106 protein-coding genes, 1 tRNA gene, 1 pseudogene and 1 riboswitch (2 of these 109 cut by a window edge) are annotated in these 113682 nt (G+C 65.2%); of the genes and pseudogenes, 66 read left to right on the top strand and 42 right to left on the bottom strand.

The window, feature by feature from the left end; translation table 11 throughout:
- A protein-coding gene (locus FJV43_RS14855) for a MarR family winged helix-turn-helix transcriptional regulator (protein ID WP_239628025.1) crosses the window boundary here: on the bottom strand, positions 1 to 268 show its 5' portion. Its footprint begins 239 nt before the window's first position; the window shows 268 of its 507 coding nt (coding positions 1–268); it begins with the start codon at positions 266 to 268; the stop codon falls past the left edge of the window.
- Positions 269 to 351: 83 nt separating this feature from the next.
- Between FJV43_RS14855 and FJV43_RS14850 the strand changes: the two genes are divergently transcribed.
- Genes FJV43_RS14850 through FJV43_RS14840 form a run of 3 tightly spaced genes read left to right on the top strand, consistent with a single transcriptional unit; the run spans position 352 to position 3165 of the window.
- Complete coding sequence (locus tag FJV43_RS14850; protein WP_239628018.1) at positions 352 to 1560, top strand: cytochrome P450; 1209 nt, start codon at positions 352 to 354, stop codon at positions 1558 to 1560.
- A 10-nt stretch (positions 1561 to 1570) separates the two neighbouring features.
- The gene (locus FJV43_RS14845; RefSeq protein ID WP_061879696.1) at positions 1571 to 1894 is read left to right on the top strand and encodes a 2Fe-2S iron-sulfur cluster-binding protein; all 324 of its coding nucleotides are present in this window, start codon (positions 1571 to 1573) and stop codon (positions 1892 to 1894) included.
- A gap of 59 nt (positions 1895 to 1953) precedes the next feature.
- Positions 1954 to 3165, top strand: a complete 1212-nt coding sequence (locus FJV43_RS14840) for an ABC transporter substrate-binding protein (RefSeq protein WP_239629429.1) — start codon at positions 1954 to 1956, stop codon at positions 3163 to 3165.
- Between the two features lie 161 nt (positions 3166 to 3326).
- Here FJV43_RS14840 and FJV43_RS14835 read toward each other — a convergent pair whose 3' ends face one another.
- Entirely contained in the window at positions 3327 to 4589 is a 1263-nt protein-coding gene (locus FJV43_RS14835) for an NAD(P)/FAD-dependent oxidoreductase (RefSeq protein WP_239628016.1), read from the bottom strand.
- A 324-nt stretch (positions 4590 to 4913) separates the two neighbouring features.
- Here FJV43_RS14835 and FJV43_RS14830 point away from each other — a divergent pair, with 324 nt between their 5' ends.
- Positions 4914 to 6086 carry an ABC transporter substrate-binding protein gene (locus FJV43_RS14830; RefSeq protein WP_239628014.1) on the top strand — a complete coding sequence of 391 codons (1173 nt, stop codon included), beginning with the start codon at positions 4914 to 4916 and terminating at the stop codon, positions 6084 to 6086.
- A 189-nt stretch (positions 6087 to 6275) separates the two neighbouring features.
- On the opposite strand, the gene FJV43_RS14825 is transcribed toward FJV43_RS14830, so the two are convergent.
- The 9 genes from FJV43_RS14825 to FJV43_RS14785 all read right to left on the bottom strand — a co-directional run bounded on the left by FJV43_RS14825 (position 6276) and on the right by FJV43_RS14785 (position 15327).
- Complete coding sequence (locus FJV43_RS14825) at positions 6276 to 8147, bottom strand: sugar phosphate isomerase/epimerase and 4-hydroxyphenylpyruvate domain-containing protein (protein WP_239628012.1); 1872 nt, start codon at positions 8145 to 8147, stop codon at positions 6276 to 6278.
- On the bottom strand, positions 8144 to 8881 hold the full coding sequence (locus tag FJV43_RS14820) for an ABC transporter ATP-binding protein (RefSeq protein WP_239628011.1): 738 nt from the start codon (positions 8879 to 8881) through the stop codon (positions 8144 to 8146). Before FJV43_RS14820 ends, FJV43_RS14825 begins: the two co-directional genes overlap by 4 nt.
- An 11-nt stretch (positions 8882 to 8892) precedes the next feature.
- On the bottom strand, positions 8893 to 9636 hold the full coding sequence (locus tag FJV43_RS14815; protein WP_239628009.1) for an ABC transporter ATP-binding protein: 744 nt from the start codon (positions 9634 to 9636) through the stop codon (positions 8893 to 8895).
- On the bottom strand, positions 9633 to 10631 hold the full coding sequence (locus FJV43_RS14810; protein ID WP_239628002.1) for a branched-chain amino acid ABC transporter permease: 999 nt from the start codon (positions 10629 to 10631) through the stop codon (positions 9633 to 9635). Before FJV43_RS14810 ends, FJV43_RS14815 begins: the two co-directional genes overlap by 4 nt.
- Entirely contained in the window at positions 10628 to 11503 is an 876-nt protein-coding gene (locus FJV43_RS14805) for a branched-chain amino acid ABC transporter permease (RefSeq protein ID WP_239628000.1), read from the bottom strand. Before FJV43_RS14805 ends, FJV43_RS14810 begins: the two co-directional genes overlap by 4 nt.
- Before the next feature lie 139 nt (positions 11504 to 11642).
- The gene (locus FJV43_RS14800) at positions 11643 to 12773 is read right to left on the bottom strand and encodes an ABC transporter substrate-binding protein (protein ID WP_239627999.1); all 1131 of its coding nucleotides are present in this window, start codon (positions 12771 to 12773) and stop codon (positions 11643 to 11645) included.
- Positions 12774 to 12829: 56 nt separating this feature from the next.
- A complete protein-coding gene (locus FJV43_RS14795) occupies positions 12830 to 13708 on the bottom strand; it encodes a shikimate dehydrogenase (RefSeq protein WP_239627997.1) in 879 nt (292 codons plus the stop codon).
- A 131-nt stretch (positions 13709 to 13839) separates the two neighbouring features.
- The gene (locus FJV43_RS14790; protein ID WP_239627995.1) at positions 13840 to 14778 is read right to left on the bottom strand and encodes a LysR family transcriptional regulator; all 939 of its coding nucleotides are present in this window, start codon (positions 14776 to 14778) and stop codon (positions 13840 to 13842) included.
- Between the two features lie 369 nt (positions 14779 to 15147).
- Positions 15148 to 15327, bottom strand: a complete 180-nt coding sequence (locus tag FJV43_RS14785; protein ID WP_194394427.1) for a hypothetical protein — start codon at positions 15325 to 15327, stop codon at positions 15148 to 15150.
- 164 nt (positions 15328 to 15491) lie between these two features.
- Between FJV43_RS14785 and FJV43_RS14780 the strand changes: the two genes are divergently transcribed.
- The 7 genes from FJV43_RS14780 (at position 15492) to FJV43_RS14750 (ending at position 20800) form a co-directional block, all read left to right on the top strand.
- Positions 15492 to 16220: a LuxR family transcriptional regulator gene (locus tag FJV43_RS14780; RefSeq protein ID WP_239627994.1), complete on the top strand. Its 729-nt coding sequence runs from the start codon at positions 15492 to 15494 to the stop codon at positions 16218 to 16220.
- An 82-nt stretch (positions 16221 to 16302) separates the two neighbouring features.
- A complete protein-coding gene (locus FJV43_RS14775; protein ID WP_239627992.1) occupies positions 16303 to 16962 on the top strand; it encodes an acyl-homoserine-lactone synthase in 660 nt (219 codons plus the stop codon).
- A 1-nt stretch (position 16963) separates the two neighbouring features.
- Positions 16964 to 17182 (top strand): hypothetical protein, encoded by a 219-nt coding sequence (locus tag FJV43_RS14770; protein WP_239627990.1) that lies wholly within the window; start codon positions 16964 to 16966, stop codon positions 17180 to 17182.
- Positions 17183 to 17475: 293 nt separating this feature from the next.
- Positions 17476 to 18393 carry a branched-chain amino acid ABC transporter permease gene (locus FJV43_RS14765; RefSeq protein WP_036042790.1) on the top strand — a complete coding sequence of 306 codons (918 nt, stop codon included), beginning with the start codon at positions 17476 to 17478 and terminating at the stop codon, positions 18391 to 18393.
- Complete coding sequence (locus tag FJV43_RS14760; RefSeq protein WP_239627988.1) at positions 18390 to 19334, top strand: branched-chain amino acid ABC transporter permease; 945 nt, start codon at positions 18390 to 18392, stop codon at positions 19332 to 19334. Before FJV43_RS14765 ends, FJV43_RS14760 begins: the two co-directional genes overlap by 4 nt.
- A complete protein-coding gene (locus FJV43_RS14755; RefSeq protein ID WP_239627987.1) occupies positions 19327 to 20094 on the top strand; it encodes an ABC transporter ATP-binding protein in 768 nt (255 codons plus the stop codon). Before FJV43_RS14760 ends, FJV43_RS14755 begins: the two co-directional genes overlap by 8 nt.
- Positions 20087 to 20800: an ABC transporter ATP-binding protein gene (locus FJV43_RS14750; protein ID WP_239627985.1), complete on the top strand. Its 714-nt coding sequence runs from the start codon at positions 20087 to 20089 to the stop codon at positions 20798 to 20800. Before FJV43_RS14755 ends, FJV43_RS14750 begins: the two co-directional genes overlap by 8 nt.
- 629 nt (positions 20801 to 21429) lie before the next feature.
- On the opposite strand, the pseudogene FJV43_RS14745 reads toward FJV43_RS14750, so the two are convergent.
- Positions 21430 to 21690 (bottom strand): annotated as a pseudogene (locus FJV43_RS14745) (glutamine synthetase); the annotation flags it as partial.
- Positions 21691 to 21760: 70 nt separating this feature from the next.
- Here FJV43_RS14745 and FJV43_RS14740 point away from each other — a divergent pair.
- Entirely contained in the window at positions 21761 to 22093 is a 333-nt protein-coding gene (locus FJV43_RS14740; RefSeq protein ID WP_239627983.1) for a PRC-barrel domain-containing protein, read from the top strand.
- Between the two features lie 91 nt (positions 22094 to 22184).
- On the opposite strand, the gene FJV43_RS14735 is transcribed toward FJV43_RS14740, so the two are convergent.
- The 4 genes from FJV43_RS14735 to FJV43_RS14720 all read right to left on the bottom strand — a co-directional run bounded on the left by FJV43_RS14735 (position 22185) and on the right by FJV43_RS14720 (position 25560).
- A complete protein-coding gene (locus tag FJV43_RS14735) occupies positions 22185 to 22619 on the bottom strand; it encodes a VOC family protein (protein WP_239627981.1) in 435 nt (144 codons plus the stop codon).
- Positions 22620 to 22749: 130 nt separating this feature from the next.
- Entirely contained in the window at positions 22750 to 23577 is an 828-nt protein-coding gene (locus FJV43_RS14730; RefSeq protein WP_239627980.1) for a helix-turn-helix domain-containing protein, read from the bottom strand.
- 55 nt (positions 23578 to 23632) lie between these two features.
- The gene (locus FJV43_RS14725) at positions 23633 to 24334 is read right to left on the bottom strand and encodes a transglutaminase family protein (protein WP_239627979.1); all 702 of its coding nucleotides are present in this window, start codon (positions 24332 to 24334) and stop codon (positions 23633 to 23635) included.
- Positions 24335 to 24651: 317 nt separating this feature from the next.
- Positions 24652 to 25560 (bottom strand): helix-turn-helix transcriptional regulator, encoded by a 909-nt coding sequence (locus tag FJV43_RS14720; RefSeq protein ID WP_239627978.1) that lies wholly within the window; start codon positions 25558 to 25560, stop codon positions 24652 to 24654.
- 121 nt (positions 25561 to 25681) lie between these two features.
- On the opposite strand from FJV43_RS14720, the gene FJV43_RS14715 reads away from it, so the two are divergent.
- From FJV43_RS14715 to boxB, 4 genes are all read left to right on the top strand, one after another.
- The gene (locus FJV43_RS14715; RefSeq protein WP_239627977.1) at positions 25682 to 27223 is read left to right on the top strand and encodes a benzoate-CoA ligase family protein; all 1542 of its coding nucleotides are present in this window, start codon (positions 25682 to 25684) and stop codon (positions 27221 to 27223) included.
- A gap of 334 nt (positions 27224 to 27557) precedes the next feature.
- Entirely contained in the window at positions 27558 to 28376 is an 819-nt protein-coding gene (locus tag FJV43_RS14710) for an alpha/beta hydrolase (RefSeq protein ID WP_239627976.1), read from the top strand.
- A 132-nt stretch (positions 28377 to 28508) separates the two neighbouring features.
- Positions 28509 to 30197: a 2,3-epoxybenzoyl-CoA dihydrolase gene (boxC, locus tag FJV43_RS14705; protein ID WP_239627975.1), complete on the top strand. Its 1689-nt coding sequence runs from the start codon at positions 28509 to 28511 to the stop codon at positions 30195 to 30197.
- A 98-nt stretch (positions 30198 to 30295) separates the two neighbouring features.
- Positions 30296 to 31747: a benzoyl-CoA 2,3-epoxidase subunit BoxB gene (gene boxB, locus FJV43_RS14700; RefSeq protein ID WP_239627974.1), complete on the top strand. Its 1452-nt coding sequence runs from the start codon at positions 30296 to 30298 to the stop codon at positions 31745 to 31747.
- A gap of 294 nt (positions 31748 to 32041) precedes the next feature.
- Here boxB and FJV43_RS14695 read toward each other — a convergent pair whose 3' ends face one another.
- Together FJV43_RS14695 and FJV43_RS14690 are read right to left on the bottom strand one after the other, a co-directional pair.
- On the bottom strand, positions 32042 to 32854 hold the full coding sequence (locus FJV43_RS14695; RefSeq protein ID WP_239627973.1) for an SDR family oxidoreductase: 813 nt from the start codon (positions 32852 to 32854) through the stop codon (positions 32042 to 32044).
- Between the two features lie 101 nt (positions 32855 to 32955).
- On the bottom strand, positions 32956 to 34014 hold the full coding sequence (locus tag FJV43_RS14690) for a polysaccharide deacetylase family protein (protein ID WP_239627971.1): 1059 nt from the start codon (positions 34012 to 34014) through the stop codon (positions 32956 to 32958).
- Between the two features lie 164 nt (positions 34015 to 34178).
- Here FJV43_RS14690 and FJV43_RS14685 point away from each other — a divergent pair, with 164 nt between their 5' ends.
- The 10 genes from FJV43_RS14685 to phoB all read left to right on the top strand — a co-directional run bounded on the left by FJV43_RS14685 (position 34179) and on the right by phoB (position 44177).
- A complete protein-coding gene (locus FJV43_RS14685) occupies positions 34179 to 35573 on the top strand; it encodes an OmpA family protein (protein ID WP_239627969.1) in 1395 nt (464 codons plus the stop codon).
- Positions 35574 to 35575: 2 nt separating this feature from the next.
- Complete coding sequence (locus FJV43_RS14680; RefSeq protein ID WP_239627967.1) at positions 35576 to 35878, top strand: hypothetical protein; 303 nt, start codon at positions 35576 to 35578, stop codon at positions 35876 to 35878.
- A 451-nt stretch (positions 35879 to 36329) separates the two neighbouring features.
- Positions 36330 to 37385: a lysylphosphatidylglycerol synthase domain-containing protein gene (locus FJV43_RS14675; protein WP_028179025.1), complete on the top strand. Its 1056-nt coding sequence runs from the start codon at positions 36330 to 36332 to the stop codon at positions 37383 to 37385.
- A 47-nt stretch (positions 37386 to 37432) separates the two neighbouring features.
- Complete coding sequence (locus FJV43_RS14670; protein ID WP_239627965.1) at positions 37433 to 38731, top strand: ATP-binding protein; 1299 nt, start codon at positions 37433 to 37435, stop codon at positions 38729 to 38731.
- Between the two features lie 144 nt (positions 38732 to 38875).
- Entirely contained in the window at positions 38876 to 39889 is a 1014-nt protein-coding gene (gene pstS / locus FJV43_RS14665) for a phosphate ABC transporter substrate-binding protein PstS (protein WP_239627964.1), read from the top strand.
- Positions 39890 to 40069: 180 nt separating this feature from the next.
- Positions 40070 to 41059 carry a phosphate ABC transporter permease subunit PstC gene (gene pstC / locus FJV43_RS14660; RefSeq protein ID WP_239629428.1) on the top strand — a complete coding sequence of 330 codons (990 nt, stop codon included), beginning with the start codon at positions 40070 to 40072 and terminating at the stop codon, positions 41057 to 41059.
- Between the two features lie 4 nt (positions 41060 to 41063).
- Entirely contained in the window at positions 41064 to 41909 is an 846-nt protein-coding gene (gene pstA / locus FJV43_RS14655) for a phosphate ABC transporter permease PstA (protein WP_239627962.1), read from the top strand.
- On the top strand, positions 41906 to 42727 hold the full coding sequence (pstB, locus tag FJV43_RS14650) for a phosphate ABC transporter ATP-binding protein PstB (protein ID WP_239627961.1): 822 nt from the start codon (positions 41906 to 41908) through the stop codon (positions 42725 to 42727). The genes pstA and pstB overlap by 4 nt, the downstream gene beginning before the upstream one ends.
- Before the next feature lie 11 nt (positions 42728 to 42738).
- Positions 42739 to 43455, top strand: a complete 717-nt coding sequence (gene phoU, locus FJV43_RS14645) for a phosphate signaling complex protein PhoU (RefSeq protein ID WP_239627959.1) — start codon at positions 42739 to 42741, stop codon at positions 43453 to 43455.
- 14 nt (positions 43456 to 43469) lie between these two features.
- The gene (gene phoB / locus FJV43_RS14640; RefSeq protein WP_014491300.1) at positions 43470 to 44177 is read left to right on the top strand and encodes a phosphate regulon transcriptional regulator PhoB; all 708 of its coding nucleotides are present in this window, start codon (positions 43470 to 43472) and stop codon (positions 44175 to 44177) included.
- Between the two features lie 240 nt (positions 44178 to 44417).
- Here phoB and FJV43_RS14635 read toward each other — a convergent pair whose 3' ends face one another.
- Positions 44418 to 44930: a GcrA family cell cycle regulator gene (locus tag FJV43_RS14635; RefSeq protein ID WP_024337097.1), complete on the bottom strand. Its 513-nt coding sequence runs from the start codon at positions 44928 to 44930 to the stop codon at positions 44418 to 44420.
- Between the two features lie 458 nt (positions 44931 to 45388).
- On the opposite strand from FJV43_RS14635, the gene FJV43_RS14630 reads away from it, so the two are divergent.
- From FJV43_RS14630 to FJV43_RS14620, 3 genes are all read left to right on the top strand, one after another.
- Positions 45389 to 46597, top strand: a complete 1209-nt coding sequence (locus FJV43_RS14630) for an aspartate aminotransferase family protein (RefSeq protein ID WP_239627957.1) — start codon at positions 45389 to 45391, stop codon at positions 46595 to 46597.
- The gene (argF, locus tag FJV43_RS14625) at positions 46597 to 47532 is read left to right on the top strand and encodes an ornithine carbamoyltransferase (RefSeq protein ID WP_061879661.1); all 936 of its coding nucleotides are present in this window, start codon (positions 46597 to 46599) and stop codon (positions 47530 to 47532) included. The genes FJV43_RS14630 and argF overlap by 1 nt, the downstream gene beginning before the upstream one ends.
- A gap of 142 nt (positions 47533 to 47674) precedes the next feature.
- On the top strand, positions 47675 to 48694 hold the full coding sequence (locus FJV43_RS14620; protein ID WP_239627956.1) for an Hsp33 family molecular chaperone: 1020 nt from the start codon (positions 47675 to 47677) through the stop codon (positions 48692 to 48694).
- A 152-nt stretch (positions 48695 to 48846) separates the two neighbouring features.
- On the opposite strand, the gene apaG is transcribed toward FJV43_RS14620, so the two are convergent.
- Positions 48847 to 49239 carry a Co2+/Mg2+ efflux protein ApaG gene (gene apaG / locus FJV43_RS14615; protein WP_024337101.1) on the bottom strand — a complete coding sequence of 131 codons (393 nt, stop codon included), beginning with the start codon at positions 49237 to 49239 and terminating at the stop codon, positions 48847 to 48849.
- Positions 49240 to 49436: 197 nt separating this feature from the next.
- Here apaG and FJV43_RS14610 point away from each other — a divergent pair, with 197 nt between their 5' ends.
- The 3 genes from FJV43_RS14610 to FJV43_RS14600 are packed head-to-tail and all read left to right on the top strand — an operon-like array spanning position 49437 to position 52480.
- Complete coding sequence (locus FJV43_RS14610) at positions 49437 to 50693, top strand: OpgC domain-containing protein (protein ID WP_239627954.1); 1257 nt, start codon at positions 49437 to 49439, stop codon at positions 50691 to 50693.
- A complete protein-coding gene (locus FJV43_RS14605) occupies positions 50693 to 51475 on the top strand; it encodes an SGNH/GDSL hydrolase family protein (protein ID WP_239627952.1) in 783 nt (260 codons plus the stop codon). Before FJV43_RS14610 ends, FJV43_RS14605 begins: the two co-directional genes overlap by 1 nt.
- Positions 51476 to 51487: 12 nt before the next feature.
- Positions 51488 to 52480 (top strand): SGNH/GDSL hydrolase family protein, encoded by a 993-nt coding sequence (locus FJV43_RS14600; RefSeq protein ID WP_239627951.1) that lies wholly within the window; start codon positions 51488 to 51490, stop codon positions 52478 to 52480.
- A 64-nt stretch (positions 52481 to 52544) separates the two neighbouring features.
- Here FJV43_RS14600 and FJV43_RS14595 read toward each other — a convergent pair whose 3' ends face one another.
- On the bottom strand, positions 52545 to 53732 hold the full coding sequence (locus FJV43_RS14595) for an O-succinylhomoserine sulfhydrylase (protein ID WP_239627949.1): 1188 nt from the start codon (positions 53730 to 53732) through the stop codon (positions 52545 to 52547).
- Between the two features lie 75 nt (positions 53733 to 53807).
- Positions 53808 to 53887, bottom strand: a riboswitch (SAM riboswitch).
- Positions 53888 to 53996: 109 nt separating this feature from the next.
- Between FJV43_RS14595 and FJV43_RS14590 the strand changes: the two genes are divergently transcribed.
- Positions 53997 to 55103, top strand: a complete 1107-nt coding sequence (locus FJV43_RS14590) for a 2'-deoxycytidine 5'-triphosphate deaminase (protein WP_239627947.1) — start codon at positions 53997 to 53999, stop codon at positions 55101 to 55103.
- A 31-nt stretch (positions 55104 to 55134) separates the two neighbouring features.
- Here the strand turns inward: FJV43_RS14590 and FJV43_RS14585 are convergent, their stop codons facing one another.
- The gene (locus tag FJV43_RS14585; RefSeq protein WP_239627946.1) at positions 55135 to 56499 is read right to left on the bottom strand and encodes a cytochrome c peroxidase; all 1365 of its coding nucleotides are present in this window, start codon (positions 56497 to 56499) and stop codon (positions 55135 to 55137) included.
- Positions 56500 to 56720: 221 nt separating this feature from the next.
- Here FJV43_RS14585 and FJV43_RS14580 point away from each other — a divergent pair, with 221 nt between their 5' ends.
- Complete coding sequence (locus FJV43_RS14580; protein WP_239627944.1) at positions 56721 to 57773, top strand: hypothetical protein; 1053 nt, start codon at positions 56721 to 56723, stop codon at positions 57771 to 57773.
- A gap of 165 nt (positions 57774 to 57938) precedes the next feature.
- The gene (locus FJV43_RS14575) at positions 57939 to 59381 is read left to right on the top strand and encodes an MATE family efflux transporter (protein WP_239627942.1); all 1443 of its coding nucleotides are present in this window, start codon (positions 57939 to 57941) and stop codon (positions 59379 to 59381) included.
- Between the two features lie 15 nt (positions 59382 to 59396).
- On the opposite strand, the gene FJV43_RS14570 is transcribed toward FJV43_RS14575, so the two are convergent.
- The 4 genes from FJV43_RS14570 to FJV43_RS14555 form a co-directional block, all read right to left on the bottom strand.
- The gene (locus tag FJV43_RS14570; protein WP_239627941.1) at positions 59397 to 59798 is read right to left on the bottom strand and encodes an SRPBCC family protein; all 402 of its coding nucleotides are present in this window, start codon (positions 59796 to 59798) and stop codon (positions 59397 to 59399) included.
- A gap of 138 nt (positions 59799 to 59936) precedes the next feature.
- Positions 59937 to 60296, bottom strand: coding sequence for a VOC family protein (locus tag FJV43_RS14565; RefSeq protein WP_239627939.1), 360 nt, complete (start codon positions 60294 to 60296; stop codon positions 59937 to 59939).
- Between the two features lie 56 nt (positions 60297 to 60352).
- A complete protein-coding gene (locus FJV43_RS14560; RefSeq protein ID WP_239627937.1) occupies positions 60353 to 61192 on the bottom strand; it encodes an AraC family transcriptional regulator in 840 nt (279 codons plus the stop codon).
- 9 nt (positions 61193 to 61201) lie between these two features.
- On the bottom strand, positions 61202 to 61780 hold the full coding sequence (locus tag FJV43_RS14555; RefSeq protein ID WP_239627935.1) for a methylated-DNA--[protein]-cysteine S-methyltransferase: 579 nt from the start codon (positions 61778 to 61780) through the stop codon (positions 61202 to 61204).
- Between the two features lie 173 nt (positions 61781 to 61953).
- Between FJV43_RS14555 and FJV43_RS14550 the strand changes: the two genes are divergently transcribed.
- Positions 61954 to 62027, top strand: a tRNA-Gly gene (locus tag FJV43_RS14550).
- Positions 62028 to 62032: 5 nt separating this feature from the next.
- Here the strand turns inward: FJV43_RS14550 and FJV43_RS14545 are convergent.
- Positions 62033 to 63025, bottom strand: coding sequence for an alpha/beta hydrolase (locus tag FJV43_RS14545; RefSeq protein WP_239627933.1), 993 nt, complete (start codon positions 63023 to 63025; stop codon positions 62033 to 62035).
- Positions 63026 to 63200: 175 nt separating this feature from the next.
- On the opposite strand from FJV43_RS14545, the gene FJV43_RS14540 reads away from it, so the two are divergent.
- From FJV43_RS14540 to FJV43_RS14495, 10 genes are all read left to right on the top strand, one after another.
- The gene (locus FJV43_RS14540) at positions 63201 to 63782 is read left to right on the top strand and encodes an XRE family transcriptional regulator (RefSeq protein WP_239627932.1); all 582 of its coding nucleotides are present in this window, start codon (positions 63201 to 63203) and stop codon (positions 63780 to 63782) included.
- 24 nt (positions 63783 to 63806) lie between these two features.
- Positions 63807 to 64280 (top strand): GNAT family N-acetyltransferase, encoded by a 474-nt coding sequence (locus FJV43_RS14535; protein WP_239629427.1) that lies wholly within the window; start codon positions 63807 to 63809, stop codon positions 64278 to 64280.
- A gap of 94 nt (positions 64281 to 64374) precedes the next feature.
- Positions 64375 to 65433, top strand: coding sequence for a LacI family DNA-binding transcriptional regulator (locus FJV43_RS14530; RefSeq protein WP_239627930.1), 1059 nt, complete (start codon positions 64375 to 64377; stop codon positions 65431 to 65433).
- An 81-nt stretch (positions 65434 to 65514) separates the two neighbouring features.
- Entirely contained in the window at positions 65515 to 66972 is a 1458-nt protein-coding gene (gene xylB, locus FJV43_RS14525) for a xylulokinase (RefSeq protein ID WP_239627928.1), read from the top strand.
- Positions 66969 to 68291 (top strand): xylose isomerase, encoded by a 1323-nt coding sequence (gene xylA / locus FJV43_RS14520; protein ID WP_239627926.1) that lies wholly within the window; start codon positions 66969 to 66971, stop codon positions 68289 to 68291. Before xylB ends, xylA begins: the two co-directional genes overlap by 4 nt.
- A gap of 12 nt (positions 68292 to 68303) precedes the next feature.
- Positions 68304 to 69062, top strand: a complete 759-nt coding sequence (locus tag FJV43_RS14515) for an ATP-binding cassette domain-containing protein (RefSeq protein ID WP_239627924.1) — start codon at positions 68304 to 68306, stop codon at positions 69060 to 69062.
- Positions 69062 to 70144 carry an ABC transporter permease gene (locus FJV43_RS14510; protein WP_239627922.1) on the top strand — a complete coding sequence of 361 codons (1083 nt, stop codon included), beginning with the start codon at positions 69062 to 69064 and terminating at the stop codon, positions 70142 to 70144. Before FJV43_RS14515 ends, FJV43_RS14510 begins: the two co-directional genes overlap by 1 nt.
- Positions 70145 to 70238: 94 nt before the next feature.
- The gene (locus FJV43_RS14505; protein ID WP_239627921.1) at positions 70239 to 71171 is read left to right on the top strand and encodes a sugar-binding protein; all 933 of its coding nucleotides are present in this window, start codon (positions 70239 to 70241) and stop codon (positions 71169 to 71171) included.
- Positions 71172 to 71274: 103 nt separating this feature from the next.
- Positions 71275 to 72252, top strand: coding sequence for an aldo/keto reductase (locus tag FJV43_RS14500; RefSeq protein WP_239627919.1), 978 nt, complete (start codon positions 71275 to 71277; stop codon positions 72250 to 72252).
- A 3-nt stretch (positions 72253 to 72255) separates the two neighbouring features.
- A complete protein-coding gene (locus FJV43_RS14495) occupies positions 72256 to 73107 on the top strand; it encodes an amidohydrolase family protein (protein ID WP_239627918.1) in 852 nt (283 codons plus the stop codon).
- Between the two features lie 76 nt (positions 73108 to 73183).
- Here the strand turns inward: FJV43_RS14495 and FJV43_RS14490 are convergent, their stop codons facing one another.
- Entirely contained in the window at positions 73184 to 74413 is a 1230-nt protein-coding gene (locus FJV43_RS14490) for an ABC transporter substrate-binding protein (protein ID WP_239627916.1), read from the bottom strand.
- Between the two features lie 115 nt (positions 74414 to 74528).
- Positions 74529 to 75455, bottom strand: coding sequence for a methyltransferase domain-containing protein (locus tag FJV43_RS14485; protein WP_239627914.1), 927 nt, complete (start codon positions 75453 to 75455; stop codon positions 74529 to 74531).
- Between the two features lie 199 nt (positions 75456 to 75654).
- Here FJV43_RS14485 and FJV43_RS14480 point away from each other — a divergent pair, with 199 nt between their 5' ends.
- From FJV43_RS14480 to FJV43_RS14460, 5 genes are all read left to right on the top strand, one after another.
- Complete coding sequence (locus FJV43_RS14480; protein ID WP_239627912.1) at positions 75655 to 76692, top strand: ligase-associated DNA damage response exonuclease; 1038 nt, start codon at positions 75655 to 75657, stop codon at positions 76690 to 76692.
- Positions 76689 to 78563 carry an ATP-dependent DNA ligase gene (locus FJV43_RS14475; protein ID WP_239627911.1) on the top strand — a complete coding sequence of 625 codons (1875 nt, stop codon included), beginning with the start codon at positions 76689 to 76691 and terminating at the stop codon, positions 78561 to 78563. The genes FJV43_RS14480 and FJV43_RS14475 overlap by 4 nt, the downstream gene beginning before the upstream one ends.
- Positions 78564 to 78955: 392 nt before the next feature.
- On the top strand, positions 78956 to 79261 hold the full coding sequence (locus FJV43_RS14470) for a DUF6460 domain-containing protein (RefSeq protein WP_197949184.1): 306 nt from the start codon (positions 78956 to 78958) through the stop codon (positions 79259 to 79261).
- 21 nt (positions 79262 to 79282) lie between these two features.
- Complete coding sequence (locus FJV43_RS14465; RefSeq protein WP_239627909.1) at positions 79283 to 80017, top strand: MBL fold metallo-hydrolase; 735 nt, start codon at positions 79283 to 79285, stop codon at positions 80015 to 80017.
- Between the two features lies 1 nt (position 80018).
- Complete coding sequence (locus FJV43_RS14460; protein ID WP_239627907.1) at positions 80019 to 81398, top strand: MATE family efflux transporter; 1380 nt, start codon at positions 80019 to 80021, stop codon at positions 81396 to 81398.
- A gap of 85 nt (positions 81399 to 81483) precedes the next feature.
- Here FJV43_RS14460 and FJV43_RS14455 read toward each other — a convergent pair whose 3' ends face one another.
- Together FJV43_RS14455 and FJV43_RS14450 are read right to left on the bottom strand one after the other, a co-directional pair.
- Positions 81484 to 82581, bottom strand: a complete 1098-nt coding sequence (locus tag FJV43_RS14455; protein WP_028181548.1) for a quinone-dependent dihydroorotate dehydrogenase — start codon at positions 82579 to 82581, stop codon at positions 81484 to 81486.
- Positions 82578 to 82922, bottom strand: a complete 345-nt coding sequence (locus FJV43_RS14450; protein ID WP_239627905.1) for a DUF952 domain-containing protein — start codon at positions 82920 to 82922, stop codon at positions 82578 to 82580. Before FJV43_RS14450 ends, FJV43_RS14455 begins: the two co-directional genes overlap by 4 nt.
- 274 nt (positions 82923 to 83196) lie before the next feature.
- Here FJV43_RS14450 and FJV43_RS14445 point away from each other — a divergent pair, with 274 nt between their 5' ends.
- Positions 83197 to 83853: a helix-turn-helix transcriptional regulator gene (locus tag FJV43_RS14445; RefSeq protein ID WP_239627903.1), complete on the top strand. Its 657-nt coding sequence runs from the start codon at positions 83197 to 83199 to the stop codon at positions 83851 to 83853.
- Between the two features lie 139 nt (positions 83854 to 83992).
- The gene (locus FJV43_RS14440) at positions 83993 to 84745 is read left to right on the top strand and encodes a carbonic anhydrase family protein (protein ID WP_239627901.1); all 753 of its coding nucleotides are present in this window, start codon (positions 83993 to 83995) and stop codon (positions 84743 to 84745) included.
- A 115-nt stretch (positions 84746 to 84860) separates the two neighbouring features.
- On the opposite strand, the gene FJV43_RS14435 is transcribed toward FJV43_RS14440, so the two are convergent.
- Positions 84861 to 86501: a lysine--tRNA ligase gene (locus FJV43_RS14435; protein WP_239629426.1), complete on the bottom strand. Its 1641-nt coding sequence runs from the start codon at positions 86499 to 86501 to the stop codon at positions 84861 to 84863.
- Positions 86502 to 86972: 471 nt separating this feature from the next.
- Between FJV43_RS14435 and FJV43_RS14430 the strand changes: the two genes are divergently transcribed.
- A complete protein-coding gene (locus FJV43_RS14430; RefSeq protein ID WP_239620704.1) occupies positions 86973 to 87941 on the top strand; it encodes an IS110 family transposase in 969 nt (322 codons plus the stop codon).
- A 233-nt stretch (positions 87942 to 88174) separates the two neighbouring features.
- On the opposite strand, the gene FJV43_RS14425 is transcribed toward FJV43_RS14430, so the two are convergent.
- From FJV43_RS14425 to FJV43_RS14410, 4 genes are all read right to left on the bottom strand, one after another.
- A complete protein-coding gene (locus tag FJV43_RS14425) occupies positions 88175 to 89110 on the bottom strand; it encodes a transporter substrate-binding domain-containing protein (RefSeq protein WP_239627899.1) in 936 nt (311 codons plus the stop codon).
- A 217-nt stretch (positions 89111 to 89327) separates the two neighbouring features.
- Positions 89328 to 89918, bottom strand: a complete 591-nt coding sequence (locus FJV43_RS14420) for an SCO family protein (protein ID WP_239627897.1) — start codon at positions 89916 to 89918, stop codon at positions 89328 to 89330.
- Positions 89919 to 89942: 24 nt separating this feature from the next.
- Positions 89943 to 90137, bottom strand: coding sequence for a hypothetical protein (locus tag FJV43_RS14415; protein ID WP_239627895.1), 195 nt, complete (start codon positions 90135 to 90137; stop codon positions 89943 to 89945).
- Positions 90138 to 90247: 110 nt separating this feature from the next.
- Positions 90248 to 90769 carry a hypothetical protein gene (locus FJV43_RS14410; RefSeq protein WP_239627894.1) on the bottom strand — a complete coding sequence of 174 codons (522 nt, stop codon included), beginning with the start codon at positions 90767 to 90769 and terminating at the stop codon, positions 90248 to 90250.
- Positions 90770 to 91032: 263 nt separating this feature from the next.
- Between FJV43_RS14410 and FJV43_RS14405 the strand changes: the two genes are divergently transcribed.
- The 7 genes from FJV43_RS14405 (at position 91033) to FJV43_RS14375 (ending at position 98813) form a co-directional block, all read left to right on the top strand.
- Complete coding sequence (locus FJV43_RS14405) at positions 91033 to 92691, top strand: FAD-binding dehydrogenase (protein ID WP_239627892.1); 1659 nt, start codon at positions 91033 to 91035, stop codon at positions 92689 to 92691.
- A gap of 3 nt (positions 92692 to 92694) precedes the next feature.
- Positions 92695 to 93612, top strand: coding sequence for a PHB depolymerase family esterase (locus FJV43_RS14400; protein WP_239627890.1), 918 nt, complete (start codon positions 92695 to 92697; stop codon positions 93610 to 93612).
- A 132-nt stretch (positions 93613 to 93744) separates the two neighbouring features.
- On the top strand, positions 93745 to 94095 hold the full coding sequence (locus tag FJV43_RS14395) for a RidA family protein (protein ID WP_027575148.1): 351 nt from the start codon (positions 93745 to 93747) through the stop codon (positions 94093 to 94095).
- A 153-nt stretch (positions 94096 to 94248) separates the two neighbouring features.
- Positions 94249 to 94614 (top strand): nuclear transport factor 2 family protein, encoded by a 366-nt coding sequence (locus tag FJV43_RS14390; protein ID WP_239627887.1) that lies wholly within the window; start codon positions 94249 to 94251, stop codon positions 94612 to 94614.
- A 244-nt stretch (positions 94615 to 94858) separates the two neighbouring features.
- Positions 94859 to 97447, top strand: a complete 2589-nt coding sequence (locus FJV43_RS14385) for a ligase-associated DNA damage response DEXH box helicase (RefSeq protein ID WP_239627885.1) — start codon at positions 94859 to 94861, stop codon at positions 97445 to 97447.
- 119 nt (positions 97448 to 97566) lie between these two features.
- Positions 97567 to 98265 carry a ligase-associated DNA damage response endonuclease PdeM gene (gene pdeM, locus FJV43_RS14380; RefSeq protein WP_239627883.1) on the top strand — a complete coding sequence of 233 codons (699 nt, stop codon included), beginning with the start codon at positions 97567 to 97569 and terminating at the stop codon, positions 98263 to 98265.
- A gap of 116 nt (positions 98266 to 98381) precedes the next feature.
- Positions 98382 to 98813, top strand: coding sequence for a hypothetical protein (locus FJV43_RS14375; protein ID WP_239627881.1), 432 nt, complete (start codon positions 98382 to 98384; stop codon positions 98811 to 98813).
- 67 nt (positions 98814 to 98880) lie between these two features.
- Here FJV43_RS14375 and FJV43_RS14370 read toward each other — a convergent pair whose 3' ends face one another.
- A complete protein-coding gene (locus tag FJV43_RS14370; RefSeq protein ID WP_239629425.1) occupies positions 98881 to 99636 on the bottom strand; it encodes a DUF2865 domain-containing protein in 756 nt (251 codons plus the stop codon).
- A gap of 247 nt (positions 99637 to 99883) precedes the next feature.
- The gene (gene pyrE, locus FJV43_RS14365) at positions 99884 to 100447 is read right to left on the bottom strand and encodes an orotate phosphoribosyltransferase (protein WP_028176382.1); all 564 of its coding nucleotides are present in this window, start codon (positions 100445 to 100447) and stop codon (positions 99884 to 99886) included.
- Positions 100448 to 100619: 172 nt separating this feature from the next.
- Here pyrE and FJV43_RS14360 point away from each other — a divergent pair, with 172 nt between their 5' ends.
- Positions 100620 to 101246, top strand: a complete 627-nt coding sequence (locus tag FJV43_RS14360) for a glutathione binding-like protein (protein ID WP_239627879.1) — start codon at positions 100620 to 100622, stop codon at positions 101244 to 101246.
- 168 nt (positions 101247 to 101414) lie between these two features.
- Here FJV43_RS14360 and FJV43_RS14355 read toward each other — a convergent pair whose 3' ends face one another.
- The 3 genes from FJV43_RS14355 to FJV43_RS14345 all read right to left on the bottom strand — a co-directional run bounded on the left by FJV43_RS14355 (position 101415) and on the right by FJV43_RS14345 (position 106515).
- A complete protein-coding gene (locus FJV43_RS14355; protein ID WP_239627878.1) occupies positions 101415 to 102050 on the bottom strand; it encodes a LysE family translocator in 636 nt (211 codons plus the stop codon).
- A 104-nt stretch (positions 102051 to 102154) separates the two neighbouring features.
- Positions 102155 to 105232, bottom strand: a complete 3078-nt coding sequence (gene polA, locus FJV43_RS14350; RefSeq protein WP_239627876.1) for a DNA polymerase I — start codon at positions 105230 to 105232, stop codon at positions 102155 to 102157.
- A gap of 215 nt (positions 105233 to 105447) precedes the next feature.
- On the bottom strand, positions 105448 to 106515 hold the full coding sequence (locus FJV43_RS14345; RefSeq protein ID WP_239627874.1) for an acyltransferase family protein: 1068 nt from the start codon (positions 106513 to 106515) through the stop codon (positions 105448 to 105450).
- Positions 106516 to 106708: 193 nt separating this feature from the next.
- On the opposite strand from FJV43_RS14345, the gene FJV43_RS14340 reads away from it, so the two are divergent.
- The 4 genes from FJV43_RS14340 (at position 106709) to FJV43_RS14325 (ending at position 112963) form a co-directional block, all read left to right on the top strand.
- Positions 106709 to 108025, top strand: coding sequence for a UDP-glucose/GDP-mannose dehydrogenase family protein (locus FJV43_RS14340; protein WP_239627872.1), 1317 nt, complete (start codon positions 106709 to 106711; stop codon positions 108023 to 108025).
- A gap of 128 nt (positions 108026 to 108153) precedes the next feature.
- Complete coding sequence (hrpB, locus tag FJV43_RS14335) at positions 108154 to 110628, top strand: ATP-dependent helicase HrpB (protein ID WP_239627871.1); 2475 nt, start codon at positions 108154 to 108156, stop codon at positions 110626 to 110628.
- Positions 110629 to 110755: 127 nt separating this feature from the next.
- Entirely contained in the window at positions 110756 to 111271 is a 516-nt protein-coding gene (locus FJV43_RS14330; RefSeq protein ID WP_239627869.1) for a TIGR02281 family clan AA aspartic protease, read from the top strand.
- A 192-nt stretch (positions 111272 to 111463) separates the two neighbouring features.
- Complete coding sequence (locus FJV43_RS14325; RefSeq protein WP_061879611.1) at positions 111464 to 112963, top strand: phosphomannomutase/phosphoglucomutase; 1500 nt, start codon at positions 111464 to 111466, stop codon at positions 112961 to 112963.
- Between the two features lie 12 nt (positions 112964 to 112975).
- Here FJV43_RS14325 and FJV43_RS14320 read toward each other — a convergent pair whose 3' ends face one another.
- Positions 112976 to 113682, bottom strand: partial view of a sterol desaturase family protein gene (locus FJV43_RS14320; RefSeq protein ID WP_239627867.1) — the 3' portion only. Its footprint extends 133 nt past the window's final position; the window shows 707 of its 840 coding nt (coding positions 134–840); its start codon lies off the right edge, out of view; it ends in the stop codon at positions 112976 to 112978.

The following is a 113682-nucleotide window of genomic DNA, read 5'->3' as shown; positions in this document are numbered from 1 at the left end:
CCAATGTCCGGCTCACCGGCCCCTTGTCGAAGCCGATGACGTGGCAGATTCGCGACGCCGGAATGCCGGGTTCGATCGCAAGCAGCGACATGATTCGCCATTCCGTGACGTTGACGCCGAACTGCTTCTGATAGAACGCGGTCGCGCTGTTCGAGAGCTTGTTGGCGATGAAGGTGATGAACGCCGGGACGTAACGGTCGAGGTCGAGCGTCGGTCCCACATCCGTGGGCGCGGGCTTCTGGCGGACTCTGGTCGAAGACGGCGGCATATCGGGTTTCTGACTCGCGGCGGGCCCGCTGACCTAAGGGCATGCGCTCCCCTTTCACAAGATCAAAATGAGGGAGGTCTTCCATGACCGCATCCGGCCCCGCTGAATCAGGCATTCCGCATCTCGACGTCGATCCCTTCGACATGAAGTTTTTTGCCGATCCCTACCCCACGCATGAGGTGCTGCGGGAAGCGGGCCCCGTGGTCTATCTCGACAGATGGAACGTGTATGCCGTCGCGCGCTACGCCGAGGTCCATGCCGTTCTCAACGATCCCGCGACCTTCTGCTCGAGCCGCGGCGTCGGGTTGTCCGACTTCAAGAAGGAGACGCCGTGGCGGCCGCCGAGCCTGATCCTCGAGGCCGATCCGCCGGCGCATACCCGCACCCGCGCGGTGCTGTCAAAGGTGCTGTCGCCCACCGTGATGAAGCAGGTCCGCGATCGCTTTGCCGCAGCGGCCGAGGCGCGGGTCGATGCGCTGCTGGAGAAGCGCAGCTTCGATGCGATCACGGATCTTGCGGAAGCCTATCCGCTCTCGATCTTTCCGGATGCGCTCGGCCTGAAGCCGGAGGGGCGGGAGCATCTGATTCCCTATGCCAGCGTGGTGTTCAACGCCTTCGGTCCACCCAACCAGTTGCGCCAGGAGGCGATCGAACGCTCGGCACCGCACCAGGCCTATGTCGCCGAGCAGTGCCAGCGCGAGAACCTGGCGCCGGGCGGCTTTGGGGCCTGCATTCATGCGCAGGTCGACGAAGGCGCCATCACGGCGACCGAAGCGCCGCTCTTGGTGCGCTCACTGCTGTCGGCCGGTCTCGACACCACCGTCAACGGCATCGGGGCCGCGGTCTATTGCCTCGCCCGTTTCCCGGATCAATGGCAGCGCCTGCGCCAGGATCTCACGCTCGCCCGCGGCGCCTTCGAGGAGGCCGTGCGCTTCGAGAGCCCGGTGCAGACCTTCTTCCGCACCACCACGCGCGATGTCGAGCTCTCCGGCGCGCGGATCGGCGAGGGCGAGAAGGTGCTGATGTTCCTCGCCGCAGCCAATCGCGATCCCCGCCGCTGGGACGAGCCCGAGAGCTACGACATCACCCGCCGCACCTCCGGCCATGTCGGATTTGGCTCCGGCATCCACATGTGTGTCGGCCAGCTCGTCGCCCGCCTCGAAGGCGAGGTGATGTTGACGGCGCTGGCCCGGCGGATCGCCAAGATCGAGATCACGGGCGAGCCGAAGCGCCGCTTCAACAACACGCTGCGCGGGCTCGACAGCCTGCCTGTCACCATCACCCCGGCCTGACGAGGAGCTCATGCCCGCCATCACCTTCATTCATCCCGACGGCAAGTCCGACCGCGTCGAGACCGGCGACGGCGAGAGTGCCATGCAGGCCGCGACCCGCCACGGTCTCGACGGCATCCTGGCCGAATGCGGCGGCAACGCCATGTGCGCCACTTGCCATGTGTATGTCGACGACGGCTCGCTCGCACTCCTGCCCGCGATGGCGGATGACGAAGACGCGCTGCTCGACGGCACCGCGAGCGAGCGGCGGCCGAACAGCCGGCTGTCCTGCCAGATCAAGATCACGCCCGCACTCGATGGGCTGGTGCTGAGGCTGCCCGAACGGCAGGTCTGACTTTTCAAACGCGCCGGCAGAGACCGGCGCGGCAATCGACCAAACAGGGGAGGGAAATGATGAAACGTCTGAAATGGACGCTCGCGCTGGCCGCGAGCCTGGTAACCGGCGCGGCGAATGCCGAGATATCGGACAATGTCGTGCGCATCGGCGTGCTCAACGACATCTCCGGCATCTTCCAGGACACCAACGGCATGGGATCGGTCGAGGCCGCGCGCATGGCAGCGGAGGATTTCAACGGCGGCGGCAAGGGCATCAAGGTCGAGATCGTCTATGCCGATCACCAGAACAAGGCCGATGTCGGCAATGCCATCGCCCGCAAATGGCTCGACGTCGAAGGCGTCGATGCCATCGTCGACGTGCCGAACTCGGCCGTCGGCCTCTCCATTAATGCCCTGCTGCGCGACAGCCGCATGACGTTCCTGGCGTCCTCGACCGCAAGCTCGGATCTCACCGGCAAGGCCTGCTCGCCCAACACCATCCAATGGGTCAATGACGCCTGGGCGACCGGCAACACCACGGCGGCCGCGATGATGTCGCGCGGCGGCAAGGACTGGTATTTCCTCACGGTGGACTATGCGCTCGGCAAGGGCATCGAGGCGGAGGCGCAGAAGTACATCGAAGGACACGGCGGCAAGGTGCTCGGCTCCTCGAAGCATCCGCTCGGCACTTCCGACTTCGCGTCCTTCCTGTTGCAGGCACAGAGCTCCAAGGCGCAGGTGATCGGGCTCGCCAATGCCGGCGGCGACACCATCAACGCGGTGAAGCAGGCCGCCGAGTTCGGCATCCAGCAGAGCGGCCAGAAGCTCGTCGCCTTCCTGCTCTTCATCAACGACATCCACGGCATGGGCATCAAGGTCGCGCAAGGGCTCCAGCTCATGGAAGCCTTCTATTGGGACATGAACGAGGACACCCGCGCCTTCGCCAAGCGCTTCGCCGCCCGGCCCGGAATGAATGGCAAGATGCCGAGCGGCAATCAGGCCGGTGTTTACGCCTCCACGCTCGCCTATCTCAATGCGGTCGCAGCCACCGGCAGCGACAATGCCAGGAACGTCGTGCCCGAGATGAAGAAGTTCAGGGGCAAGGACAAGCTGTTCGGCGACACCACGATCCGCCAGGACGGCCGCGTCGTGCATCCGATGTACCTGTTCGAGGTGAAGAAGCCGGAGGAGTCGAAATATCCATATGATTACTACAGGCTGGTCTCGACGATTCCGGCGGAGCAGGCGTTCCGTCCGCTGACGGAAGGCGGGTGTGAGCTGGTGAAGTAGCTATAGCCAGGCGCGCAACTGCACGCTCTCTCCTTGTGGGTGGCTTCGCAAAGCGAAGCCGGGTGAGGGGTTCTCTCCTCATGGGCAATCGTGCGAGTGGAGAGAGAGCCCCTCATCCGGCGCTTCGCGCCACCTTCTCCCACAAGGGGAGAAGGAAAAAACTACACCACCTTGCTTGATCCCTGCGTGATCAACCGCGCGGCGCGCTGGTCGCGGGCGTAGATCCAGAGCCAGCTGAGCGCAACGCTGAGGCGGTGGCGCAGGCCGATCAGGAAGTAGATGTGGGCGATGCCCCAGATCCACCATGCGATGGCGCCGCGCAGCTTGATGCGGCCGAAATCGATCACCGCCAGCCGCTTGCCGATCTGGGCGAGGCTGCCGGCATGCTTGTAGCGGAACGGGCCGGTCGCAGCGCCGCGCAGGCGTGCCTTGATGGTCTCGGCGACGTGGCGGCCCTGCTGCTTTGCGGCCGGTGCGATGCCGGGCACCGGCGTGCCGTTCCACGCGTTGATGCTGACGGTGTCGCCGATCGCAAAGATCTCGGGATGGCCGGGAATGGTGAGGTCGGCTTCGACCTGCACGCGCCCGGCACGGTCGCTGGGGGCGCCCAGCCATTCGGCCGCGGGCGAAGCGCGCACGCCGGCGGCCCAGATTCGGGTCTTCGCCTCGAGCAGCTTGCCGCCGAACACGACGCCCTCGCGATTGATCTCGGTGACGGCCTGGCCGAGCACGACCTCGACGCCGATCTTTTCCAGCGAGGCCTGGGCATAGGCCGAAAGGTCGTCCGGAAATCCTGCGAGCACGCGCGGGCCCGCCTCGATCAGCACGACGCGCGCCTTGTGCGTGTCGATGTTGCGGAAATCCCCCGGCAGGGTGTGATGCGCCATCTCGGCGATGGTGCCGGCGAGTTCGACGCCGGTCGGACCGGCTCCGACGATGACGAAGGTCATCCGTGCCGCGCGCCTCTCCGGATCGGTCTCGCGCTCGGCGCGCTCGAACGCCACCAGGATATGCCGGCGCAGCGTGGTCGCATCCTCCAGCGTTTTCAGGCCGGGCGCGAACTGCTCCCATTCGTCATGGCCGAAATAAGCGTGCCGCGCGCCGGTGGCGAGCACCAGCGTGTCGTAGGGCACCTCACTGCCGTCGTCGATCAGCACGCAGCGACGCGCCGTGTCGACGCCGCTCACGGTGGCAAACAGCGTCGTCACATCGCGGCGATCGCGCATGAGATGGCGGATCGGCCAGGCGATCTCGCTGGTCGCAAGCGAGGCGGTCGCGACCTGGTAGAGCAGCGGCTGGAACAGATGATGATTGCGGCGGTCGATCAGCGTGATCTCGACGCCCGCGCCCGCAAGCCGGTAGGTCGCTTCCAGCCCGCCGAAGCCGGCGCCGACGATGACGACGCGATGGGAATTTGCGGCCATGATGCACCCTCGAATCTCGCTGCTGCTCACCTTCATTTAAGTGCGGTTTGGGCGCCGCGGTCCAATAGCCGTCATCAATCGCCGCATAGGCCTGATGTATCGATCTGGCGCGAAAAAGCGCCGCAGCCCCGGACCGGCCCTGGGCTGGCCTCGGCCGAAGTGAGTAGAATTATATTTCTTGCCATCGCTGATTGAGGCGAAATATGGTGCAGGGCGGGCGCTGAGCCATTGGCGGCTCGACAGATTTTGCGTTCAATAGAAACAGGCCCGGAGCGGCGATCATCCGTTTCCGGGACCGATAATATAATAAGGAGGGGAGTGGTTATGAGGACGGCATTTTGGCTGGCAGGCGCAGCGGCGCTGGTGCTGGCAAATCAGGCATTCGCCGGCGACACCATCAAGATCGGTTTCGTCTCGACCTTCAGCGGCCCGACCGCCGTGATCGGCAACGACATGCGCAATTCCTTCGAGCTCGCGCTCGATCATCTCGGACGCAAGATGGACGGCAAGCCGGTCGAGGTGATCTACGAGGACGACGGGCAGAAGCCCGACGTCGGCAAGCAGAAGACCGAGAAACTGGTGCAGTCCGACAAGGTCGACTTCATCGTCGGCTATATCTGGTCGAACGTGCTGCTCGCTTCGCTCAAGACCGCGGTCGATTCGAAGACCTTCCTGATCTCGGCCAATGCCGGACCGTCGCAGCTCGCGGGCGAGCTGTGCTCGCCTTACGTGTTTTCGACCTCCTGGCAGAACGACCAGACCCCGCAGGCGGTCGGCACCTACATGAACCAGAAGGGTGTCAAGTCGGTGTTCCTGATCGGCCCGAACTACGCCGCCGGCAAGGACATGCTGGCCGGCGTCAAGAGCACCTTCAAGGGCCAGGTCGTGGGTGAGGAATACACGGTGTGGCCGAGCCAGCTCGACTTCTCCGCCGAGCTCTCCAAGGCGCGCGCCTCCGGCGCCGAGTCGATCTTCGTGTTCTACCCCGGCGCCGCCGGCGTGCAGTTCCTCAATCAATATGCGCAGGCCGGACTGAAGAGCACGATGCCGCTCTACACCGCCTTCACCATCGACGAGCTGTCGCTGCCGCTCCAGAAGGAGAACGCGCTCGGGGTGCCCGGCGCGCAGCAATGGGTCAACGACCTCCCCAACGAGCAGAACAAGCGCTTCGTCGCCGACTATCGCAAGAAGTATCCCGGCCTGCGCCCGACCTTCTACGGTGCGCAGTCCTATGACGCCGCCCAGCTCATCAACAGCGCGGTGGTCGCGGTGAAGGGCGACACCAGCAAGAAGGACGCGATGAAGGCGGAGATGGAGAAGGCCAACTTCAAGTCGGTGCGCGGCGCGTTCAAGTTCGGCAACAACCACATCCCGGTGCAGAACTTCTATCTCCAGGACGTGGTCAAGGACGCCGACGGCCAGCTCGCGCTGAAGACCGTCGCCACCATTGTCGAGAACGACCAGGATCGCTTCCACGACAAGTGCAAGATGAAGTAACAATTGCAGCCACGCGCGACGTAGCCCCTTCTCCCCTTGTGGGAGAAGGTGGCGCGAAGCGCCGGATGAGGGGCTCTCTCCACTCGCGGGATCGTTCGTGAGGAGAGATACCCCTCACCCGTCTCGCCGCTGCGCGGCGAGCCACCCTCTCCCCGGTCTGAACACCCACAAGGGGAGAGGGAAAGACCGTCACACCCGCGGCATGCTCATCGGCCTCACCTCGCGGGCTTGCGCTGCGAGCCTGATGGCGGCGTTGGCCGCGCCAAAGCCCTGATAGCTCCTTCGCTCGACGATCTCGAAGAAGAACCGCTCGTCGAAGATGTGGGTGTAGACCTGGAAGAATTCGCCGTCGCCCTCGCGGTCGTAGAGGATGTGGTTGGCGCGCAGCTGCGCCATCAGTTCGGGTGCGAGGTCGTATTTGGCTTCGATATCGTCGTAGTAGTTCTCGGGGATATCCAGGAAGTCCGCACCGCGCTTGCGCATCGCGGCAACGGTCGCAAAGATATCCCGGCACGCGAACGCGACGTGCTGCACGCCCGAGCCGAAGAACTCCGAGATGAAGCGCGCCGGCAGCGTGCGGTTGGCGGAGGAGCCGTTGAGCACGAAGCGCAGGCTCTGGTCGGCGTTGACGATGGCCTGGCTCTGCACGAGGCCCCTGGGATCGGCGATCTCCATCTGCGGCAATCGCTTCAGGTCGAGGATGCCGGTGTAGAACAACAGCCAGGACAGCATCTCGTCATAGGGCATCGTCTGCGCGATGTGATCGACGGCGAGCAGCGCGTCCTTGTCTGCGTTGCCCGCGATCGCCTCGAAATCGGTGTCCCAGTTCTTGCCGGCCTGATCCAGGAAATAGAGCAGGCTGCCGCCGACGCCGTGGATCGCCGGGATTTCGAGCTCGCCCGGTCCGACCGGCTGGTAGAAGGTGCGCGCCTTCAGCATCTCGGCACGCTGCATGGCGAGACCGGCATTATCGACGTCGAGCGCGATGGCGCAGACGCCGGGGCCATGGGTGACGTAGTGGGAATGGGCAAAACCGTCGGTCTCGCTGTTGATGACGAGCTCGACCTTGCCCTGCGACCAGCGCTCGACCGCCTTGCTGCGGTGCTGGCCGGTCTTGCGGAAACCGAGCTGCGAAAACAGGCGGCCGAGTTCGCTCGCCTTGGTCTCGTTGACGGCGAATTCGACGAAGCCGGTGCCGCGGCTCCCGGCCTTCGGCGCCAGCGGCTCGCCGGCAAATTTCGGCCAGTCCGGTGCGAGCTGGTCCTCCAGCAGGATCAGCGAGCGCAGCCCGTCGATCGCGGTCTGCGCCGCCGAGCCGGCGCGGAACTGGTCGTTGAAGATCTCCAGCGACAGCGGCCCGGCATAGCCGGTCGCCGCAATCGCGGCCATGAACTCGGCGACCGGCAGGTCGCCCTGGCCGGGGAAGGAGCGGAAGTGCCGGCTCCAGGAGAGGATGTCGAGCTCGAGCTTTGGCGCGTCCGCAAGCTGCACCAGAAAGATCCTGTCGCCGGGGATCGAAGCGATCGCGCGGGTCGGAAAGCCCGGCGCCAGGGCGTGAAAACTGTCGAGGATGACGCCGATGGCGGGATGATCGGCGCGGCGCACGATCTCCCAGGCGTCGCGATAGTCGTTGACATGGCGGCCCCAGGCCAGCGCTTCGTAGCCGACGCGCAAGCCGCGCCTGGCGGCGCGCTCGCCAAGCTCGCGAAAATCGTCCGCGGCGCGGTCGATGCCGCCAAGCGAGGCGGGCGACACGTTGGAGCAGATCAGCAGCAGGTCGGTGCCGAGCTCCTGCATCAGATCGAACTTGCGCATCGCGCGTGCGAAATTGCGCGTACGCTGGGGCTCCGGCATGCCTTCGAAATCGCGGAACGGCTGGAATGCGCAGATCTCGACATTGAGATCGCGGCAGAGCTTTGCGATGTCGCGCGGGCCTGCGCCGAACGACAGCAGATCGTTCTCGAAAATCTCGACCGCGTCGAAGCCGGCAGCTGCGATGGCGCGGAGCTTTTCGTCGAGGGCCCCGGAGAGGGAGACCGTCGCGATCGAGCGCTTGTTCATGCCGCGCTCTCCTCCATCGCCCCGCCGAGGAAGAGCTGGCCGATGCGCGGGTCATTCAGGATGCGCTTTGCGTCATCGACCATGCGGGTCTGGCCGAGCTCGAGCACGATGCCGATGTCCGAGATCTCGAGCGCCGAGCGGGCGTTCTGCTCGATCATCAGGATCGTGACGCCGCGGTCGCGCAGGCTCCTGAGGATATCGAAGGTCTGCTGCACCATCAGCGGCGACAGGCCGATCGAGGGCTCGTCGATCAGCACGAGTTTCGGCTCGAGCAGCAGCGAGCGGGCAATCTCGAGCTGCTTCTGCTCGCCGCCCGACAGCGTCGAGGCCTGCTGCGTAGACTTGCGACGTAGCGCGGGGAAGAGGTCGAGCGCCGCCTCGATCCGCCTTTGCAGGTCGAGGCTCTTGTCGGCGGCGACGCCGCCGAGCTCGATATTGTGGCGCACCGACAGCTCGGGAAAGATGTTGCGTCCCTGCGGCACGTAGCAGATGCCGGCATTGAGCAGCGCGCGCTGGCTCCAATTCATGACATCGCGACCCGCGAAGCTGATCTTGCCCTCGCGCAGCCTGAGCAGGCCGAAGATCGCCTTGAACACGGTGGACTTGCCGGCGCCGTTCGGGCCGATGATGGTGGTGATGGTCGCCTGCGGCACGGCGAAGGTGGTGCCGTTCAGGATCGTCATCTTGCCGTAGCCGCCGACGAGATTGTGAACCGAGAGGATCGGATCGCCCATGGCCCGCTCTCCTAATGTCCGAGATAGGCGTCGATCACGGCGGGGTTCTTGCGCACCTCGTCCGGCCGGCCCATCGCCAGCACCTTGCCCTCCGCCATGACCATCACGCGCGAGCACAGCGACATCACGAACTCCATGTTGTGCTCGATCACGACGAAGGTGGCGTTCTTCTCGCGATTGATCGCGACCAGCCGGTCCTTGAGGTCCGCCAGCATCGACGGGTTGACGCCGCCGGCGGGCTCGTCGAGCAGCACCAGGCGTGGTCCGCCCATGAAGGCCATGGCGGCATCGAGCAGCTTCTGCTGGCCATAGGAGAGTCCACCGGCCGGCTCGTCGGCGAGATGATCGAGCTTGAAGAAGCCGATCATCTGGTTGGCGGCGTCGGTCAACCCGGCATCGGAGCGGCCGACCAGGCGCAAGGCCATGTTGCCCTGGTGCTCCTGCCCGGCGAGGATCAGGTTCTCGCGCACCGAGAGCTTTGGGAACACCTGCAGCAGCTGGAAGGTGCGGCTTACCCCGAGCCTGTTGAGCTCGGATGGACGCAGGCCGGTGACGACCCGCCCGTCAAGCTTCACTTCGCCGCCGCTCGGGGTGAGCTGGCCGAGGATGCAGTTGAACAGGGTCGACTTGCCGCAGCCGTTCGGGCCGATCAGGCCGAGGATCTCGCCCTCGCGCACGTCGAACGAGACGCCGCCGACGGCGCTGATGCCGCCGAAGTTCTTCTTGATGTCGGTGACTTCGAGGACCGCACTCATTGCGCCGTCTCCAGGCGGGATTTCGCGACGGCGCGCAGTGCGGAAGCCGCCTTGGTACGGCGTTCGGCGAGATAACGGTCGAGGATTCCCAGAATGCCCGTCGGCGACCAGATCAGCAGCAGCATCACGGCGACGGCGTAGAGCATCAGATAATAGCCTTCGGTGAAGCGCAGCCATTCCGGCAGCAGCACTGCGATCATGGCGCCCAGGAAGGGACCGAAATAGAACCCGGCGCCGCCGACGATCACCATCATCAGCAGGTCGAGCGAGAGCGACAGGTTGAACGGAACAGGGTCGATATACTGCGTCAGCGGCGCATAGAGCGCGCCGGCGACGCCGCCGAGTGCCGAGCCGATCGCGAACGCCATCAGCGTGTAGCGCCGCGTGTCGATGCCGAGCGATTGCGCGCGCAGCGGATTCTCGCGCAGTGCCATGAAGGCGCGGCCCCACGGCGAGCGGATCAGCCACCACATCGCGAGCGACACGATCGCAAGCGAGGCGAGACACACATAATAGAACGGCAGCGGCTTGTTGGTCGCCAGCCCGAAGACGTGCGGACGCGGGATGTTGGAGATGCCGTAGATGCCGCCGGTGAGCCAGCTCTCGTTGCGGAATACCAGGAAGGCCAAGGTCGAGAAGGCGAGCGTGACGAAGGCGAGGTAGTGGTGCTGCACGCGCAGCGCGGGATAGCCGAGCACCCAGCCGACCGCGAAGCTCAGGACGATCGCGACCATGATCGCCGCCGGCAAGGGCCAACCATGCGTCGTCATGATCGCCGCCGCATAGGCGCCGATGCCGACGAAGGCGCCCTGCGCCAGCGAGACCTGGCCGGCATAGCCGAGCGTGAGGTTGAGTCCCATCGCGGCGATGCTCATCACCGCCCATTGGCTGAGGATGAACAGGCCGTAGCGGTTGAAGTTGATGGGGACGATGATCAGGCCGGCGATGACGGCAAGGCCGAGCGCGATCTTCAGGGGTTTGGCGAATCCGCTCATACGGTGCGCTCCTCGGCACGGCCAAGCAAGCCCTGCGGCCGCAACAGGATGACGACAATCAGGAAGAGCATCGGCACGGCGGCGCGATACTGGGTCGAGACGTAGGCGGCCGCGAGATTGTCGAGCACGCCGATCAGGAGGCCGCCGGCGATCGCGCCGCGCACCTGGTTGAAGCCGCCGACGATCGCGGCGATGAAGGCGGCCTGGCCCAGGACCTCGCCGGAGGAGAATTTTGCGAGGTAAATCGGCGTGATCAAGAGCGAAGCCAGCGCGACCAGGAAGGCGTTGATCAGGAAGGTCAGCAGGATCATGCGCTCGACCGGGACGCCGATGATGCGCGCCACCGTCGGGTTCTGCGCCGCAGCCTGCATCTGGTGGCCGAGCGAGGTGCGGTTGAGCAGCGTCGTCAGTCCAAGAACGGCGAGGATGGCGACGACGAGCACGCCGATGCTCTGCAGCGAGACGGCGTGGCCGAGGATGGAGATGTCGCCGGTCGGCACGATCGAGGGGAAGGGCGAGGCTTCCGCGCTGTAGAACTGCTTGACGGCCTCCTTGATGCCGATCGCGAGCGCCATCGTCGCAATCGCCAGCGGCAGCACGCCATGGCGCATCATCGGGTCGACCAGAAGCAGCTTGAAGGCGAGGCCGAGCAGGATCATCGAGAGCAGGATCCCGAGGATGATGGCGAGCCAGAACGGCGCGCCCACATGCATCGCCGCCAGCATCAGGAACGCCGGCAGCATCACGAACTCGCCTTGGGCGAAATTGATGGTCTGCGAGGTCTGCCACAGCAGCGTGAAGCCGACCGCGACCAGCGCGTAGATCGCGCCGGTGGCAAGTCCCGCGACCAGTAAATCGAACAGGTTGGACATTTTCCCCTCTTTTCTCTCCCTCGCCCCGCTCTCTCCTCTCCCTCGCCCCGCACTTGCGGGGAGAGGGAGAGGAGAGATCTCTCCCGCATCCGCCTTCGCTAAAGCTTCGGCGCGACAAGCACGGGGAGAGGCGAAGATCTCACTTCACCTTCGGCAGCACCTGCTTCACCACCTGCTTGCCCTCGACCACCTCGACCAGAAAGCTCTGACGGTCGATGTCGCCGGTATCGCTGAAGGTGACGTCCATCAGGATGCCAGGCTCGTCGGCGGCCTTGATGGTCAGGCCGTGCAGCGTGTCGGCGAACTTCTTGGGGTCGACCTTGCCCATCTTCTCGGTGGTGGCCTTCACCATATAGACGGCGAGATAGCCCTTCAGGCCGTTGTGGTCCGGCACGTAATTGTACTTCTTGGAGAACTTCTCGCGGAACGCCTTGATCAAATCGACCGGGGCATCCGTGGTGAGGCCGACATGGCCACGGGCGCCGTTGGCGGCATCGCCGGCGAGCTCGATCACCTTCTGGCCGATCAGCGTGGTCTCGCCCATCAGCGGCACAGTGACGCCCTGGCGCTTCAGCTCCTTGAGGATGCGCGCGCTCTCTTCTTCGTTGAGATACACGAACACGGCGTCCGGGTTGGCGGCCTTGATCTTGCCGACGTCCGCCGCGAAATCAGCCTGGCCCGCTTCGGTCGAGAGATCGGCGACCACTTTGGAGCCGAGCCTATCGAGCTCCTTGATGACGACGTCGCGGCCGCCGCGGCCGAAATCGTTGTTGACCCAGACCACGGCCACCGACTTCGCCTTCATCTCGTCGTGGATGTATTTCGCGACCTTCGGCATCGAGGATTGCTGGCCGAACGAGGTGCGGAACAGGTACTTGTTGCCTTGTTGCGTCAGCTCGGCGGCCTCGCCACCCATGATCTGCGCGATGCCGGCCTCGGCGGCGAGCGGCGCGGTGACCTTCACCGAGCCGGAATAGCCGGGCCCGAGCAGCACATAGGGCTCGGCGTCGAGCGCCTTCTGCACCTGCGCGCGGGCGACGCCGGGGTTGGACTGCGAGTCGGCGTGGGTGACCTCGAGCTTGCGGCCGAGCACGCCGCCCTTGGCGTTGATCTCCTCGATCGCGAGGTCGATGCCGTTCTTCCAGTTGGTCCCGACGGTGGCGCCGCCGCCGGACAGCTCGGCGACGTTGGCGAGCTTGATCGCCTGGGCGTGGGCGCTCGTTGCGGTTATGATGGTGAACAGCGCGCCCACCAATAGCGTTGATTTCATCGTCCTCTCCTCCCGTTTCGAATTTTGCAAGCGGCCTTGTGTCCGGCCGCTTTGCCTCAAGCTGCCTGATAGGCGGCGCTGCGCGCAGCCATCACGGCATCAAAAGCCTCTCCCATGATCTCGGTCGATGGGGCAAGGCCGGTGAACAGTTCGAAGGCGTCCGCGGCCTGGTAGATCGCGAGCTCGCGCCCGGTCATGATCCGAGCGCCTTTCTCTCGCGCTGCGGCAAGCAGCGGCGTGATCAGCGGCGAATAGACGGCGTCGGCGACCCACAGGTCCGCCCTGAGCAGCGCCGCCGGTACCGGCGTGTCACGGCTCGGCAGCATGCCGACTGGCGTGCCGTTGACGAGACCGGTCGCGCCAACGAGCGCATCCTCGACGCTTCCAGCCACCCTCGCGCCGCCTTGCCCGGCGAGCAGCCCGGCGAGTTTCTCAGCGCGCGCCGGCTCGCTGTCGAAAATGCGGATGTCGGCGACTTTCAGGCTCGCCAGCGCAAACGCGATGGCCTTGCCAACGCCGCCGGCGCCAATCACCGCGACGGCGTTGCCGGACGGCGCAAGCAGTGGCGCCACCGCCCGGGCGAAACCCGTGGTGTCGGTGTTGTGGCCGGTCAACCGGCCATCTCCGACGACGACGGTGTTGACCGCGCCCATGCTGGCTGCGCCCGGCGCCAGCGCGTCGAGCAGCGGGACCACGGCCTCCTTGTAGGGGTAGGTGACATTGACGCCGGCGAAGCCGAGCCGCCGTACGCCTTCGAGCATCATGCGGAGCCCGGCCGCGTCGGCGCCGGCGACCTCGATGAGCTGGTAATGACCGCGCAGGCCAAGCGCCTCGGCGGCGCGCTCATGCATGGCGGGGGACGCGGAATGCGCGATCGGCGCGCCGATCAGGCCGGTGAGAAGCTTCTTGCTGGCGGCGTATCCGCGCTTCGACATGGTTCGCCATCGTCTCGTTGGGAGCGTCCGGTCCCGGCCATTAGCGGGGAAACCGCGCAATTCCAGCTGCGACGATAGCCTTTCCCCCGCCTAACACAATTACCCTTTTATCCGGCAAACCTAACATCATGTTATTTCTTCCGGCCCCGCGCCGAAACGGTCTTGCCGTTGCCGCGGGACGGCTCGACCGCGCGCATCTCGGTGCGGAGGGACTCGATGAAATACTCGGCATGCAGCGACAGCGGCGCGCCGCGCTTCACTGCGACATAGGTGTCGAACCGTGTCGGCTCCGTGATCTTCAACAGCTCGATCCCGGGATAGCCGCCATGGGCCACCGTGAACTGGTCGATGATGGCGATGCCGAGCCCCGCCTTCACCAGCGCGCAGACCGTGGTGCCGAAGCGCGCGCGGATGGAGATGTTGTAGTCGAGCCGGTTGCGCGCAAAGATCTCGGCCATGATCCGCCCATAGGGATCGTTCGGGTCGATGCCGATCAGCGGATAGCGGGTGATCTCGGCGGCCGAGACCTGCTTGCGGCCGGCGAGTTCGTGACCCGGCGGCACGATGCAATAGAGTTCGCCCGAGGCGAGTGGCATGAAGTCGAGCCCGGAATGCTCCAGCCGGTAGCTCATCGCGACGCACTCGCCGCGGCCAAGCAGGAGATAGTCGATGGCCTCCTCGAGCTTGAGGATGTTGATGTCGATGCCGAGATCGGGATAGCGGCGGCGGACGCGCTCGATCGCGCGCGGCACCATCACCTGCGAGATGCTGGGCACGGAGCCGATGCGCAGCTCCGACAGGCCGCCGCGGCCGATCTTGGAGATGATCTCGGAGAGATCGTCGACCTTCTTGTAGACCCCGTTGATCTGCTCGAAGATGTTCTCGGCTTCCGGCGTTGGGAAGTAGCGTCCGTTCTGGCGCTGGAAGAAGCGGATGCCGAGCGAACGCTCGGTATATTTGACCAGACGGCTGATCCCCGGCGCCGACACGTTGAGCAGCTTCGCCGCACCGCCGATGGTGCCCGTCACCATCACGGCACGGATGACCTCAACCTGGCGTAGCGTCATCATGGCCTTGAAATGTCCCTGGCATCGACAAGAGATCGCGGCGGCGATCATCTCACGAGAGATGCGAGGTCATCCAGCGGCAAGTGCGTCGATGTGGACGGAGGCGGCAGACTCTGCCCTCTCCCTTGTGGGAGAGGGTGGCTCGCCGCGTAGCGGCGAGACGGGTGAGGGGTCTCTCTCCGCGACTTCAAATGGGAGTTGGATTCGCGGAGAGAGACCCCTCATCCGGCGCTTCGCGCCACCTTCTCCCACAAGGGGAGAGGGAAACCAAATTTTCAGCCAGAGAGTTTCGACTAAAATCCGCGCGGTCAGATGGAGAGGCGGCATCGTCGCGCGATCCGCTGCATCGGCGTCGTCTGCTGCAATTGCGTTCTAGCTCGCCGGGCCCTCGGGCGATGCGTTCTCGGCCGCCTCCGCGTGCTCGCTTTGCAGCACCTTGCGCGCGAACTCGATGATCTTCTGCTTGTTCGCCGTTTCACGGACGGCAAAAAACACGCGGTTCAATTCCAGGCCGAGCACGCTGTTGAGGGCGATGTCCTCGTCTTCCATCATTGGTTTCCCGCTTCAGACGTTTCAGGTGTATCGCGGCGCAAATTCTGCCACAAGTAGTTTAAATCTTCGGAGCAGATGGGCACCGGGAAACTACGGCCACAGCCATTTGAGGCAGTTCGCAGATACGTGCTATACGGAAGCGGCGAGGGTCAGGAAACGCACCGATGTCCGCCGTAGAATATGGCCGGGAGGCGCTCGACTTCATTGAAGGCCTGCAGACCTACCGCGAGGTACCAGACGCCATGAATGCGCTCGAAGCGGCCTTTGGTCGCTTCGGCTTCGAAACCATCATCGTGACGGGATTGCCGAATCCCGACCAGCGGTTTGCACAGATGGTGCTTGCCAAGCGCTGGCCGGCGGGATGGTTCAGCCTCTACACCGAGAACAATTACGACCGCTACGATCCCGTGGTGCGGCTCTGCCGGCAGTCGGTCAATCCGTTCGAGTGGTCGGAAGCCCCCTATGACGCCGAGCTCGAGCCGAACGCAGCCGAGGTGATGAATCGCGCCAGCGAGTTTCGCATGTCGCGCGGTTTCATCGTGCCGATCCACGGGCTCACGGGCTACGAGGCCGCGGTCTCGCTTGGCGGGGTCCATCTCGACCTCAATGCCCGCAGCAAGCCGGCGCTGCACCTGATGGCCATGTATGGCTACGACCACATTCGCCGTCTGCTTGAGCCGGTGCCGCATCCGTCAACGCGCCTCACTCGGCGCGAGCGCGAGGCGATCGCCTGGGCTTCGCAGGGGAAATCGGCCTGGGAGATCGGCGAGATCCTGCACATCACGCAGCGTACCGCCGAAGAGCATCTTGCAACCGCCGCGCGCAAGCTCGGAGCCGTCAACCGTACGCATGCGGTGGCGCTGGCGATTCGCAACAAGATCATCGCTCCCTAGGCGCCTCACTGGGAAATTTCCCAATATCGAATCTGCGTCTTTTCGCGGAGTCTGCCTCCATTGAGAATGAATGGGGGTTTTCATGATTCACGCAATTTCCTCCGCAAATCACCACCTCTATGAGGACGTAATCGAGCAGCATTTCCGGCTGCGTCACGACATTTTCGTCGAAGAGCGGCGCTGGGAGACGCTGCGCAGGCCGGATGGCCGCGAGATCGATTCCTACGATGACGAGGACACCGTCTATCTGCTGGCGCTGGAAGAGCGCCGCGTCGTCGGCGGTCATCGGCTCTACCCGACCACCAAGCCTTCGATGATGAGCGAGGTGTTCCCGCATCTGGCGGCGGTCCGCGGCTGCCCGGCCGATCCGCTGATCTGGGAATGGTCGCGCTACTTCGTCGTGCGCGATCGCCGCGACGGTGCGCTCAACCTGCAACTGATGGCGGCGGTGCAGGAGTTCTGCCTCGATCAGGGAATCGCGCAGGTCAGCGCGATCATGGAGACGTGGTGGCTGCCGCGCTTCCACGAGGCCGGGTTCGTCGTCACGCCGCTCGGCCTGCCGGCCCTGGTGGAGAACGCATGGACCATGGCGGCGACCATCGACATTCGCCGCGAGACTCTCGATGCCCTGCATGATCGGATCGGCATGGCTTCCGTCGTGCAGCAAGACGGCCCGCGACTGGATGCCGTCGCCCGGGCCAACCTCTGCGGCTTCGCTGCCGCGCAACGAAAGAGCGCCTGAGATGTCGAACATGATGCGGGACAGCCAGATCATGGCGCAAACGAAGGACGAAAATCTCGGCTACATGTCCGATATGGCGCTCGAGCTGGCGCAGATGGCGGAAGACGCCGGGTTGGCGACGCTCGCCTATCTGTTCCGGATGGCAGCGCTCGAAGCCACGACGGCCAACGGCGGGCTCGCCGAACCCGATGATCTGCCCCGGCAGATGACATCGCACTAGACGTCCCCTGCACTCCGACAAATCTGCACCCTCTCGTCCGTCCGCCGGCGAGAGGGTGATCGCTTGGGTGCGGCAGGTTGCCCCAGCCTGCGCGGCAGCCTTCTTGCAGTGTCGATCTCGATCGCATGCATCGGCATGCAACAAAGTGCATGTTTGATGTCGAATCGCTCTTGCCTCGGAACGATACTGCCATTACCCATTTTTCGGCCTTGAAGAGGCAGGGGGAGCTCTTTCACTGATGGCGACATTGTTCGAACATCGGCGCGACGCTGCGTGCGCCTGAAAGAGTCTTGATGCTGCTTGTCGTCGAACAGTTCCTGAACGGGTTGCAGTTTGGCCTGCTGCTGTTCCTGCTCGCCGCCGGCCTGACGCTGGTGTTCGGGATCATGGATCTCGTCAACCTCGCGCACGGCTCGCTCTATATGATGGGGGCTTATTTCGCCGCGACCTTTGCGGCCTGGACCGGCAGCTTCCTGCTCGGCGCGCTGATGGCGCTAGGGGCCACGCTGGTGCTCGGTATCGTGCTGGAGGTGACGGCGCTGCGGCATCTCTACGGCCGCGACCATCTCGACCACGTGCTCGCAACCTTCGGCCTGATCCTGTTCTTCAACGAAGCCGTGCGGCTGATCTGGGGGCCGGCCGGCCTTGCGCTGCCGCTGCCGGCCTGGCTCACCGTGCCTGTGCCGATCCTGCCCGGCATTCACTATCCCGCCTATCGCCTCGCCATCATCGTGGTGGCTTTGCTGGTCGCGCTGCTGCTCTATCTCGGCGTGATGCGTACCCGCATCGGCATGCTGATCCGGGCCGGCGCCTCCAATCGCGAGATGATCGGTGCGCTCGGCATCAACATCAAGCTGCTCTATACGCTGGTGTTCGGTTTGGGAGCCGCGCTCGCGGGCCTTGCCGGCCTGATGCAGGCGCCGATCCTGACCGTGCAGATCGGCATGGGCGAGAACATCCTGATCCTCGCCTTCGTCATCATCGTGATCGGCGGCATCGGCTCGATCCGCGGCGCGTTCCTCGCCGCGATCTTCGTCGGCATGATCGACACGCTCGGCCGCGCCTTCCTGCCGAACCTGTTGCGGCAGGTGCTGAGCGGCGCCGCTGCCTCCACCGCCGCGCCGGCGCTGTCGTCCATGCTGATCTACCTCCTGATGGCGATCGTGCTGGTGGTGCGGCCGGAGGGGCTGTTTCCGGCCAATCGTCGATGAAGGCTTTCACGGTGAGCAAGGCCGTCACGGCCCTTTTGCTGGCGGGCCTCGTGCTGCTGCCGCTCTATTCGCAGCTCTCCGGCAACATCTTCATCCTGACGCTGTTCACCCGCATCATCATCCTGGCGCTGGCGGCTGCGAGCCTCAACCTCATCATGGGCTTTGGCGGCATGATGAGCTTTGGTCACGCCGCCTATCTCGGCATCGGCGGCTACGCGGTCGGCATGCTCGCTCAGGAGGGCGTGGGAAGCGGCTTCATCCAGTTTCCGGTCGCGCTCGCCGCCTCCGCCATCTACGCGCTCGTGATCGGCGCGCTCTCGCTTCGCACCCGCGGCGTCTACTTCATCATGATCACGCTTGCCTTCGCCCAGATGGCCTATTACGTCGCCTCGGGGCTGGCGCGTTACGGCGGCGATGACGGCCTCACCATCTACAAGCGCAGCGACTTCTCCGGCCTGATCGATCTCGGCAATCGCGTGCAGTTCTACTATCTCTGCCTTGCCTGCCTGTTCGGCGTCATCTTCCTGATCTGGCGCATCGTCAATTCGCGCTTCGGCCTCGTCGTGCAGGGCCTGCGTTCCAACGAGCAGCGCATGCAGGCGATCGGCTTCCCGGCCAAGCGCTACCAGCTGGTCTGCTTCGTCATCTCCGGCACCATGTGCGGCCTTGCCGGCGCGCTGCTCGCCAACAACACCGATTTCATCAGCCCGGCCGTGATGTACTGGACGCGTTCCGGCGACCTCATGGTGATGGTGATCCTCGGCGGCATGGGCACGCTGTTCGGCCCGGTCATGGGCGCCGTGGTGTTCCTGCTGCTGGAAGAGTTCCTGTCCCAGATCACCGAATATTGGGCGCTGATCATGGGTCCGCTGCTGCTGCTGATCGTCCTGTTCGGGCGCGGCGGCATCATGGGCGCGCTGGGGAGGGCTGGCCGTGGCTGAACCCCTGCTCCGCGTCGAAAAGCTGGTGCGTCGCTTCGGCGGCATCATCGCGACGGATCACGTCTCGCTCGACGTCGCGGAAGGCGAGCTGCACGCCATCATCGGCCCGAACGGCGCCGGCAAGACCACGCTGATCAGTCAGCTCACCGGACATCTCTCCCCGCATTCCGGTCGCGTTTTGCTCGGTGGCCGCGACATCACCGATCTGCCGGCCTATCGCCGCTGTGCGCTCGGCCTCGCGCGCTCGTTCCAGATCACCTCGCTGCTGCTCGACTTCACCGTCGCCGACAACGTCGCGCTGGCGGCGCAGGCGCATGCCGGAACCTCGTTCCGCTTCTTCGCCAACGCGCGCAAGGAAAAAGGCCTGCGCGATGCCGCCCATGCGGCGCTCGATCGCGTCGGGCTCGCGCATCGCGCCGACGTCGTGGTGAACAGGCTCAGCCATGGCGAGCGGCGCGAGCTGGAGCTTGCCGTCGCGCTCGCCAGCAAGCCGAAATTGCTGCTGCTGGATGAGCCGATGGCCGGCCTCGGCGTCACCGAATCCCAGCGCATGGTGAAGCTGCTCCAGGAGCTGCGGAAGGAAGTGTCGATCGTGCTGGTCGAGCACGACATGCCGGCGGTGTTCGCGCTGGCCGATCGCATCTCGGTGCTGGTCTATGGCCGCGTCATCGCCTCCGGCGATCCGGCCTCGATCCGGGCCAACGAAGACGTCAGGCGCGCCTATCTCGGCGATCAGCATGTGGTGACGCATCATGGCTGACACATTGCTCGACGTCGAAGGCATCGAGACCTGCTACGGCCTGTCCCAGGTGCTGTTCGGCCTGTCGCTGTCGATCAAGCCGGGCGAGATGGTGTCGCTGATGGGCCGCAACGGCATGGGCAAGACCACCACCATCCGCTCCATCATGGGCCTGACGCCGGCGCGCGCAGGCGCGATCCGTTTCGCTGGCGCCGAGGTGCGTCAGCTTCCGTCCTACAGGATTGCAAAGCTCGGCGTAGGCCTCGTTCCGGAGGGGCGCCAGATCTTCCCGAACCTCACCGTGCGCGAAAACCTGGTGGCGGCCGCCGCCGACCGCTTCGGCAGCCGCAATCCCTGGACGCTCGCCGCAATCTATGTGCTGTTTCCGCGCCTCGCCGAACGCGCGTCGAATATGGGCAACCAGCTCTCCGGCGGCGAGCAGCAGATGCTCGCGATCGGCCGCGCATTGATGACCAACCCGAAGCTTCTCATTCTGGACGAGGCAACCGAGGGCCTTGCGCCGCTGATCCGCGAGGAGATCTGGAGCTGTCTGTCGCTGCTCAAGAGCCGGGGACAGTCGATCCTGGTCGTCGATAAGAACGTCGACCATCTCGCCCGCATCTGCGACCGCCACTACATCATCGAGCGCGGCAGGACGGTATGGAGCGGCACGTCCGACGAACTCGTGGCCGAGCCGGATCTGCAGCACAAATATCTGGGAATTTAGCGCTTCCCCGCGCGAGGTGAGCAGCGGAATGCCAGCGCCTCGCATTCCCCGTCATCTGGTCAATCGATCTTACCCAATTCGCATGCAGCGCCCGACTAACGTGCGAGGCGGTGCCCGCCGATCTCGATCAGGGTGGTCCGACAGGACAAGCGATAGATCAGGCTGAAAAATTGATCCCACATGACCGAACTCCGTTGTTGATCATGGAAGGAAGTTATAGGCCGCGTGTCTTTCCGGCGTTTTTCGCGGAATGAGGAAATGGCTTCGTCCGGAGTGGCGCAATGTCGTCGGAACATTACGGAAGAAGTCGCCTCACGGGAGCGTGAAATAATGCCCCGGCTTGAGGCCGGCCGGATTCCGATAGAAGCCGGTAGTTCCCCCGAGGTGAAGCGCGCGCGGCGAGGCAGTATCGTGCGGGCTTCAGACTTGGTTGTCGAATGAGTTCCGATCGCGAAGATGATCCGCCGATCCTCATCTGCTCGAGATGCAGGCGGCCAATGAAGTTCCTGGCGACGCTGCCGGGAATCGTCATGCTCCGTTCGGAGCACGCCTACCATTGTGTTCCGTGCCGGCGCGTCGACACGATTCGGCTGAAGTAAGCCATCGGTGCCGGATTGGGCCGGACTTGCTCAAAACATCTCGAAGAACTCGCGATGCTCCCAGTCGGTGACCTCGGACAGGAAGCGATCGATCTCGGCGTTCTTGATGTGGGTGTAGTAGTCGACGAATTCGGCCCCGAGCTTCTCGCGGAAGAAGGGATCGTCCTTCAGCGCGGCGACCGCATCGCGCAGCGATTTCGGCAATGGCGGCGCTTTGGTCTCGTAGGGCGTGTCCGCCGAGGGGCCGGGGTCGAGCTTGCGGTCGACGCCGTCGAGACCCGAGAGGATCTGTAGCTGCATTCCCGTTGTCTCGAAGCCGGTGCTATAATGGCTCCAAGCATGAGAGAACAGGGAGGACGCCATGCACCATACCATGGTTCCCAGCGATCGCGTGGAGCGTGTCGCCGTCTATGGACGCGACGGGACGAAGCTCGGCACGATCGAACGGCTGATGCTCGACAAGCTGAGTGGAATGGTTGCCTATGCCGTGATCAAAACCGGTGGACCGCTTGGCACCCATCATCACTACCCTCTCCAGTGGAACGCGCTGAAATACGACCCAAGCCGCGAGGCGTTCCGGATCGAGTTGACGCTGGACGAACTCAGTAGCGGCCCGTGCGAGTTCGATGGCGATGCGTTCGACTGGGGCGACCGTTCGCGGTCCTACCCGCATCCGCATTACTGGTCGATCTAGCGGGTAAGCCGGCCTGGCAGCCCGCATTCTCGGCACGGGCTGGCGGGGCTCGAACTGCGGCCGTCGAGCCGTGTCTGACGTGATCGTCCGGTTATCCGGCGAGTGGCTCTTCGCCGACTTTGGGCCAATAGGTGCCAAAGCTCCAGAGGTTGCCCTCCGGATCGCGCGCGGCGAAATCGCGGCTGCCATAATCGGTTGTGTAGGGCTCCATTTCGATCGTCGCACCAGCGGCTTTCACCTTCTCGTAGAGCGCGTCGGGATCATCAACAGCCAGATACACGGCATCTGTCCGCCGGCCGCTGATGTCACCAACCCGCTTGGCGTAGGCGTCGTCGCGATGCGCCCCCAGCATGAGAATCGACGATCCGAACGCCAGCTCGGCGTGAATGACCGTGCCTTCCCTGCGGTACACCACGCGTTCGGCGAAGCCGAGAACGTTCTTCAGCCAGGCGATCATCGCCTCCGCGTCCTTGCAGCGCAAGGTGTGGTAGAGGCGCGGTGCTTCGTAGCCGTTCGGCTGGTTCATGAAATTCTCCAAATTCGGTGCAAGTTCGGCGCAAGTCCTTGCAAGCTTGCTGCGACGCCGACCCTAGTTCGGATCATGGCGGCCGGCTTGAACAAATGGGACTTGACCGTTGCCTCGCGCCGTCCTGGCGCTAGCCCCCGCCGTCCCGCATCAGGCGTGGATCGACGACATCGAGCCGCGCGGCCCATCCGGTCGGCGTCTCGCCGCTGAATATCCGGAAATCGCGAGCAAGATGCGCCTGGTCCGCATAGCCGGCGTCTGCTGCAATTGTGGCCCAGCCGCCTGCGCCGTTCGTCCGGGCCAGCGCACAGGCCCGATGAAAGCGCAGCATCTGGGCCAGCGTCTTTGGCGGAACGCCGATCTCGTTGTGGAAGCGACGCGTGAGATGCTTGCGGCTCCAGCCGATGTCGGAGGCGATGGCGGCAATCCTGATCGCGCCTGCGCGTCTCCAGAGCGTCTCCAGGGCGAAAGCTACCGCTGGCGAAGGCTCGTGCACGGCGCGGCGAAGCACGAAGTCTTCCACGATCTCGAATCGCCGCCGCCAGCCGACCGCCTCGGCCACCCTGGCGCGGAGGTTCTCACCATCCCGTCCCAGAATGTCGTCAAGGCCGACCATGCGGGCGGTCAAATCGGGCACGGCTCCTCCGAAGAAGCGATACGCCCCGAGCGGCGTGAAATCGACCTGAACGCATTCGGCGCGGCCGTCGGATTCGATCAGGACCGGCCCGGGAAAGAGACCCGCGGCGAAACTCGGCCGAGCGTCGGCAGCATCCGGTTGCTGCCCGAGCGCAATGCGGAAGGGCGTTCCCAAGTTCACCAGCAGAGGAAGCGCAAGCGGTGCGGCGTGGCGGAAGGCGGCCAGGCCGAGGCCGCGCTCGCGGTAGAACGAGATGCTGGAGACCAGCCGCGCAAGGCGCGGGGAGGCAGATCGACGGATGACATCGGCAGGTGCGTCCATCGCGCATCTCGCTCGTTCGCGCCCAGCATAGCGTCGCGATGGCGCCCGTCCAAGTCTATCGCTGCAGCACCGTGCTCTGCCGCGCCTCCGCCTCGCGCTCCATGTCGCGGCCGGACAGATCCTCGCCCTGCATGTTGGCGTAGTCGCGCGCCATCTCGCGCATCAGGAATTTCGCAGGCACGTCGTGATAGCTGCCGCGGTCGTTGACGTATTGCATGTAGGCGCGGCCTTCGCCGTCGAAGGGGTGCAGCAGCGCATCGGTGTGGCCGTCGAAATCGAGCGGGACCACGCCGACCTTGGCGCAGAGCGTATCGTTGAATGTGGGCGTCGCCTTGCGCCAGGCGCCGTCGACATGCACCTCGGTAAAACCGTGCCAGGTGAAGATGTCGGTGCCCATGCTCGCGCGCAGCTTCTCGGTGGTGAGATGGTTCTTCACATCGGCAAAGCCGACACGGGCGGGAATGCCATGGACGCGGCACGCGGCCGCATAGAGTGACGCCTTGCCGACGCAATAGCCTTGTCCGGCGGCGAGGACGCTCGATGCGCGAAAAGTCTCGGCGACGCGCATGCTGACATAGGGGTTGTAGCGGATCCCGTCGCGCACCGCCTTGTAGAGCACGCGAGCCTTCTCCCGCGCGCTCGCATCCGCGCGCACCGCGTCGTTCGCGAATTGCTGCACGGTGGGATGATCGCTGTCGATATACTCACCGGGATCGGTGTAGAGACGGCGGATCGTATCGGGAAGGATGTCGGTCATGTCTGGAGTTTAGCAGGCAGTCGCCGCGGAACTCAAATCACACGATACGGGTGCATGGTGCGCGTTCGAATTGCGCTGGGGCGCCTCGATCGCAGCGCTGCCGCCGATCCGGATGCGAAGTGCTTCAGCGCGCTCAGCTGCGCTCCCTCCCCCCTTGCGGGGAGGGCGGGGGAGACGGGTAGCCCGGCAAGAGGTGTTTGTTGTCGCGAAGAAGGAACGTGTTGCGTGAAGGATGGAGTCCCCGTGTGGACCCCTCTCCCTAACCCTCCCCCGCAAGGGGGAGGGAACGTAGCGGAGATCGGAGCTGGCAGCTCGCCCTACAGCGCGACGCTGCGCAGGCCGAAGCTGCGGGCTTCGTTCTGCAGCACCGGCCGCACCGCGTCGATCAGGCGCGCGGCAGCGGCATCGACGCTCATTCCTGCCGTGTCCACGACCGCTGTGGCGCGCGAATACAGCGGCTCGCGGCTGAGCAGGATGTTGCGCAGCTCCGCCATTGCGGAGCGATCATCCGCCATCGGGCGCAGATCGCCCTGGCGGCGGACGCGCGCCATGTGCTCCTCGGGCTCGGCCTTCAGCCAGATCGTGTAGAACGAGGTCAGGACCTGGTCGAAGGTCAGGGGCTCGGACACGATGCCGCCGCCGGTTGCCAGCACCATCAGCTCGTTGCGTGCGAGCAGCTGTTGCAGCGCCGCCTGCTCCATGCGGCGAAAGCCTTCCTGGCCGTAGAGCGCGATGATCTCGGCGACCGAGAGGCCGTTCTGCTGCTCGACCTCCTTGTTGAGCTCGACGAAGCTCCAGCCGATCTTCTTCGCCAGGATCTTGCCGAGCGTGGACTTGCCGGCGCCGCGCAGGCCGATCAGGGCGATGCCGCAGAATGGCGCGCGCCGCGGCGCGGAGGTGCTGCCGCCGGCGAGCAAATCCTTGGCCTGTGCGATCTGCGCCGGGGTCGCCTTGCGCAAGAGGTCGCGAAACATCTGCCAGTCCGGCGTCGGATCGGCCGAGGGGAGCAAATCTTCGAGGTGCGCGCCCATCGCGTCCGAGACGCGGCGCAGCAGCACGATGGAGACATTGCCTTTGCCGCTTTCGAGCTGCGCGATGTAGCGCTCCGAAATCCCCGATACCTTGGCGAGCACCTTGCGCGACATGCCGCGCAATGCGCGCATGGTGCGCACGCGCTGGCCGAGTTGTTCAAGAAATCGGGATTCGGCGTCGGGACTTTCGGTCATGATCCTTCTTTACGGGTGTCCTGCGGCGCGGTTTAATGAAACATAATGCCTGCTGGCATTGACAGCAAGTCGCCGCAGTGTCTTTCTATGAATTATAATTCTAAATTCGGGGGAGATGTCCGTGAGCGAGGGATCCTACAACGCGGTGACCTGGCTGCTCGACCGTAATGTCGAGGAAGGCCGCGCCGGCAAGCTCGCCTTCGACGACACGGTCTCGCGGCTCAGCTATGGCGAGCTCTCGCGCGAGACCCGGCGCGCCGCCAACATGCTGCGCCGGCTTGGCGTCCGCCGCGAGGAGCGCGTGGCGATGATCATGCTGGATACGATCGATTTCCCGGTCGTGTTCCTGGGCGCGATCCGCGCCGGCATCGTGCCGGTGCCGCTCAACACGCTGCTGACGGCGGACCAGTACGCCTACATCCTCGCCGACTGCCGCGCGCGCGTGCTGTTCGTGTCCGAAGCGCTCTATCCGGTCATCAAGGACGTCGTCGGCCGCATGCCCGATCTCGAGCATGTCGTGGTCTCCGGCGCCAAGCAGAACGGCCACAAGCAGCTCGCCGAGGAGCTCTCAGGTGAGAGCGACCAGTTCACCACTGCCGCGACGCACCCGGACGAGCCGGCATTCTGGCTGTACTCGTCCGGCTCGACCGGCATGCCCAAGGGCGTGCGCCATCTGCACTCGAATTTGCAGGCGACCGCCGACACCTACGCGAAGCAGGTGCTCGGCATTCGCGAGAGCGATGTCTGCCTGTCAGCGGCAAAATTGTTCTTCGCCTACGGTCTCGGCAATGCGCTGACCTTCCCGATGTCGGTCGGCGCCAGCGTCATCCTCAACAGCGAGCGTCCGACGCCGGCCCGCATGTTCGATCTAATGAACCGCTACAATCCCTCGATCTTCTACGGCGTGCCGACGCTGTTCGCGGCGATGCTCAACGACGAGACGATGAAAAGCGAGCGCTGTGGCAAGGCGTTGCGCATCTGCACCTCGGCCGGCGAGGCGCTGCCGGAATCGGTCGGCAACAGCTGGAAGGCGCGCTTCGGCGTCGACATTCTCGACGGCGTGGGCTCGACCGAGCTCTTGCACATTTTTCTCTCGAACGCGCCCGGCGACATCAAATACGGCTCCTCCGGCAAACCGGTGCCGGGCTACGCAGTGCGTCTCGTCAACGAGGCCGGGCAGGACGTTGCCGACGGCGAGGTCGGCGAACTCCTGGTCGACGCGCCCTCCGCAGGCGAAGGCTACTGGAATCAGCGGCACAAGAGCCGCCGCACGTTCGAGGGACCGTGGACGCGAACCGGCGACAAATATGTCAGGGACGCCGAGGGCCGCTACACCTTCTGCGGCCGCGCCGACGACATGTTCAAGGTCTCCGGCATCTGGGTCTCACCGTTCGAGGTCGAGAGCGCGCTGATCACGCATCCGGCCGTGCTGGAAGCCGCCGTCGTGCCCGAGGCCGATCCGGAAGGGCTGCTGAAGCCGAAGGCCTTCGTCGTGCTGCGGCCGGGCGTGACGACGAGCAATCTCCAGGAAATGCTGAAGGAGCACGTCAAGCAGAAGATCGGCCCATGGAAATATCCGCGCTGGATCGACGTGGTGGACTCGCTGCCGAAGACGGCGACGGGCAAGATCCAGCGGTTCAAGCTGCGGGAAGGGGCGCATTGATGGTGCAGGCGGTGGACTCGCTTGCTTACCCTCCCCTTGCAGGCAGGGCAATCGCATATGGATTTCACGGGGATTGTCCGCTGGCTTGCTCCGCCTCTCCCGCTTGCGGGAGAGGCCGACGCGCTCGCAGAGCGCGGCGGGTGAGGGCTCTCGCCACGCAGGGACGTCCTCAGTTAATCTCAATAATCCCAGCGCGGAGACACCCTCTCCCCAACCCTCCCCCGCAAGCGGGGGAGGGAGCCTAGTGCCGATGCCGCCGCACCGTGCGTACCATATGCGATTGCCCTGCCCGCAAGCGGGGGAGGGTGCAGACGGAGCGAACAGGAAGAAGACCATGACCAACCTCACCCCCACCGGTTTCCTCAGCATCGATGGCGCCAGCCTCGAATACAAATGGCTCGCGCCGCAGGCCGCCGACGCGCCGACTATCGTCATGCTCCATGAAGGCCTCGGCTCTGTTGGCCTCTGGGGCGACTTTCCGGAAAAGCTGCAGCAGGCCACCGGCGCCGGCATCTTCGCCTATTCGCGCGCGGGTTACGGCCAGTCCAGTCCAGTCGCGCTGCCGCGGCCGCTCGACTACATGCAGCGCGAGGCGCTGGACGTGCTGCCGAAGCTGCTCGATGCGATCGGCTTCAAGCGTGGCCTCCTGCTCGGCCATTCCGACGGTGCCTCGATCGCGACGATCTATGCCGGGACGCATCAGGATCATCGCCTGAACGGTCTTGTGCTGATCGCGCCGCATTTCATCGTCGAGGACATCTCGATCAAATCCATCGCCGCGATCAAGACGATGTTTGAGACCACGGACCTGAAGGCAAAGCTGGCGCGCTGGCACAAGGACGTCGACAACGCCTTCTACGGCTGGAACGCCGCCTGGCTCGATCCGAAGTTCCGCGACTGGGACATCTCGGAATACCTGGCCTATATCCGCGTCCCCATCATGGTCCTGCAAGGCGCCGACGACCAATATGGCACCCTGCGTCAGGTCGAGATCGCGCAGGAAGAATGCTACTGCCCGGTCGATCCGAAGATCATTCCAGGCGCGGGACATTCTCCGCATCGTGAAGCGCCCGGGCCGACGCTCGAAGCGATCGAGCAGTTCGCAAGGGCGGCCCTGCGCGACGATGAGGGCCTGCAAGGACCTGCCGCGTGATGGCGGCCGAGAATGAGTGACATGAAACAAAGTGCATGCTATGGGTATTGAGGGCTAGACGCATCCGAAAATATGCACTATTGTGCATCTAACGCTCAAGCCAAAACGCATAATCAAGCTCAGGGATGACCCATGGCCGGGGAAGATCGGCGCCTCGCAGGCGGCGCGACATTCATCGATTTCCAGACCGAACCGTCCCGCTACAAGCATTGGAAGCTGGCGGTCGAGGGCGACGTTGCGACCCTGACCATGGACGTCGACGAGAACGGCGGCCTGTTCGAGGGCTACCTGCTCAAGCTCAACTCTTACGATCTCGGCGTCGACATCGAGCTTGCCGATGCGGTTCAGCGGCTTCGCTTCGAGCATCCCGAGGTCAAGGTCGTGGTGATGCGCTCGGCCAAGAACCGCGTGTTCTGCGCCGGCGCCAATATCCGCATGCTGGCGGGCTCGACCCATGCTCACAAGGTCAATTTCTGCAAGTTCACCAACGAGACCCGCAACGGCATGGAAGATTCCTCGGAGAATTCCGGCCAGCGCTTCATCACCGTGGTGAACGGCTCGGCCGCCGGCGGCGGCTATGAGCTGGCGCTTGCGACCGATCACATCATCCTCGCCGATGACGGCTCGTCCGCCGTTGCGCTGCCCGAGGTGCCGCTGCTCGCGGTGCTGCCCGGCACCGGTGGTCTCACGCGCGTGGTCGACAAGCGCAAGGTGCGCCGCGACCACGCCGATTTCTTCTGCACCATCGAGGAGGGTGTGAAGGGCAAGCGCGCGGTGCAATGGCGCCTCGTCGACGAGATCGCGCCGAATTCCAAGCTGGAAGCCAAGATCGCCGAGCGTGCCAGGGAATTCGCGGCAGCCTCAAAACGCTCCGGCAGCGGCAAGGGCATCGCACTGACGCCGCTCGATCGCGTGATCGATGAGACCGGCATCCGTTACGGCTTCGTCACCGTCGACATCGATCGCACGGCCCGCATCGCCACCATCTCGATCAAGGCACCGGAGGCCGCGCGGCCTGCCGACATCGACGGCATGATGGCGCAGGGCGCGTCGTTCTGGCCGCTCCAGGTTGCGCGCGAGCTCGACGACGCCATCCTGCATCTGCGCATCAACGAGCTCGAGATCGCGATGCTGGTGTTCAAGAGCCACGGCGATCGGGCCCATGTGCTCGCTTGCGATGCCTTCCTCGAAGCCAACAAGGCGCACTGGCTGGTCAACGAAATCCGCCACTACTGGAAGCGCGTGCTCAAGCGCATCGACGTCACGTCGCGCACACTGGTGACGCTGGTCGAGCCCGGCTCCTGCTTTGCCGGCACGCTGGCCGAGCTCGTGTTTGCCGCCGACCGCTCCTACATGCTGATCGGCACGCGGCAGGGTGACAACCGCCCGCCGCCGTCGATCGAGCTTTCCGCGATGAATTTCGGACCCTACCCGATGAGCCATGGGCTGACCCGGCTACAGTCGCGCTTCCAGGCCGACCCCTCCGATGTCGAGCGCGCGGAAGCAACGCTCGGCACCAGCCTCGACGCCGAGCAGGCCGAGGAGCTCGGCCTCGTCACCTTCGCGCTCGACGACATCGACTGGGACGACGAGGTCCGCGTGTTCCTCGAGGAGCGCGCCAGCTTCTCGCCCGACAGCCTCACTGGCATGGAAGCGAGCCTGCGCTTCGTCGGCCCCGAGACGATGGAATCAAAGATCTTCGCGCGCCTCACCGCCTGGCAGAACTGGATCTTCCAGCGCCCCAATGCGGTCGGCGAGGAGGGCGCGCTGCGCCGCTACGGCAGCGGCCAGAAGCCGAAATTCGATATGACGCGGGTGTAGCGAATAGGGAGTGGCGAATAGCGAATAGGGATTTTCATTCGCTACTCGCCATTCGCCATTCGCGCGAAACGATCAGGTTCAACACGGGAGAGCTCCCAATGAATATGAACATCATGAACGTCGACTACTCGACCAAGATTCCGAACAACGTCAATCTCGCTGAAGACCGCCAGGTGCTGAAGGCGCTGGAAGGCTGGCATCCCGGCTACATGGATTGGTGGAGCGACATGGGGCCGGAAGGTTTCCAGGAATCGCTGGTTTACTTGCGCACCGCGTACTCGGTCGATCCGCGCGGCTGGGCCAAGTTCGATTACGTCCGCATGCCCGAATATCGCTGGGGCATTCTCCTTGCGCCGCAGGAAGAGAACCGCGTCGTGCCGTTCGGTGAGCACTACGGCGAGCCGGCCTGGCAGGAAGTCCCGGGCGAGCATCGCGCCATGCTGCGCCGCCTGATCGTGATCCAGGGCGACACCGAACCGGCCTCGGTCGAGCAGCAACGCCATCTCGGCAAGACCGCGCCCTCGCTCTACGACATGCGCAACCTGTTCCAGGTCAATGTCGAGGAAGGCCGTCACCTCTGGGCGATGGTCTACCTGCTGCAGAAATATTTCGGCCGCGATGGCCGCGAGGAGGCCGACGATCTGCTGCGCCGCCGCTCCGGCGATGCCGACGCACCGCGCATGCTGGGGGCCTTCAACGAGGCAACGCCCGACTGGCTGTCCTTCTTCATGTTCACCTATTTCACCGACCGCGACGGCAAGATGCAGCTGCACTCGCTCGCGCAGTCCGGCTTCGATCCGCTGTCGCGCACCTGCCGCTTCATGCTGACCGAGGAAGCGCACCACATGTTCGTCGGCGAGACCGGCATCACCCGCGTCGTGCAGCGCACCTGCGATGCGATGAAGGCCGCCGGCATCGCCGACCCGACCGACATTGCCAAGGTCCGCGCACTCGGGGTGATCGATCTGCCGACCATCCAGAAGAAGCTGAACCTGCACTACACGCTGTCGCTCGACCTGTTCGGCTCGGAGGTCTCGACCAACGCGGCCAACGCCTTCAACGCCGGCATCAAGGGTCGCTATCACGAGACCCAGATCGACGACGATCACCAGCTCAAGAACGCCACCTATCCGGTGCTGAAGTTCATCGACGGCGAGATCAAGCTGGTCGACGAGCCGGCGCTGACCGCGCTCAACATGCGCCTGCGCGACGATTACAGCCAGGATTGCGTCAAGGGCATGCTGCGCTGGAACAAGGTGATCTCGACCGCCGGCTACGACTTCAAGCTGACCCTGCCCAACGTCGCCTTCCACCGCCACATCGGCGAGTTCAAGGATGTTCACGCGACTCCCGACGGCATCCTGATCGACGATGCCACCTGGGCCAGGCGCAAGGACGAGTGGCTGCCCTCGGCCAGCGACGGCGATTTCATCACCTCGCTGATGCAGCCCGTCACCGAGACCGGCCAGTACGCCTCCTGGATCTCGCCGCCCAAGGTCGGCATCGACAACAAGCCGGGCGATTTCGAGTATGTGAAGATCGAGTCGTAAGCATCGGGAGCCGACGCTCCCGCAACACAAACGGTATCACCACCCGCATAAGCGGGTGGTCCTGAGGCGGTCTCGTGGCGTCAGAGAAGCCGCGGCGTACAGCGCATGTGATGTGAGGGGAGAGGTCCCAGGCCGACGGTGTCTTGCCCGACGGGTCAACATCATCGCAGCTGCAAATGTCCTTTCCGCGCGGCCTAAAAAACCCTTATTGATCAAGGGGCATTCTACTGTGCATGGGGTTGTTTTCGACATTTTAGTCTGGAGCCCCACTGCGCGCGGCGAGGGATCATTCGATCAATCACTATCCCACCCGCTGCCCTTGATCCCCGGGTTGGCGTAGACGATCCCGCCATCGACCGCGATGGTCGCGCCCACCACGTAGTCGCCCGCGCGCGAGGCGAGATAGATCGCAGCGCCCGCCATGTCCTCGTCGGTGCCGATGCGGCCTGCAGGCACGCGCGTTGCGACCTCGTCGCCATGGTCGCGCGCGGCACGGTTCATGTCGGACTGGAACGGGCCCGGCGCGATGGCCGTGACCACGACATGGTCGGAGATCAGCTTCACCGCCATGCGGCGGGTCAAATGGATCAGCCCGGCCTTGCTCGCGGCGTAGGAATAGGTCTCCATCGGATTGACGAAGATGCCGTCGATCGAGGCGATGTTGATCACCTTCGCCGGACGCTCGGCGCTTGCTGCCGCGCGCAGGGGGCCGGCCAGCGCCTTGGTCAGGAAGAACGGCGCCTTGACGTTGAGGTTCATCACCTTGTCCCAGCCGCTCTCCGGAAATTCGTCGAACGCCGCGCCCCAGGCCGCGCCCGCATTGTTCACGAGGATGTCGAGCCTGGGCTCGCGCTTCCTGAACTCGCTGGCCAGAAGTTCGGCGCCGGCGAGCGTCGAGATGTCGATCGGCAGCGCGATGCATTCGCCGTCATATTGCGCGGTGAGCGCCTTGGCGGTCTCCTCGCACGGCCCAGCCTTGCGCGCGGTGATATAGACCTTCGCCGCGCCGGCGCTCAGAAACCCCGCGGCGATCATCCTGCCGATGCCGCGCGAGCCGCCGGTCACCAGCGCGATACGGCCTTTGAGCGAGAACAGATCGTTGAACATGGTGCCTCCCTTGGTTGGGAAGCTGTGTGAGCCGGGGGAGGGGTGGGAGTCAAGGAATGTGCCCCGGCTCGCCGCGTGGCGCGACAGCCGAGAGACGGGGCCTACGCCGCCGCGATCCGGCGAAAGCCGTTCCACATCGCGGTCGCGGCGCCCGAGGTCAGCACCGGCAGGATGCGCGCGTCCTGGTAGTTGCCATTGAGCGAGACGCGGGGCAGCGCGGTCATGTGGCCGGCATTCTCCGCGAACAGCATGCCGGGCCGTGTCGTCACCGCGGTCTTGAAGCCGGCGGATGCCGCAAGGGCGAACTCGCGCTCGGCCGCGGCCTCCCGATCGCCATAGGGATAGGCGAGGTGCAGCACGGGGCGCTCCAACACCCGCTCGATTCGCGCGCGGCTCGCGGCCATCTCCTGCGCGGCGATGTCTTCCGCCTGCTTGGCGAGGTTGCAATGGCTGACGCTATGCGCGCCGATCGTGACCAGCGGATCGGCGGCAAATGTCCTCACCTCGGCCCAGGACAGGCACAGGCTGCGGCACAGCGCTTCCATGTCGACGTCGTACGTCGCGCAGAGCGCTTCGACTTCGCGCTTGAGGTCGTGCTCGCCCGGCAGCGCGCGCAGCCAGTCGTGCAGGCGATCGAACGCCGCCTGTTTGGCGGCAGGCGTCGTCGCATCGAGCCGCAGCGCGGAGTTGCCGATCCTGACGTCGATCTGCTCGGTTTTGGCGATCACGGCCTCCAGCGCCGTCCACCACAATCGTCCGGTGCCCTCGGCAAAATCGCTGGCGACATAGACCGCCAGAGGCGCGTCAAATTCGCGCAGCACCGGCAGGGCATAGTCCAGATTGTCGCGATAGCCGTCGTCGAGGGTGAAGGCGGCGAAGCGGCGGCCGAACCGGCCCTGCACCAGCCGCTCATGCAGCTCGTCCATGCTGACGATGTCGATGTCGCGCGAGCGCAAATGGCACAGCGTCGCCCGCAGGAATTCGGGCGTGACTTCGAGATGCCGGTTCGGCTGGAACGCAGCCTCGCGGGCGGGCCGCACATGGTGCAGCATGAAGATGGCGCCGACACCCGACAAAAGCGGGCGCAGCAGGTGGTGCGCTCCGCTGAAATAGAGTGCTCCCAGCCCGGCGCGGATGACGTTGTTACGCAATTGTTTCATGACGGCTGGGGGGACTCTGGCATTCCGCCCTCAACTTACGGAAGAACCCTTGAAGAAAAAGTTATTCTGATTGTCCACGCGGGGTCCTTGGATCGGCAGCATTTCCGGTTTGACAGCCTGCCAAGGGTTTGTTTTGTCTCCGTTTCCAGAGTTCGGGTCGTCGAATGCAGAAGCTTTTCAGGTGGGCCAGCAAATGGTGGCCAGGGCTGATCCCCCTGGCCGTCATGTGGGGATTTGCGGCCTGGAATAATACCTTACCGGTCGAGGCCGATCTGTCGGCGCGCAGCTCGGCGGCGCTGAAGGATACCGTTCTGGACAAGACACGGATCTTGGTCGATGGCCGCGACGTCGGCTTGGCCGCAGACGCCTTCTCCGAGGAGGGGCGCCGCGACGCCGTGATGGCGGTCGAGACGGTCCCCGGCGTCCGCCTGGTCGACGATCGGACCCGTCTTGTTCCCGAAGCCAAGCCCTTCGTCTGGACCGCCGAGCGCGACGTGGTGCGGGTGACTCTGTCGGGCTCCGCGCCCCTGCCGTCGATGAAGGCCCGGCTGACCGAGGCCGCCCGCAAGGAGGTCGGCGGCGTCGAGGTGGCCGACCAGATGGGGCTGGCGCGCGGCGCGCCGCCGCGCTTCGAGGCTGCCGCGATGCTGTTGCTGGATCAGATCGGCAAGCTCAAGGACGGCAAGATCACGATAACCGACACCAAGGTCAATCTGTCGGGCATGGCGCGCGAGCTCGGCGGCCGCGAGGCGATCGCGGCCGCGCTGAAGAACCTGCCCGAGGGCTTCTCGATTGCCGCCAACGAGATCAAGGCGCCGCCCTACATCTTCCAGGCCTACAAGGATCCGGTGGCCGCGACGGTGACGCTGACCGGCTATGTTCCCGACAACAACGTCCATGCGGCGATCGCCACCAGCGCCGCGCGAAAGTTTTTCACCGAGAAGGTCGTCGACAACCTCAAGGCCAGCATCGGGGCACCCGGCTCCTTCAGCACGGCCGTGGTCCCAGCGCTCGGCGCGCTGTCGCGGCTGTCGACCGGCACGCTTGTCGTCTCCGACCGCGAGGTGAAGCTGTCGGGCGATGCGCTCTACGAGGGCGCCGCCAACGATATCCGCGCAGGGCTCGGCAAGGACTTCCCGAAAAACTGGCAATACAAGCCGGAGATCACGGTGAAGCCTGCGGCAGGCCCGGTCGACGGCACTGTGTGCCAGCAATTGTTCTCGGAGCTTCTGACCAAGGGCAAGATCCGTTTCGCGACCAGGCGTGCGGACATCGAACCCGACTCCGCCGGCATCCTCGATCGTCTCATCGAGACGGCGCTGCGCTGCCCCACCACCAATATCGAGATCGCCGGGCATACCGACGCCGACGGCGAGAATTCCTTCAACCAGGCTCTCTCGGAAAAGCGCGCGCAGGCGGTGATCGACTATCTGGTCAAGGCCGGCCTGCCCGCCAGCCGCTTCACAGCGGTTGGCCATGGCAGCACGCAGCCGCTCGCCGGCAACGACACCGATGAAGGCAAGGCCCAGAACCGCCGTATCGAATTTCTCGTGAGGTGACGATGCCCTATCTCGTCTCGTTCCATCTGGGCTGGCTGATCGGCTCGCTGCTGCTGGGCTTCTGCATGGGCTGGATCTCGGTGGTCCAGCGCGGCAACGGCACCTCGAAGGTGACGGCGCGCTGGCTCGCCGCGCTCGCCGCCGCGCTGGTCGCGGCCTCGCTCGCCCATGTGGTCCCCGGCCGCTTCGGCTACTGGCTCGATCTCGGCCTGATCATGTTCGCCTGCTACCTCGTCGGCTGCACCGTCGGTGCGTGGCTGCGCGACCGCGTGGTCTCGCGCACCGCGCCACCGGCCGCTCTGTGATGTTGCTGCGCACCCTCACTGAAGGGACGGGGGGCGCGTCCGCCGCGGCCTTCCGGCGCGTCAGAACGCGTCAACTGGCCGCTTCGATCCTCCTCTTTCAACAGCCAGGCCTGCCCCATAGATTGATGTCGGCTTAAGGCGTGACGGAACATTGTGCGGCCGAAATCATCAAAACTTCATGGCGTCCGCGCAGGATTGCCATGGAGATTCGCGTCAAGCCTTGCCGCCGAAAGCGCCAAATCGTGCATCAGGAGCCGTAACCCTGCCTAAAATATTGAAGGCACGTGTTTTTGTTCGGATTGGCGAATTCCACTCCGCCCGAAAACGCGCTAGTGGAGGGGCAGGGGGTATGCGCGATGCCGGAGCCGACGGCGAGGGTTCGCTAGGTGCCTGTGCGTCGTCCGCCTGTCCGCCGGCCACCCTGGCCGCCGAAGCGTTGTTCGAGGTCTAGATGCTGGAAGCCATACGCAGGGCGATGTCGTTTCTGCGCCAGAAGCAAGTCCTGCATAAGCTTGGAGTTGTGATCAGCATCGCGGTCATCGGCATCGCTTGCTACGTGCTCTACCACATGCTCCGAGGCATCGATTTCAACGAGGTCCTCGAGGCGATCAAGAGCACCGAGCCGAGCCAGATTGCGATGGCGGCGCTGTTCGTCGCTGCGGGCTATTTCACCCTGACGTTCTACGACCTTTTCGCCACGCGCGCGATCGGCCATGCCCATGTGCCCTATCGCATCAATGCGCTCGCGGCCTTCACCAGCTATTCGATCGGCCACAATGTCGGCGCCAGCGTCTTCACCGGCGGCGCGGTGCGCTACCGCATCTATTCGGCCTATGGGCTGAATGCGATCGACGTCGCAAAGATCTGCTTCCTCGCCGGCCTGACTTTCTGGCTGGGCAATGCCGCCGTGCTCGGCCTCGGCATCGCCTATCACCCGGAGGCTGCCGCCTCGATCGACCAGCTTCCGCCCTGGCTGAACCGGACGCTGGCGCTGATGATCATCGTGGCGCTGATCGGCTACGTGGTCTGGGTCTGGACCCAGCCGCGGGTGGTCGGCCGCGGCCCCTGGACCGTGGTGCTGCCGGGCGGCCCGCTGACGCTGCTTCAGATCGCGATCGGCATCGTCGATCTCGGCTTCTGCGCGCTGGCGATGTATGTCCTGGTGCCGGACGAGCCCCATGTCGGCTTCGTCGTGGTCGCGGTGATCTTCGTCTCGGCCACCCTGCTCGGCTTTGCCAGCCATTCCCCGGGGGGGCTCGGCGTGTTCGACGCCGCCATGCTGGTCGGCCTCTGGCAGATGGACCGGGAGGAGCTTCTGGGCGGCATGCTGCTGTTCCGCGTCCTCTATTATCTGTCTCCCTTCGTCCTATCTGTAATCTTGCTGACGCTTCGCGAAGTTATCATCGGCGCGCGATCGAAGCGCTTGCATCAGGCGGCGCTCAAGCTGGACCCCGGCCCGGCGCGTGAAGCCGCCTATGTGCGAGAGCGTAGCGACAGCGGCGCCTGACCGGTGCCAGGTCTGTAGGACAAGTCCCCCAGGAGAAGCCCGCCCCGATGGCGATCGACGCCCCATCTTCTCCCCCCGCCCAGCCCTGGTCCGACCGGCTGCGGCACTCGACCATCATCCTGATCGCCGCGGCGCTGGCGCTGTCCGTCGTGGTCTCGCTCGGCGAATTGTCCGCACTGCACGCCGCGATTGTGTTCCTCTGCATCGCGGTGGCTGCCCTGATCCCGTGGCGGCTGCACGATCCCGCCGCCTCACGCGATGATGTCAGGCGGATCAACCCGGTCGAGAGCGCGGCGGTGGCTGCGGTGGTCGCCGGCATGCCGGATCCGGCGGTGCTGCTCGACCGCGCCGGCCGCGTCATCCATCTCAACGCCGCGGCCGCCCAGCTCGCGCCGGCGCTGCGCAGGAACGAGCTCGCCCAGTTCGCGCTGCGCTCGCCGGAGATCATCACGGCGCTGCGCGAGGCGATCGCCACCACCGAGCCGCGGCGCGCGACCTATCTCGACCATGTTCCGGTCGATCGCTGGATGGAGCTCATGATCACGCCGGTTCCGGTGCCGACCAGCTTCGGCGGCGCCGACAAATGCATGCTGATGACCTTCCACGACCAGACCCCGCTGCGCCGGGTCGAGGAGATGCGCGCCGACTTCGTCGCCAATGCCAGCCACGAGCTGCGCACCCCGCTGGCCGCGCTGTCGGGCTTCATCGACACGCTCCAGGGCCAGGCCAAGGACGATCCCAAGGCGCGCGAGCGCTTCCTCGGTATCATGCACAACCAGGCCACGCGCATGGCGCGCCTGATCGACGATCTGCTGTCGCTGTCGCGGGTCGAGCTGTCGGCCCATGTCCGGCCCGACACCCTGGTCGACCTCATACCGATCATCCGCCAGGTCGCCGACGGGCTCGAGCCGCTGGCCCGCGAGCGCCAGGTCGAGGTGGCGATCGATCTGCCGGAGCTGCCGGTGATGATCGCGGGGGACCGCGAGGAACTGCTCCGCCTGTTCGAGAACCTGATCGAGAACGCGCTCAAATACGGCGCCTCCGGCGGACGCGTCATCGTGTCGCTGACATCAAGTGTCGCCACTGATGGAACTCCGGAAATCCGGGTCCTGGTTCGCGATTTCGGCCCCGGCATCGCGCCCGAGCACCTGCCGCGGCTGACCGAGCGCTTCTACCGGGTGGACGTCGGCGACAGCCGCTCGCAAGGCGGGACCGGGCTCGGATTATCGTTGGTGAAACATATTCTTAACCGTCATCGCGGCCGGCTTCTGATCGAGAGCGTGCCCAGGCAGGGCGCCACTTTCACGGCGTGTTTTCCCCAGGCGAAGGTTTCGGCTTCGGCCTAAAAATCAAGCGAATTCAATCGTTTGGTCGCGTCATCCAACTGTCATGAAACCTTCGTAAAAGCACAGCCGACCGCTCCTAAACGGGCGGCGCGGGGAGCGCGATCGGGCGCGGATGGCGCTTCGCTCCCCTGTATGGAGACCAGCATGAATTTCCTCAAAACTATGGTCGCTGCTGGCTTGGTCGCCGCATCGACGACGGCAGCCTTTGCGGCCGACATCACCGGCGCCGGCGCGACGTTCCCGTTCCCGATCTATTCCAAGTGGGCTGACGCCTACAAAAAGGAGACCGGCAACGGTCTGAACTACCAGTCGATCGGCTCCGGCGGCGGCATCAAGCAGATCCAGGCCAAGACCGTGACCTTCGGCGCCACCGATGCGCCGCTCAAGGCCGAGCAGCTCGAGAAGGACGGCCTCGTCCAATGGCCGATGGTGATGGGCGCCATCGTCCCCGTCGTCAACCTCGAGGGTGTGAAGCCCGGCGAACTGGTGTTCGACGGCGAGACCCTGGCCGCCATCTATCTCGGCAAGATCACCAAGTGGGATGATGCCGCGATCAAGAAGCTCAATCCGAACGTGAAGCTGCCGCCGGAAGCCATCACCGTGGTCCGCCGCTCGGACGGCTCCGGCACCACCTTCAACTTCACCAACTACCTCTCCAAGGCCAGCGCGGACTGGAAGAGCAAGGTCGGCGAGGGCACCGCGGTCGAGTGGCCGGTCGGCGTCGGCGCCAAGGGCAACGAAGGCGTGTCGGGCAACATCGGCCAGACCAAGAACTCGATCGGCTATGTCGAGTACGCCTATGCGAAGCAGAACAAGCTGACCTACACCGGCCTCGTCAACAAGGCGGGCAAGACGGTGCAGCCGACCGTCGAAGCCTTCCAGGCGGCCGCCTCCAACGCCGATTGGGCCAAGGCTCCCGGCTACTACGTCATCCTGACCGAGCAGCCGGGCGAGAAGTCCTGGCCGATCACGGCGGCGACCTTCATCCTCATGCACAAGGATGCCACCGACAAGGCGGCTTCGCAGGAAGCCATCAAGTTCTTCCGCTGGGCGTTCAAGAAGGGCGACAAGCTGGCTGAAGAGCTCGACTACATCCCGATGCCGGACAGCGTCGTCCAGCTGATCGAGAAGACCTGGGCAGCCGATATCAAGAGCTAAGGCGCTCTTCTGTTCCGGAAGACGGTGCGGCGCGAAGACCGCACCGTCGCTCGGACCCCGCGAACGACCGTCCTCCGGACCAATCTCGCGATCCGCGAGCGTCCGGAGCACGAGACCACCGACTTAGAATTCGACTTAGAAAACGATATCATTCAGTAACAGGGGATCGGCGTGGCAGAAATGGCTGTCGAGAGCAACGTGATTGATGCTGCCGGACCTTATGACCGCGCCAAGGCGTTGAGCGCGTTCAAGCTGGGTGACGTCACCTTCTACTGGATCACGCGACTTTCCGCGATCTCGGTGCTGCTCATTCTCGGCGGCATCATCCTTTCGCTGATCGTGGGCGCCTTCCCGGCGATCAAGGAATACGGCCTGTCGTTCCTGTGGACGCAGCGCTGGGCCCCTTCGGCCGATCCGCCCGTGCTCGGCGCGCTCGGGCCGATGTACGGCACGCTCGTCACCTCCTTCATCGCGATGCTGATCGCCATTCCCGTCGGTCTCGGCATTGCGATCTTCCTCACCGAGCTTTGTCCGCAATGGCTGCGCCGCCCGATCGGCATGGCGATCGAGCTGCTCGCCGGCATTCCCTCGATCATCTACGGCATGTGGGGCTTCTTCGTGCTGGGCCCGTTCCTGGCCAACACGTTCCAGCCCACCATGATCAAGATCTTCGACGGCGTTCCTGTGCTGGGCGCGATCTTCGCCGGTCCCCCGTCCTATCTCAGCCTGTTCAATGCCGCGCTGATCCTCGCCATCATGGTGCTGCCCTTCATCACCTCGATCTCGGTCGACGTGTTCAAGACGGTGCCGCCCGTGCTGAAGGAAGCCGCCTACGGCGTCGGCTGCACCACGTGGGAAGTCGTGCGCAGCGTGGTGATCCCCTATACCCGCGTCGGCATCATCGGCGGCGTCATGCTGGCGCTGGGCCGCGCGCTCGGCGAGACGATGGCCGTGACCTTCATCATCGGCAATTCGTTCCGCATTTCTTCATCGATTTTCGCCCCGGGCACCACGATCTCGGCAGCGATCGCATCCGAGTTCGCCGAGAGCGACGGCTTGCACCAGTCCGGCCTGATCCTGCTCGGCCTGCTCCTGTTCGTGCTGACGTTCTTCGTGCTCGCGGCGGCGCGGCTGATGCTGATGCGCCTGGAAACCAAGGCCGGAAAGTGAAGCCATGAACCCGATCTATTCGCGCCGCCGCCGCTGGGACATCGTCATCCGCGGCCTCTGCATCGCAGCCGCCGCCTTCGGCGTCACCTGGCTCGCGCTGATCCTGATCACGCTGCTCTACAACGGTCTGGCCGGGCTCAACCTTCAGGTCTTCGCCGCAGACACGCCGCCGCCCGGATCGAGCGAGGGCGGCCTGCGCAACGCCATCGTCGGCTCGCTGATCATGACCGCGATCGGCGTCGGTATCGGCGCGCCGCTCGGCATGTTCGCCGGAACCTATCTTGCCGAATACGGCCGCAACGACAAGCTGACCTCGGTCATCCGTTTCATCAACGACATCCTGCTCTCGGCGCCCTCGATCATCATCGGCCTGTTCATCTACGGTGCGGTCGTGGTGCCGATGCGAGGCTTCTCGGCCATCGCTGGCGCGCTGGCGCTCGCCGTGATCGTGATCCCGGTCGTGGTGCGCACCACGGAGGACATGCTGCTGCTGGTGCCGAACCCGCTGCGTGAAGCCGCCAGCGCGCTCGGCCTGCCGCGTTCGCTGGTGATCAAGCGCATCGCCTACCGTGCGGCGCGCTCCGGCCTCATCACCGGCGTGCTGCTCGCCACCGCCCGCGTCGCCGGCGAGACCGCACCGCTGCTGTTCACCGCGCTGTCCAACCAGTTCTTCAGCCTGAGCCTGGACAAGACGATGGCCAACCTGCCGGTGACCATCAACAACTTCGTGCAGAGCCCCTACGCCTACTGGAAGCAACTCGCCTGGAGCGGGGCGCTGCTGATCACCCTGACTGTGCTTGCCCTGAACATTGGCGCCCGCATCCTTGGTGCCGAGAGGACCGCAAAATGAGTGAAATGTCTATTTCCGTAAGCGCGCCGACCGTTCATCCCGGCTCGCAGCCGCTGCCCGAGGCGCCTGCCAAGGTCACCGCGCGCAACCTCAATTTCTACTACGGTGAGCACCATGCGCTGAAGAACATCAATCTGGCGCTCGGCACCAATCGCGTCACGGCCTTCATCGGCCCGTCCGGCTGCGGCAAGTCGACCCTGCTGCGCATCTTCAACCGGATGTACGACCTCTATCCGGGCCAGCGCGCCACCGGCCAGCTGTTGCTCGACCACACCAACATCCTCGACCCCAAGCTCGACCTCAATCTGCTGCGCGCCCGGGTCGGCATGGTGTTCCAGAAGCCGACCCCGTTCCCGATGACGATCTACGAGAACATCGCCTTCGGCATCCGCCTCTACGAGAAGATCTCGAAGTCCGAGATGGACGGTCGCGTGGAGAAGGCGCTGCGCGGCGGTGCGCTGTGGAACGAGGTCAAGGACAAGCTCAACGCCTCCGGCCTGTCGCTCTCCGGCGGCCAGCAGCAGCGCCTCTGCATTGCCCGCACCGTCGCGGTGCGGCCCGAGGTGATCCTGTTCGACGAGCCGTGCTCGGCGCTCGACCCGATCTCGACCGCCAAGGTCGAGGAGCTGATCCAGGAATTGTCCGAGAACTACACGATCGCGATCGTCACCCATAACATGCAGCAGGCGGCGCGCGTCTCCGACAAGACCGCCTTCATGTATCTCGGCGAGTTGATCGAGTTCGACGACACCAGCAAGATATTCACGTCGCCGAGCGACCGGCGCACGCAGGATTACATCACCGGCCGGTTCGGCTGAGGAGACGGAACATGGGTTCTGAACATACCGCAAAGGCTTTCGATACCGACCTCCAGGAACTCACGCGCCTGGTCGCCGAGATGGGCGGCATCGCCGAGCGCATGATCGTCGATTCCGTCGACGCGCTGATCCGCCGCGACGTCACGCTCGGTCAGCGCGTCGTCGCCACCGACGCCGAACTCGACACGCTGCAGAAGCGCATCGAGGAGCGCGCCGTGCTCACCATCGCCCGCCGCCAGCCGATGGCCGTTGATCTGCGCGAGATCGTCGGGGCCATGCGCGTCGCGACCGATCTCGAGCGCATCGGCGATCTCGCCAAGAACATGGGCAAGCGCGTCGCAGCGCTGGAGACGGATTTTCATCCGCTGAAACTGTTCCGCGGCCTGGAACACATGACTGACCTCGTGCAGCAGCAGGTCAAGTCGGTGCTGGACGCCTATGCCGCGCACGATCTGCCGGCAGCGATGGCGGTGTGGAAGGGCGACGAGGAAGTCGACGCCATCTGCACCTCGCTGTTCCGCGAACTCCTCACCTACATGATGGAGGATCCGCGCAACATCTCGTTCTGCATCCATTTGATGTTCTGTGCCAAGAACATCGAGCGGATCGGCGACCACGCCACCAACATCGCCGAGACCGTGTTCTACATGATCGAGGGCCAGGCGATCACCGACAAGCGGCCGAAGGGCGACATGACGAACTTCGCCACGACGATCCCGAATACCTAAGGAGCGACGACAACATGGGCGCACGCATTATGGTGGTTGAGGACGAGGAAGCTCTCACCGAGCTTCTTCGCTACAACCTCGAAGGCGACGGCTATGACGTCGAGACGGTGATGCGCGGCGATGACGCCGACACCCGCCTCAAGGAGCACATTCCCGATCTGATCGTGCTCGACTGGATGCTGCCGGGCCTGTCGGGCATCGAGCTGTGCCGGCGGCTGCGCACCCGGCCCGAGACCAAGCAGCTGCCGATCATCATGCTCACCGCGCGCGGCGAGGAGAGCGAGCGGGTGCGGGGTCTTGCGACCGGCGCCGACGATTACATCGTCAAGCCGTTCTCGGTGCCGGAGCTGCTGGCCCGCGTGAAGGGTCTGCTCAGGCGCGCCAGCCCCGAGCGGCTCGCCACCGTGCTCGCCTATGGCGACATCGAGCTCGATCGCGACAAGCGCCGCGTGGCGCGTTCGGGCCGGCCGATCGATCTCGGCCCGACCGAATATCGTCTGCTGGAGTTCTTCCTGGAGCATCCCGGCCGTGTGTTCTCGCGCGAGCAGCTGCTCGACAGCGTCTGGGGCCGTGACATCTACATCGACGAGCGCACCGTCGACGTCCATATCGGCCGCCTGCGCAAGCTGCTCAATCTCGGCCGCGAGCAGGATCCGATCCGCACCGTCCGTGGCGCCGGCTATGCGCTGGACGATCGGTTTGCGAAGGCGGAGCAGGCGTAAGGTCGGGTGAGTTGTTTGCTGGCAGCTGTGGCCACAATCTCAGCTGTCGTCCCGGGGCGCGCGTAGCGCGAGCCCGGGATCCATAACCACAGGACCTGGTGTGGCGAAGACTCGGAGTGACCATCCCGCGCAACGATTGCGCCCTGTGGTTACGGATCCCCGCGTTCGCGGGGATGACACCGAGCAATTGGAGCCGTCATCGTGTGACGGCTGCGGTCTTGATCAGAGAATTCCGCGAGCTCAGCGCGTGCCCGGCTTCGCCGGTGCGCGGCGGCGATCCGCCGCCGGCTGATACGCCACGCGCGAATGCTGGGCGCAGTAGGGCAGGCCGGAGAGCGCCTTGCCGCCGCAGAAGAAGAAATCCGGGCTCGAGGGGTCGCCGACCGGCCAGTGGCAGGTCGCCTCGTTCAGCTCCAGCAGTGACAGCCGCTGGCTCATCGGCACCACATTGTCGTAGGTGACGGGTTCGGCCTCGACCTCGACCTCGAAGGCCTGCGCCAGCGCGGTGTTGCCGCGGGCGACGGGGCGGGTCACCCGCATCATGTGCTGCGCGGGCCGCGCCTTGCGCGGCCGGGGCGCTGCCGATGAAGGGCTCTTGGCGCGGCCGGACAAGCCGAGCCGGTGCACTTTGCCGATCACGGCATTGCGGGTCACATTGCCGAGCTCCGCCGCGATCTGGCTGGCCGAAAGTCCGGCCTCCCAGAGCTTTTTCAGCTGCTCGACGCGATCATCGGACCAGGTCAAAACCGTCATTGCACCCTTTCCCTCGCTGCGCGCCTGCCATCCTGGGGCCTTCGCAGCGATTGCCTAAGCCTTCAAAAACCCGTGCCGCCAGAATCCCTTAAGGCTCGCCGGGCGCGCTCAAGACGCCCGAACGTTTACGCCGGTACATGAGGACTTAAGGGATCAGAACTGCTGCACGAGATGTCGTATCTGACAGTCCAAACGCTACAATATGGCGTGACTCCCGCGCAAGAGTCCGCCGACTCGCGTCCACATGTTCCGTGGTGAAAAACCCGCAAAATCGGCACCGCAAGACTACGGATTCAGCGTTTCGCGGGGCTTTCCGGGCGGCATTGACACCCGTCTTGCCAAGCATAAGATAGTCCTACGTGCCGCCCTTAAAAGGCGGCACGTTTCGTTTTCCGGGCCGGTCAATGGTGCGTTGCGTAATGCACGCGTCACACCGTCCGCAACATTCAAGTGACGTCATGACCAACAGCGCCGCGCCGCATTTGCTCCCCGTTTTCGCCAGGGCCGACCTCGGTTTCGAGCGCGGAGAAGGCTGCTGGCTGATCGCGACCAATGGCGATCGCTATCTCGATTTCACCTCCGGCGTGGCGGTGAATGCGCTCGGCCATGCGCATCCCACGCTGGTCAAGGCGTTGCAGGAGCAGGCGACGAAGCTCTGGCACATGTCGAACCTGTTCCAGAGCCCGGACGGCGAGAAGCTCGCGGCGCGTCTGTGCAATGAAAGTTTTGCGGACTTCGTGTTCTTCTGCAATTCCGGCGCCGAGGCGCTTGAAGGTGTGATCAAGCTGGTGCGCCACCATCACTTCTCCAAGGGGCATCCTGAGCGCTATCGCATGATCACATTCGAGGGCGCCTTCCATGGCCGCACGCTGGCGACGCTGGCCGCCACCGGTTCTGCAAAATATCTCGAGGGCTTCGGCCCGCCGATGGACGGCTTCGACCAGGTGCCGCATGGCGATCTGGAAGCCGTGAAGAAAGCGATCGGCCTGAACACCGCCGGTATTCTCATCGAGCCGATCCAGGGCGAGGGCGGCGTTCGTTCTGCGCCTCCCGCGTTCCTGAAGGCACTGCGCGAGCTCTGCAACGAGCGCGGCCTCTTGCTCGCCTTCGACGAGGTGCAGACCGGCATGGGCCGCACCGGCGAACTCTTTGCCTACAAGCGCACCGGCGTCGTGCCCGACGTGATGTCGCTTGCGAAGGCGCTCGGTGGCGGTTTCCCGATCGGCGCGGTGCTCGCCACCGCCGACGCTGCACGCGGCATGGGGCCGGGCTCGCACGGTTCGACCTTCGGCGGCAATCCGCTCGCGATCTCGGCTGCGAACGCCGTGCTCGACGTCATGCTCAAGCCCGGCTTCTTCGATCACGTGCAGAAAATGTCGCTGCTGCTGAAGCAGAAGCTCGCCTCCGTGATCGATCGCCATCACGATGTCGTCAGCGAGGTGCGCGGCGAGGGGCTCCTGATCGGCATCAAGGCCGTGGTGCCCTCGGGCGATCTCGTCGCGGCGCTGCGCGCCGAAAAATTGCTCACCGTCGGAGCCGGCGACAACGTCGTGCGCTTCCTGCCGCCCTTGATCGTTACCGAGGCGGAGATCGAAGACAGCGTCGGGCGGCTCGAACGCGCCTGCACTGCGATCTCGTCCAGCCAGACCAAGCGGGCGGCAAGCTGATGAGCAAGACGCCCAATAAAGCTCCAAAGCACTTTTTGGACATCAACGAGCTGCCGCTGTCGGAGCTCAAGAGCATGCTCGCCGCCTCGTCCGCCATGAAGGCGAAGCAGAAGGCGCACCAGCCGGTCAGGCCGCTCGAAGGCAAGACGCTGGCGATGATCTTCGAGCGGCCCTCGACGCGCACGCGGGTGTCGTTCGATGTTGCCATGCGCCAGCTCGGCGGCGAGCCCATCATGCTCACCGGCGCCGAGATGCAGCTCGGTCGCGGCGAGACCATCGCCGACACCGCGCGGGTGCTGTCGCGCTATGTCGATGCGATCATGATCCGCATCCTCAATCACGAGGCGCTCCTGGAGCTTGCGGCCTATGCGACCGTGCCCGTGATCAACGGCCTGACGCGGCGGTCGCATCCCTGCCAGGTGATGGCCGACCTCATGACCTATGAGGAGCATCGCGGCCCGATCGAGGGCAAGACGGTGGCCTGGACCGGCGACGACAACAACGTGCTGGCGTCCTGGGCGCATGCCGCCGAGCGCTTCAAATTCCAGCTCAACGTCGCAACACCTCCGGAGCTCGCGCCGAAGAAGGCAATGCGCGACTGGATCAAGACGTCAGGCGCGCCGATCGTGCTCGGCACCGATCCGGAAGCCGCCGTGCGCGGCGCCGATTGCGTCGTCACCGACACCTGGGTGTCGATGGGCGACAAGGAGGGCGAGCATCGCCACAACGTGCTCAAGCCCTACCAGGTCAATGCCAAGCTGATGTCGCTGGCCAAGCCCGATGCGCTGTTCATGCACTGCCTGCCGGCCCATCGCGGCGAGGAGGTCACGGATGACGTGATCGATGGTCCGCAATCGGTCGTTTTCGACGAGGCCGAGAACCGCCTGCACGCGCAAAAGGGCATTCTGGCCTGGTGCTTCGACGCGGTGAAATAGCGGGGGCGTGTGGTGGCGTTGCTGTCGCCCCGCGCGCCGCTGATCGTCCCGGATCAGCGCTCGCTTGTCCGGAACGATCGCGGAATATGTGGTGGTCGCCGCCCCCTTCCATTCTCAGCCCTCCGACCCCAGATAACGCGCCATGGTTTCCCAATCCCCTGACATGAAAACCGGGCCTGAAGGCCCGGTTCGCGCACCATCGGCGGTTCCGATCGACGACGCCGTGCTGCCTTACGAGGTCGACGCGCTCGATGTGCGCGGGCGGCTGGTGCGGCTCGGCCCGGCGCTCGACGATATCCTGACCAAGCACGATTATCCCGCACCCGTCGGCAAGCTGCTCGGTGAAGCCATCGTGCTGACGACGTTGCTCGGCACCGCGCTGAAGTTCGAAGGTCGCTTCATTCTTCAGGCCCAGACCGACGGTCCGGTGTCGTTCCTGGTCGTCGACTACATGGCGCCGGATCGCCTGCGCGCCTATGCACGCTTTGACGCCGAGCGCCTCGGCGAGGCCAAGGACGCCGGCATGCAGTCTGGCACGCTGCTCGGCCGCGGCCATCTCGCCATGACCATCGACCAGGGCCCCGACATGAGCCGCTACCAGGGTCTGGTTGCACTCGACGGCGGCAGCCTGGAAGACGCCGCGCACGAATATTTTCTCCGCTCCGAGCAGATCCCGACGCGCGTGCGCCTTGCGGTCGGCGAGGAGTGGCGCTCGAGCGACGGCGGCAAGCATCGCTGGCGGGCCGGCGGCATGCTGATGCAGTTTCTGCCGAAGGCGCCGGAGCGCGCCCGGCAGGCCGATCTGCATCCCGGCGATGCGCCTGAAGGTGTCGAAGTGCACAGTGTCGCCGAAGACGACGCCTGGGTCGAGGCGCGTTCGCTGATCGAGACCGTCGAAGACGTCGAGCTGATCGATCCCGAACTCTCGGGCGAGCGGTTGCTCTACCGTCTCTTCCACGAGCGCGGCGTGCGCGTGTTCAAGCCGCAGGTCCTCAAGGCGCAGTGCTCCTGCTCGCGCAATGCGGTCGCCTCGATGCTCAAGAGCTTTTCGCCGGACGATCGTGCCGCAATGGTCAAGGACGACAAGGTCGTCGTCACCTGCGAGTTCTGCTCGTCGGTGTACCAGTTCTCGCCCCACGAGGCGGGCGTGGAAGACGCCTAACGCGGCATCCTCGCAAGGACGATGTGGAGGCAGCTCGCCAAACGTTCGGACATCGCAGGGTAGGCACAGTGGAGCGTGCCCGCCACGTCCCGTGCGACGATCGGAATGGTGGGCATGGCGCTCTGCGCCTCTGCCCGCCCTGCGACACCGCGCTAGTTCAACACCCGCTTGTTGTCGGGACTGTCGAGCGAGAACGTCGGCACGTCGATCTCGAAGCGCTCGCCGGTTTCGCTGACCATCTGGTAGCGGCCGGTCATGAAGCCCGAGGCGGTCGAGAGCGGCACGCCGGAGGTGTATTCGAAGCGCTCGCCGGGGGCCAGGATCGGCTGCTCGCCGACCACCCCCTCGCCCTTCACCTCCTGCTGGCGGCCGGAGGCGTCGGTAATGATCCAGTGCCGCGTCTTGAGCTGCACGGTCTCCTCGCCCGAATTGGTGATGACGATGGTGTAGGACCAGAAATAGCGCGAGCGGTCGGCCGACGACTGCTCCGGAACAAAGTTCGGCTCGACGGTTACTTCGATCTGGCGGGTCACGGCGCGGTACATGGTTGCTATAATAGCCAAATCCGTCCCGGGAACCAAACGCCACAGACGGCTTTGGCGACATCGTCCCGCCAGAATTCGAAGGGAAGGACACCCCAAAGGGAGATTACCCTAAATGATCCGGGCCGCTTTGCGAGACGACGGCGGGACCCCTACATTCCTTCAACGTCGCGTTTTGCGGAAGGGTTCTTAGGCCCCCGATGACCATTGCCGACCAAGTGACGGGATCGACGATCGCGGGGACCGCGGAGGCCAGACCCGCAGGGACCAAGCCGCGCGCCGCCGCGCCGGCTATCACGCTGCCCGCCATCGGCGAGCGCGAGCTCCGGCTCGATCTGTTCCGCGGGCTCGCGCTGTGGCTGATCTTCATCGACCACCTGCCGCCGAGTCTGTTGACCTGGTTCACGATCCGCAATTACGGCTTCAGCGACGCTACGGAGATCTTCATCTTCATCTCCGGCTACACCGCCGCCTTCGTCTACGGCCGGGCGATGCTGGAGAGCGGCGTCCTCATCGCCACCGCGCGCATCCTGCGCCGGGTCTGGCAGATCTACGTCGCCCACGTCTTCCTGTTCACGATCTTCCTTGCGGAGATCTCCTATGTAGCGACCAGATTCGAGAACCCGCTCTACACCGAAGAGATGGGCATCATGGACTTCCTCAAGCAGCCGGACGTCACCATCGTGCAGGCGCTGCTCCTGCGCTTTCGTCCCGTCAACATGGACGTGCTGCCGCTCTACATCGTGCTGATGCTGGCGCTGCCCCTGATCCTGTGGTCGATGAAATGGCGGCCCGACGTCACCCTCGGTCTTTCGGTCCTGCTCTACGCGGTCACCTGGGAGTACGATCTTTATCTGTCGGCCTATCCGAACGGCTTCTGGGCCTTCAATCCCTTTGCCTGGCAATTGCTGTTCGTGTTCGGTGCCTGGTGCGCGCTCGGAGGTGCGCGCCGCATGTCGCGTATTCTGTCGTCACGCGTCACGATGTGGCTGGCGATCGCCTATCTCGTCGCGTCGTTCTACGTGACGCTGACCTGGTATGTGCCGCAGCTCTCCCAGTTCATGCCGAAGCTGATCGAGCAATGGATGTATCCGATCAACAAGACCGATCTTGACGTGCTGCGCTTCACGCATTTCCTGGCGCTGGCCGCGCTCACGGTGCGCTTCCTGCCGCGGGACTGGCCGGGCCTGAAGTCGCCCTGGCTGCGGCCGCTGATCCTGTGCGGCCAGCATTCCCTCGAGATCTTCTGTCTCGGCGTCTTCCTTGCTTTCGCCGGCCACTTCATCCTGGCCGAAGTCTCCGGCGGCGCAGCCATGCACGCCTTGATTAGTCTCTCCGGAGTCCTGATCATGTGGGGGGTAGCCTGGGTCATTTCGTGGTACAAGCGCGTGGCTGACAAGAGCGGTGCGAAGACCAAAAACGCCGTCGGCAATGCCGATCTGGCGGGAGGGGGCTGATGAAGGCGAAGGTTCTCCTGAGCCTGATCCTGCTATGCGGTGGCCTCGCCGCGCCTGTGGCGCGTGCGGGCGATGCTGCGCCCACGGCTCCCCCCGCGGCGCCCCCTTCCTGCGAATTGCCGGCCTACCTGCTGGCCAGCGAAAGCCCGCTGCCCAAGGTCGCCGCCGCCGTCAAGGCCGGCAAGCCGCTCGATATCCTGGTCATCGGCAGCCGCTCGACGACCATTCCATCTTCGGAGAACAGCTCGTACCCGGCGCGCATGGAGGCGATCCTCAAGGAGAAGCTGCCGCCGTCGGAGGCGGTGCATGTCTCCGTAGAAATACAGAGCAAGAAAACGGCGGAGGAGACCGCCTCCACTTTCGTTAAGCTGATGGAAGCAAAAACGCCTACGTTGGTCATCTGGCAGACAGGGACGGTGGACGCTATCCGCGCCAGCGATCCCGACGAGTTTCGCAGCGCCGTCACCGAAGGGGTTGCTGCGTTGCAAAATGCGGGGGCTGACGTCGTCTTGATGAATCTGCAGTATAGTCCACGCACTGAAACCATGATCTCGGCGCAGCCTTTTCTCGATAATATGCGGGTGGTGGCGCAGGAGCACAGTATTCCGCTGTTCGATCGTTTCGCGATCATGCGGCAGTGGAATGATCAGGGTCAGTTCGACCTGTTCAGCCCGTCCCGCGGGCCCGAGCTGGCGAAGCAGGTCCATGATTGCCTTGGCCGGGCGTTGGCACAGTTCGTGTTCGACGCAGCCCGTCTCGAGCCGGCCCAGCAGCAGAATTGAGGTCTAGCGTTAATGAGTTCTCTCCGCCCTTTTTGCCTGACGACATGGCTGGCCGCGCCTGCAGCCGCGGCGCTGTTGTTGCTGATTCCGGCCTCGAAATCGCATGCCCAGACGCCAGCCGCCCAGGCGACCCCCGCCCCCGCGCAATCGGCTGATCCCGCTTCCACTTCGCCGTCCCAGACCACCGTCGCTGCGACGTCGCCCGAGCAGCGCGGCATCACGGCGCGCGCCATCGACAAGGTGAAGCAGGCCGCCAAATCCGCCAGCGACATCTTCAACCGTGTGCCCTGCCAGCCGCCGAAGGACGGTTCGAAGGCGATGGGCTCGCTGCCGCACGTTGCTGGCAAGCTCGTCGCCGGCCTGCCCGTCGTCATCGTCGCGTTCGGCTCGTCGTCGACTCAAGGGTTCGGCGCGAGCTCGCCGGAGTTCAATTACCCCAATCGTCTCGCTGCGCAGCTGCGCCGGCACTATCCGACCGCCGACATCAGCGTCATCAATGCCGGCGTCGGCGGCGAGGACGCCCCCGAGATGATGAAGCGCCTCCAGACGCAGGTGATCGACAGGCATCCGGATCTTGTGATCTGGCAGGTCGGCACCAACGCCGTGCTGCGCAATCTCGATCCCGGCGAAACCGCCAAGATGGTGGAGGACGGCATCAGCCGCATCCAGGCCGCGGGCGGCGCCGACATCGTGCTGGTCGATCCGCAATATTCGCCGGCCGTCAACCAGCGCGCCGAGAGCGCTGGCAAGATGGTGAAGCTGCTCAGCAAGGTCGCCGAGCTCCGTCACGTCGGAATCTTCCCGCGCTTCGAGGTGATGCGCGACTGGCATGAGAAGCAGGCCATTCCGGTCGAGGGCTTCGTGATCGCCGATGGCCTGCACATGAACGATTGGGGCTATGCCTGCTTCGCTCAGCTGTTGGGTGATGACATCATCCGTTCCGTCGGCCAGATCAAGCTCGGGGTGAACGTGCCCGCGGACGTGCGGACGTACCGGCCGATGTGAGAGGGCGAATAGGGAATGGCGAGTAGCGAATAGATCGACCTATTCGCCAATCACTATTCGCCATTCACGCCTTCTCCAGCGCCGCCGTCAGATCCTCGATCAGATCGTCGGCATGTTCGAGCCCCGCGGAGAAGCGAATGAATCCCTCGCTGATCCCGAGCGCGGCACGGTCCTCCGGCTTCAGGCGCTGATGCGTCGTCGTCGCCGGATGCGTGACGAGGCTCTTGGCGTCGCCGAGATTGTTCGAGATCTTCGCAAGCTTCAATTCGTTGAGCATGCGGAACGCGGCCTGCTTGCCGCCCTTGACCTCGAAGCCGACCAGGGTCGAGCCTCCGCGCATCTGCTTCTTCACCAAAGCTGCCTGCGGATGATCGGCGCGGCCGGGATAGGCCAGCCGCGAGATCTTCGGATGGCTCGCCAGCACCTCGGCGATGCGCGCTGCGGTCTCGGTCTGCGCGCGCACGCGCACGCCCAGCGTCTCCAGGCCCTTGAGCAGGACCCAGGCATTGAACGGCGAGATCGAGGGACCGGTCTGGCGCATGAAATTGTGGATGTGCTCGGCGATGAAGGCTTCCGACGACAGGATGATGCCGCCCAGGCACCGGCCCTGGCCGTCGATATGCTTGGTGGCGGAATAGACGACGACGTCGGCCCCTAGCGCGAGCGGGCTCTGCCAGATCGGCGTGGCGAACACGTTGTCGACCACGAGCCGCGCGCCGCCCTTGTGCGCGATCTCGGCGATCCCGGGGATGTCGAGCACGTCGAGGGTCGGGTTGGTCGGGCTCTCCAGGAAGAACGTTTTCGTGTTGGGCTTCAGCGCGCGCTGCCATTGGTCGAGATCGAGCCCGTCGACCAGCGTGGTCTCGATGCCGTAGCGCGGCAACAAGTCCTGGATGACGTAGAGGCAGGAGCCGAACAGGGCGCGCGAAGCCACGACGTGATCGCCGGCCTTGAGCGGTGCGAGGATCGCGGTCGTCACCGCGGCCATGCCGGTCGCCGCCGAGCGGGCGGCTTCGGCGCCTTCGAGCTCGATCATGCGGCGCTCGAACATCGCGATGGTGGGGTTGGAGTAGCGCGAATAGATGAAGCCGGGGTCCTCGCCCTTGAACCGCGCCTCGCACTCCTCGGCGCTGTTGTAGACGTAGCCTTGGGTGAGGAACAGCGCCTCCGACGTCTCGCCAAATTGCGAGCGCAGGGTCCCGGAATGGACCAGGCGGGTTTCGGGACGGTAGTTGGCAGGCGACTTCGACATAGGACCCTCCGACATGACCATTCGATGCGCAAACGGTCACAAAAAAACCGGCCTGGATATCTCCACGGGCCGGGATCACAGAGGTCCCCGGCCTGTTTAGCGACTTATTTAACGTGGCTGCAAGCCGGCCGGCTCAAATCACCACGGGATAAGTGATGCTCATATTCCGCAATGCCCTTTCCGTCAAGGCGTCCATCGGCTAGCCGTAACAGGCTGTTTTTCCCGTATGTCGGGATGCAAGAGAGCCCTGATGAGGACCCCCGGTTGACGTTCACGGTCGCCGCCGACGCCAATGGTATCCTGCCCGACCGCATGATCGCGGCGATGGCGGAAGCGGGGCTCATCCTGCCCGAATACGACTTCGTCGAGAGCCAGATCCAGCCGGCGAGCCTCGATCTGCGCCTCGGCGATATCGCCTATCGCGTCCGCGCCAGCTTCCTGCCCGGTCCCGGCGCCACGGTCGCCGAACGCATCGATGAATTGAAGCTGCACGAGTTCAGCCTCGCCGACGGCGCGGTGCTGGAGACCAACTGCGTGTACATCGTGCCGCTGCTGGAAAGTCTGGCGCTGCCGCCGGAAATCGTCGCGGCAGCCAACCCCAAGAGCTCGACCGGCCGGCTCGACGTCTTCACCCGCGTGATCGCCGACGGCACCCGCCGCTTCGACATGATCGGCGCCGGCTATCATGGCCCGCTTTACGCCGAGATCAGCCCGAAGACCTTTCCGGTGCTGGTGCGCGAGGGCTCGCGCCTGTCGCAGGTGCGTTTCCGCACCGGTGATGCCATCCTCAATGCCGACGAGCTCGAGGCGCTGCATGCCGCCGAGCGCCTCGTCGACATCGACGATGCCGACCTCTCCGGCGGTGTCGCCGTCTCCGTCGACCTCTCCGGCGAGAAGGCGAGCGGCTTCGTCGGCTATCGCGCCAAGCGCCACACCGGTGTCGTCGACGTCGATCGCCGCTCCGGCTACGCGGTCGAAGACTTCTGGGAGCCGATCTCGGCCCGCCCCGACGGCAGCCTCATCCTCGATCCCGGCGAGTTCTACATCCTCGCCTCCAAGGAAGCGGTGCAGGTGCCGCCCGACTACGCCGCGGAGATGGTGCCGTTCGATCCTTTGGTGGGCGAGTTCCGCGTGCACTATGCCGGATTCTTCGATCCCGGCTTCGGCTATGCCGGCGCCGGCGGGCAGGGCTCGCGGGCCGTGCTTGAGGTGCGCTCGCGCGAAGTGCCGTTCATCCTCGAGCACGGCCAGATCGTCGGCCGCCTCGTCTATGAAAAGATGCTCGCCCGCCCCGACGCGATGTACGGCCAGCGCATCGGTTCCAACTACCAGGCGCAGGGCCTGAAGCTGAGCAAGCATTTTCGGGTGTAAGTGTCAGCAAGCGCTGCGCGTGCACCATGGCTCAAAGCGGCGGCTTCGGCCGTGGCGGCTTCGGACCAAAGGCGCGTGCCGTATCGCGCTGCGGACGGTTCACCCTGGTTAGTGCGAGCTGTCGCGCATACTCCTTGTCGCCGGCGTCCTTGTACTGCGGACTGGTCAGTGCCGCCATCAACGCCACCACGTCGTCGATCTCGGTCTCCGTCAGCGCCAGCGGCTGGATGTCCTCATCGAGCCACGCGTCAGCGACGCCGTCGCCCTTGTTGTAGTGATCCATGACGTCCCACAGCGTTTCCATCGATCCGTCGTGAAAGTAGGGCGCGGTCACCAGGATATTTCGCAGGCCGGGCGTCTTGAAGGACGCAATGTCGCCCGGCCGCTTGGTGATCAGGAAACGTCCCAGAACCGACATTTCGTTCGCGATCGCCGCGTTGTCGACATCCAGCGCACGTCCCTGCGCCAGCTCGCGCTCGGCCTGCTCCGCCAGCGCACCGACGCGATGCCGAAGGATGCCGATGCCGATGTTGTGAAAATCGTGATCGGTGAAGACAGTCGGATCGCGCTCTCTATCCGTCAGCGCATGGCAAAGATTGCAACGCGCCTTGTTGTTGAACAATTCCCAACCACGTTTGGCCGAATCGCTGATCGCATTCGCATCTCCAGCGATGAAATGATCGAAGGGCGAATCGAAGGACGCGAGCGTCCGTTCATAGGTTGCAATGGCGCGCAACATGTCCTGTTCGTTGACGCCGCGGCCGAAGGCCTGCATGAACTGGGCCTGATAGTCCTTGTCGCCGGCGATCCTGGATACGGCATCGCCGATGCTGGCCGAGCCCATCTCGAGAGCGTTGGTGATCGGCAGCGCCGCCTGCTGCTCAAGCGTGTCGACGCGACCGTCCCAGAACTGCGACTTGTTGTAGAGCGCATTCAGCACGGTCGGGGCGTTGCGTTGGCCGGCGCGCCCATGGATGCCGATCGACACTGGCCTGCCGTCGGTGAAGGCGCGTGCCGGATCGTGGCACGTGGCACAGGCGATGGTGCCGTCGCCCGAGAGCTGGGCGTCGAAGAACAGCTTCTGTCCCAACGCAACCGTCGCAGGTGCAAGCGGGGTTGCCGGCGGGATCACTGACGCTGTCAGCGCCGCGGGAAAACCGACCTGATCCCGCGAGCGCGGCTCGGCGAGTGGCCCTTGCCGAGGCAGCGGCGGGGGTTGCCCCGGCGCCAGCGCTGGCGGTGGACCGACGGCGCTGTCTTCGTCCGCCGCCGATGCGGGAAGCAACGGCAAGATCTGCGACAGGAGCAGGAGAACGGCCAGCGATATTGCGCGCATCCGATAGCCCTTGTTCTCGGGACAAGTAAGAAAGCTAACACGAAAGGTCTTGAACGTCATGCTGAGCGAATCGATGAAAGCGTATCGAGATTGCTCCAAGCCGTAGACGAGCGAAGCGCTATTCGGGATGATCAGAGGAAGGATCCGGATATAGCGTCGCTCATCCGGTTACTTTTCTGGATCGCCGATCTGGTCGGGCATGACGGCCGCGCGCGTGGCTCGGTTGCGTCGCCTCTCGCGCAATGACACAGTCCGTTACAACAAATCCATCGGGAGCAAGCATGAGGAGCGAAACAGAAGCCGCGCAGAAAGCGCAATGGAGGCGCTGGCGGGCGGTCGCCGACCTCTATCATGCTTATTTCACCGGCCTCATCCTCACCGTGGTGACTCGGCGCGGGACAGCGGATGCCGCGGAATTCGTCTTCCGTGTGTTCCGCCGCCAGCAGCAGGAGCGTTTCCTGCCCGGGCTCGAGAAGCTCGGGCTTAAAGGTCTGCCGCCCGCGGTCGCGGCGGCGCAATATCACTATCTCTCCAACTGGATCGGCGGCGTGCATGTCGAATACATGTATGAGAGCGACAGCAAAGCCTGGATTCGCTATCCGCCGCCGCGCTGGATCTGGAGGGGCACCGCGATCTGCGGCGTGCCGGGCGAGGTCTCCAGCGCGATGCTGCGTGGCTGGCACGCCAACAACGGCGTTGCGCTTGGTGATCTCAGGCTTGGCTTCGTCTGCACCAAGCAGAGCGTCGATGGCCAGGATGGGCTCGAAGGCTATTATCATCAGTACGACCATCCGCTCGAGCCGGACCAGCGCCTGGTGTTCGCGCGTCATCTGGAAGCTCCATTGTTCGATGCGAAGACCGCGCCGGCGCTGCCGGTCGCGAGCTGGCCGAAGCCGCGTCTGGAAAAAGCCTATCGCAACTACGCCATGGAATATGTCCGCACCGCCGCGCCCGTGATGGTGCAGCTGTTCGGTCCGGAGGATGCCGGCTATCTCCTGCATCTCACCGGCAAGCTGATCGGCATGCAATATTTCGACGAGGTTGCCCCGGCGCTGGCGATGACCCGCGGCGGCGCGAGAGAGTTCGCATCGTTCCTGAGCGCGTTGTTTGCCGCGCAGGATGATGCGGCCGAGACCACGCAATCAGAAGGCACGTTCGAAATACACCAGCAGAGCTGGAAGCTGATGGACGACGTCGCCGACCACCACCCCGCTTGTGCGCAGGTGCTGGCGGGATTGTTCGAGGGGCTCGCCGCGGGGTGCGGACGGCACATCGGCGTGCAGATGCGCTCTGCGGTCGCTGGCCGTCCGCCACTGGTCTGGACGATCGGGTAGGATCGCCGATTGGGAGCGCTGCCGCAGGGCACGCCTGCACCCGACGCAGGAAGAATCGGCGCGCACCGTGCTAACAAGTCCCCGCCGCGCCCTGCGCGCGAATGGATTGATTGGCACACCCGTTCATTGCCGCGCCGCAAATGGCGCTTCTGCCCGGGAGAGGACATGACGGACATCGCCGAGATCCCGGTCGATGAGCAAGAGCGCCCGTTGCCGCCGCCCCCGCGCTCCGTCAAGAGCGCGCTGACCGACGGGCCGATCCTGCGCACGCTGCTCTCCCTCGCCTGGCCGAACGTGATCGGCTTGTCGGCCGGCATCTGCGTGGTGATCGCGGAGACCTCTTATGTCGGCCGGCTCGGTGTCGAGGCGCTGGCGGCGATGGCGCTGGTGTTTCCGACCGTGATCCTGACCATGACGATGTCGGGCGGCGCCATGGGCGGTGCGGTGGCCTCGGCCATCGCGCGTGCGCTCGGCGCAGGTGATCGCGAGCGTGCCGGAACGCTCGCCGTGCATGCGATGCTGATCGGCATCAGCTTCGGTCTCGTCTTCATGCTGGGCATGCTGATCTTCGGACCCAGGGTGCTCGAAATGCTTGGCGGCCGCGGCGCCGTGCTGACGCATGCGATCGCCTACACGCAAGTGTTTTTCGGCGGCGCCGTGCTGCCCTGGTTGCTCAACACCATGGCGGGTGTCCTGCGCGGCACCGGCAACATGAAGCTGCCGTCATTTCTCATCCTCAACTCCGCGGCCTGGCAGATCGTGCTCGGCGGCACGCTGGGTCTCGGTCTCGGACCGGTGCCGCAGTTCGGAATGCGCGGCGTCGCGGCCGGCGCGCTGATCGCCTATTCCATGAACATCTGCATCATGGGCTGGTACCTGTTCTCCGGCCGCGCGCGGATCGTACTGAGACTGCGCGGTTTGCGCATCCGATGGGCGATGTTCTTCGACATCCTCAAGGTCGGCGCCATCGCCTGCTTCTCGCCGCTGCAATCGGTGCTGACGATCTCGATCTTCACCCACATGCTGGCGAAGTTCGGCACCGCGATCCTCGCCGGTTACGGCATCGGCGCGCGGCTCGAGTTTCTGCTGACCTCGATCGCGTTCTCGTTCGGCATCGCCTGTGTGCCGATGGTCGGTATGGCGATCGGCGCAGGCCGCATCGCACGCGCCCGGCGCATCACCTGGATCGCCAGTGCGGCCGCTTTCGTGGCGGTCGGCGCGCCTGCGTGCCTCGTTGCGATGTTCCCGGATCTCTGGGTCAACATGTTCACCGACAGCGTGGCCGTACGCGCGGCGAGCCATCAATATCTCTCGACCGTCGGGCCGTTCTACGCCTTCTTCGGCCTTGCAACGACGATGTATTTCTCCTCGCAAGGCGCCGCCAAGGTGATCGGCCCGGTGCTCGCGCAGACGGCGCGGCTGATCTATATCGCGGCCGTCGGCTGGTGGCTGTCGACGCACGGCGCCAGCGCGCAGAGCTTCTTCTGGCTGGCCGCAAGCTCGATGGTCGTGCTGGGTGTGCTGTCGTGCTCCAGCGTGGTGCTGACACGCTGGGGGCCGCGCAAGGCGAAAGCTGCGATCAGGCCGGCGCTTTCGGCTGCCGACTAAAGCGCGATGCGAAAATCACGCAGCCGCGGGTGGGAATGCCCTGTGGATCGCGCCGACGGCCTCCTTCGTTTGCCCTTGAATGTAGGCCGCGAGTCCGTTCGGCAGCAAGTCGATGATCCAGACCAGCCGGCAGCGCACCTCGCTCTCGGCGATCACCTGCACGGAGGCGCTGTAATGCTTCAGCCGCTCGTTGCTGATGGCATAGACGAGGCGCTGTCGCGCATCGTCGCAATCGACCAGCACCTCGCGTGCGACCGAACCATTGGCAAAGGTGACGATGCGCGCATCGTCGTCGAGCGTGCAGGCGGTGACGAAGCCCGGCACCAGCCGCTGGTGCAGCGCGCCGAAATCGCGCACCGCGTCCCAGACGTCGTGTGCGGAGGCGGGGAGGGGAATGTCGTTGCGGATGGACGCCATGAACGTATCCTTGATTGTGATAAGTGGTGCCGCGGGCATCGTCATTGGGAGGGTGGCGAAGCAATCCAGAAATGTTTCCGCGGGGACAGCCTGGATTGCTTCGTCGCGAGAGCTCCTCGCAATGACGAAGGAGAGAGCTCACACGCAAACCGCCTCGACATTGTTGCCATCGGGGTCGATCAAGAATGCCGCATAGTAGGTCAGGCTGTAGTCCTTGCGCGGTCCGGCGCCGCCATTGTCGCGGCCGCCGCTCTTCAGCCCTTCGGCATGGAACGCCTTGACGGCGTCATGATCTTTGGCGCGGAAGGCGATATGGGCGCCGTCGGCATTGCGGCCCTTGTTCAGGTGCAGCCACAGCGCCGGCTGGCCCTTCGGCCCGAAGCCGGCATAACCGTCGCCGCTCGAGCACAGGACATAGCCGAGCGGCGCCAGCACTGCGGTGTAGAAGCGTGTCGAAGCGTCGAGGTCGGCAACACGCAATCCGATGTGGTCGTACATGGTCGTCTCCATTGCAGAAGCGTGCCGAGGGTGGCGCGCGTCGGAGACGACCCTAGTCAGTTGAGGGCAGGCTGCTCTTGGAGAATCTTGCGCTGTCCCTTCGAGGCCTGGCGGAATTTGGTCGGGGATACGCCGGCTGCGCGGTGGAAGGTGCGGACGAAATTGGAGAGATCGCCGAAACCGACGTCATAGGCGATGTCGGTGACCGCGATGTCGTCGTCGGCGAGCAGCCGCGCCGCGTGCCGCAGCCGCGAGCGCACCAGATATTGATGCGGGGTGACGCCGAGCACGCTCGAGAACAGCCGCAGGAAATGGAATGGGCTGAGGCCCGCCTGCCGCGCGGCCTGTTCGAGGTCGAGCTCGGCATGCGAGTTGTCGTCGATCCACAGCGCGGCCTCGACGGCGCGGCGGCGGTCGCGCGCGGTGGGGGAGGCTGGCTTGCGCGCCTTGCCCGAGGCGACGTCAATGAAACGGCCGGCGAGGATCTGGCCGATCTCGTCGAGACCGAGGTCGCTGTTGCCATCTGCTGCCGTCTGGGCGAGCTCGCCCAGCACCATCAGCTCGGGCAGCGGCGGCGTCGCGCCGACCTGCCAGACCTCACGCCGCCCGCCGAGAGTCTCGACCAGGTCCTCGCTGAGAAAGAACGACAGGCAGACGTCGCCGGACACGTGCTCATGCGTGCAGGTGTATTCCTCGCCGGGGGCGCCGACCAGCATCGAGCCTGCCACCAGCTCGAAGAAACCGGCGCGGCAATGGCAGCCGAAGCTCCCTGCGCGGACATAGGCGATGGAATGGCCGGTGCGGCATTCGGCAAACGGCGTATCGTCCGGTCCCGCATCGCAGCGAAATTCGGAGACCGTCATCGATGGCGTCGTCAGCAGCGTGGTCGCATCCATCCGGCCTATCTAGGTAGGCGCGCGGGGCGGAGCAACGGGCAGCAGCACCTCGAACAGCGTCTTGCTGGCGACGGGATGGGCGCCTTCGAGCGCCAGCAGCCGCCGCTTGGAGATCATGCCGGCATAGGGCGATAGCCGGTCGGTGTAATTGCCGGCCTCCAGCACCCGGTGGCAGGGCACGATCAGCATGTAGGGATTCTTGGCGATCGCCTGCGCCACCGAGTGCACGGCGCCGGAGGCGCCCAGTGCCTTGGCGATTTCGTGGCAGGTGCGCGTTTCGCCGCGCGGGATCGTGCAGGTGTACTCGTAGACCCGCCGGTTGAAGCCGGGCACCCCGCCGGCGTCCAGGCTGACGTCGGAGAAATCGGGGTCGCCGCCTTGCAGCAGGCCGACGATCCCCTCGATCGCCAGCTCGGCGTTCTCGGACGGAGGCTGCTCCCGCGCCTCGGGATGGGCCAGGAAAATGCGGCGGCGGGTGTCGATCTCCCGCGCCTCCGGCAATTGCACGGCGACCACGCCGGTGCCGCTCCAGATGATGCCGCAGCGCCCCAGCGCCGTGTCGAATATCGCGTAAGCACGCCCCGCCATGCACACGCCCCACTCAGTGCACGTTTCGCCCCAGACACGAAATCATAACACCGCCACAATCCGGCGCACTTGGAATCTTATCAGGACGTTAACAACCGTCGGGCCGGGCGCGCCAAACCGCTTGGCGGGACGCGCCGTCTCGGCTAATCAGGAGGGGCGCAAGGCGCGCACAAGCGGGCGTAGTTCAATGGTAGAACGGCAGCTTCCCAAGCTGCATACGAGGGTTCGATTCCCTTCGCCCGCTCCAAGACTTTAGCCCGGCAAGCTTCGCAGAAACTCCACGATCGCCGCGTTCACCTCCGCCGGCCGCTCCTGCTGCGTCCAGTGTCCGCAGCCGGGCAGCATTATGATCTCGCGGAGCTGCGGCACCCATTGCTTCATGTGGGCGAGGTGATCGGCCGCACCGGGGAAGGCGATGACCATGTCGTGGTCGCCTGCCATGAAAAGCGACGGCACCACAACCTTCACGCCCTCGAAGGCCCCCATCAATTCCCAATTGCGATCGATGTTGCGGTAGTAATTGAGTGGCCCGCGAAAGCCGCTGCGCGTAAATTCGGCGCCGTAATAGTCGAGATCGGCGGCGCTCAGCCACGAGGGCAGCGGCACCTGCATCTTCGGCAACATTCCGTCCTTGCGCGAAACCATGCCGACGCCAACGGTCCGTCCCTGACGCTCGGCATTGGCGCGGATCGCCGCGGCCCCTTCGCCGGAACCGCCAAAGAGCATGGCACGGAGCGTTGCGCGAGGATCCCGTTCGAGCTCCGCTTCGGCGATACCCGGCTCCTGGAAGTACAGCTGATAGAACTGCGCATCCGCCGTCTGCGGCATGACGCTCGTCGGCCGCACAGGACTGCGCGGTCGATAGGGTACGCTGAGGATAGCGGCGGCGCGGAAGCGATCGGGCCGCAGGCGCGCCGTGTGCCAGGCGATCGTCGCACCCCAGTCATGGCCGACGATGACGGCATCCTTCGCCCCGAAGGCGTCGAGCACGCCGACGAGGTCGCCGACCATGTGGAGGATCGTGTATTGATCGATTGCTTCGGGCCGGTCGCTCTTTCCGTATCCACGCATGTCGGGCGCAACCGCGTGGTAGCCAGCCGCTGCCAACGCCTCGAGCTGATGCCGCCAGGAGTACCAGCCTTCCGGAAAGCCGTGGCAGAGCAGAACCATTGGCCCCTCCCCCTGCTCGGCGACATTGAGGCTGATGCCGTTGGTCTTGATCGTCCGCTGCGTCGGCTCGCCCATATCGTCGCCTCCGATTGGTGATTGTGGTTGGTGCCCATCCTAATCGGCCCAACGTGCTCAGCAAAGATTCTAATATATTGGACTTCCCGCTCCCGGCGTTTGCCTCTGTGCGCGCTAGGCTGCTCTTGCGCCGATGGGTGCGGTCCTCGTGTCGGGTGATGTTCGGATGAAGGCCATGGACCAGCAGAAACTCGATCGCGCCATCGGTCGGCGCCTGAAAACGCTGCGGACGCAGGCGGGCATGACGTTGAACGAGCTTGCAGGCCGCTCCGGCGTCAGCCGGGCCATGATCGGGCGGGTGGAGCGGGCGCAGAGCAGTGCGACGGCGGCGCTGCTCAACAAGCTTTGCGCGGCGCTCGACGTCACGCTCAGCGACGTCGTCGCGCTCGCCGAAAAGCCGCCGGAGCGCCTGGTGCGACTTGCGGACCAGCCGCTCTGGCGCGATCCCGACAGCGGCTATCGCCGGCGTCATGCCTCGCCGCCGGATGCGGCCAGCGGCATCGAGATCATCGTCGTCGACCTTCCGGCCGGCGCCCGCGTCTCCTACAGCCCCTGGGGCCGCAACGCCTTCACCCAGCAGCTGCTGATGCTGGAGGGCGCGATCGCCGTGCATATCGATGCCAAGGCCGTGCGGCTGCGGGAGGGCGATTGTCTGGATTTCGACGTGATGCGCGCCGTGATTTTCGAGAACGAAACGAAACAGGACGCGCGCTACGTCATCATCATCAGGCGCGGCGCGTCCTACGGCAAGATGTGAGGGCAGGACATGGAGACGAGCACGATGCAGATCCGCACCGGCGACACCTATGATCCCCGCGTCGTCGCGCTGCTCGATCACCACGTCACGGCCGCGCGGGCGCAGACGGCGCCGGGCAGCGCCCACGCGCTCGATCTTGCGGGCTTGCGTGCACCCGACGTCGCGTTCTGGACCGGCTGGGACGGCGAGACGCTGGTCGCCACCGGGGCGTTGAAGACGCTTTCGGCGAGCCACGGCGAGGTCAAGTCGATGCACACGCTGCAGACCGCGCGGCGGCGCGGCTATGGCGGCCGGATGCTGCGTCACATCATCACGGAGGCTCGTGCGCGCGGCATGACGCGGCTCAGCCTCGAGACCGGCTCGTGGGACTATTTCAAGCCGGCCCTCGCGCTCTACCTTGCGCACGGCTTCATCGTCTGTGGCCCGTTCGAGGGCTATGTCGAGGATCCCAACAGCCTGTTCCTGGCGCTGGACCTGTCGGCGCCGGCGCGTCGGTAGCTCAGGAGCGCGTCTCCTCGCAAAGGCACGCAAATCAGCGACGGTGCCTCAAAATGAGTTGCGCACCTCAAAACACCTCTGCTAGCCTTCAGCCATGGCCGAGACGCTCACCCCGACCGCGCTGACCCTGAAGGACATCGCCCGCGAGGCAGGCGTCAGCCTCGCGACGGTCGACCGCGTTCTGCACAATCGCCCGGGCGTGCGGCCGGACACGGTGCGGCGCGTCAAGGCGGCGATCGAGCGCAATTCGTTCCAGCCGCATGTGGCCGCCGCCGAACTCGCACGCGGCCGCGCCCGCCGTTTCGCCTTCGTGATGCCGTCGGGGCCAAACCCGTTCATGCAGCAGATCGAGGCCTATCTCGGCGAGATGGCAGCCTGGCTGGCGGCCCGCCGCCTTAGCGTCGAGACGGTCGCAACCGACGTGTTCGACCCCTCGGCGCTCGCAGCCTCGCTGGAGGCATTGTCGGGCGATTGCGACGGCGTTGCCGTGGTGGCACTGGATCATCCCGCCGTGCGCGCTGCCATCAACGATCTCGTCGATGCCGGCACCAAGGTCGTGACGTTGGTCTCGGATGTACCATCCTCGCGCCGGCACCATTATGTCGGCATCGACAATATCGCCGCGGGCCGCACGGCGGGCGCGCTGGTCGGGCGGCTGGTCGGCCGGAAGCCCGGCAAGGTCGCGATCGTCGCGGGCTCGCAGGGCCTGCGCGATCATGCCGAGCGCATCTTCGGCTTCAACCAGGTGATGGCGACGGAATTCCCCGATCTCAGCGTGCTGCCCGTGCTGGAAGGGCGCGACGAGGACGACCGTTCGGAACAGCTGCTGGGCCGGCTGCTCGGCAGTCATGCCGACATTGTCGGCCTTTATAATGTCGGTGCCGGCACGCAGGGCGTCGCCAAGGCACTGAACGACAAGGCGTTGAGCGAAATCGGTCGCGACAAGCAGGTGGTGTTCGTCGGACACGACGTCACGGCGCTGACGCGCCGATTGCTGCTGCAGGGCGTGATGGATGCTGCGATCTCGCAGAACCCCGGACATGAAGCGCGCGCGGCCGTGCGCGTGCTGCTGGCGCTCGCCCGCGGCGAGCCGATCCTGCGCGAACAGGAGAAGATCAGGATCGACATCGTGATGCGGGACAATCTGCCTTAGCGGCAGGCGGATTTCGGAACGGCCCGTTGCGGGGAAAGCGACGCAAGATCGCGCACCGCAGCAGGCGAAAGGGAGGATAGCGTGTATCTCGGGATCGACGTCGGCACATCCGGTGTGAAAGCGGTGCTCGTGAACGAAGCCGGCGCGGTCGTCGCGACGGCGGCGCGCGAGCTTGCGCTGTCGCACCCTGCGCCGCTGTGGTCCGAGCAGGATCCCGACGCCTGGGTCGATGCGGCCATCGGCGCCATCGACGATCTCGCCGCGCGCCAGCCGCGCGAGGTTGCGAAGGTTCGTGGCATCGGGCTGTCAGGCCAGATGCATGGCGCGACACTGCTCGGCAAGGACGGCCGGCCGCTGCGTCCGGCCATCCTCTGGAACGACGGTCGCTCGCAGGCCGAATGCGCCACGCTGGAGCGGCGCTGTCCCTCGCTGCACACGATCACCGGCAATCTGGCGATGCCCGGCTTCACCGCCCCGAAATTGCTATGGGTCGCGCGGCATGAACCCGAAATCTTCGACCGCGTGGCAAAGGTGCTGTTGCCGAAAGCCTATGTTCGCTATCGCCTCACCGGCGAGATGGTCGAGGACATGTCGGACGCGGCCGGCACGCTGTGGCTGGATGTCGGTCTGCGTCGCTGGTCGGCCCTGCTGCTGCATGCCACCGGGCTTGATCTGCACCACATGCCGCGCCTGGTCGAGGGCAGTGAGGTGAGCGCCGTGCTCGCGCCGGACTACGCGCGGCGCTGGGGCATGCAGAAGGATGTCGTGGTCGCGGGCGGTGCCGGCGATAATGCGACCAGCGCGATCGGGCTCGGTGCCATCGTGCCGGACGATGCCTTCCTGTCGCTGGGAACGTCGGGTGTCCTGTTCCGCGTCACCGATCGCTTCGCGCCGGCGCCGGCATCAGTCGTGCATGCCTTCTGTCACGCGCTGCCCGGCCTCTGGCACCAGATGGGCGTAATGCTGTCGGCGGCGGCCTCGCTCGCGTGGCTCGCAGGCGTGATGGAGACGCCGGCTGCAGCGCTGCTGGCGCCGCTCGGCGAGCGCGTCGACGGACCAAGCCCGATCAAATTCTTGCCCTATCTCGATGGCGAACGCACGCCGCACAACGATGCCGCGGCCAGCGGCGCCCTTGCCGGCTTGCGCGGTGCGACCGGCCGGAGCCAGATCGTCCAGGCCGTGCTCGAGGGCGTCGCCTTTGCCGCGCGCGACAATCTGGCGGCGCTGAGCGCGGCGGGTGGGCCGATTGCCGAAGTCGATCTCGTCGGCGGCGGCTCGCGTTCGGCGCTGTGGGCGCAGATCTGCGCCGATGTGCTCGGCATTCCCGTTCACCGCGTCGAGGAAGGTGAGGTCGGAGCCGCGCTCGGCGCTGCACGGCTCGCCCGCATCGCCGCCACCGCCGAAGACGCAGCAGAGGTATGCATCCGTCCGCGGCGGCTCGCGACCTTCACGCCCCGTGCATCCGTCGCTTCGGCCTATGACGAGGCCTATCGGCGGTGGCGCGCGCTTTATCCAGCATTGAAGGAGTCCGCTAAGTGAACGCTTCAGCAAAGTTCTTCGATGCAAGCGCACCCGTAGCCTTTGCCGGCAAGGATGCCGCAAACGCGCCCGCCTTCCGCTGGTACGACAAGGATCGGCTCGTGCACGGCCGCAGGCTCGAGGATCATCTGCGCTTTGCAGTCTGCTATTGGCATTCCTTCTGCTGGCCGGGCGGCGATCCCTTCGGTGGCGAGACGTTCCTGCGGCCCTGGCACCGCGGCACCGACGCGATGGCGATGGCACGCGCCAAGGCTGACGTCGCCTTCGAGCTGTTCCGCCTGCTCGACGTGCCGTTCTTCACCTTCCACGACGTCGATGCGGCGCCGGAAGGCGCCACGCTCGCGCAATCCGTTGCCAACCTCAACGCGATCGCCGATCTGTTCGAGCAGAAGATGGCCTCCGCAAAAGTGCGCCTGCTCTGGGGCACCGCGAACCTGTTCTCACACCGCCGCTACATGGCGGGCGCCGCGACCAATCCGGACCCTGATATCTTCACCTATGCCGCGGGTCAGGTCCGCGCCGCACTGGAGGTGACGCGCCGGCTCGGCGGCGAGAACTACGTGCTGTGGGGCGGACGCGAGGGCTACGAGACGCTGCTCAACACCGATCTCAAGCGCGAGCTCGACCAGCTCGGCCGCTTTCTCTCGCTCGTCGTCGAGCACAAGCACAAGATCGGTTTCAAGGGGCCGATCCTGATCGAGCCGAAGCCGAAGGAGCCGACCAAGCATCAGTATGATTTCGACGTCGCCACCTGCTACGGCTTCCTCGAGCGCTACGATCTCCTGAACGACGTCAAGCTCAACATCGAGCAGAACCACGCCATCCTCGCCGGCCACTCGTTCCATCACGAGGTCGCGCTCGCCGAGGCGCTCGGTGTCTTCGGTTCGCTCGACATCAACCGCGGCGACGATCTGCTCGGCTGGGACACCGACCAGTTCGCGATGAACGTGGGCGAGCTTGCGCTGGTGTTCCACGAGATCCTGAACCGCGGCGGGTTCACCTCGGGCGGACTCAATTTCGACGCCAAGATCCGCCGCCAGTCCATCGACCCCGACGATCTGATCCATGCCCATGTCGGCTCGATGGATGCCTGCGCGCGTGCCTTCCTCGCCGCCGCCGACATGATCGATGCCGCCGTCCTCACCGAGCCGCTTGCCAAGCGTTACGACGGGTGGGCCAGCCCCGAGGGGCGCGCCATTCTCGGCGGCCAGCGCTCGCTCGCCGATCTCGCCGACCGTGCCATGAGTCCCGGCTTCGACCCGCAGCCGCGATCGGGCCGGCAGGAATACCTGGAATCCCTCGTCAACCGCTACGTCTGAGGAGGACCGCTGATGGCAAAGACCGACGCAACACCGGTCCTCGAGTTGACCGGCATCGGCAAGGAGTTCGGCGCCATCCGCGCGCTGCACGACGTCGAGATGCAGGTCTTCCCCGGCGAGGTGGTCGGCCTGATGGGCGACAACGGCGCGGGCAAGTCGACGCTGGTCAAGATCATCGCCGGCAATTTCCGTCCCACCCACGGCGAGATCCGCTTTGCCGGCAGCACGGTCCACTTCAACCGCCCGGTCGATGCCCGCGCTGTCGGCATCGAGGTGGTCTATCAGGACCTCGCACTATCAGACAATCTCACGGCGGCAGCCAACGTCTTCCTCGGCCGCGAGCTGAAGCGCAAATTCGGACCCATCGCCTTGCTCGATCACAAGGCGATGGCGGCGCGCGCGCTGGAGCTGTTCGGTGAGCTGCGCTCGGAGACGCGCCCCGACGATCTCGTCAAGCAGATGTCGGGCGGCCAGCGCCAGGCGGTCGCGATCGCCCGGACGCGGCTGTCCAACGCCAGGCTCGTGATGATGGACGAGCCGACCGCCGCCATCTCTGTTCGCCAGGTCGAGCAGGTGCTCGGCCTGATTCACCGGCTGAAGGAGCAGGGCGTCGCCGTCATGCTGATCTCGCATCGCATGCCCGACGTGTTCGCGGTGTGCGACCGCGTCATCGTCATGCGCCGCGGCGAGAAGCGGGCCGACAAGCCGATCCACCAGACGTCGCCTGAGGAAGTCACCGCTCTCATCACCGGTGCGAAGGAGGCGGCGTGATGACCATGCCCATGGAATCCTCGATCACGTTCTCCAATGTCGGCAAGATCAGATGGTGGCAGCGCGGTATCTTCGCCTCCCAGACCGGCTACGTGCTGCTCGCGCTGGCGGTGCTGCTGGTGATCATGCATTTCGCCAGCCCCTACTTCTTCACCGAAGGCAACATGCAGAATGTGGCGAAGAATTTTTCCTTCATCGCCATTGCGACGCTCGGCGTCACCTTCGTGATCATCACCGGCGGCATCGATCTCTCAGTCGGCTCGATGATGTGCTTCTCCGCCATGATCACATCGATGGTGATGACCGAGCTGTCGACGCCCGGCTCGCCCGCGGGTGCGCTGTTCGTGCACATGGCGGCCGACGGCAAGACCGTGCTCGCCAATGTGCCCGGACTGATCCTGCTGGTCTCGATCGTCGCCGGCCTCGGCGTGGCGCTGATCGCGGGGCTCGTCAACGGCTTCTGCATCGCCGTGCTCGGCCTGTCGCCCTTCGTGACCACGCTCGGCATGCTCTCGATCGTGCGCGGGCTCGGCTACGTCGTCTCCAACGGCCGTGGCAGCTTTCCGGGTGGTCCGGACGCCGACTATTTCTACGCCGCGACCTCGGGCGATGTGCTCGGCGTACCCGTGCCTTTCATTTATCTCGTGATCCTCGCGCTGGCGATGGCCGTGGCGCTGCATCACACCGCGTTCGGACGCCACGTCTTCGCGCTCGGCGGCAACGAGAAGGCGGCCGAGCTCACCGGCATTCCGGTGGTGCGGGTGAAGATCGAGGTCTACGTGATCTGCGCGCTCGCCGCCGGGCTCCAGGGCATCATCATCTCCGGTTGGCTCGGGTCGGCGCCAGCCAACATGGCGACATCCTACGAGCTCAATGTGATCGCGGCGGCCGTGATCGGCGGCGCCAACCTCGCCGGCGGCATTGGCGGCCCGCTCGGGGCCATCGTCGGCTGTGTGCTGCTGGAAGTGATCCGCAACGGTCTCGTGCTGGCGCAGGTCAGCTCCTACTGGCAGCAGACGCTGGTGGGTGTGATCATCATCCTCGCTGTGCTGGTCGACCGTATCCGCTCGCGGATGACCTGACGTGACGTCGTTCCGGGAGGGCAACCAAGATGCCGCCCGTCCGCTTCCCGGACGCTTCTGACAGGATGGGCGCTAGAGAAGGGTGGAGGAGACAATGAGGAAACTTCTTCTTGCCGGCATCGCCGTTGCGATGATGGCTACGCCGGCATTTGCCGCGAACTACCGCTTCGTCATCGTACCCAAGGCGATGAACAATCCGTTCTTCGACTTTGCACGCGACGGCTGCCTGAAGCGCGCCAAGGAGCTCGGCAACATCGAGTGCATCTACAAGGGGCCGGTGGAGCATGAGCCTGCGACGCAGGCCCAGATCATCCAGGACTTCGTCACCCAGAAGGTCGACGGTCTCGCCATCTCGGTCGCCGACGTCGCTGCCATGACCAAGTCGATTGAGGCGGCAACCGCGGCCGGCATCGCCGTCATCACCTTCGATGCCGACGCACCGGGCTCCAAGCGCATCGCCTATATCGGCACCAACAACAAGGAGTTCGGCCTGGCTCTCGGCAAGCAGCTCCTGAAGATGCGGCCCGATGGCGGCAAATACGCGATGGTCTCGGGCGGTCCCGGCGCCAAGAATCTCGCCGAGCGCGTCGATGGCGTGCGCGAGGCACTGAAGGGCTCGAAATGGACCGAGGTCGCGGGCTCCCCGACCTTCTGCAACGACGATCCCGCGCTCGCGGTCCAGCAAATGACGGACATGCGCACCGCAACGCCCGACCTTGCCGCCATCGTTCCGATCGGCGGTTGGCCGATGTTCGCTCCCGAGGGCTTCAAGGCCTTCGCATCCAGGAACAAGAAGGACATCGATTCCGGCAAGTTCACGCTGGTCGTGGCCGATACGCTGAAGATGCAGCTCGAGCTGCTGCGCGACGGCTATGCCAATGCGCTGGTCGGTCAGCGTCCGTTCGAGATGGGCGAGAAGGCGATGGACACGCTGCTCGCGATCAAGAAAGGCGAGAAAGTACCGGAGATTGTCTACACCGGCCTCGATCTCGTCACCAAGGACAATGTCGCACAGATGTTGAAGTAGGCGCGCCGCCGGCCCCGCGCTCCTGCATGCCTCTCCCGCTTGCGGTTTGCGCAAGCGGGAGAGATGATCTCTGCCGGAAGAAGGCTGCTGGAAGGCAATGGAAATGAAACGCTCGCGGCTCGGCGCTCTCGATGTCACCTCAATCGGCCTGGGTTCCGCTCCGCTCGGCGGATTGTTCGCTCCCGTCAGCGATGCCGATGCGGAGGCGACGATCGCGCGCGCCTGGTCGGCCGGCATCCGCTTCTTCGACACCGCGCCGCTCTATGGCTTTGGCCTTGCCGAGCGGCGGCTGGGCGCATTCCTGCGGCAGCAGCCGCGCGACTCCTACGTCATCTCGACCAAGGTCGGCCGTCTGCTGCGCGCACCGGATGGCGCTGCCGCCGAGGACGAGCACTACAAGGGCACGCCGCGCGAGCGGCCGGTGTTCGATTTCAGCCATGACGGGGTGATGCGATCGGTCGAGGAGAGCCTGGCGCGCCTTGGGCTCGACCGCGTCGACGTCCTGCTCGTGCATGATCCCGACGACCATTATGACGACGCCGTCGCCGGCGCCTTCCGCGCGCTCCAGCGCCTGCGCAACGAGGGCACGGTCAAGGCGATCGGCGCCGGCATGAATCAGTCGGAGATGCTGGTTCGCTTCGCCGAGGCCGTGCCGGTCGACTGTTTTCTGCTCGCCGGGCGATACACGCTGCTCGATCAGGGCGCGCTGGATGCGCTGTTTCCGGTCTGTCAGGCGAAGGGTATCGGCATTCTGCTCGGCGGCATCTACAACAGCGGCATCCTGGCCGATCCGCGGACCTCCGCCAAATTCAACTATCAGGACGCCGATCCGGCGCTCGTGGCGCGGGCACTCGCGCTCGACGCGCTCTGCGGCAAGCACGGCACCGATCTGAAGGCTGCCGCGCTCCAGTTCTGCATGGCGCATCCGGCGGTGACGGTCGCCGTGATGGGCGCGCGCAATGAAGCGGAGGTCGCCGACAATATCGCGATGTCGGAGGCAGCGATCCCACCGGCGTTCTGGCAGGAGTTGCGCGCACGAAAGCTCGTCGATGCGCGGGCGCTGCTGCCGGGCAGGGTGTAAGGCATGATCATCGACGGCCACCAGCATTTCTGGGACCCGGCACGCGCCGACTATCCGTGGATGGAGGCGGACGAGCTCGCGCCGATCCGCCGCGCCTTCGGTCCCGCCGATCTCGCGCCGCTCATGAAGGCCAACGGCATCGACGCAAGCATCCTGGTGCAATGCCGCTCCGCGCTGGAGGAGACCGAGGCGTTCCTGCACATCGCGCACGAAAATCCCTTCGTCGTCGGCGTCGTTGGTTGGGCCGATCTGACGGATGGCGCCCTCGACGAAACACTTGATCGCCTGCGCGCTTTGCCCGGCGGCGGCAGGCTGGTGGGAATTCGTCACCAGGTCCATGACGAGGCCGATCCGGATTGGCTGCTCCGCGAGGATGTGCAGCGCGGCCTCACGGCCGTTTTCGCCCGCGATCTGGCCTACGATCTTCTCGTCCGCACCCGCGAACTGCCGGCCGCGATCGCAACGGCGCAGGCCTTTCCGCAAGCGCGCTTCGTGCTCGATCACGCCGCCAAGCCGCCGATCGCCGACGGCGGCAGCGCCGAATGGACCGACGGCATCGCAGCGCTGGCCGCTTGCGGCAATGTCTGGTGCAAGATCTCAGGCCTGGCGACCGAGGCGGTCTGGAATGACTGGGATGCGGAGCGCCTGTTTCCGTTCGTCGAGCACGCCGCGAAATGTTTCGGGGAGGACAGGCTGATCTACGGCTCGGACTGGCCGGTATGCCTGCTTGCGGGAAGTTACGGCGATATCAAGTCCGCGCTGGAGGCCTGCCTGGCGAGGCTTGGGTCGCGCGTGCGCGACAAGGCTTTTGGTGTGAATGCGACGCAGGCTTATCGGCTGGCTGTCGTGGCTTAGCGCGAAGCGCCGGCGTCCTCCTGCCTCTCCTGGCAGAGCAGGAGAGGGGAGGCCGAGGTAGAGTTTGTCCCGCCATTTACTCCGACATCGGCTTGTCGGAGATGTCCCAGTCCTTGCCGGTGAAGGTGGAGATGAACAGCGTCTTCATCGGCGTGTAGTTCTCGGGCGTGTAGCTGTAGGTGACGCCGTCGAGGAAGTAGGGCGAGTGGAAGCCCGCGAGCGTCGATGCCTGCTTCAGCACGTTGGCGCGGGTGAGTTCGTCGCCGCAGCGGCGCAGGATCTCGCCCATGGTCACAGCCTGGCCGTAGCCGGCAAAGGCGATGGTGTTGTCGGGGTCGATTGCCGGCGTGTACTTCTTGCGCAGCTCCTCGAACGCCATTACGTCGGGGTCCTTCTCCCATTTGGGAAGGCCGACCTCCTTGTTGTAGCGGATGGCGACGATGCCGGTGGCGTTCTCGAGGCCCGCGGCGCTCAGGATGGAGCGGCCGGTCGAGCCCGCCGACAGCAATTGCAGCGGCTTCCAGCCGAGCTCGGCCACTTTACGAATGGACTGCGACGACGCCTTGCCGGTCGAGATGTTGTAGAACACGTCGGCGCCCGATTTCGAGAGGTTGATGAGCTGGGAATCGACGGTCGGCTCGGTGAGATCGTAGGTCTGCTCCATGATCACCTGAGCGGTACCGCCGGCATCGGCCAGCACCTTCTTGAATGGACCCAGGAAGTCGCGACCGAAATCGTCGTTCTGGTAGAGGATGCCGATCTTTGCGTTCGGCTTCACGCTGACGACGTGCCGGGCCAGGATGCGCGCTTCGGTCGGATAGAGCGGCAGGCCCGCCATCGTCCATTTGAACTCTTTCGGGTTGTTCCACTTCGACGCGCCGGTGTTGAGCAAGAGCTGCGGCACGCCCTTGGAGTTCAGGTATTTGTGCACGGCGGTCTGCGGCGCGGTGCCGAGCGAGCCATAGAGCGCCAGCACTTCCTCCTGCTCGACCAGGCGCCGCGTCGCCTCGACGCATTTCGGCGCGCTGTAGGCGTCGTCCATGGTGAGGAACTTGACCTTGCGTCCGTTGATGCCGCCCTTCTCGTTCAGCATCTGGAAATAGGCTTCGCCGATGCGCCCGAGCACGCCGTAGAGCGAGCCGGGGCCGGAATGCGGCACGGTCTGCCCGATCTTGATCTCGGTGTCGCTGGCGCCTGCGTCGTATTTCTTCTCCGCGGCCCAGACATAAGGCGCAGGCAAGGTGGATGCGGCGATGGTGGCGAGCGCGCCGGCGCTGAAATCGCGCCGCGATGGATTCTTCGTCATTATTTGTTTCTCCCTAGCGAGGGCATTGTGCTGACATCGCAGCGCAGCTCGCAAGTGGGAAGTCGCAGCTTTGCGACGCAATGACGCTCATATTGCGTGGTGCTAGCGCCTAGACTCAAGTTTTCTCGGCGACGACGACGAGGCCGCGCACCGGCTCGTTGTTCTCGATGCGCGGCGAAGCCAGCTCCAGTGTCAGCAGCTCGAGGCCCGCCTTGGCAATCGCGTCGCGGACATATTCCGCTGAATGGGCATAGCGCAGGCCTTCGCCGAGCACGATGCCGCCGCCGTCATGAGTCTCCAGCGTGAAGGCGAGCACGCCGCTGGACGCGAGCACGCGCCTGGCTTCGATGAGCACCGGTGCGAGATCGGAGAGATACACGAAGGCGTCCGCAGCGACGACGAGATTTGCGTTCGCGTCCGCCTTGGTGCGCAAGCCTTCGATCATGTCGGTGATCTCGAGCTCGGCATAGAGGTTGGTCGCGCGGGCCTCCTTGATCATGCGCGGTGACAGGTCGATGCCGATGAAGTGGTCGACCTGCTTGGCGAAGGCGGCGGCCGCAAGCCCGGTGCCGCAGCCGAGATCGATCGTGCGCTTGAAGTAGGCCGGCTTCTTGGCGGCGCCGCGCGCGGCCAGCACCGCCTTGAAGATCAGGCTCGGGCCGCGATAGCCGAGATCGTTGATCAGCGTGTGCTCGAAGCGCGGCGCGTATTGATCGAACAGCGTCTGCACATAGGCCTTGGGCATCTCCGCCATCTCCGCGTCGCCGAGCCGCATCAGGTGCAGGCCGGCGCCGTGCCGGTCCTCGGGATCGGAGTCGAGCGCCTTGCGAAAAGCCGTGATCGCCTTGTCGCGTTCGCCAATCTGCCGGCGGATCTCGCCGAGCGTGAACCAGGCAGAGGTGAAGTTCGGCGCAAGCTCGATCGCCTGCTCCAGCAGGTCCGCGGCCGCCGGCAGATCGCCCTTGAGCTGGAGATCGCGCGCGAACTCGAAACGGCGGTCGGCCATGAGATCGCCGGAGGACAGGAACAGGCGCAGAGGCATCTGGAACCACTCGTCATTGCCGGGCTTGACCCGGCAATCCATCAAAAATCGACTGTTTAGGAGGATGGATGCGCGGGCCCCGCCTCCCAAAAATTGGGATCGGCGGGCTTTTACACCGCCGGGCCGGCGAAGCCTAGCGGAGACGGCAAGCCCGCGCATGACGGGTTAATTTGAAGCGTCAGCTCCCTATATGAACCCCATGCGTCCGCAAGACATCCTGCTGCCAACTGCTGCCGGCCTGTGTTGCAAGCCCGGCGGCTTTCATATCGATCCTGTCCGCGCGGTCGAGCGCGCCGTGATCACCCACGGCCATTCCGACCATGCCCGTGCCGGCCATGGCGCGGTGCTGGCGACACAGGAAACGCTCGACATGATGCGGCTGCGCTACGGCGAGAACTTTGCCGGATCGACGCAAGCCATCCGCTATGGCGAGGAGATCCGGCTCGGCGACGTCCGCGTCAGATTTCACCCGGCCGGCCATGTGCTGGGCTCGGCGCAGGTCGCGGTGACGTGCCAGGACACCTGCATCGTCGCCTCCGGCGACTACAAGGACGCGGCCGATCCGACCTGTGCCCGGTTCGAGCTGGTGCCCTGCGACGTCTTCATCACCGAGGCCACTTTTGGCTTGCCGGTGTTCCGGCATGGCGATGCTAGCGACGAGGTGAAGAAGCTGCTGGCCTCCGTCGCGCTGTTTCCGGAGCGCGCGCATCTGGTCGGCGCCTATTCGCTCGGCAAGGCGCAGCGCGTGATCGCGCTGCTGCGGCAGGCCGGCTATGACGCCCCGATCTACCTGCATGGCGCCATGGAGAAGATCACGCACTACTACCAGAGCCGCGGGATTGAACTCGGCGAGCTGAGGCCGGTGAAGGGCGTGAAGAAGTCGGCGCTTGCCGGCACCATCACGCTGGCGCCGCCCTCGGCGACCTCCGATCTCTGGACGCGGCGTTTTCCCGATCCCGTCACCGCCTTCGCGTCAGGGTGGATGCGCGTGCGCGCCCGGGCGCGCCAGCGCGGCGTGGAATTGCCGCTGGTGATCTCCGACCACGCCGATTGGGACGGCCTTACCTCTACAATCGGCGCGACCGGCGCGGGCGAGATCTGGGTCACTCACGGCCAGGAAGACGCGCTGGTGCATTGGTGCCGAAGCAAGGGCCTGAAAGCGCAGCCGCTCGATCTCGTCGGCTATGGCGACGAGGAGGAGAGCGAGACGCCGATCACGGATGAGGCTGAGGCATGAACCGCTTCGCCGAACTCCTGGACCGTCTCGCCTACGAGCCCGGCCGCAACAACAAGCTGCGGCTGATCGCCGGCTATTTCCGCGAGGTCGGTGATCCCGACCGCGGCTATGCGCTGGCCGCGCTGACCGGCGCGCTCAGCTTCAAGCATGCCAAGCCCGCGCTGATCCGCGATCTCATCGCGGCGCGCACCGACCCGGTGCTGTTCGGGCTCTCCTACGATTATGTCGGCGACCTCTCGGAGACGGTGGCGCTGATGTGGCCGAAGGCGCGAAACAATTCGCAATCTTTTCCGGGCCACCCCTCTCCCCCGCCCTCCCCCGCAAGGGGGGAGGGAGCGCAGCGGGGCGCGGCGCAGCAGACGCGATTTAAAACTGACAGTAGCTTAGCGAGTGATGGACGCACGAGCCCAACCGTTCCCTCCCCCCTTGCGGGGGAGGGGCAGGGAGGGGGGTACTCCGGGCGAGATCCCAACGAGTCCATTCACGCCCGCAATCACAACAACCCACCACCCCCAACGCTCACCGAGGTGGTCACCACGCTACGCATGCTCGGAAAGACCGAGTTGCCGAAGCAGCTCGAGCGCTGGCTTGACGAGCTGGATGAGACCGGCCGCTGGGCGCTGCTGAAGCTCGTCACGGGCGCGCTGCGCATCGGCATCTCCGCGCGCCTCGCCAAGACCGCGGCTGCCGCACTCGGCGACAAGGACCCGCATGAGGTCGAGCTGATCTGGCCGGGCCTCATCCCGCCCTATCTCGACCTGTTCGCCTGGCTGGAGGGACGCGCCGAAAAGCCCGTCAATCGCGATCCCGCGCCGTTCCGGCCCGTGATGCTGGCGCATGCGATCGAGGACACGGATTTCGCGGTGCTCGATCCCGCCGACTACATCGCCGAATGGAAATGGGACGGCATCCGCGTGCAGGCGGTGGCGGGGCGGGACGATCGCGGCCGAATCACGGCGCGGCTCTATTCGCGCACCGGCGAGGACATCACGGGGAGCTTTCCCGACCTCGTGCCGTCGCTGCACCTGCCCGGCGCCATCGACGGCGAGCTCCTGATCCTGCGCGAGGGCCGCGTGCAGAGTTTCAACGTCCTGCAGCAGCGCCTCAACCGCAAGGTCGTCTCGCCGAAGCTGATCAAGGAGTTTCCGATCCACCTTCGCGCCTACGATCTGCTCGGCGACGACGAGAACGATCTGCGCGAGCTGCCTTTTGCCGAGCGACGCGAACGGCTGGAGAGATTCGTTGGGAAGCTCGACGATCCCCGGATCGACCTGTCGCCTACCGTCCCTTTCACAAGCTGGGACGCGCTGACCGCGGCGCGCGCCGATCCGGCGAGCGCAGGTGCCGGCGAGGATGCGGACGCCGTCGAGGGCGTGATGCTGAAGCGGCGCGATGCGCCTTATCTGCCCGGGCGGCCGAAGGGCCAATGGTGGAAGTGGAAGCGCGACCCGCACATCATCGATGCCGTGCTGATGTATGCCCAGCGCGGCCACGGCAAGCGTTCGTCCTATTATTCCGACTACACTTTTGGCGTCTGGACCGAGGGCGAAGGCGGCGACGAACTGGTGCCGGTCGGCAAGGCCTATTTCGGCTTCACGGACGAGGAGCTCCTCCAGATCGACCGCTTCGTCCGCCGCAACACCACGGAAAAGTTCGGCCCCGTGCGTCATGTCGTGCACGAGGGCGACAAGGGGCTCGTGCTGGAGGTCGCGTTCGAGGGCCTGCAACGTTCGCCGCGACACAAGTCCGGCGTCGCCATGCGCTTTCCCCGCATCAGCCGCTTGCGCTGGGACAAGCCGCCGCGCGAGGCCGACCGGCTGGAAACGCTGGAGAAGATGCTGAAAGCGGAAGCGGCGGAGATCGAAATGTGAAGCGTTCGGTCTGGCCGCGACAGCAGTGCACTCCCTCTCCCCCTTGCGGGCAGGGCTATCGCATATGGTGTCACTCGCGAGCTGAGCGCGCGCCTCGTCCTTCGAGACGACCGCTTCGCGGTCTCCTCAGGATGAGGCTAAGTGCCAGCGGCGCCCGCTGAAACTGCCGTCACGCACTCGGTCCTCATCCTGAGGGCCCGCCAAAGGCGGGCGTCTCGAAGGATGGGCCGCGCGGGAGAGGTGACCGAGCCCGCCACCGGCAGCGTCCCCAGATCTCGGCTCCGACGTGATGACGAAATTAAAACACGGTAAGCTGATTGACGCTCGCTTGCGGGTTCCCCATGTGCCTCGCCGTGCCCTATAATGGGGTCGAATCCCCTGAGGAGTTTGCGATGGTCCAAGACGTCAGAGATTTGCCGGCCGGCCGCAGCGACGGCCTGCACCGCTTTCTCGGCGGCTCCCCGCTGGCGGTCGCGTTTCGCCTGGTGCTGCTCTCGATCCTGGTCGGCGTCGTGCTGGCCGCGATCGGCTTCGACCCCTGGAACATCATCTACAGCATTCGTCTCTTGTTCCAGCGTCTCTGGGATCTCGGCTTCGATGCCGTGAACTGGCTGTGGCGCTACTTCCTGCTCGGCGCCGTCATCGTCATCCCGATCTGGCTGCTCTCGCGCGTCTTCGGCGCGCCGCGCGGCCGGTGAGATCTTGAAGGCTCGCGGCCGATGCAATTGCGCTTTGTCGGCTGCGGCGATGCTTTCGGCTCCGGCGGCAGGCTCAACACCTGCTTCCACGTCTCCGGGCGCGAGGCCAACTTCCTGATCGATTGCGGCGCGTCGGCACTGCCGGCGCTGAAGCGGCTCGAGATCGACTGCAACGAGATCGATCTGATCCTGATCACGCATTTCCACGGCGACCATTTCGGTGGGCTACCGTTTGTCCTGCTCGACGCGCAATTCTCGCGGCGGACGCGGCCGTTGACGATCGCGGGTCCGAAAGGCATCGCGGCGCGGCTTGCCCAGGTGATGGAAGCGCTGTTCGAGCATTCCTCGAAGACCAAACAGCGGTTCGAGCTGAACGTGATCGAACTCGCCCCCGAGCAAGGCCAAAGCTTCGGCGCGGTGACGGTGACGCCCTATCCGGTCGTGCACGGCGAATCCGGCGGGCCCTTCCTGGCTTATCGCGTCGAGGCCGAGGGCCGCACGCTCGCGTACAGCGCCGACACCGAATGGACGGAGACGCTCATTCCGCTGGCGCATGGCGCGGACCTTTTCATCGCGGAAGCCTACATGTACGAGAAGGTGGTCAAGAACCATCTCAGCCTGAAGACCTTGGAACAGCACCTGCCCGCGATCGGCGCCAAGCGGCTCGTCCTAACCCATATGAGCGAGGACATGCTGTCGCGCCTGGGCGAAGTGCCGCATCTCGCTGCAGAGGACGGCATGGTGCTCGTGTTCTGACATGCACGCGCCGGTTCATCCCAGGATCAGCTCCCGACAGGTGTTCTCCATCGCGGGACCGGCGATGGTCGCGAACCTGACCACGCCGCTGATCGGCGTGGTCTCGACCACCGCGATCGGACGGCTCGACGATGCCGCGCTGCTCGGCGGCGTCGCGATGGCCTCGGTCATCTTCGACTGCCTGTTCTGGCTGTTCGGCTTCCTGCGCATGAGCACGCTCGCCTTCACCGCACAGGCGCTGGGCGCCGGCGAGACGCGCGAGCAGACCGCGATCCTGGTACGCGGCTTCATCGTTGCCGGCCTGATCGGCACCGGCCTGATCGTGCTGCAACTGCCGCTGACCTCGGTGCTGTTCGACCTGATGGGCGGCAGCGAAGGCGTGACGCGCGCGGCGAAAACCTATTTCATGATCCGGATCTGGTCATCGCCATTCGCCTTCGCCAATTACGTCGTGCTCGGCTGGCTGGTCGGGCAGGCCCGCGCCAATCCCGCCCTCGCGCTCCAGGTCGTCATCAACGTCATCAACATGGTGGCGACGATCCTGCTGGTGCTCGTCTATGACACCGGCATTGCCGGCGCTGCGATCGCCGCGCTGCTCTCGGAGACGATCGGCTTCGTGCTCGGTGTGGTCGTCTGCCGCCGCTATGCGGACGGTGGCTTCAGGGTGCCCCGCGCAACGCTGTTCAATCGCGCAAAACTGATGCGTCTGCTGGCGGTGAACTCCGACATCATGATCCGCACGGCGGCGCTGATCGCCGTGTTCCTGTTCTTCACCGCCAAGGGCGCGCGCGCCGGCGACGTCACGCTGGCGGCGAACTCCGTGCTCAACAATTTCCTCCTGGTCAGCGCCTTCTTCCTCGACGGCCTCGCCAACGCAGCCCAGCAGCTCTGCGGCCGCAGTTTTGGCGCGCGCGACGCCAGGGGATTTGCGGATTCGACCAGGCTGGTGCTGCTCTGGGGCCTCGGCTTCGCGCTGGTCGTCGCCGCGCTGTTCGCGCTGTTCGGCCCGAACCTGATCAATGTCATGACAGCCAGTGAGGACGTTCGCCGCGCCGCGCGCGAGTTCCTGCCGTTCATCGTGCTTGCGCCGATCCCCGGCGTGTTCGCCTTCGGCTTCGACGGTATCTATGTCGGCGCGACCTGGGCGCGCGAGATGCGCAATCTGATGCTGGCATCGCTCGCGATCTTTTTCGGCGTCTGGCTGGCGCTGCAATCGTTCGGCAATGCCGGATTGTGGTGCGCGCTGATCGCGTTCTACGTCGCCCGCGGCGGCTTGCAGGGCGCGCGCTATCCGGCGCTGTATCGGGCGACGTTTTCTTCTCCTTCTCCCCGCTTGCGGGGAGAAGGTTGGGATGAGGGAGAGTCTCCGCAAGGACGGTGAGAGTTGGACGCGCGGAGAGTCCCCCTCACCCGGAATTTGCTTCGCGAATTCCGGCCTCTCCCCGCAAGCGGGGAGAGGCGAAGAGCTACATCCCCGGCCAGTCTTCCGCCGTGAGCGTCGCCGCGTCGGCACCGACGATATCGGAGAGCGAATCCCGGCCCGTGCGGAGCAGCGTCGATGTCAGGTCGCGCTTGATCTCGTCGACGAGGCCGAGACCCTTGTAGACCAGCGACGAATAGAGCTGGATCAGGCTGGCGCCGGCGCGGATCTTCGTCAGCGCGGCGCCGCCCGAGTCCACGCCGCCGACGCCGATCAGCGGGAACGCACCCTCGACGCGCACATAGGTTTCCGCGACCATGCGCGTCGACAGACGAAACAGCGGCCGGCCGGACAGGCCGCCTTGCTCCTTCGCCCGCACCTGCTCACGCAACGTGCTCGGCCGCGCGATCGTGGTGTTCGACACGATCATGCCGTCGACCCGGCGCGAACGCGCGACCTGCACGATGTCGTCGAGCTGGGCAAGGCTCAAATCCGGCGCGATCTTGAGCAGTACGGGCGTGTCGCCCGCCTTCTGGCGCACCCGCTCGCGGGCGTCGATCACGTGTGCGAGGAGATCGTCGAGCAGCGCGCCTTCCTGCAGATTGCGCAGGCCGGGCGTGTTCGGCGAGGAGACGTTGACGGTGAAATAGCTCGCCACCGGCGCAAAGGTCTCGATCAGCTTGACGTAGTCGGCGACACGGTCCGGCGAATCCTTGTTGGCGCCGACATTGACGCCGACGATGCCGCCGTGCTGCGCACGCGCCGCAAGCCGGCGCAACGCAACCTCCGCACCGTCATTGTTGAAGCCCATCCGGTTGATGATCGCCTCGTCGCGCTCGAGCCGGAACAGCCGCGGCCGCGGATTGCCTTCTTGCGGCTTCGGCGTCACCGAACCGATCTCGACGAAGCCGAAGCCGAGTCGCAGCAGCGCGTCCGGAACCTCGGCGCTCTTGTCGAAGCCCGCGGCCATGCCGATCGGATTGGGAAAGTTCAGCCCGAAGGCGCGCACCGCGAGCTTGGGATCATCGGCACGCGGCTTGGCCGGCGGCAGGAAGCGCAGGCCCTGGATCGCGAGGCGATGCGCATCCTCGGGGTCGAGCCAGCGCAGCACCGGCAGCGAAAAGGCGTCGAACGCGCGGATCACGGCAGCAGCTCCGGAACATCGTGACCGCCGTCGGAGCGCATGTTGAGGTTGATCACCGCGATCACCGCGCCGACATCGAGCTCGCCATAGAGATGCGGAAACAGCTCGTCGTTGCGCGAGCGCTCCCAGCGCAGCTCTCTGCCGAGCACGTCGCCGTCGACCTCGACCAGGAACAGCGCGCGCTGCCCGAAATAGTGCTTGCGCAGGGTCTCGGGAACCTGGGCAGCAGTCGAGAAATGGATGAATCCGTCGCGCGCGTCATCCGCGCTGCCCCGGTAGACACCCTGCCGTTCCGCCTCGCGCCAGGCCGAGGCCGGACAGATTTTGTAGATCTTGACCACCGCTTCCGCAGCCTTGTTTGTTCTTTGAGTTTTTTGGGTTTTTTCGTCTCACGCGGGTCCGCAAAACCCGGGCGCGACCGTAAAGGCCGTCCCTTCCGAACTCAAGACCTAGAGTCTTTTCCGTTCCGATGAAATCGGAACGGGGCTCTGGATTGTTGTTTTGACGCATTTTCGAGACGCGAACCGGTACCCACTTCGCCACCTCTTGCGCGAAAAACGGAAAACCGGTTGATTTGAGGATAGTTTTCCTGAGTTGCGACGGGCTGGGCCTTCCATGGTCAGACAAGCCAAAGCGCAGAGGATGCTGACTCACGACCAGATCTGGGCCGCGCTGGATCGGCTGGCGGCGCGCGCCGGATTGTCGCCGTCCGGGCTTGCCAAGCGTGCCGGGCTCGACCCCACCACTTTCAACAGGTCCAAGCGCATCACCGCCGACGGCCGCGAGCGCTGGCCCTCGACCGAATCGATCGCAAAGGCGCTGGCCGCGGCCGGCGCCTCGATCGACAGCTTTGCGAAGTTGATTGACAATGACGGCGCGGGCGACGGGCGCTCGGTGCCGCTGCTCGGCTTCGCGCAGGCCGGGATGAGCGGCGCCTTCGACGAGGCCGGCCTTCCATCCGGCAGGGGCTGGACCGAGATCGCGCTTCCCGCCACCGAGGACGGCCACACTTTTGCGCTGGAGATTTCGGGCAATGCGCTTGCACCCGTCTATCGCGACGGCGACATCGTCCTGGTCTCGCCCGGCGCGCAGATCCGCAAAGGCGATCGCGTGGTGGTGAGGAGCAAGGCGGGCGAGGTGACGGTCGCGACGCTGAAGCGCCGCACTGCAAAGGCGCTGGAGCTTCAGCCGCTCAATGGGACACAGGCCGAACGCGCGCTGGCGGCGAGCGATGTGGCGTGGGTTGCGCGGATCCTGTGGGCGAGCCAGTGATTGCCTTCCGTCGGCATGGTGCCGGGTGGGGTGACACCACCGCGCCGCGGCCCGCAACGGGCGACCTTGCGACTCACCGCTCCTCTTGCATAGGCTGCAGCCGATATTGTCGATCCAGTTTGTCTTTGGGGGGATAAAGATGAATCGCCGTCACGCATTGAAGGCCCTGGCGGGCCTCGCGCTTTGTCCGCTCTGCAAGCCGGCTTTCGCCGCCGAAGGCACGCATTGGAGTTATGAGGGCGTCGGCGGTCCGGCCAAATGGGGCGATCTCGATGCGGCCAACAAGGCCTGCGCGGTCGGCCTGCAGCAGTCGCCGATCGACATCGAGGCGACGATCAAGTCGCAATTGCCCGTTCTGAAGCTGAACTGGGGCAAGAGCGCCGACACCATCGTCAACAACGGGCACACGATCCAGCTCAACTTCGCCGAAGGCAGCAGCTTGATGCTCGGCAACGTCAAGTACAAATTGCTTCAGGTGCACTTCCATCGCCCGAGCGAGCACATGATCGGCGGCAAGAACTTCCCGATGGAGGCGCATTTCGTCCACCGCAACGAGGCCGGCGGGCTCGCCGTGGTCGGCGTGCTGATGACCGAGGGCAGGCCGAACGCAGCCTTCGGCAAGATCGTCAAGACCATGCCGGCAGCGGAAGGACCTGCCGTGAAGGCCGACGCCGCCATCGATCCTCGCGCCATGCTGCCGCAGCGGCTCGGCTATTTCCGCTATCCCGGCTCGCTGACGACGCCGCCCTGCTCGGAAGTGGTGGAATGGCTGCTGCTGACCGACCCGATCCAGGTCGCCAGCGCCGACGTCGCGGCGTTCGCAAAGCTCTATCCAATGAACGCGCGCCCGGTGCAGAAGGACAACCGGCGCTACGTGCTGAGATCGACCTGAGCAAAAGCGGAGGCCCGTAGCCCGGATGAGCGCAGCGACATCCGGGACTGCTTGTGCGGCATGCACAGACCCGGATGTCGCTGCGCTCATCCGGGCTACACGTCCGCGACCTACGTCAAGCGCTCCGCGCCAGCGCGCCGTCGATCATATTCACCGCGTTCTGCACGCCATACACGGCGACGAAGGAGCCGAAGCGCGGGCCCTTCTCCTGGCCGAGCAGGACCTGGTAGAGCATGTTGAACCAGTCGAGCGTGACGCCGGGGCGGCCGTCCTTGCCCTTCTTGACCTGGTCGAGGAACGGTTCGCGGCGGCCGACCTCATAGACGACGTTCTGGATGTCCTCGGCCGAAGCGTCCGGCGCCAACTGCGACAGCGCATCGCGCAGATCCTGGAGTGCGGCGCGCTCGCTGTCTGTCGGCACCCGGAACTGCTTCGTCGGCGCGACGAAGTCGCGATAGTAGTTGATGGCGTAGCCGACCATCGCGTCGAGCTTCGGATGCGTCTGCGGCGTCACGCCGGGACGATAGCGACCGATGAAGCCCCACAGCGTCTCGGCATTCTCCGCATTCGACGACGACACCAGCGTCAGCAGCAGCTGGAAGGTGACGGGCATGTCGCCCTTCGGCGGCTTGCCGTTGTGGATGTGCCAGACCGGATTGCCGAGTTGCTGCTTGCCGTCCTGCTTGGCGAAGCCGTCGATGAACTGCTGATAGTCGTCGACGTTGCGCGGGATGACGTCGAAATACAGCCGCTTGGCCGCCTTCGGCTCGCGATACATGAACAGCGACAGCGATTCCGGCGAGGCATAGCGCAGCCATTCGTCGATGGTGAGGCCGTTACCCTTCGACTTCGAGATCTTCTGGCCCTTCTCGTCGAGGAAGAGCTCGTAGTTGAAGCCTTCGGGCGGCGTGGCGCCGAGCGCCCTGGCGATCGCGCCGGAGAGCTTCACCGAATCGATCAGATCCTTGCCGGCCATCTCGTAGTCGACGCCGAGCGCGACCCAGCGCATGGCCCAGTCGGCCTTCCACTGGCACTTGACGTTGCCGCCGGTGACGGGCGTTTCGACCTCCTGTTTCGTATCAGGATCGACATAGGTCACCGTGCCGGCCGCGACGTCGCGGCGGATCATCGGCACCTGCAGCACGACACCGGTTGTCTTGCTGATCGGAAGGAACGGCGAATAGGTCGCGCGGCGATCGGGACCCAGCGTCGGCAGGATGATCGCCATGATCTTGTCGTAGGCGGCGAGCATCTTGAGCAGCGTCGCGTCGAAGCGGCCCGACGTGTAGTAGTCGGTCGAGCTCGCGAACTCGTAGTCGAAGCCGAAATGGTCGAGGAAGGCGCGAAGCCGCGCATTGTTGTGCGCGCCGAAGCTGTCATGCGTGCCGAAGGGATCAGGCACACGCGTCAGCGGCTTGCCGAGATTGGCTTCCAGCGGCGCTCTGTTCTGCACGTTGTCAGGCACCTTGCGCAGGCCGTCCATATCGTCGGAGAAGGCGAGCAGGCGGGACTTGATCTTGTCCTCGGTCAGCACGCGGAAGGCATGGCGCACCATCGAGGTGCGCGCGACCTCGCCGAACGTGCCGATATGCGGCAGTCCGGAGGGACCGTAACCGGTCTCGAACAGCACCTCGTCCTTCGGGCTCTTCTTCAGCCGCGCGACAATGGCCTTCGCCTGCTCGAACGGCCAGGCGTTGGATTGTTCGGCGAGCGCACGCAGGTCGCTCGGGTTCGCGGCAAGATCGATAACGGACATCATGGGCCTCCGGGCCGCGGAAAATAGCGATTTCCGGGCAGAATGCAATTTTGCGGGGCGACACAGCCGCCTCCGCCGTCATTGCGAGCGAAGCGAAGCAATCCAGACTGTTTCCGTAGCAGCAATCTGGATTGCTTCGTCGCTGCGCTCCTCGCAATGACGGTGAGGAAACAGCGAAACTAGAATCGTAGGGTGAGCAAAGCGTAGCGTGCCCACCATTCATAAGACGTGGGCACGGCGCTTGCGCGCGTTTGCCCACCCTTGTATTAGCCCGATTGGTTATATTGAGCCGTTCCGTGAGGAATGGCCCAGCCCGGGTGGCCGCCCGAGCTGGGTCGCCGTTCGATCGGATCGGTACCCACCGAAGCCTTGAGGGCTGTCAGACGTAGCAAGATCGCGATCGGCACTTCATCGGGACCCGAATGGTTGAACGAACTTTAGGTTCGCATAACAAGGGAGGGATCGACGAAGATGGCCAAGCATACCACGATCTGTGCCGGGATCGATACCGGCAAACGGAAGCTCGATGTGGCGATCGAGGGCAGCCGCGAGCAGTTGCAGGTGACGAACACGGCGGAAGGCCATGAGGCTTTGCTGACGTGGCTGCGACAGCATCGCATCAAACGCGTCGGCATCGAGGCGAGCGGCGGTTACGAACAGGCTGTCGTCGCCGAACTGCGACGCAAGGGGTTTGTGGTTGTGGTGTTTCAGCCGGCTCAGGTCCGAGCCTATGCCACATTCCACTTGCAACGGGCCAAGAACGATAAGATCGATGCCGCTCTTATCGCAACCTGCACCGCCGCGGTGCGGAAGATCCATACCGCTCCCGATCCCCGGTTGCTGCCGTTCGCCGAGCAGCTGACCATGATCGATCAGATCGGTGAGGATATTGCACGCCTCAAAAACAGGATCGAAAGCTGCCGCAATGCGGCGATCAACAAGCTCTGGCAAGAGGATATCGCTCGCCTGGAGCAGCGCGTGAGGGTCGCACTCAAGGCTCTGGTCGCCTCGATCCGCAAGCATCCCGACCTTGCCAAGAGACTTGCCCTGATCAACAGCGTTGACGGCATCGGGCTGCCGACCGCCGTGGCCATCCTGGTGCGTCTGCCTGAGATCGGCCAGATCACGCGGGAGCAAGCTGTCGCTCTCGCCGGCCTTGCGCCCTATGACGACGACAGCGGCGACCGGTCAGGCGTTCGGCATATCGAGGGCGGACGAAAGCGGCTGCGCCGCGCCCTTTATACGGCTTCACTGGCCGCATCGTTTCGATGGAACCCGCAGCTCATCAAGCTCTATCAACGGCTGACTGCGGCTGGAAAGGAACACAAGCAGGCGCTCGTTGCCTGTGCCAGAAAGATGCTCATCTTCGCCAACACAGTGGTGGCTCGCGGCACGCCGTGGTGCGGCGAACCTCCGGTAGGATCATTCCCTGCTTCTTAGTTCGACCGAGACGCGCTTCTTCGTCCCGACCTACGGCTCCCTCATGACGTCGCGCGTAGCGTCCGTCAAGGATGGCCGTCGCTCGCCCCAACATCACCCGATCTGCCGCCAGGCCACGCCTTGACGGACGCGAGCACGGCGTCATCATGGCAGACGCAGGCGATCCGGACGGCGCAAAACACGGCCGCTATTTAATGGTTGCTACGGCAGCTCGCGCGCCGCAAGAGCGCAGGCTAGAACGGACTCACCGAGAAATACCGCAGCCACAGATCGGTGTAGCGGCCTTTTTCCCAGACGCGGAACATCGCCCAGTTCAGGGCTTGGCGCAGCACGTCGTTGCCCTTGCGCACGGCGATGCCGATGCCTTCGCCGAAGAAGCGGCTCTCGACGAAGGGGCCGCCCGAGAAGGCGCAGCAATCGCCGGAATCCGTGCCGTTGATCCAGAACGCCAGCGAGATGGCGTCGCCGAAGATGAAATCGACCTCGCCCCTGCGTAAGGCCGCGCGCATCGCATCGTCACTGGGATAGGCATGCAGTTCGGCGTCGGTGAACATCGCCTTGAGGTAGGCCTCATGCGCGGAGCCGGCGATGACGCCGACCTTCTTGCCCTCGAGATACTCGGGCCGGATCTCCGGCATCACCGCGTCCTTGCGCGAGGCGAAGCGCGCCGGCACGCGGTAATACGGATCGGTGAAGTCGACGCGGGCGCGAAGCTGCGGGCTCACCGCCATCGAGGCGATGATGGCATCGCCCCGGTTGGAGGTGAGCGCGTCGACCAGCGTCTCGAAGCGGCGCATTTGCACCGTGCAGGTGACCTTGATCTCCTCGCAAAGCGCACGGGCGAAATCGACATTGAAGCCGGCCGGATTGCCGTCCGCGCCGGTGAAGTTGAACGGCGGATAGTCGGTCTCGGTCAGGAAGCGGATCACGGTCAGGCGCGACAGGTCGGGCCGCTCTGGTCGCCGGCGCGGGTCCCAGAAGCCGGGCACGGCCTGCGGGGCTGCCTGGGGGGCGACCTGCGGCGCTGCCTGGGGCGTTGCTGGGGGCCGCTTGGCGGGAGCCTGCGCCTCGGCGCCGGGCAGTCCCGTGAGCAGGCAGGCGCCGACGGCCAGTCCCGTCAGCAAGCTACGGGCAGATTTAGACGATTTCGCCTGTTGCGATGGAGCCATCGGCCGGAGATGAACGAATTTCGTTGGGATCGGAGGGCCTTATAGACCATCCCGCCGGGAACGCGAGCCCGGAATGTGGCTGGGTGAAGGTCCCTCGGCCGTCATGCCCGGGCTTGTCCCGGGCATCCACGTACTTTGCCGTCCCGCCCAAGTACGTGGATGGCCGGGTCAAGCCCGGCCATGACGATGTGGAAGCAGTTGGGCCCGAACGCAGCCTTCACAGATACTTCCTCAAATCAGCCGCCGCCTCCTCCGGCGTCCGCTTCAAATTGAACGGCGAAACGAACCTTCCCTCGCGGTCCATCAGATAGATCAGCGCGGTGTGGTCCATGGTGTAGTCGCCGTCCTTGGTCGGGACCTTCTTGGCATAGACCCGGTAGGAGCTGATGACCTTGGCGGTCTCGGCGGGATCGCCGGATAGGCCCTCAAGGTGCGGATCGAAGCTCGACAGATAGTCCTTCATCGTCGCCGGCGTATCACGCTCGGGATCGACCGAGATGAAGACGGCATTGACCTTGTCGGCATCCTTGCCCATTACGCGCAGCACCTCTGAGATCTCGAACAGGGAGGTCGGGCAGACGTCGGGGCAATGAGTGTAGCCGAAGAAGATCAGGGTCGGCTTGCCCTTGAGGCTCTTATCGGTGACGACTTTGCCGTTCTGGTCGGTCAGCTGGAACGGCCCGCCGATCGCGGCCGGCTGCGCCACCTTGCCCAGCCCGCCCATGGCCCAGAACATGATCAGGAGCCCGACAATCAGGCTTGCGGCGAAGGCGGTCGCGATCACCAGCGGACGGGCAGCGGAACTCATGGGCGGAAAACTTCCTGTCGCAGGTCAGAAGCAGGCGGCAAAGCCGGTCCTGATCATTTCGAAGAACACCTGGCTGCCATAGTGGAACCAGAGCGCCAGTGCGCCGATCATCACGACACTGCCGATTGCCGCGCCAGCCCACAGCAGCACGGATGGCATCCGGCCGGCAGTGGGCGAATTGTCCGATAGCCGATGCGCTGGATGCAGTGGTTGAGCCATGACAACGATCGGGACGACGGTCCCGGTTCCCAGGCTTTCAGATAGGCTTTGTGCCGCCTGCGGGCAAGCCGCCGCCGGCGGTGCAAAAGGGTCCCGTCAGGCTGCGAATATCAGTGAAGGAGCTGACCCCGAGCGGATTCGAGCTGCTCGGTTTTTGGGAGCGATCGGCGCGACGGTCTGGCCGTCGAGGCCTGCGCGTCCAGGTAGCAGGGCTTGTACATGGCCTCGAGCTGCTTGCCCCTCAGGAAGAGCATGCGTGGGGTAAGCCCGCCGCGCTGGCCGATCCAGCGCTTCACCTGCGAGGGATACATCGCATAGAGCATCTGGGTTGCTTCGGGATTGGTGATGGCGCGGCCGTTGGAGCCGAAATCCCAGGCGGCGTGGAAGCCGAGCGTCGCATGCGAGGTCACGCAGATCCGGTCGTGCGGGATTGCGCCGAGGACTATGGTGCAGGCGGAAGCGCAAAGGCCGTCGATGATGACGGTCTCGCCCGATTGCCTGAGGTCCTGGTATTTGTCGACGTAGGTTCCAATCCGGCCGCCGCGGTCATCCGCGATCCGAACCACCGCGTGAGACGCCCCCATGCCCGCGATCAGGACAACCGCCGCAAGCAATCCCGTCAGCAACTTCATTGTCCCCGCCCCAGCGAATTCGAATCTGCGTGTCAGGTGGTGATGCACAGCTAGCGTCTGTCGTAACCAAGGTTTTGTCTAGGCAGCCCGGCTCGATCGAAACAAATTCAAATCCAGTGTTGCGTCCGCGCTGCACTCGGCCGGTCTCTATCCCAAAGCGGAACAAGTTAATGAGGTCTTACGCGCCACACCCTTGATCTCAGTTGCAACCGCTGGCTTCAATCCCGGGCAACTACAGGGGGAACTCATGGAGGGGGAAATGCATGGCTGAGGAAACAGACGTCATCGTCGTCGGCGCGGGACTGTCGGGCCTCGTTGCCGCCACTGAGATCGCCGACGCGGGCAGGCGCGTCATCGTCGTGGACCAGGAAGGCGAGCAATCGCTCGGCGGGCAGGCGTTCTGGTCGTTCGGCGGGTTGTTCCTGGTCGATTCGCCGGAGCAGCGGCGGCTCGGCATCAAGGACTCCTTCGACTTGGCCATGCAGGATTGGCTCGGCGCCGCTGGCTTCGACCGCGACGAGGATTTCTGGCCGCGCAAATGGGCCGAGGCCTATGTGGCGTTCGCGGCTGGCGAGAAGCGGGGCTGGCTGCGCGCGATGGGCCATCGCATCTTCCCCGTGGTCGGCTGGGCCGAACGCGGCGGCTATGACGCGATGGGCCACGGCAATTCGGTGCCGCGCTTCCATGTCACCTGGGGCACCGGCCCCGGCATCGTCGAGCCGTTCGAGCGCCGCGCGCGCGAGGCTGCCAAGGGCGGCCGGCTGAGCTTCAGGTTCCGCCATCGCGTCGATGCGCTCTCGATCACCAATGGCACCGTGGATGGCGTCAGCGGCGCCGTCCTTGCGCCCGACACGATCGAGCGCGGCAAGAGCTCCTCCCGCAACGTCGTCGGCGAGTTTGCGCTGAAGGCGCAGGCCGTGATCGTCGCCTCCGGCGGCATCGGCGGCAATCATGAGCTGGTGCGGCAGAACTGGCCGAAGCGGTTGGGTGAGCCGCCGAAATTCATGATCTCCGGCGTGCCCGAGCATGTCGACGGCCGCATGATCGGCATCACGGAAACGACCGGCGCGCGGCTGATCAATCGCGACCGGATGTGGCACTACGTCGAGGGCATCCAGAATTGGAATCCGATCTGGCCGCGCCACGGTATCCGCATCCTGCCCGGCCCGTCGGCGATGTGGTTCGACGCCACGGGCACGCGGCTGCCGGCGCCGCTGTTCCCGGGCTCCGACACGCTCGGCCAGCTCAAATACATCATGTCCACAGGGTATGATTATTCCTGGTTCATCCTGACCCAGAGCATCATCAAGAAGGAGTTCGCGCTGTCGGGCTCGGAGCAGAACCCCGACCTGACCGGCAAGAGCTGGCGCATGACCTTGCGCCGGGCCACCAACAAGGGCGCGCCGGCGCCGGTGGAGGCGTTCAAAAGCCATGGTATCGACTTCATCGTCCGCGACAAGCTCGATGAGCTCGTTGCGGCCATGAACAAGCTCGCCGGCAGCGATCTCCTGAGGCTCGAGCACATCAAGATGCAGATCGAGGCGCGCGACCGCGAGATCGCCAATCCTTACGTCAAGGATGCGCAGGTCATGAACATCCACAATGCGCGCCGCTACATCGGCGACAAGTTGATCCGCACCGCCTCCCCGCACCGCATCCTCGATCCCGCGCATGGGCCGCTGATCGCGGTGAAGCTCAACATCCTCACCCGCAAGACGCTGGGCGGCTTCGAGACCGATCTCGACTCCCGCGTGTTCGGGGAAGAGGGCCGCGTCATTCCCGGCCTCTATGCCGTCGGCGAGGCCGCCGGCTTCGGTGGTGGCGGCATGCATGGCTACCGCTCGCTGGAGGGTACTTTTCTTGGCGGCTGCCTGTTCTCGGGCCGCAATGCGGGCCGTGCCGCCGCCAAGGCGGTGGGCTAGATCGTGCGGCGATGGATGCTCATCGCGGCGCTGGCCGCTTCATTGGCGGCAGCTTCAGCGGCGTCCGCCGATACGATCGACGTCAACGGCGTGAAGCGCTCCTACACCGCGCAACTGCCGGCCAAGAGGCCTGCACCGCTCGTGATCGTGCTGCATGGCAAGACCCAGCGTGGCGCCGACATGGTCACGCGGACGTCCTGGCCGCAGGTGGCAAAGCGCGAGGGCCTGGCCGTGGTCTTTCCGGACGGGCTCAGCAATGCATGGGCGGACGCGCGCACGAAGGCGGGGCCTGCCCTGCGTGGACCCCCGGCGGGGACCGATGACGTCGGCTTCATCGCAAAGCTCGCCGAGAAGCTGGTGGCCGACGGTACGGCCGATGCAAGGCGCGTCTTCGTCGCGGGCATCTCCAATGGCGGCGCCATGGCGATGACCATGGCCTGTGCGCGCGCCGATTTGTTTGCGGCAGCTGCGAGTGTGATCATGAATCTCACCGACGAGGCCGCCGTCACGTGCCATCCGTCGCGGCCGGTCCCGATGCTGCTCATGAACGGCACCGCCGACCTGCTGGTCCCCTACGGCGGTGGACACGGAACGAGCTATTTTGCCGCAGACGGATTCTGGTCGACCGACGAGACGCTGGCGTTCTGGCGCAGGCTCAATGGCTGCGAGACCGACGACGCCGAGACGACTGATTTGCTGGACAGGGCGCCCGCAGACCATTCCACGGTCACGCGGATCTCCTCACGCTGTCCCCGGGGGCACGACGTCGTGCTCTATCGTGTCAACCATGGCGGCCATCGCGTGCCCGGATTTTCTCCGGATGCCCGCTTCCCGAAGGTCGCCGCCGGCCTGCTGGGGCCGCAGAACGCTGACATCGACGCTGCCGAGACGATCTGGACGTTCTTCAGCCAGTTTCCGTAAAGCGACGCTTGCATCGGCGGCGACGCATCCGCCGCACCGACGCATGCGCGCCCGGCCACGCATGCGTGCCCGGGGTGGCAGAGCGCGAGGTGCTGGGCTAGACAGGGCCGCCATTCCACCAGGAGATCCCCAATGAGCATTCAGCGTTTTGAAACCGGTCCGCGCATGAGCCAGGTCGTCGTGCACGGCAACACCGTCTATCTCGCCGGCGTCGTCGCGAACAAGGCGGCCGGCGAAAGCGTGACGAAGCAGACCCAGGACATCCTGGCGACCATCGACGGCCACCTCGCCAAGGCCGGCACCGACAAGTCGAAGCTGCTGTCGGCAACGATCTACATCACCGACATGAAGACCTTCGGCGAGATGAACGCGGTGTGGGACGCCTGGGTGTCGCCCGGCAACACCCCGGCGCGCGCCACCGTCGAAGCCAAGCTGGCTGCCCCGCAATACACCGTCGAGATCATGGTGACGGCGGCGAAGTAGTCTTGGCTGCATCAGGATGCGGCAGAAGCGCGATGAGAAGATCATCGCGCTTCTGTTTTTTTGGGGCGCATGATCTCCGAGGTAATCGATCGGCGCGCGTGAACCTTCGAGAGTGACGGTCGACCGAACACGGCGCCATCGAAGGAGAGCAGCATGACCGACCCCACCACCATCGCCCACCGCTACATCGAGCTCTGGAACGAGCGCACGGCCGGCCGACGTCGCGAACTGCTCAGCGAAAGCTGGACGACGGATGCGAGCTATGTCGATCCCTTGATGAAGGGCGACGGCCGGGCCGGCATCGAGGCACTGATCGCGGGCGTGCAGCAGCGCTTTCCCGATTTCAGATTCAAGCTGATCGGCGAGCCCGACGGCTATGGCGATCACATCCGCTTTTCGTGGGGACTTGGTCCTGATGGCGCCGACAGCCCGATCAAGGGCACCGATTTTGCCGTGCTGAAGGACGGGCGCATCAGCAGGGTGACCGGATTTCTGGACCAGGTGCCGACCGGGGCGTGAGACGGTTGGCCCTCCTTGTGGGCGGATTTGAACTTCCGCATGAGGGCGTCATGCCCGGGCTTGTCCCGGGCATCCACGTTCTTTGTGCTGCGGGAAAAGACGTGGATGGCCGGGACAAGCCCGGCCATGACGATGTGGAGACCAGCGTGCCTCAAACGGACAGCGCATACGCATCTGCCCTCCGTGCAAGGTGAGGAGGGCGCCCCCCTCGACGAAGCCACCCCTACGGCTTACCTGTCATGCCGTGCCGCCCCGTATCCTCCAAACATCGGCCGAGCCGGCCGCGCTGCTGCCGGATCGCTTCCAGGCGTGGTTCGCAGCCCGCGGCTGGTCGCCGCGCGCGCATCAGCTGGCGCTGCTGGAAAAGGCGCGCGAGGACCGCTCGGCACTTCTGATTGCTCCGACCGGAGCCGGCAAGACGCTCGCCGGGTTTCTGCCGACGCTGGTGGAGCTGTCGGCGCAGTCGGTCGAACGGGACGCGGGCGCGAAGAAGAACCTCGTCTCTACCGGCCGCAGCGTGCAACGCGCCGGCGGCCTGCACACCCTCTACATCTCGCCGCTCAAGGCGCTCGCCGTCGACATCGCGCGCAATCTGGAGCGGCCGATCGCGGAGATGGCGCTGCCGGTCAAGGTCGAGACCCGCACCGGCGACACGCCGGTGTCGCGGCGGCAGCGGCAGCGGCGCTATCCGCCGGACGTGTTGCTGACAACACCCGAGCAGCTCGCACTGCTGCTCTCCTCCGACGACGCACCGTTCCTGTTTTCCTCCCTGAAGCGCATCGTGCTCGACGAGCTGCATGCGCTGGTGACGTCCAAGCGCGGCGATCTGCTCTCGCTCGGACTGGCGCGGCTCTGGCGCCTCGCGCCGCAGATGCGCGCGATCGGCCTGTCGGCGACCGTGGCCGAGCCGGATCAGCTCGCGCGCTTCCTGGTGCCGCAGCCCGACGGCAAGGAAGCCGCTGCCGACATCGTCGTCGCCGGCGGAGCCGCGCCGCCCGTGGTCGAGATGCTCGATACGCGCGAGCGGCTGCCCTGGGCCGGCCACAGCGCGCGCCACGCGCTCCCCGAGATCTACGAGCTGATCAAGGCGAACAAGACCACGCTGGTCTTCGTCAACACCCGTAGCCAGGCCGAGATGCTGTTCCAGAATCTCTGGAGCATGAACGACGACGGCCTTGCCATCGCGCTGCATCACGGTTCGCTCGACGTCGCCCAGCGCCGCAAGGTCGAGGATGCCATGTCGGCGGGCAGACTGCGCGGCGTGGTCTGCACCTCCTCGCTCGACCTCGGCGTCGACTGGGGCGATGTCGATCTCGTCGTCAATATCGGTGCGCCCAAGGGCTCCTCGCGCCTGATGCAGCGCATCGGCCGCGCCAACCACCGCCTCGACGAAGCCTCGCGCGCCGTGCTGGTGCCGGCCAACCGCTTCGAGGTGCTGGAGTGCCGCGTCGCCATCGATGCCATTGCGGAGAACGCGCAGGATACGCCGCCGCTGCGCCTGGGGGCGCTCGACGTCCTGGCCCAGCACGTGCTCGGCTGCGCCTGCGGCGAGCCGTTCCTCTCCGATGATCTCTACCGCGAGGTCCGCACCGCCGCGCCCTATGCCGACCTGTCGCGACAGGATTTCGACGATGTCGTCGATTTCGTCGCCTCCGGCGGTTACGCGCTGAAGACCTATGAGCGCTTCGCCCGCATCAAGCAGGACAAGGAGGGCCGCTGGCGCGTCGCCAATCCAAAGGTGCGGCAGAGCTACCGCATGAATGTCGGCACCATCGTCGAGGACGACATGCTGAAGGTGCGGCTGGTACGCTCGCGCGGCGGAGGCCAGGGAAAGGCAGGCGGCTCGACCGGGGTGATCGCGCGCGGTGGCAGACTGCTCGGCGAGATCGAGGAGGCCTTCATCGAGGGCCTCAGCCCCGGCGATACCTTCGTGTTCTCAGGCGAGGTGGTGCGCTACGAGGCCCTGGTCGAGGACCAAGTCTATGTCTCGCGCGCGCATGACAAGGACCCGAAGGTGCCGTCCTATATGGGCGGCAAGTTCCCGCTTTCGACCTATCTGGCCGAGCGCGTGCGCCGCCTGCTCGACGACAGCCGCGCTTGGGGCGGCTTGCCGGAGCAGGTGCGCGACTGGCTGTCGCTGCAGAAGGACGTTTCGCGCGTGCCGGCGGTGCGGGAACTCCTGGTCGAGAGCTTTCCACGCGCCAACAAGCATTATCTGGTCTGCTATCCCTTCGAGGGGCGTCTCGCGCATCAGACCCTCGGCATGCTGCTGACGCGGCGGCTGGAGCGCGCCCGCGCGAGGCCGCTCGGCTTCGTCGCCAATGAATATGCCGTGGCGATCTGGGCGCTCGGCGATCTCTCCTTCATGATCCGCGACGGCCGGATCGACCTCGATGCGCTGTTCGACCCCGATATGCTCGGCGACGACCTCGAGGCCTGGCTCGCCGAATCCGCGCTGATGAAGCGCACCTTCCGCAACTGCGCCATCATCTCCGGCCTGATCGCGCGCCGCCACACCGGCGAAGAGAAGAGCCGCCGTCAGGTGCTGTTCTCGACCGATCTCGTCTACGACGTGCTGCGCAAGCACCAGGCCGACCACGTGCTGCTGCGCGCCGCGCGTGCCGATGCCGCCACCGGCCTGCTCGACCTGCGCCGTCTCGGCGACATGCTGGCCCGAATCCACGGCCGCATCACGCACCGGGAACTCGACCGCGTCTCCCCGCTGGCCGTCCCCGTGATGCTGGAAATCGGCCGCGAGTCAGTCTATGGCGAAGCTGCAGACGAGCTCCTGGCCGAAGCCGCCGACGAACTCGTCAAAGAGGCAATGTCGTAGACTGCTGCAGCAATGTTTTTTGGGGGCTCAATTCTCTCCACGTCATGCCCGGGCTTGTCCCGGGCATCCACGTCCTTGTCTCTGCGGCAAGAACGTGGATGGCCGGGACAAGCCCGGCCATGACGGAGAATGTGGCGGTATCGATAACTTCGACGCGGCACGTTGACGTCGCAGGCATTGCGCTGCACGCCGATCTCTCCGGCGCGTTGTTCTGGGAAGAGCAGCGCCTGCTCGTCGTCTCCGACCTGCATCTGGAAAAGGGTTCGAGCTTCGCTATGCGCGGCGTGCTGCTGCCGCCTTACGATACCTTCGCGACGCTCGGCCGGCTCGCCGCCGTCATCGCCCGCCATGATCCGCGAATTGTCGTCGCGCTCGGTGACAGCTTTCATGACCGCACCGCGCATGAGCGCCTGTCGCCCGACGATCGCAATGCCGTCGCTGCGCTCCAGGGCGGCCGCGACTGGATCTGGATCTCGGGCAATCACGATCCCATGCTGCCGCGCGATCTCGGCGGCACCGTCGCGGACGAGGTCACGATCGGCCCGATCACCTTCCGCCACGAGCCGACCGGCGCAAGCGGCGAGATCGCCGGCCATCTGCATCCGAAGGCGCGCGTGTCCGCGCGCGGTCGCTCGATGGAGCGCCGCTGTTTCGCCAGTGACGGGATGCGTGCCGTGATGCCCGCCTTCGGCGCCTATGCCGGCGGCCTCAGCATCCGCGACGCTGCCTTCGCCAGGATCTTTCCGAGGAACGGCTTCGTCGCCCATCTGCTCGGCGACCGCCGGGTCCACGCCATCGCGGCCTCGCGCTGTTACTGAGACCGGCCGCACCTCGGAACAAATTAAGAACACTTTAGCAAGTCTTTGATATATCATTGTGATTCGGCGCTTCGCCGACACAATATCTAGCGTCTGTCCGACTTTGCGAGGACTACATGTCCACCGTTGCCTTCGACCAATTTGCCCTTACCCGGATCGCCGATTTCGCGCGCTCGCTGTCACGGCTGCATCAGGCGGCCCGGCGCTACGCCGTCGACGACGACCAGTTCGATCGCGAATTCAACGCGGTGTGCCAGTCGATCTGGGGCTACACCATCGACGACATCAGCGACGATCTGTTCTCGATCGAGGATCATCAGTTTCTCGACACGCTGGACGAGGCCCATGCGCGCATCTTCGCGGCCGAGCGGGGTTACGACCTTGTCGACGAAGCGGGCATGCTGACCGATTGGTGGGGCTTTTGCTGGATGATCCTCGCCGAGAAGCGCGGCCTCCTGACGCCGGAAAACCGCGCCGCCGCGCGCGCGGCGATCGAGGAGAAATATCTGGCAGCGCCGAACGTGATCGGGGTGATTATCGGGAGGTGACGGCTGGATTGCCGTCATTCCGGGTTCGCTGCTGTCGCATCGCCCCCGGGAATGACGATCCATTGTGTTAATCGAGCCCCGCGCGCTTCGCCGGCTTGGCGGCCGTTTTCGGCACCGTCACGTCAGGCAGCACCTCGCGCACGATCTCGGCGGGGGCCGGAGCGTCCGTCGACACCGTCTCTGCCCGCACCGGCGCCACTTTCATCTCGCCGAGGCGCGCGCGGACCTGGGCGGTGAGGCCGGGATAGGAGGCAACCGGGGTGAAGTCCGCAGCCTGGTCGTTGCCGACGCGGATGCCGGTATAGGCGACGAGGCCGTCGGTGGTGGCGATCACGTCGCCGGCCTTCAGCGACGAATCCAGCGCAAGATCGACCGGGGCGAGGCCGACCGGATCACGGCCGTTGCAGGTACAGTCGGCGCGCAGCGCCTTGCGATAGGCGAACGCGTTCTCGCTGTCGGCGTAGCGCTCGCCGGTCTGCGAATAGGCACCGTCGATGCTGGATCCAAAATAGACCTTTGTGGCGGTGGCAGGGCAGAAGGCCTGACACATCTGCGCTGGCGAGACCATGCCTCGCATCAGCGGGAAATACTTGCCATCGCAGCTGCGCACGCAGAAAGCCGGGCCCGAGCCACCGGCTGCGGCCGAGCGTGTCGGCGGTACATATTGCGGATTCTGCTGGCCTGTGAAGGGATCGGAGGAAGAGTTCGGCTGCTGTGGCTGCGGCCGCTGCATTCCGCCGAACAGGAAGTCGAACAGGCCTTCGGCCGAAACCGGGGCCGGGGCCACAAGCATGGGAACCGCAACCATCACGGCTGCGAGCATCGCGCGACGCTGCGTATGGGACAACTCTGTACGCACAGCTCACTCCACCCGACGCTACGGAACCGGTCAGGACCGTTCGAGGTCTCCAGCACACGATTCAACGTAATGCGCGATGGTAAATGAGCGGTTGCGTGGAGGCGGTTTCAAGACGAGGCGGTGATCTCTTTATGGCCGCGCGCAGCTTTCACGGACGGCGTTGCTCCCGGGGCACGCTCGGGCGTGCCGACGGAGAATCAATCGTCCTCTCTTACGCCTTCAGGAACTCCGACGCCTTGTACAGCGAGCGGAACGGCAGGCCGGCCGCACCGAAGGTGTCGGTGGCGCCTTCCTCGCGGTCGACCATGGTGAGCACCAGCACCACATTGGCGCCGGCTTCGCGCACCGATTCCACCGCCTTCATCGCCGAACCGCCCGTGGTGGTGACGTCCTCGACGATCACGACGCGCTTGCCCGCCAGCGTCTCGCCCTTGGGCAGGCCTTCGATCGCGAGCTTGGCGCCGTGCTCTTTCGGCTTCTTGCGCACGAAGAAGGCCGCGATCGGATGGCCCTTGATCCAGGAGATCTGCGCCAGCGCGCCGGCGAGCGGCACGGCGCCCATCTCCAGCCCACCGATGAAGTCGAGCTGATCGTCCTTGAGCGCCTCATAGGTCAGCTCGGCAAGCAGCGTCGCGCCTTCAGGGTCGAGCATGGTCGGCTTGAGGTTGAAGTAGAAATCGCTCTTGCGGCCCGACGCGAGCGTCACCTCGCCGCGGCCGAATGAGCGCCGGCGGATGATTTCGAACAGGCGGGCGCGGGAGGCAGATTTCGACACGGCGGTCCCTCGAACAGCGTCTTTGGTGGAGGCGGAATTTATCCGGCACAGTCGCGACATTCCAGAGGGGGCGTCTCCCGTCAACAGGGATCGGCCATCCCGGACCGCCGGTTGTGGGGGCGCAACCTTCTGGAGTAGTTGAGGGGGCAAGCCTCCTGGGGAAGGAAACGGAATGACCATCGAGCTTTACACCTGGAACACGCCGAACGGCCGCAAGATCTCGGTCGCGCTGGAGGAGATGGGGCTGCCCTACAAGGTGATCCCGGTGAACATCACCAAGGGCGAGCAGATGACGCCCGAGTTCCTCAAGCTCTCCCCCAATAACAAGATTCCCGCGATCGTCGATCCCGAGGGCCCCGACGGCAAGCCCGTCAGCATCTTCGAATCGGGCGCGATCCTGCTTTATCTCGGCGAAAAGACCGGCAAATTCCTGCCGAAATCGCTGAGCGAGCGGATTCCCGTCTACGAATGGCTGATGTGGCAGATGGGCGGCTTCGGCCCGATGCCGGGCCAGGTGCACCATTTCATCGCGCTGGAGAATGAGCAGGAGCGCGCTTACGGCCTGAAGCGCTTCATGGCGGAGACGCGCCGGCTCTACGGCGTGCTGGACCGGCGGCTCGAGGGGCGCGACTTCGTCGCCGGCGAGCTCTCGATTGCCGATTTTGCCATCCTGGGCTGGGCCTGGCGCCACCCTCGCCACAAGGTTGATCTGGCCGACTTCCCCAACGTCAAGCGCTGGTACGAGGCGCTGATGGCGCGCCCGGCGGTGAAGCGCGGGATGGAAGCGAAGCTGGATTGAGGTTTCTTCTCCCTCTCCCCTTGTGGGCGAGGGTGGCTCGCCGCGAAGCGGCGAGACGGGTGAGGGGTTCTCTCCGCGAGTCCAACTCTTATTCGAATGCGTGGAGAGACACCCCTCATCCGGCGCTTCGCGCCACCTTCTCCCACAAGGGGAGAAGGAAGAAAGCCCTCACACCTTCTTCGCTTCCACCGCCATCCGCACCGCGAGCCCGGCCAGCACCGTGCCCATCAGCCAGCGCTGCACCAGCATCCAGCTCGGCCGGTTCGCCAGGAACAGTGCGATCGATCCCGCCGCGAGCGCGATCATCGCATTCACGCTGACGCTGATCGCGATCTGGATCGCCCCCAGCGCCAGCGACTGCATCAGCACGCTGCCGGCGGCGGGATCGATGAACTGTGGCAGCAGCGCGAGATACAGCATCGCGATCTTCGGGTTGAGCAGGTTGGTGACGAAGCCCATCGCGAACAATTTGCGTGGGCTGTCGACCGCGAGCTTTTTCACCTGGAACGGCGAGCGCCCGCCCGGCTTCACCGCCTGCCAGGCGAGCCACAGCAGATATCCGGCGCCGGCAAAGCGCAGTGCGTCATAGGCGAACGGAATGGCGAGCAAGAGCGCCGTGATGCCGAACGCTGCGCACAGCATGTAGAACACGAAGCCGAGCGCCACGCCGCCGAGCGAGACGATGCCGGCGGCCGGCCCCTGCGTGATCGAGCGCGAGATCAGATAGATCATGTTCGGTCCCGGCGTGAGCACGAGGCCAAGGCTGACCAGGGCAAAGCCGAGCAGGGCGGAGATATGAGGCATGGATGAACCGGTGCGGAGGACGCAACGATTCTAATATGCGCAACGGTCCCCATGCCATCGCGCAATTGCTCGGAGGACAATTGAGTTCGGCTAGGCGAAGCGCCTCAATGCGCCTCGTCCCAATTGTTCGCCGCGCGCGCGTCCACATGCAGCGGCACCGAGAGCAGCACGGCCGGGAACGGCGCGTCCTGCATCACGTGCTGCACGACGGGAAGCGTCGCCTCGACCTCGGCGTCCGGCACCTCGAAGATCAATTCGTCATGCACCTGGAGCAGCATCTGCGCCGACAGCCTCTTTTCGGCCAGAGCATCCTCCACGCGCGTCATGGCGCGGCGGATGATGTCGGCGGCGGTGCCCTGAAGCCGCGCGTTGATCGCGGCGCGCTCGTTGAAGGCGCGCACCGAGGCGTTGGACGCCTTGATGTCGGGGTAGTGGCACTTGCGGCCGAACAGCGTGGTGACGTAGCCGTGGCTGCGGCAAAAGTCCCGCGTCTCGTCCATATAGGCGCGGATGCCGGGGAAGCGCTCGAAATACTTCTTGATGTAGGCCGAGGCCTCTTCGCGCGCGATGCCGAGCTGGTTGGCGAGGCCGAACGCCGAGATGCCGTAGATGATGCCGAAATTGATCGCCTTGGCGCGGCGGCGGATCTCGCTCGGCATGCCCTTGATCGGCACGCCGAACATTTCCGATGCCGTCATGGCGTGAATGTCGAGGCCGTCGCGGAACGCCTGCTTCAGCACGGGAATGTCGGCGATCTCGGCGAGCAGCCGCAGCTCGATCTGCGAATAGTCGGCGGAAACCAGCTTGTGTCCCGGCGCGGCGATGAAAGCACGGCGGATCTTGCGGCCATCCTCGGTGCGCACCGGAATGTTCTGCAGGTTCGGCTCGTTGGACGACAGCCGGCCCGTCGTCGTCGCGGCCAGGGCGTAGGTCGTGTGCACGCGATGGGTCTGCGGGTTGACATAGGTCGGCAGCGCGTCGGTGTAGGTCGATTTCAGCTTGGAGACCTGACGCCACTCCAAAATCTTCTTCGGGAAGTCGTGCCCCTGCTCGGCGAGCTCGTCCAGCACCTGCGCGGTGGTCGACCACGCGCCGGTTTTCGTCTTGGTGCCGCCGGGCAGTCCCATCTTGCCGAACAGGATGTCGCCGATCTGCTTGGGGCTGCCGACATTGACCGGCTCGCCCGCGATCTCCTGGATTTCAGCCTCGACGCGCGCCGCGGTCTGGGCAAAGTCTCCGGAGAGCCGTGACAGGACCTGACGGTCGATCGAGATGCCGCGCCGCTCCATGCGTGCGAGCACCGAGACCAGCGGTCGCTCCAGGGTCTCGTAGACGGCGGTCATGTGCTCGGCGACGAGGCGCGGCTTCAGCACGCGCCAGACGCGCAACGCGATGTCGGCGCCTTCGGCCGAGAGTGGCGCGGCCTTGTCGACCGGCACCTGGTCGAAGGTGATCTTGCCCTTGCCGCTGCCGAGCAGCTCGTTTTCCTTCAGCATGGCATGGCCGAACCAGCGCTCGGACAGCGATTCCAGCGCGTGCGAGCCGCGGCCGGCGTCGAGCACGTAGGAGATCAGGAGCGCATCGTCGATGTTGCGCAGGGTGATGCCGTGCTGCGCCAGCATCACGGCCGTGAACTTGACGTCGAAGCCGATCTTGAGGATGCCGGATGATTCCAGCACCGGCCGCAGCGCCTGCAGCGCGTCGTCATGCTTGACCTGGTCCGGCGCGAGGCCGGCATCGAACAGGCCGGCGCCGCCGCCGGACTGCTTGTGCGCCAGCGGCACGTAGCAGGCTTCGTTCGGCGCCAGCGCCAGCGCGATGCCGCACAGATCGGCCTGCATCGGATCGATCGAGTTCGCTCTCGTCTCGATCGCGACTTGGCCGGCATCATGGATCCGCGCGATGAAGGCGTCGAGCTCCTTAGGGGTCTTGATGGTCTGGTATTTGCTGCGATCGACCGGAAGCTTGCGCAACGCCTCTTCGCGCGCGGCGGCGAGCGAGATGGGCGCACCCTTCGGGCTCGCAGCCTTGTCCTCCTTGCCGGCCGACTTGTTGGGTTTGCCCGGCGCGGCTTGCGCCGGCGTGCCGGTTCCCGGTGCGGGCACGGCGTCCGAGGGCGGCAGCGTCGTGAACACGCTGGCGCCGCTGGCATAGCCCGGGTCGGCATCGACATTGGCGGGATCGATCTGCGCATATTCGGCGACGCGCCGCGTCAGCGTCGTGAACTCCATCGCCTTCAGGAAGGCGATCAGCTTGCGCGCGTCCGGCTCGTGGACGGCGAGGTCGTCCAGCGGCACCTCCAGGTCGACCTTGTCGTCGAGCAGCACGAGTTGCCGCGAGATGCGCGCCTTCTCGGCGTTCTCGAGCAGCGCCTCGCGGCGCTTGGGCTGCTTGATCTCGCCGGCGCGGAACAACAATTGGTCGAGATCGCCATATTCGGTGATCAGCTGCGCCGCGGTCTTGATGCCGATGCCGGGCACGCCGGGCACGTTGTCGGTGGAATCGCCGGCCAGCGCCTGCACCTCCACCACCTTGTTCGGGGGAACGCCGAACTTCTCGATCACCTCGGGGATGCCGATGCGGCGGTCCTTCATGGTGTCGTACATGGTGACGCAATCGGTCACGAGCTGCATCAGGTCCTTGTCGGAGGACACGATGGTCGCGCTGGCGCCGCGCTCGCAGGCCTGCCGCACATAGGTCGCGATTAGATCGTCGGCCTCGAAGCCGGTCTGTTCCAGGCAGGGCAGGTCGAAGGCGCGCACCGCCTCGCGGATCAACGCGAATTGAGGGATCAGATCCTCAGGGGCGGGCGGCCTATGCGCCTTGTACTCGGGATAGATCTTGTTGCGGAATGTGATCTCCGACTTGTCGAAGATGATCGCCAGATGCGTCGGCCGGTTGTCTTCGGGCATCTCGCGCAAGAGCTTCCACAGCATGTTGCAGAAGCCAAGCACGGCATTGACCTGGAGCCCGTCGGATTTGCGGTTCAGCGGCGGCAGCGCGTGATAGGCGCGGAAGATGTACGAGGAACCATCGACCAGGAACACATGATCGCCCTTGCCGGCCGCCTTCGCAGCAACCGGTTTGGCAGCAGCTGTCGCAGTGGATTTGCTCTCGGCGACCGCCTTCGGCGCGGCCTTGGTGTCAGCTTTGGCGATGGTCTTCGGGGAGGTTTTGGGCATGGCCGCAATGTATGGATTTTTGCGGCCTTTGACAGCCTCAGACAGCGAGTTTTTAAGGCGTCGGCGCAGCTATCCCCACTGTCATTCCCCACATCCCCACTGTCATTCCCCGCGAAAGCGGGGAATCCAGTACGCCGCGGCGCATCGGTCAATAATTGCTGTCTCTGGAATACCGGGTCGCCCGGTCAAGCCGGGCGACGACAGCGGGAATGCAGCTACTCCGCCGCCTGCAACACCGGCCCCGCCTTCCTCGGCGCGATCCAGAACGCATCCGGCCGCTCGAACAGGAAGCGCGCATTGAGCCGCAGTGCCACCTGCCAGATCGCCAGCGCGCCGAGCACGCCGGCGATGGTGACGATCAGCGACACCGTGCCGATGTCGGGAATGATGCCCGTGCGCAGCAGCAGCGTCCGCGTCGCCGCCATCGGCAGGAAGAAGGCGAGGTAGATCACGATCGAATGCTCGCCGCAGAAACGGAGGAAATTGAGCCACTGCGCGCGCGCAAGCAGCGTGCCCGTCGTGATGATGGCACAGGCGCCGGCAAAGCCGAGCACGAGCGAGACGATTTTCCATTCGCTGGCCCCATGCGCGACCAGGCCGGCATTGATCAATGCCCAGGCCGCGAGCGCTCCGAGCGCGAGCGCGGGATGCTTTCGCGCGTGATCCGACAGGGCGAACACGTAAGGCGCGAACAGGTAGCCCGAATAGAAATAGACGAAGCGCGAGCAGAACTCGTCGATGATGGTCCAGCCGGTCGTGATCCGTGCGGTCTCCAGCGCGGCGGCGAGAAGCCAGATCGCGAGCGGCGGGAGTTTGCGTGTCAGTTTTGTGACGACGAAGAAGATCGGCAGCAGATAGATGAACCACAGCGTGCCGAACGGCTCGATGAACGATTCGAGATACAAGAGGCCGACGTCGCGCCAGCTTGTCTCCGCCGCAAAGGCGGGCGCCTTGAAGCCGAACTGGATTGTCACCCAGACGACATAAAAATAAGCGAAATGCACCACCTTGCGGTCGAGATAGGTTCGCCAGTCCCGATCGATCACGAGAGACAGGAACAGGCCCGAAATCAGGAAGAAATCCGGCATCCGGAACGGCTTTGCGAAGGCCACGGCGACATGCATGAAACCGGTCTGCCCGGCGGCGAGTTCGACCCCCAGCACCGAATGCATCATCACGACCATGACGATGCAGATGCCCTTGGCGTAGTCGACCCAGTCGACACGCGCGGCAGAAGGGGCCTTGGAAAGGCCGGCCGCCGCGATTGTGCCTGATCGTGCCATGATGTCCCCTTTCGAGGCGTGTTCCGCCCGTCCCTGTATGGGTGCGGGGCAGTTTGGAGCCCAGTGGTTTCCGACTTCTTTACCCGTTCAAATCGCGGGCCGGTTTTTGCATCCGGACTGTTCCATGACCTCGGGAAAATGCTAAACCGCCGCGAATTGGGCTTCCGTTAACCAAGCTGGGACAGGATTTTTCATGCGCATCGCGATGATCGGCACGGGTTATGTGGGACTGGTTTCCGGAGCCTGCTTTGCGGATTTCGGCCACGACGTCACCTGCGTCGACAAGGACGAGAAGAAGATCGCGGCGCTCCATCGCGGTGAGATCCCGATCTACGAGCCCGGCCTCGACGAGCTGGTCGCGACCAACGTCAAGGCCAAGCGGCTGGACTTCACCACCGATCTCACCAAGCCGGTCGCGGATGCTGATGCCGTGTTCATCGCGGTCGGCACACCCTCGCGCCGCGGCGATGGCCACGCCGACCTGTCCTACGTCTACGCCGCCGCCCGCGAGATCGCGCAAGCGCTCACCGGCTTCACCGTCGTGGTGACGAAGTCGACCGTGCCGGTCGGCACCGGCGACGAGGTCGAGCGCATCATCCGCGAGACGAACCCCGCGGCCGACGTCGTGGTCGCCTCGAACCCCGAGTTCCTGCGCGAGGGCGCGGCGATCCGCGATTTCAAATTCCCCGACCGCATCGTGGTCGGCACCTCGGACGAGCGCGGGCGCAAGGTGATGGGCGACATCTACCGCCCGCTGTCGTTGAACCAGGCGCCGCTGATGTTCACCGAGCGCCGCACCGCCGAGATGATCAAATACGCCGCCAACGCGTTCCTGGCGACCAAGATCACCTTCATCAACGAGATCGCCGATCTCTCGGAAAAAGCTGGCGCCAATGTCCAGGAGGTCGCGCGCGGCATTGGCCTGGACAACCGCATCGGCACAAAATTCCTGCATGCAGGCCCAGGCTTCGGCGGCTCTTGCTTCCCGAAGGACACCAAGGCCTTGATCAAGATCGCGCAGGACCACGACGTATCCTTGCGCATCGTCGAATCCGTGCTGGCGGTCAACGAGAACCGCAAGCGTGCGATGGCGCGGAAAGTGAGCCAGGCGCTCGGCGGCTCGCTGCGCGGCAAGACCATCGCCGTGCTCGGCCTCACCTTCAAGCCCGACACCGACGACATGCGCGACGCGCCATCGATCCCGCTGGTGACAGGCCTGATCGACATGGGCGCGACCGTCAAGGCGTTCGATCCCGTCGGCATGGAGCAGGCAAAAAGTGAGCTGCCCAGCATCACCTACTGCGAGGACGCTTATTCCTGCGCGGAAGGCGCGGACGCGCTCGTCATCGTCACCGAATGGGTGCAGTTCCGCGCGCTCGATCTCGATCGGTTGAAGCAGACCATGGCGCAGCCTGTCGTCGTCGACTTGCGCAACATCTACCGCCCGGAGGACATGGAAGCCGCCGGCTTCACCTACGAGAGTGTCGGCCGGCCCCCTGTGCAGGGCTGATAGCTGCATTTCTCGTTGAAAGAAGCCGTCATGGCCGGGCTTGTCCCGGCCATCCACGTCTTGTTCACTCTCGCCTGAAAGAACGTGGATGCCCGGCACGAAGGCCGGGCGTGACGAGTGGATAGATCTTGCCCCGCAGCTTCGACACGCCCCTCCCGATCGATGCCGTGCTCGACGATTTGTCGCGCACGCTGGAGGCCAACAGCGCCGCCGTGCTGGTGGCGCCGCCCGGCGCCGGCAAGACCACGCGCGTGCCGCTGGCGCTGCTGGATGCGCCCTGGGCGAAGGACAAGAAGATCATCGTGCTGGAGCCGCGGCGCATCGCGGCGCGGGCCAGTGCCGATCGCATGGCCAAATCGCTCGGCGAGCGGGCCGGCGAGACCGTCGGCTATCGCGTCCGCTTCGGCTCGAAGATCTCGCGCGCGACGCGCATCGAGGTGGTGACCGAAGGCATCTTCACCCGCCAGATTCTCGACGACCCCGAACTGTCGGGCGTTGCCGCGATCCTGTTCGACGAATTTCACGAGCGCTCGCTCGACGCCGATCTCGGCCTCGCGCTTGCCCGCGATGCGCAAACCGGCCTGCGCGAGGATCTCCGCATCCTCGTGATGTCGGCCACGCTCGACGGCGCGCGCGTGGCAAAGCTGCTCGGCGATGCGCCCGTCGTCGAAAGCGAGGGCCGCGCCTTTCCGGTCGAGACGCGTTATCTCGGCCGCAAGGCCGATGCGCCGATCGAGCGGCAGATGGCTGACGCGATTGCGTCCGCGCTGCGCGCCGACAGCGGCTCGGTGCTGGCGTTCCTGCCGGGCGCCGCAGAGATCCGCCGCACCCAGACCTTTCTCGGCGAGCGCGTGCACGACGCCTCCATCGAGATCGTGCCGTTGTTCGGCGCGCTCGATGCCGCCGTGCAGGACCGCGCCATCGCGCCGACGCCCAAGGGCTCGCGCAAGGTGGTGCTGGCGACCTCGATCGCCGAGACCTCGCTCACGATCGAAGGCGTGCGCATCGTGGTCGATTCCGGTCTTGCCCGCGTGCCGCGTTACGAGCCCGACATCGGCTTGACCCGGCTCGAGACCGTGCGCGCCTCGCGCGCGGCGGTGGACCAGCGCCGCGGCCGCGCCGGCCGCACCGAGCCCGGTGTCTGCTACCGGCTCTGGGACGAGCCGCAGACGGCCGCGCTTGCGCCCTACACCCAGCCGGAAATCCTCAGCGCCGATCTGTCCTCGCTGGTGCTCGATCTCGCGCAATGGGGCGTCAGCGATCCCGCCGCACTGTCGTTCCTCGATCCGCCGCCCGGGCCGGCCTGGAAGGAAGCGAAGAGCCTGCTGACCGAGCTCAACGCGCTCGACGCCGACGGCCGCATCACCGCCGAGGGCAAGAGCCTGCGTTCGCTGGCGCTGCCGCCGCGGCTGGCGCGCATGATCGTGGATTCGCATCGCGCGGGCAGCGGCGAGGCCGCCGCCGAGATCGCCGCCATCATCACCGAGCGTGGGCTCGGCGGCGACAGTGTCGATCTCGAGCACCGGCGCGACCAGTTCCGCCGCGACCGCTCGCCGCGTGCGTCCAGCGCGCGCGACCTGGCGCGGCGCTGGGCCTCGCAGGTCGCGGCGTCGGAGAAGGCGGGGCAGCACGAGGATCTCTCGACCGGCCTGATGCTCGCCTATGCCTTTCCGGACCGTGTCGCGCGCAACCGCGGCAATGGCAGTTTCGTGCTCGCCAACGGCCGCGGCGCTTCCGTCGAGCAGACCTCCTCGCTCGCCCGCGCGCCCTACATCGCGATCGGCGAGATGACGGGGACGGCGGCGAGCGGACGCATCCTGCTCGCTGCGCAGATCACCCAGGACGAGATCGAGCAACATTTCGCCGAGCATATCGAGACCGCCGATGAGATCTCGTTCGATCGCGGCGCGATGGCGCTGCGCGCGCGGCGCAGGCGCGTGCTGCATGCCATCACGCTGTCCGAGGCGACACTTGCCGTGTCGCCCTCGGAGGACACCGCGCGCATCCTTGCCGATGGGTTGATTGCGGCCGGTCTCGACCGGCTGCCCTGGTCGAAGACCGCAAAACAATGGCGCGACCGCGTGATGTTCTTGCGCAAGGCCGAGGGTGAGGCCTGGCCCGATCTCTCCGACGACGGGCTGATCGCGCGGCGCGAGGATTGGCTGGTGCCGGCGCTCTACGACAAGATCGCCCTCAAGGACATCTCGGCGGGCGATCTCTCCGACGCGTTGATGGCCCTGCTGCCTTGGGACATGCGCGCGCGGCTGGATCGCGAGGCACCGACCCATTTCGAAGCGCCGACCGGAAGCGCGCTCGCGATTGATTACGAGGCCGAGCAGGGGCCGACCATCGCGGTGCGGCTCCAGGAACTGTTCGGTCTGAACACCCATCCCTCGATCGCCGCGGGCAAGGTGCCGCTGGTGCTGGAATTGCTGTCGCCAGCCCAGCGTCCGGTGCAGGTGACGCGCGATCTCCCCGGCTTCTGGCGCGGCAGCTACGCCGCGGTCCGCTCCGACCTGCGGGGTCGCTATCCGCGCCATCCCTGGCCGGATGATCCTGCCAATGCGCTGCCGACCCGGCGGGCGAAGCCGCGCGGGACGTGAAAGTTCGATCGCGCATTAACCGTCCGCTCATGCTTTTCGTCAAAATAGCAGCGTTCTGACCGCGGCTTCGCTCGCCGCCGGGCACGCTGCGTGATGAAATCGAGCTTTCCGGCTCGGAAGTGGTGTGATGCGTAACATTATGATCTTCGCGGCCGTGATGATCGGCCTCGGCACCTTCATGGCCCAGATGGCGGACAAGATGAGCTCAGCCTCCGCCACCTCGGTCCCCCGCACGACGGTGGCCGTTGCCTCCACCGCCCCGGCCGGCGGCGGCCGCAGCCTTAGCATCCCGCGCGACGTCCGCGGTCATTTCCAGACCGAGGGCCGGATCGATGGCCAGCGCATCGGCTTCATGGTCGACACCGGCGCCTCCGTCGTTGCGCTGAACGAGACCTCGGCCGCCCGCTTCGGCCTGCGCCCCTCGCGCGGCGAGTACACCGCCACCGTCTCCACGGCCAACGGCACAATCAAGGCCGCGCGCACCCGTATCGCCATGCTCGACGTCGGCGGCCTCATCGTGCGCGACGTCGATGCCATGGTGCTGCCGGACACGGCCTTGTCGGAGAACCTGCTCGGCCTCTCCTTCCTGTCGCGCCTGAGGCGCTTCGAATATTCCAACGGTCAGATGGTGCTGGAGCAGTAGGGCCAGCCCGCACGATCGCGCGACCGTCCATTTCGAGAAGATATCTTTGCTCTGGCCGCCCTCGCGGTAACGTCTCTTCGTTACCAATCTGCCGCAATTATCGGCCATAAGCCTTCAATCCCGCCTTCCGCTGCGGCCGGGCATTCGCTTAGGCTGCAGCAAATCCCGCCCCTTTTTCACGAGACCGTCTCAATGTTCCCGAAGCCGAAATCCGTACTGTTGCCAAACACCTACGCCTTCGAATCCGAGCCGATGGTGAAGCCGACGGGCTTTCGCGAGTACGACGCGCGCTGGTTGTTCCAGAAGGAAATCAACCTGATGGGTGTGCAGGCGCTCGGCATGGGGCTGGGCGCGCTGATCGCCGAACTCGGCGTCAGACAGGAGATCGTCACCGGTCATGATTTCCGCGGCTATTCGGCCTCGATCAAGTATGCGCTGATCTCCGGCCTGATGGCGGCGGGATGCAAGGTGCACGATATCGGCCTCGCGGTGACGCCAATGGCCTATTTCGCGCAGTTCGACCTGGATGTGCCCTGCGTCGCCATGGTCACGGCCTCGCACAACGACAATGGCTGGACCGGCGTCAAGATGGGCGCCAACCGCCCGCTGACCTTCGGCCCCGACGAGATGACGCGGCTGAAGGAGATCGTGCTCAACGCGGAGTTCAAGAACAAGGCTGGCGGCTCCTACCAGTTCCACGAGAATTATCCGGCGCGCTACATCGCCGATCTCACCAATCGTCCGAAGCTCAAGCGCAAGCTCAAGGTCGTCGCGGCCTGCGGCAACGGCACCGCCGGCGCGTTTGCGCCGCAGGTGCTGGAGGCGATCGGCTGCGAGGTGATCCCGCTCGATACCGAACTCGACCATACCTTCCCGAAATACAATCCGAATCCGGAAGACATGGAGATGCTGCACGCGATCCGCGACGCGGTGCTGCATCACAAGGCCGATGTCGGCCTCGGCTTCGACGGCGACGGCGACCGCTGTGGCGTCGTGGACGATACCGGCGAGGAGATCTTCGCCGACAAGGTCGGCGTGATGCTGGCGCGCGACATGTCGGCGATCCACAAGGACGCACAGTTCATCGTCGACGTGAAATCGACCGGCCTCTTCGTCACCGATCCCGTGCTGCAGAAGCAGGGCGCGAAGACCGCCTATTGGAAGACCGGCCATTCCTACATGAAGCGCCGCACCAACGAGACGGGCGCGCTCGCGGGGTTCGAGAAGTCCGGCCATTTCTTCTTCAACAAGCCGTATGGACGCGGCTATGACGACGGCCTGGTCTCGGCGATCGCGATCTGCGACATGCTCGACCGCGCGCCCGGCAAGTCGATGGCCGACCTGAAGAACGCGCTGCCGAAGACCTGGTCGTCGCCGACCATGTCGCCGCATTGCGCCGACGAGGTCAAATACGGCGTCATCGACAAGGTCGTGAAGCACTTCGAGGGCTTGCAGGCGAAGGGCGCCAAGATCGGCGGGCAGGCGATCCGCGATCTCGTCACCGTCAACGGTGTCCGCGTCACGGTCGAGGACGGCAGCTGGGGCCTGGTGCGCGCCTCCTCCAACAAGCCGGAACTCGTCGTCGTGGTCGAGAGCCCGGTCTCCGAGCAGCGCATGCACGACATGTTCGAGATGGTGAACAGCGTGCTGCGCACGCATCCCGAGGTCGGCGAGTACAACCAGAAGATCTGAGCGCTAACGCGCTCAGCCTCCGGGCGGGCCGAACAGGGTGCGGAGCTTCGCGCCCGCACCCCGTGCCTTCCAGGCGTCGCCCAGCATCGCGATCCATTCGCCGAGCGCAATCCGGATCGGGTTGAAGGATTGCACGCCGCCGACGAGGCCGAACCGGAGCGGCTGGTCGGAGGGCCGCTCGGCAAAGGTCCCGAACAGGCGGTCGAACACGATCAGGATGCCGCCGTAGTTCTTGTCGAGGCACGGCTCATTGCAGGCATGGTGCACGCGATGGTGGCTCGGCGTGTTGAGGACCCATTCCAGGACGCCGAGCTTCGGCCCGAACTGGCTGTGGATGAAGAACTGATAGAGCAGGTTGATGCCGAGCATTGCCACGATCGCGAACGGATGAAATCCGATCAGCGCCAGTGGCAGGAAGAACAGGAAGTTGCCCGAGACGTTTCCGGTCCAGCCGAGCCGGATCGCCGCAGTCAAATTCAGTCGCGTCGTCGAGTGATGCACTGCATGCGTCGCCCACATCCAGCGAATGCGATGCGAGGCGCGATGCTGCCAATAATACAGGAACTCGCTGCCCAGGAATAATCCTGCGAGCGCGATCGGACCGGTCTGCGCGAAGTCGAACAGGCGGTGCTCGTACAGGAACGCGAACGGCATCGCGAGCAGGCCTGCCTCGACCGCGCGCAGCAGGTTCTGTCCGAGGGCCACGCCGAAAGAGGCAG

Origin of the sequence: Bradyrhizobium sp. I71 (genome assembly GCF_022354745.1) — a bacterium.
In the GTDB taxonomy this organism is placed as follows: domain Bacteria; phylum Pseudomonadota; class Alphaproteobacteria; order Rhizobiales; family Xanthobacteraceae; genus Bradyrhizobium; species Bradyrhizobium liaoningense.
This window is presented reverse-complemented; position numbering and strand designations above follow the sequence as displayed.

Coding starts and splice junctions, on each gene's coding strand:
- FJV43_RS14850 (WP_239628018.1), top strand. CDS start 352: ATGACCGCATCCGGCCCCGCTGAATCAGGCATTCCGCATCTCGACGTC.
- FJV43_RS14845 (WP_061879696.1), top strand. CDS start 1,571: ATGCCCGCCATCACCTTCATTCATCCCGACGGCAAGTCCGACCGCGTC.
- FJV43_RS14840 (WP_239629429.1), top strand. CDS start 1,954: ATGAAACGTCTGAAATGGACGCTCGCGCTGGCCGCGAGCCTGGTAACC.
- FJV43_RS14835 (WP_239628016.1), bottom strand. CDS start 4,589: ATGGCCGCAAATTCCCATCGCGTCGTCATCGTCGGCGCCGGCTTCGGC.
- FJV43_RS14830 (WP_239628014.1), top strand. CDS start 4,914: ATGAGGACGGCATTTTGGCTGGCAGGCGCAGCGGCGCTGGTGCTGGCA.
- FJV43_RS14825 (WP_239628012.1), bottom strand. CDS start 8,147: ATGAACAAGCGCTCGATCGCGACGGTCTCCCTCTCCGGGGCCCTCGAC.
- FJV43_RS14820 (WP_239628011.1), bottom strand. CDS start 8,881: ATGGGCGATCCGATCCTCTCGGTTCACAATCTCGTCGGCGGCTACGGC.
- FJV43_RS14815 (WP_239628009.1), bottom strand. CDS start 9,636: ATGAGTGCGGTCCTCGAAGTCACCGACATCAAGAAGAACTTCGGCGGC.
- FJV43_RS14810 (WP_239628002.1), bottom strand. CDS start 10,631: ATGAGCGGATTCGCCAAACCCCTGAAGATCGCGCTCGGCCTTGCCGTC.
- FJV43_RS14805 (WP_239628000.1), bottom strand. CDS start 11,503: ATGTCCAACCTGTTCGATTTACTGGTCGCGGGACTTGCCACCGGCGCG.
- FJV43_RS14800 (WP_239627999.1), bottom strand. CDS start 12,773: ATGAAATCAACGCTATTGGTGGGCGCGCTGTTCACCATCATAACCGCA.
- FJV43_RS14795 (WP_239627997.1), bottom strand. CDS start 13,708: ATGTCGAAGCGCGGATACGCCGCCAGCAAGAAGCTTCTCACCGGCCTG.
- FJV43_RS14790 (WP_239627995.1), bottom strand. CDS start 14,778: ATGATGACGCTACGCCAGGTTGAGGTCATCCGTGCCGTGATGGTGACG.
- FJV43_RS14785 (WP_194394427.1), bottom strand. CDS start 15,327: ATGATGGAAGACGAGGACATCGCCCTCAACAGCGTGCTCGGCCTGGAA.
- FJV43_RS14780 (WP_239627994.1), top strand. CDS start 15,492: ATGTCCGCCGTAGAATATGGCCGGGAGGCGCTCGACTTCATTGAAGGC.
- FJV43_RS14775 (WP_239627992.1), top strand. CDS start 16,303: ATGATTCACGCAATTTCCTCCGCAAATCACCACCTCTATGAGGACGTA.
- FJV43_RS14770 (WP_239627990.1), top strand. CDS start 16,964: ATGTCGAACATGATGCGGGACAGCCAGATCATGGCGCAAACGAAGGAC.
- FJV43_RS14765 (WP_036042790.1), top strand. CDS start 17,476: ATGCTGCTTGTCGTCGAACAGTTCCTGAACGGGTTGCAGTTTGGCCTG.
- FJV43_RS14760 (WP_239627988.1), top strand. CDS start 18,390: ATGAAGGCTTTCACGGTGAGCAAGGCCGTCACGGCCCTTTTGCTGGCG.
- FJV43_RS14750 (WP_239627985.1), top strand. CDS start 20,087: ATGGCTGACACATTGCTCGACGTCGAAGGCATCGAGACCTGCTACGGC.
- FJV43_RS14740 (WP_239627983.1), top strand. CDS start 21,761: ATGCACCATACCATGGTTCCCAGCGATCGCGTGGAGCGTGTCGCCGTC.
- FJV43_RS14735 (WP_239627981.1), bottom strand. CDS start 22,619: ATGAACCAGCCGAACGGCTACGAAGCACCGCGCCTCTACCACACCTTG.
- FJV43_RS14730 (WP_239627980.1), bottom strand. CDS start 23,577: ATGGACGCACCTGCCGATGTCATCCGTCGATCTGCCTCCCCGCGCCTT.
- FJV43_RS14725 (WP_239627979.1), bottom strand. CDS start 24,334: ATGACCGACATCCTTCCCGATACGATCCGCCGTCTCTACACCGATCCC.
- FJV43_RS14720 (WP_239627978.1), bottom strand. CDS start 25,560: ATGACCGAAAGTCCCGACGCCGAATCCCGATTTCTTGAACAACTCGGC.
- FJV43_RS14710 (WP_239627976.1), top strand. CDS start 27,558: ATGACCAACCTCACCCCCACCGGTTTCCTCAGCATCGATGGCGCCAGC.
- boxC (WP_239627975.1), top strand. CDS start 28,509: ATGGCCGGGGAAGATCGGCGCCTCGCAGGCGGCGCGACATTCATCGAT.
- boxB (WP_239627974.1), top strand. CDS start 30,296: ATGAATATGAACATCATGAACGTCGACTACTCGACCAAGATTCCGAAC.
- FJV43_RS14695 (WP_239627973.1), bottom strand. CDS start 32,854: ATGTTCAACGATCTGTTCTCGCTCAAAGGCCGTATCGCGCTGGTGACC.
- FJV43_RS14690 (WP_239627971.1), bottom strand. CDS start 34,014: ATGAAACAATTGCGTAACAACGTCATCCGCGCCGGGCTGGGAGCACTC.
- FJV43_RS14685 (WP_239627969.1), top strand. CDS start 34,179: ATGCAGAAGCTTTTCAGGTGGGCCAGCAAATGGTGGCCAGGGCTGATC.
- FJV43_RS14680 (WP_239627967.1), top strand. CDS start 35,576: ATGCCCTATCTCGTCTCGTTCCATCTGGGCTGGCTGATCGGCTCGCTG.
- FJV43_RS14675 (WP_028179025.1), top strand. CDS start 36,330: ATGCTGGAAGCCATACGCAGGGCGATGTCGTTTCTGCGCCAGAAGCAA.
- FJV43_RS14670 (WP_239627965.1), top strand. CDS start 37,433: ATGGCGATCGACGCCCCATCTTCTCCCCCCGCCCAGCCCTGGTCCGAC.
- pstS (WP_239627964.1), top strand. CDS start 38,876: ATGAATTTCCTCAAAACTATGGTCGCTGCTGGCTTGGTCGCCGCATCG.
- pstC (WP_239629428.1), top strand. CDS start 40,070: ATGGCTGTCGAGAGCAACGTGATTGATGCTGCCGGACCTTATGACCGC.
- pstA (WP_239627962.1), top strand. CDS start 41,064: ATGAACCCGATCTATTCGCGCCGCCGCCGCTGGGACATCGTCATCCGC.
- pstB (WP_239627961.1), top strand. CDS start 41,906: ATGAGTGAAATGTCTATTTCCGTAAGCGCGCCGACCGTTCATCCCGGC.
- phoU (WP_239627959.1), top strand. CDS start 42,739: ATGGGTTCTGAACATACCGCAAAGGCTTTCGATACCGACCTCCAGGAA.
- phoB (WP_014491300.1), top strand. CDS start 43,470: ATGGGCGCACGCATTATGGTGGTTGAGGACGAGGAAGCTCTCACCGAG.
- FJV43_RS14635 (WP_024337097.1), bottom strand. CDS start 44,930: ATGACGGTTTTGACCTGGTCCGATGATCGCGTCGAGCAGCTGAAAAAG.
- FJV43_RS14630 (WP_239627957.1), top strand. CDS start 45,389: ATGACCAACAGCGCCGCGCCGCATTTGCTCCCCGTTTTCGCCAGGGCC.
- argF (WP_061879661.1), top strand. CDS start 46,597: ATGAGCAAGACGCCCAATAAAGCTCCAAAGCACTTTTTGGACATCAAC.
- FJV43_RS14620 (WP_239627956.1), top strand. CDS start 47,675: ATGGTTTCCCAATCCCCTGACATGAAAACCGGGCCTGAAGGCCCGGTT.
- apaG (WP_024337101.1), bottom strand. CDS start 49,239: ATGTACCGCGCCGTGACCCGCCAGATCGAAGTAACCGTCGAGCCGAAC.
- FJV43_RS14610 (WP_239627954.1), top strand. CDS start 49,437: ATGACCATTGCCGACCAAGTGACGGGATCGACGATCGCGGGGACCGCG.
- FJV43_RS14605 (WP_239627952.1), top strand. CDS start 50,693: ATGAAGGCGAAGGTTCTCCTGAGCCTGATCCTGCTATGCGGTGGCCTC.
- FJV43_RS14600 (WP_239627951.1), top strand. CDS start 51,488: ATGAGTTCTCTCCGCCCTTTTTGCCTGACGACATGGCTGGCCGCGCCT.
- FJV43_RS14595 (WP_239627949.1), bottom strand. CDS start 53,732: ATGTCGAAGTCGCCTGCCAACTACCGTCCCGAAACCCGCCTGGTCCAT.
- FJV43_RS14585 (WP_239627946.1), bottom strand. CDS start 56,499: ATGACGTTCAAGACCTTTCGTGTTAGCTTTCTTACTTGTCCCGAGAAC.
- FJV43_RS14580 (WP_239627944.1), top strand. CDS start 56,721: ATGAGGAGCGAAACAGAAGCCGCGCAGAAAGCGCAATGGAGGCGCTGG.
- FJV43_RS14575 (WP_239627942.1), top strand. CDS start 57,939: ATGACGGACATCGCCGAGATCCCGGTCGATGAGCAAGAGCGCCCGTTG.
- FJV43_RS14570 (WP_239627941.1), bottom strand. CDS start 59,798: ATGGCGTCCATCCGCAACGACATTCCCCTCCCCGCCTCCGCACACGAC.
- FJV43_RS14565 (WP_239627939.1), bottom strand. CDS start 60,296: ATGTACGACCACATCGGATTGCGTGTTGCCGACCTCGACGCTTCGACA.
- FJV43_RS14560 (WP_239627937.1), bottom strand. CDS start 61,192: ATGGATGCGACCACGCTGCTGACGACGCCATCGATGACGGTCTCCGAA.
- FJV43_RS14555 (WP_239627935.1), bottom strand. CDS start 61,780: ATGGCGGGGCGTGCTTACGCGATATTCGACACGGCGCTGGGGCGCTGC.
- FJV43_RS14545 (WP_239627933.1), bottom strand. CDS start 63,025: ATGGGCGAGCCGACGCAGCGGACGATCAAGACCAACGGCATCAGCCTC.
- FJV43_RS14540 (WP_239627932.1), top strand. CDS start 63,201: ATGGACCAGCAGAAACTCGATCGCGCCATCGGTCGGCGCCTGAAAACG.
- FJV43_RS14535 (WP_239629427.1), top strand. CDS start 63,807: ATGCAGATCCGCACCGGCGACACCTATGATCCCCGCGTCGTCGCGCTG.
- FJV43_RS14530 (WP_239627930.1), top strand. CDS start 64,375: ATGGCCGAGACGCTCACCCCGACCGCGCTGACCCTGAAGGACATCGCC.
- FJV43_RS14515 (WP_239627924.1), top strand. CDS start 68,304: ATGGCAAAGACCGACGCAACACCGGTCCTCGAGTTGACCGGCATCGGC.
- FJV43_RS14510 (WP_239627922.1), top strand. CDS start 69,062: ATGACCATGCCCATGGAATCCTCGATCACGTTCTCCAATGTCGGCAAG.
- FJV43_RS14505 (WP_239627921.1), top strand. CDS start 70,239: ATGAGGAAACTTCTTCTTGCCGGCATCGCCGTTGCGATGATGGCTACG.
- FJV43_RS14500 (WP_239627919.1), top strand. CDS start 71,275: ATGAAACGCTCGCGGCTCGGCGCTCTCGATGTCACCTCAATCGGCCTG.
- FJV43_RS14495 (WP_239627918.1), top strand. CDS start 72,256: ATGATCATCGACGGCCACCAGCATTTCTGGGACCCGGCACGCGCCGAC.
- FJV43_RS14490 (WP_239627916.1), bottom strand. CDS start 74,413: ATGACGAAGAATCCATCGCGGCGCGATTTCAGCGCCGGCGCGCTCGCC.
- FJV43_RS14485 (WP_239627914.1), bottom strand. CDS start 75,455: ATGCCTCTGCGCCTGTTCCTGTCCTCCGGCGATCTCATGGCCGACCGC.
- FJV43_RS14480 (WP_239627912.1), top strand. CDS start 75,655: ATGCGTCCGCAAGACATCCTGCTGCCAACTGCTGCCGGCCTGTGTTGC.
- FJV43_RS14475 (WP_239627911.1), top strand. CDS start 76,689: ATGAACCGCTTCGCCGAACTCCTGGACCGTCTCGCCTACGAGCCCGGC.
- FJV43_RS14470 (WP_197949184.1), top strand. CDS start 78,956: ATGGTCCAAGACGTCAGAGATTTGCCGGCCGGCCGCAGCGACGGCCTG.
- FJV43_RS14465 (WP_239627909.1), top strand. CDS start 79,283: ATGCAATTGCGCTTTGTCGGCTGCGGCGATGCTTTCGGCTCCGGCGGC.
- FJV43_RS14460 (WP_239627907.1), top strand. CDS start 80,019: ATGCACGCGCCGGTTCATCCCAGGATCAGCTCCCGACAGGTGTTCTCC.
- FJV43_RS14445 (WP_239627903.1), top strand. CDS start 83,197: ATGGTCAGACAAGCCAAAGCGCAGAGGATGCTGACTCACGACCAGATC.
- FJV43_RS14440 (WP_239627901.1), top strand. CDS start 83,993: ATGAATCGCCGTCACGCATTGAAGGCCCTGGCGGGCCTCGCGCTTTGT.
- FJV43_RS14435 (WP_239629426.1), bottom strand. CDS start 86,501: ATGTCCGTTATCGATCTTGCCGCGAACCCGAGCGACCTGCGTGCGCTC.
- FJV43_RS14430 (WP_239620704.1), top strand. CDS start 86,973: ATGGCCAAGCATACCACGATCTGTGCCGGGATCGATACCGGCAAACGG.
- FJV43_RS14425 (WP_239627899.1), bottom strand. CDS start 89,110: ATGGCTCCATCGCAACAGGCGAAATCGTCTAAATCTGCCCGTAGCTTG.
- FJV43_RS14420 (WP_239627897.1), bottom strand. CDS start 89,918: ATGAGTTCCGCTGCCCGTCCGCTGGTGATCGCGACCGCCTTCGCCGCA.
- FJV43_RS14415 (WP_239627895.1), bottom strand. CDS start 90,137: ATGGCTCAACCACTGCATCCAGCGCATCGGCTATCGGACAATTCGCCC.
- FJV43_RS14410 (WP_239627894.1), bottom strand. CDS start 90,769: ATGAAGTTGCTGACGGGATTGCTTGCGGCGGTTGTCCTGATCGCGGGC.
- FJV43_RS14405 (WP_239627892.1), top strand. CDS start 91,033: ATGGCTGAGGAAACAGACGTCATCGTCGTCGGCGCGGGACTGTCGGGC.
- FJV43_RS14395 (WP_027575148.1), top strand. CDS start 93,745: ATGAGCATTCAGCGTTTTGAAACCGGTCCGCGCATGAGCCAGGTCGTC.
- FJV43_RS14390 (WP_239627887.1), top strand. CDS start 94,249: ATGACCGACCCCACCACCATCGCCCACCGCTACATCGAGCTCTGGAAC.
- pdeM (WP_239627883.1), top strand. CDS start 97,567: ATGACGGAGAATGTGGCGGTATCGATAACTTCGACGCGGCACGTTGAC.
- FJV43_RS14375 (WP_239627881.1), top strand. CDS start 98,382: ATGTCCACCGTTGCCTTCGACCAATTTGCCCTTACCCGGATCGCCGAT.
- FJV43_RS14370 (WP_239629425.1), bottom strand. CDS start 99,636: ATGCTCGCAGCCGTGATGGTTGCGGTTCCCATGCTTGTGGCCCCGGCC.
- FJV43_RS14360 (WP_239627879.1), top strand. CDS start 100,620: ATGACCATCGAGCTTTACACCTGGAACACGCCGAACGGCCGCAAGATC.
- FJV43_RS14355 (WP_239627878.1), bottom strand. CDS start 102,050: ATGCCTCATATCTCCGCCCTGCTCGGCTTTGCCCTGGTCAGCCTTGGC.
- polA (WP_239627876.1), bottom strand. CDS start 105,232: ATGCCCAAAACCTCCCCGAAGACCATCGCCAAAGCTGACACCAAGGCC.
- FJV43_RS14345 (WP_239627874.1), bottom strand. CDS start 106,515: ATGGCACGATCAGGCACAATCGCGGCGGCCGGCCTTTCCAAGGCCCCT.
- FJV43_RS14340 (WP_239627872.1), top strand. CDS start 106,709: ATGCGCATCGCGATGATCGGCACGGGTTATGTGGGACTGGTTTCCGGA.
- FJV43_RS14330 (WP_239627869.1), top strand. CDS start 110,756: ATGCGTAACATTATGATCTTCGCGGCCGTGATGATCGGCCTCGGCACC.
- FJV43_RS14325 (WP_061879611.1), top strand. CDS start 111,464: ATGTTCCCGAAGCCGAAATCCGTACTGTTGCCAAACACCTACGCCTTC.